Here is a 90,165-nt window from a genome sequence, read left to right on the forward strand (position 1 = left end):
AAATACAGTTGAATAGGGTGGTAAATATGCAGGGTAGATCACACCAGTTACAACCATTTTTTAATTGATACAAGATACCATCTCAGATTTCTCTGTTGCTCCATTTTGTTGGACAAGTCTTCTTCTTAGGTAGTAGTGGTTCGATTAGAACCCATTCACAGTCTGTTAAACTGCTCGAATACGGCATTTTCTCTGCTAGTTGGCGTTGGCGGAGCAAGTGCAGCAGCTATATCGCGACTTAGTATAACCTTTCCCTCAAAAGATACGGTTAGGGGTTCTATAAAGTTAAATAAGCCGTTGGGGCTGTCAGTTTTAACGATGACATCAATGAGGGTGTTAAAGAAGGTGCGGGTGTTGCCAGCGATATCGATATCGTTGGCGAGTTTGGTTAGACCGACGGTATCGATGAATGCCTGCCGTTCTGCAGCTGTGGAAATGTTTGGGAAACTGGATAGTAGGTCAACTAGGTTTTGTTTGTGGTTCATTTTGGTTTGAGTTGGTTTTGGGGATGTTTATTTGATGTTGTTGCAGAGGTTTTTATGTTTGTGGTTGTCGGGTAAGGTATTGAGATGGTCGCGCACCCAGTCGCAGCCTTGTATTAGGAGAGAGTCGAGATCGAGATTCCACAGGCGCACGGTCTGGTCAACACTTACAGAAGCAATTAGGTTGCCGTCGGGGCTGAAACTAACATGGTTAAATTCATTGTGATGCCCTTCTAAAGTAGTAACAGGTGTGCCATCTAGTTCCCACAGGCGCACTGTTTTGTCATAACTAGCTGAAGCAATGAGATTGCCGTCGGGGCTAAAACTGACATTGTTAATCTCACTTTGATGTCCTTCTAAAGTAGCAACGGGTGTGCCATCTGCTTTCCACAGGCGTATGGTGTTGTCAAAACTAGCTGAAGCAATGAAACTGCCATCAGGGCTGAAACTGACGTGAGAAACTGGACCTTGATGCTCTTCTAAAGTATCAACGGGAGCGCCGTCTGGTTTCCACAGACGCACTGTCCTGTCAAAACTTGCAGAAGCAATGAGGTTGCCGTTCGGACTGAAACTAACGTGGCGGACAATATCTTGATGCCCTTCTAAAGTTGCAACGGGTGTGCCGTCTGCTTGCCAAAGACGCACTGTTTTGTCAAAGCTTGCAGAAGCAATGAGGTTGCCGTTCGGACTGAAACTAACGTGAGAAACTGGACCTTGATGCTCTTCTAAAGCAGTAATGGCTGTGCCATCTGCTTTCCAAAGACGCACTGTTCTGTCAAAGCTTGCAGAAGCAATGAGGTTGCCGTTCGGACTGAAACTAACGTGGCGGACAATATCTTGATGCCCTTCTAAAGTTGCAACGGGTGTGCCGTCTGCTTGCCAAAGACGCACTGTTTTGTCAAAGCTTGCAGAAGCAATGAGGTTGCCGTTCGGACTGAAACTAACGTGAGAAACTGGACCTTGATGCTCTTCTAAAGCAGTAATGGCTGTGCCATCTGGTTTCCACAGGCGCACGGTGTTATCTCCACTTGCAAAGGTAATCAGATTGCCGTCGGGGCTGAAACTGACGTGGCGAACAACATCTTGATCCCTTTCTAAAGTAGCAAAAGGTTTACTATCTGGTTTCCACAGGCGTATGGTGTTGTCACTACTTGCAGAAGCGATGAGGTTGCCGTCGGGGCTGAAACTGACATAGCGTACCCAACTTTGATGCCCTTCTAAAGTAGCAACGAGCGTGCCATCTGGTTTCCACAGGCGCACGGTCTCATCACGACTAGCAGAAGCAATGAGACTGCCATCAGGGCTAAAACTGACATAGTTTACCCAACTTTGATGCCCTTTTAAAGTAGCAGCGGGTGTACCATCTGATTTCCACAGGCGTATGGTATTATCATTACTAGCAAAAGCAATGAGGTTGCTGTCGGGGCTGAAACTGACGTGTTTGACATCTACTTGGTGTCCTTCTAAAGCAGCAATGGGTGTGCCATCTGGTTTCCACAGGCGCACGGTGTTGTCTACACTAGCAGAAGCAATGAGACTGCCATCAGGGCTGAAACTGACGTGTTTGACATCTGCTTGGTGTCCTTCTAAAGCAGCAATGGGTGTGCCATCTGGTTTCCATAGACGCACTGTCTTGTCAAAACTAGCAGAAGCAATGAGACTGCCATCAGGGCTGAAACTGACATAGCGTACCCAATCTTGATGCCCTTCTAAAGCAGCAATGGGTGTACCGTCTGGTTTCCACAGGCGCACGGTGTCGTCTGCACTAGCAGAAGCAATGAGGTTGCCATCGGGGCTGAAACTAAGGTGGTTGACTGGTCTTTCATGCCCTTCCAAAGTAGCAATGGGTGTGCCATCTGGTTTCCATAGACGCACTGTCTTGTCAAAACTAGCAGAAGCAATAAGATTTCCGTCGGGACTGAAACTGACATGAGTTAGACGTTCTTGATGCCCTTCTAAAGTAGCAACGGCTGTGCCATCTGCTTTCCACAGACGCACTGTCCTGTCAAAGCTTGCAGAAGCAATGAGGTTGCCGTCGGGGCTGAGGTTGAGGTAGTTGACCCAACCTTGATGCCCCTGTAAAGTATTACGTTCTTTCCATTGCTGGACACTAAACATTTGTTGTAACAGATTGGCAGCACGAACTCGGTTGTTAAGATCTGCTTGTGGAAAATCCCGCACCTTTTTTCCATGCTTAATCGCATTTAATTGCTGCTCCAAGCTAGTATCTGCAAGATTTTCCAAAGTAGTAATTCTAGCTTCTATCTCAGCATTTTTATTTTTAACATCATTATTCCACCATCCGATAGCAGCAGCGCTAACTAAACCCAAGCCAATCAATAAACCAAAAGTAAGCAGCAAGATAGTCAGATTGCTCCACCTTACACTCTCTCGAATAAACCCCTGCTCTAGGGAACTAATATCCTCCTCCCGTTTCAACAACCAACCCTTCGCTTCCTTCAGAGGTACACCCCGCAACAAAGCCCCTTGATCCTTTCCGCTACTTTCCCATTGCCGCAACGCCCCCCGCAACCTCTCCTGCCAAGTCCGAAAATCCCGATTTGCATTCATCCATCCAATCAAGCGACTCCAACCAGAAATCAATACCTCATGCACCACCTCCACTGTTTCTGTTTCCACAACATCATCCCTACCGATAACCACCAAACGTACATCCTCCCGGTTCAGTCGCAACACTAAATCCCAATTTTCCTCCCCTATTTCCTGGCGCGTTGCTAAACGTCGAGTGTCTTGGTTATCCTCTTTCTCCCTTGGTTGCACCAACTGGATAAAAACGTGTTGTATCTGTTTCACTTGATACCTTTCTTTCTCCTGTTCGCCCTGTAGCAAGTCTTCATAGATATTCTCTGCATATTTACCCAAAGCTAGTTCTATCCCACCAATGCGATCGTAAGCCTCATGAGTCAGTTCCGGATACTTCTTTTTAGCTGCCTCTTCCCAAAGCTGCTTGAGCGCAAACTCTAGCAAAGGTAATTTATCTGCTGGTGCTTTGCTGTTACCATTATTTCCCTCTTCATCCCACTTCTTACTAATATCATGCAAAATCCGCTCTACCAAACCCACCTCCAAACTTACTCCCCTAGACTCTGCTGGACGAGCGATCGCTTCCTGTAACTCATGGGGTTCCATCCTTGACAGATTGGTACAAGCATTTTGTAAAGCATCTGCAAAAGGGCTATAGTCAGTAGCATCCCCATAAAAGTCTCCCCGCATCGTTAGTAGCAGCTTAAAACGCGGGGCATTGTACGCGGCCTCTAGCAAGCAGTCAAGAAATCGCTTGCGCGTCTCCACATCAGAACATAGAGTGTAGAGTTCTTCAAATTGATCTGCTACTAGCACCAAAGTTTCCTGCATTGGTGCAATATATTTTCGCAAAGCATCATGACTTTGCTGGAGTTGCCCTGCAAATTCCTGAATTCCTAAAGCACCCCGCAAATTCAATGGTAGTGCCCCTGCTAGGGCATCAAAAGGGCTGTTACCTGGACGAAAAGAAACATACTGCCAGTTTTTAGGCAATTGTGGAATCAATCCCGCAAACACCACCGAAGATTTGCCAGAACCCGAAGCACCAATAACAGCTACAAGCTGTTTAACATCTACCTCTTTGACCAAACGGTCTACAAATTTTTGCCGCCCAAAAAATAAATCCTTATGCTCAGGTTGAAATGCTTGCAAACCTCGGTAAGGACAATCAGGAAGCGCTGCCCATTCTGTCCAATCACTAACGCCAAAAACCCGAAACCACTCTTGAGGAGACAGAAAGGCAATTTCCTGGTGCAGTTGCCTAGCTACTCGAGGACGCTCTATACCGAAGCGATCGCTATTTGCCAGTTCATCCAGAAAACCGAGTAAATATTTGCGATGTTTTGCCAAAAACTTGACAAAATTGCTAACAAAATCATAAATGCTTCCTTGCCAATATATTTTTAGACGGATATCGGGGGCAACCAAATCCTCAATATATGCTGGACGACTGTTAGGTTCCTCAATACCTGGTAAATTTACCAGTAAATTGATTAGATTAGATTTGATGGTGTTCATCGTAAAGCACTATTTTAACTGAAACATCCAACTACTACTATTTTTCCTTAGATTTGCTACTAAATAAATTAATTAGCCAATAGTTTTTTGAGTTCCTCTGGCAAATCTCTAAGAATACTACCAATCCAAATTCCTTCATTACGATAGTATTTTTTTCCTGTTGCTGGTTCAGGAATATTTCCTCCTGCATGGTGCAATGCTACTACTTCCCAATTATTGTTAAAAACTGGAGAACCAGAGGAACCAGGCATAGTTGAAGTGATGTATTGAACTATATTTTTATCTACATATTGAACAAAATTATTCTGCAAAGAAATTTGCTTCGGTTGACCTGCTGGATGTTGAATAATATTAACACGCTGATCGACTCTAACATCCCTACTAGCTAAAGGAAGATAACCACATTCTTTACCTGGTTGACCTGAAATTTCAACTAAAGTATAATCCAAAGCTTCATTAGTGTGAAAAATTCCTCCTATTTTGCCTTGATATTCAGAAACTTGTTGAGCTTTGCCTTGGAAATCTTCTTCATAATTAAATCTAAATAAAGTGTTCTTTACCAGTTCTGAATTCGGCAATACATGATTATTAGTTAATACTAAATTAGGAGTAACTAAAAACCCTGTCCCAGAAATATATTATACATCTATTTATGTATAGCATAAATTTTAGGAACTAGCGATCGATCCTTCTCATCTACACTTCACAATCAAAACCATGAGTTTATAATTAAATAAAATCCTAATTTAGACAGTTTTAGTTATCTCAATTTTGTTCGATCACTGATAAAACTTATATAAAATTATATTCCATCAAGTAAATAAAAATATGACTTACACCTTATCCGAACAATTGAGCTTTGAAGAATTTATTGCCCAATATGGGGATAATACACGTTATGAACTAATTGACGGAGAATTAAGAGATATAGAAGCCACAGGCCCTCACGAAGCTGTTGCCGGGAGTATTGCTGGTAGAATTTATGTCGAAATTTTTCGTAATAATTTTAATTGGTTAATTCCTAAAAATTGCCTAATCAAACCCCTATATACTGAAGCTACAGCACTACGACCTGATGTAATAGTATTAGATAAAATAGAACTAACTCAAGAACCTCTTTGGCAAAAAGAACCTGTAATTTGTAACGGTAGTACTATTAAACTTGTTGCTGAAGTAGTTAGCAAAAATTGGCAAGATGATTATGCCAGAAAAGTAGAATAATATGCTTTTTTAAATATCCCAGAATATTGGATTATCGATTTTAGAGCATTAGGAGGTTTACAATTTATTGGCAATCCTAAACAACCTACTTTCACCATTTGCCAGGTAGTAAATGGTGTTTATCAACAGCAACAATATCGCTTAGGTGAGCTGATTTATTCTGATTTATTTCCAAATTTAAAACTGCTATTAGACGATGTTATGTCAACTTCAGAATTATGAAATAAAATCCTAATTTGGACAATTTTATACCAAGGGTGAAAAAAGAATGTTACAAAACTCTAGCGCTGCTACAACGTTACTAGCTGATTTTGATATTCTTGTAAAAAATTAGCTCTAAAAGTCACTTTTAGTGCTACTATAAGTTATAAATTATATTTTATAGCACAGAACAATGAATAGCAAAAACCTAGCAATAACTTTGGCTACATTTGTTTTTCTAACAGCCTGTGACGTTGGTAACAATAGTCATATTAAACTTAAAAATGATGGCGATCACAGTTCTGGTTATCCTAACTATATAAATCGTAGAAAAGTAGGAATTAAAAATCACATTCCAACTAATCATGTTGTAAGTTATTGTAAAGAGTTTATGCAATACGAAATGGGAATTCCTAGTAATAGTCAGTGGTCTTCAGCAGGAAATATAACTGAATCTACATCTGGTTGGCAATGGCAAGGTTGGGTAGAATTTGATGGGGAACGAAGCAATTTCATTTGCAATATTGATAACAATGAAGTAACAGCATATTTTCATAAAGAAACTTATCCTGATTATTTTCCTGATCGTTTTTATGGAGGTAGCGATCGAATTCATAACAGTAATATTAGTGTGGTAAGTTCTTGTAAAGAATTTATGCAATATGAAATGGGAATTCCTAGTAATGGGGGGTGGTCTTCTACTCAGAATGTGACTAAAACTGCTGAAGGTTGGCAGTGGCGAGGATGGGTAAATATTGATGGAGAACGAAACAAATTTGTATGTACTGTTGATAATAATGGAGTTAGAGTCGCCACTAATTTTGAAGACTCTTATAATTATGAATATGAATATAACTATACTTACTAACTAATAAGTATTATTCAATGTACCTAATAATTCAGGTTTAAAGCCTCTTCTTTAAAATCAGAAATAAAGAAAAAAATCCTTTTCGTCAATCCTATACTTTTTAAGGAGAGGTAATAATTAATAATTAATTGTTGAATGAGCAAACTAAAGCTTCAAATTTACTAAGGTAAGGATAAAATTGGTTGCTCTAGTGCAGGATAGCGGAAATAACTGGTTACAAAATCCTAAAACAATTACAAATCAAAAATGATTGACTTTTAACTTCCGCGTAGCAGCTCTAGTATTGCTTCATTACTCTTTGCATAGTCCGTTTATCGTCTCGTTGTTTAATAGTTTCACGCTTATCATGGAGCTTTTTACCCTGTGCCAAAGCAATATCAACTTTTACCCAACCGCGCTTAAAATACATCCTCAATGGTACTAAAGTTAATCCCTGTTGTTCTACCTTACCAATCAATTTACGAATTTCTTGTTTATGTAACAATAGTCTCCTACTACGACGAGGTTCGTGATTGAAAAATTCTCCTGCTTTTTGGTATGGAGAAATATGAACGTTCAGTAACCATGCTTCATTATTACGGATTAAGGCATAACCATCTCGTAAGTTAACATTACCTTCTCGGATTGATTTTACTTCTGTACCTTGTAATGCAACACCAGCTTCATAAGTTTCAATAATATGATAGTTAAATCTAGCTTGGCGATTATCACTAATTATTTTATATCCTTCACCGCTTTTTTTATTCATAAAATATTCTAACTACACTTAATTTTTGATCTGTAATTTTTAATTATACTACGAAATTATCGGTTATGGCAACAGATGAATTAAAACATCACTATAAATAAAAAAAATTAATAATATACTTTTTGTTTGTATAAATGCCTTTGTTATCAATAGCTGAATCAACTATAGTTAGGGTTTGCGTATGGAAAGTCTTTTTGCTAGGCTAGGAGACAGGAGACAGGAGACAGGAGACAGGAGAAATGGGAATAAGCGAGGAAGTAGGAGTAAGAATTGTAAGAATGATTTTTCTGCCCAACTATGCACCTAAAATACTAACTTTTTGAGCGTCAAGAGCTGAAAACCAGGTACTGTTTTCGACCCCAAAAAGGCTAAAGTCTTTATATGTCAATGCTTTTAGATTTAATCAGCAAGTCCTAGTTAAATATTTTGTCGATTATTAAGCTATTTTAATTTCAATTGATACTATAGCTTTCCTAGATAGGTTTTGAACAAATTTTGGCATTGCTGAGGAGCAGGAACGGGCAAGATGCCCATTCCACAAAACTACAAAACTATAAAACTATTAAACTATTAAAATCATCCTTCTGACTTCTGACTTCTGACTTCGTTAACCTGGTATTTCCAAAAGCGATCGCTCTAAAACAATCATTTCAGAATTAATCACTGAACTACGAGCTATAACTCTACCTTGAGAGTTCATAACTTGTAACTTACTAAAGTCTAAATCTTGTGCTTCTTGAAACATTTGGTTAACTAATTGATCTTGTTCTTCCTCAGCTTTTTCATACCAATCATTATTCAGTTCAACAATTAATAAACTACTAGGAAAATTAACTCTTAAAGATTCAATAATTCCAGCACCATATTGATTAGTAAGCTCATCAATTTGATTTTGAATTGACACAATTAAAATTTGCTCTGGTGTCAACTTTGGAGGTGAAACTACAATTGGTTCCACAGATTCAGGTGCTTCATCAAATGAATCTTCAGATACTTCTGGATCTACTGTAAGAGGTAGAGACTCTTCCGGGGCGATCGCTTCTATTTCTTCAGCTATAGGAATATCCGTCGGGGCGATCGCTTCTATTTCTTCAGCTATAGGAATATCCGCTACCTCAGTAGCAGGTTGACCAGGGGAAAAAGAAACAAAAATAATTACCAGAATGAGGACAAAAATACCAGCGATCGCCCCCGTCAATAACCCATCAGAAAGCTTCTGACTTAGGGACGCTGGTAATAAGGAACGAACTAATCCTAAAACCTGTTGTCCAAGGCCAGATTTTGTCACTACTGATTTTTTCTCAGTAGTAGATTGTTGTTCAGGTGGACTTTGCGGTGTCACGGAAGCAGTTTCTGTTGACTCTTGATAGACTGCTTCAGTTTCAGGTTGTTCTAAATTTGGTTGCTGTGGTTGGTCTTCTGACATTTACTTTATACCTTTTGGACTAAACAAATCGATGGATAAAACGATAAATTAATAAAAGACAAATTAGTATTCTGGACTATAGTCCTTTTTCTACTTAATTTATTTTCTCAAACGATGAGTATTAAAGGTCGTCAATTTTTATTTTTAAGTAGTCTCAGCAGCATTAGTGTTGTTGGTATATGCAGCAAAATAGTAAAAAAATTAAGGCTTTTTACTTCTGCTAATGCACTGACATTAAACAATTTTTCCTCTGTTAAAACAAACCCTATTTTCAGATTTGTTGCTGTGGCGGATACTGGTACAGAAGGCAAAGATCAATTTGCTGTAGCTGAAGCTATGAGGAGTTATTTTTTACAATATCCTTTTGAGTTTGTAATTCTTGGTGGCGATAATATTTATGAAGATGGAGAAATTGAAAAAATAGAAGATGTTTTTGAGAAACCATATAAATTTTTACTAGAAAAAGAAGTTAAATTTTATGCCTGTCTGGGCAACCACGATATTCGTACTGAAAATGGAGACTTGGAAGTAAAATATCCAGGTTTTAATATGGCAGGAAGATACTATACTTTTCAGTATTACCCAATTCAATTTTTTGCCTTAGATACTAATATTAATGCTGACTGGAAAACAGAATTAAAATGGTTAGAAAAAGAATTAAGTAAAAGTGAGGCACCTTGGAAAATAGTCTTTGGTCATCATCAAATTTATTCTTCTGGAATGTATGGGTTAAATGAAGATTTTATTCAAACTTTAACTCCACTATTTAAAAAATATAGAGTTCAGCTTTATATTAATGGACATGAACATGATTATGAAAGAACTAGCTCAATTAATGGTACTACTTATTTAATTTGTGGTGCGGGTGGCAAACAACGTCTTGTAGGGAAATCAGAGTGGACTGAATATTCTACAAGTGATTTTAGTTTTGCTGCTTTTGATGTTTATGAAGACCACATTATCGTTAGAGGTATTGATGTAAATAATCGTGTTTTTGATGAAGGTATAATTAACCTGAGTTGAAGGAAATTTTATACTAGAAGGAATAGGAGTCAGGAGTCAGGAGTCAGGAGTCAGGAGGGAAGAAAGAAGAAGAAAGAGGAATAGAAGGAGAAAGTTTTTTGGTCGTGTAAACGGAATGGAGTTTTATCATGCTCTTATCCGGACATGATATCATACCTCAAATTACCAACGCCCAATTTTACTTTGAACTATAAAGCGATTGATTGATTACTGAAAAGAGAAAAGCTTTAAAAGTGCAAACTTGCCAGTGATATTTGGGTTTTTAGGTATTCAGCAACCGCCTGTAATTTGAAAATATTTTCAAATGATGAAAAAATTACAGATCACCCCGTAATGATGCAACGCCTTTTTATCATTAGACATCTGGTGAAAATTCAAAATCAAATCAATTATTATCCATAAATTATCAATTACTCCCCTCCTGGGAGGGGTGAGGGGTGGGTTCCCTGTTCCCTGTTCCCTGTTCCCTCTTTTCTGGAGATGTCTACTAATTTAAGACGGACATGATATAAATATTTATCCCCCAATTTTTTACTATTTAACCTTCATTTGGAGGCATTTCCTTATTTGTAAATCGCTGAATTATAATTTGTATAGCTAAGGCGATTAAACCTAAAGTAACCATCGCACACATACAAGTAGCTAAAGCAATAACTCCCACTACTAAAGCACGAACAGCAGTCGAAATATTCACCACAAAAACGTTATCTGAAAGAATAGGTTTACTAGCAAATGTTTCAGAAATAGATTTCATTAACATATAGGCAAGTGTGGCTAATCCACCAGAAATTATTGCACTAGCCAAACATTGTAAAGGATTGACATTTGAAGCCGATTTTTTATCAGATTTAGGACTTAAATTAGTCATATATTTTGAATAGTTGAAGTCGGACTAAAAATTGTTTGTAACTATAATAGAGAACATGGAATAGGAAATAGTTGGAAAAATATTGCCTAGTCTAAGATCGATGGTCAGCATAATTCCTAACAGGTCTGGCTATTGCTATATTAGAATTCTGGGAAAAATGAAAATTAAATATAGCAGTTTATAACTTGGCAAAATAAAATACAGATTTCTAGAGTTTTCAACAACAACAAACAGAGAATAATAGTTATTAATTATTGCCAATTCAAAGTATTATATGTTCCTTCTACCTTCTACGTCCTGCCCTCTTCCCTCTTCAATGGGCAATAGTAATGCCACTAGAGTTAAACTGTGCTATCCAGAATTCTAGACCGGGGTCAGCCATTTTTGCTTTTACTGTGGCCTCAACTTCCTGTGCTTGAGCAAGAGATTCTGTCAAACCAAATATAGTAGGTCCAGACCCCGACATCATAGCTCCTAAAACATTTTGGGAGGCAAAAGCTTCTCTTAATTTTAATAATTGCGGATATTCTGGTAAAGCCACCTTTTCTAAATCGTTGTGCAATAGTTTGCCAATTTCTATATTGTCTTGGTGAGCGATCGCTGAGACCATTGGTCCAGAATGTACCCTTTGTATGCTATTTTCCCGAGCTTCAGTATCATCAATATAAGTATGACCGAATTCTTGACGATAAGTGCGATAACTCCAGGGTGTAGAAATAGAGAGATTCTTGTATTTAGCCAAAACCACATAAAGTTGGTCTAAATTTGGTAGTGGGGAGAGAACTTCGCCACGTCCAGTTGCCAATGCTGTACCGCCACTAACACAAAAAGGAACATCTGAACCCAACTGTGCCCCCAACTCCTGCAACTCTCCCTGAGTTAAACCAAGTTCCCACATTAAATCTAATCCCACTAATACCGCTGCTGCATCTGTGGAACCTCCTGCTAACCCTGCTGCTACAGGAATCTGCTTATTGATAGTAATTTCAACGCCACCGTACCTGGCAAATACATCTGGAAACTGTTTACCCATCAAGGAAGCTGCTCGGTAAGCAATATTGTCAGCATCAGCAGGAACCAGAGGATGTTCGCATCGAACCACAATAGTTTCAATTCCAATGGCACGAATATCTATTCTGTCTGCAAGACTAATGCTTTGCAAAACCATTGCTAATTCGTGATAGCCATCTGAGCGATCGCCTATGATTTCCAGATACAGATTGATTTTAGCAGGAGCAATTAATGAATAGGAGCGCATTTTAGCTAGTTTAGTATTAGATATTTTAACTCGAAGGAAGTAAAGAAAAAGGTTAATTTTTTGACCAAAATCATCTCTAGCTACTTCCAAGTGGCAAGAATTTATATTCCTAAGGTTCTTACTTTACTTTAATTATTTTAATTTATAAGTTTATTGATTAAATATCAATAGACATTTCCTCCAAAAGAGGGAGTAGGGAGTAGGGGGAAATAATTGATAATTATTGATAATTCATGTACGATAGTTGATTTTATTTTTCTTTTTTAGGACCGCCAGATGTCTAATAGTTTATAAAAAAGTGCTAATGATAGTTATTCTGCCTGATTAAAAGCTGCAAAAAATTTACCCAGCTAGCATCTCTAAAACTGGATATATTCCCCGGTCATAACTATCTTGATTTCGCTTAATAAACCATAATCAAAATCTTCTTATCCCTTGTTTCTACTCCCTATCCCAATATCTATGAGACATGATACTAATCAGATTTTTTCAGTTTAGATGGTGAAATAGGTAGATCGTTTAGTGGAGGATAATCAGGAGAATCTCCCACTAATTCAGCTAATGCTTCTGACATGGCTTTCGGGTCCATAAATAGAACCTTAGAATTAGCACTTTCACTTAATTTCTGATTAGTTTCTAAATATCTTTGAGCAATCAGAAATTGCATAAATTCTGGACTATCTGGGCGCAAATTTAAAATTTTGGAAAGAACCTCTATAGACTCTGCTTGTCCTTGAGCTTTAGCAATAGCAGCTCTTTTTTCTCCCTCTGCTTGTTCAAGCATAGCTTTTTTCTCACTTAAAGCTACCCTTTCCGACTCCATTGCTGCTTGCACTTTTTCAGGAAAAATAATATTTTGAACCTCGACACGAATCACTTTGACACCCCAACTAGAAGTAGCTTCATCCAATTTCTTCAACAAAGCTTTATCAATTTCATCTTTTGTAGATAAAACTTCTTGAAGTGGCAAGCGACCAATTTCAGAACGCAGAGAAGTTAAAACTATATTATCAATAGCATTTTCTACGTCTTCAATTGCATAATACGCTCTCTCGATTTCTATAATCTGCCAGTAGACTACTGCATCTACCTGCAATGTCAAATTATCATTAGTAATGACTGACTGAGGGTCAATATCCAAGACCCTTTCGCGGATGGTATCAACATGAGCTATTTTTTCTACTAGAGGTAGAACAAACTGAAGTCCAGGCTTCAAAGTGCGCTTATACTTACCCAAGCGTTCTACTAAAGCCTCATCTCCTTCATCAATAACTTTTACAGATGAATTAACTGTATAACCAATGATTGCAGTTGCTATAAGAGCCACAAGATATTGAAGCATAAGATGTTAGAAATTAGGTTAATTATTTTGATACTAGCATTATCAATTAAAAAGTAGTCAAGTCAAAAGTTAACAATTTTCTTTTTGGCTGTTGAGATTGGGACTTAAACGAAAAATTTTAGCCCCAATCAAATCTAAACCCTCGAAGCTATTGTTTAACAAATAAGTAGAAAATCTAAAATTATTAATAATTGTCCCAATAATCACAGTTTTTGATTTTTACTTAAATTAGTTAGTTAATAATCTGAAATTTTATTCTTGAGGAGCATATATGGTAAATGCTGCAGAACAGGCCAAAAATTTTCAAGTAGCGAGTAAGATTGCTGCGATTGTAAATTTATTTAAGTCCCAGTTTGTAGATGTTAAGGTCGATCTCAAGCCCTGGATGAACGATCCAGATACTTTGGAGTTAGTTGACCCAGATTCTATAGATATTGGTTTTCATTTGCCTGGTAGAAGTAGGTCTCTGGAAAGTCGTTGTTTATTGGTGCAAATTCGTTTATATCAAGATCCTATTGAAGCTTATTCTCGTGTAATTGGAGTGGAAGTTGCTGGTTACGATCATCGCGGAGAACAATGGAAATTATCAACGGTGGGTGGCTGGCATTTTGTGGGAAATACCCAACCCACAACAGAATCTGCTGCCAAACTGAAATATTTCTGTCGGCAGATTTTTGAGCTATTCAATAATGATGATTTGGCTGCTTAATTGGGATTAGCCAAAACCTTTTGGTTCTCGATCTTGGAAGATTTTACCAAAAAAATGGGTTTAAAGCCCCGCCCTTCTAGGGCGACTTTTTAGCTTTTTTTTTCAACATATATGTTATCATGCTGTTAGTTTAGATAGGAATTATGAAAGCTAAATTTAAGTATCGTATATATCCAACACCGGGACAAAGATACCAATTAGCAAAGCTATTTGGTTCTGTCCGTGTTATTTAGAATGATATCCTAGCTTATTGTCAAGAAAAGTATAGATCGGGAGCAAAGAAACCCACTAATTCTGAACTACAAAAACAGTTTATTACTCAGGCTAAGAAGACTGAATGTAGAGGGTGGCTCTCAGAAGTTTCCAGCATACCATTGCAGCAATCTTTGAATGATTTAAACCAAGCTTATCAAAACTTTTTTAAATCAACAAAAGGCCAGAGGAAAGGTAAACCTGTTAAGCCTCCTAAATTCAAAAGCAGGAAATTAAAACAAACTGCAAGATTTACAAAAGGAGGGTTTAAAATTGGTCAACATAAAGTTTATTTAGCTAAGATTGGAAAGCTGAAAATTGTTTGGTAAAGAGAGTTGCCTGCTGCTCCATCATCAGTAACAATTATCAAGGACTCAGCTAATAGATATTTCTTAAGTTTTGTAGTAGAAATTATACCAGAAACCTTGGCTCATACTGATAATTCAGTAGGTATAGATTTAGGCATTTCTACTTTTGCAACCTTGAGTAATGGTACAAAGATTGATGCACCAAAACCACTCAAAAAACGAATTAAGAAGTAGCCTGTTTCAGAGGAGCTGTACTAACGAAAGTTAAGCAAGTCATTATCTAATAAAACTCAAGGGTCTAAAAGGTATGAAAAAGCACGGGTTAGAGTAGCTAAGTTCCATGGTAAACTGCAAAGATACAAGAACTAATTTTTTGCATAAATTATCTACTAAAATAATTCGTGACAACCAAACAGTTGTTTTAGAAGATTTGTTTGCAAAGCATTCCGAAGGAAACCTTTCTGGCATGGTAAAAAAGCGGTGCGACTCCGCGATGACGCCAGTCGCAAGGGAACACGCACCAAGAGACCGCAAATTATCCAGAGCTATATCCGATTTAGGTTGGTGACAATTTAGAACTTTCTTAGAAGGAAAAGCTGAGAAATACGCTCGTGATTTTAGAGTCATTAGCAGGTGGGAACCTAAAAGTCAAGTTTGCTCAAATTGTGGCTTTAAAGGTGGCAAGTTAGACCTTCAGATGCGAGAATGGGAATGCCTTAACTGTGGCGCAAAACACCATAGAGATTAGAATGCAGCAATAAATATATTAGTCGCGGGCGGGCAGTCAGAGACAAAAAACAGACCTGGAGGCAAGCGTAACCTACCCCCATCCCCTCCCGGGAGGGGAGCAAGAGGGGTAGGTGCAGCAGCCAATGTTAGCGGAGTTTTGCGCCAGCAAAACGTCAACCCACCGAATAACTAAGACTCGGTAGGAATCTCCGTGCCTGCCTCTTGCCTCCTGCGGAGGAGCTGCGCTAACAAAGGAGCATTCCGATCGGAATGCTGCGCAAACGCTAACAGGCCGGAGAGGATGTCAAGGATAACTTGAACTTCTGGCTTTCTTGTATCCATAAACGCCCTCCCCCTGCCTGACTTTTGTTAGGTTTGTGGAGATGATATACAATTTTGCAATATCCTAATATTTGACCTTCTTGAAAACTAGACATTAGCATGGTTTGTCTCGAAATTTTAACAATGTTTGCTATGGCTTTGACTTTTTCTCAAGTTTTGAAAACTGATAACTACTTTTTTCCTATCATCATTATAAAAGTTTTTCTGCTTAATACTTATTCTTTTAATAAATAGTAATTGGTGGTAGATTTGGCTGAGGATTAGTAACTCTTCTCAATAATTCTTGTCTAGCTTGTTGAGGATTTTGACCATTAGGAACTTGATATAATAATCTACAAGAACCATCTTGAGGATTAGCAGCACAAATCATTGGCTGTCCATTTTTAGAAATACTGACAGTGATACTTCGATATCCGTTTCTTTGTTGAGTAGATAAAATTCCAGATACTCTAGTACATCTAGTCAGGGCATCTTCTCCTGATTCGGTAAAATAATTATTAGAATTCCAGAGAATAATCGGAATATTTTGGCCTTGTTTAGTGGCTATTGTTGCTGGAGTTGCCCCGATTCTCCCACAGAAAAAATTAGTAGTTTGAGCTTCAGCAGAACGATTATTTATAGGAATATTTAAAAATCCAATTACTGTGGCAGCAACAATAGAAGTTAATGATAAAATTTTCATTGATTATAATCTACATAGATAACAATACTAATATTCTATAAATTTATATATAGTTCTTGACTGTCAGTAATGGCATTTAAGCAAATTTTTTTTTAGTATACTTGGGAAATTATGGAAGCTTTGATTATCAGTGATTCTTGTGTAGTTATAATTTATAATTAATAAATTACTTGCTTTGCTTATATTCCTTATTCAATTTATTATCTGCCTTAACTTCGGTTCAATAAAACCTTCCCAATAATAGCAGTCAATCAACCAGATATAATTTAGAATAATCAACTTATTGGGAGTGGGTTAAAAAATAGTGACTCAGTGTCAAACTAAAAACTTAGTCAAGATATTTTTGGAAAAATTCTATAGTGCGACTTTGGGCAAGATTAGTAGCTTCTAAGTTATAGTCTTTTCCTTCTATCCGAGCAAAGCCGTGATTAACATTTGGATAAGAATGTATTGTTACTAAAGGATAATTACTCAATTCAATTTTTAGTTTAGACTGAATTTCTGGAGAAACATATTCATCTTTTTCAGCAAGATGAAGTATTAATGGATTTTGAATATTAGCAGCTTCATCAAGATTTTTTTCAATGCCAACTCCATAATAACTAACGTTACATTTTGCTTGGGAACGAGTAGCCATTAAATAAGCGAGTTTTCCTCCTAAACAAAAACCTACACTGCCAATTTTGCCAGTACATTCTGGTAATTCTTTGAGAGTTTTCATTGTAGAAATTAAATCATCAATTCCTTTATTTTCATCAAAATGTTGGTAAAGTTCAAATGCTTTTTGCCAGTCACTCTCAGATTTATCGGTAAGTTCAATATCTGCTTCTTGACGCCAAAATAAATCAGGGACTATTGCCACATAACCTGCTTGAGCATATTCATCAGCTATATTACGCATTACTTCATTAACTCCAAAAATTTCTTGGATAATTATTAATCCAGGAGCAGGTGTAGAAGTAGGTGTTTTTAAGTAAGCGGAAAAAGTCTCGCCGTTATTACTGGGAATTTTAATTTTCATCTTGGTTAATTGATTTAATATTGCCGTTATATTTATAGATTACTTTAACATTATTCAGTCAATTCAGTTAGCTTCCTGCCGGAGGAACTGTGGGCTTCAATTAGCCTCTTGACAGAGGAGCTACCCTAGCTTCTTATATCAAGGGTAATAAATGTTTGCTACATTTTTGCACTGCTTAGGAGTAGGGTAGTAGGGATGCTGCATGCAACGTCCGAGAGCGAGAAATAAACATAAGAATAATTAACAATAACTGGCTAATAATTATCAAAAAAGTAATTGATTATTTGTTAATTACTTAATAATTGAAGTGTCACTTGTAACTTAAGTATAGCATTCTTTTTTCACACTTGGTATTACAAAGGAATTACGTTATCAGGCCCTCCTACAATATGGAGACGAGAAGATGCATAATTTAAGAAAGGGAGACTTGAGACATGATTTTTTTTGTCTAAAAATAAGGAATGGTCTCAAAATAGCATTTAATTAATAAATAATTTTGATATAGCAATTCCCAAGAGGCGTGAGGTACAAAATTCGTTTGTTTTAGGGAACACCGGATCTGGGAATAGGGAAAAGAATAGAATAGAAATAAAGATAGGTGTACCTCATTAGTCTGAGAAACACTATAAAAATATTATTAATACTCTCGGTAATTGTTGATATTAAGAGTGAGTTAACAACTGGGAATTTTTATATTTCTTTAAATCAGGTTCAAGTTAATATAATCAAGCTAATTACTCGAATAGTTATACTTAAGATTTAATTTAACTAAATTTTGCTTGAATACAACATTTCCATGCAAAATCACAAAGAGAAGAGTAGTTTTTTCAATATAAAATCTTTGTGTACTTTATTCTCTATTACCTTTTCTTCAAAAATATATTTACAATCCAAATGTAAATGCTATATATCTGAGAAATATCAAAGAGTAATATCTATTTCTGAGTTGAGATTTTTGATTCAAGAAAAAATTTAACTTATTTAAGCTATGATTACTAAATTATTGAGTTAAATTGGATAATTTTTATCCATAATAAAATCAGAAAGATATTTAAGAGTGGACTTCAAAAAAAAATACTTGACAAAAATTATAAGTTTTGTTAAAAAAATGTTAAAAATTAACATACTTTAAGAGGATTTTAGATTGTGAAAGTAGCGATTGTTGGTTTTGGATTTAATGCAGAGAAAGCCCATGTACCAGTATATAGAGATCGTTCTGATATTCATCTCACAGCAGTAGTAGATCCAGTAACATCTAGACGTGCAGCAGCACTTCGACAATATGCAGATATCCGAGTTTATGAACAATTTAGCGATTTATTAGAAGAATATTCTAGTGAAATAGACATAATAGATATTTGTTTACCTAATGCTTTTCATGTCGAAAGTATTAAACAAGCATTAGCAGCAGATAAGCACGTCTTATGTGAAAAGCCATTAGTTTTAAATAAAGCTGAATATTATGAATTAATCAATATAGCAAACGAACGAAAACGTATTTTATATCCATGTCATAATTATAAATTTGCTCCTTCAATCGTTCACGCTGCCTACTTAATTAATTCAGGTGAAATAGGAACACCTTTATTTGCGTCATTTAATATATTTGGTGTAGGTTTTCAACCAGGTGTGTCTGGAAAAGACAAAGAACTATCTGGTGGTGGTATTATGATAGACCATGGTTTAGATGCAATTTCTGTTGCTCAAACTTTATTTGGTGGTTTTCCTCAACGTATATCTGCACATACTAGAAGTTTCAATGAAACAAATAGTAAACTTGAAGATGTAGCTGTTTTTTGCTTAGATTGGGAGAACAAATTAATCAATATTAGTGTTAGTTCTTTAGGGTCTATTCCAAAAGCTTATTACAGAATTCAGGGAACAGAAGGAGAAATTAGCATTGAAAATAATGATGTGTTTTTAAGTGTTAAAGATAAACCAGTTCAGCATATTTTTGTGCCTACATATTTTGACGATCCTGGTCATACTAATTGGTTTAATGGATTGATTGAGAATTTCCTAGATTGTGCTAATAATCCAGATACTGAACCATTCTCTTTGATGGAAGCTGGTTTAGTTCTAGAGATAGCTGAAAAAGCTAGTCATTCTAGTAATAATGGAGGTAGTTGGATGGGAATAGAATTTACTACTAAGTCATTACAAATGGTTGGTTAATTTATGACTAGGTATGGTTGATTAATTTATGACTAGGTTCTGAAACTAGGTCTAAAATTTAAGAAGGTGGTAGGTGGTAGGTTTTAGGTAGTAGATATTTTGCAATCTACAACTTATTACCTTCTAATTAACTTGGCAAAAAAAAATAGGTAAAAAGCTTCTTTTTGGTTATACTAAGGGCTGTAGTCCTACAAGGGGATAAAGATTAAAATATTTCTGATTTCAAGCTACTGAAAGATGGCGGTAGTTACTGTTAATACAGTTCCGACTCAGAAGGCTAATTTTTCACTTAAATGAAACCTTCAGAGCTTAGAGATGATCAAATTCCTAATTTTTTTTAGAACAAATTTATAAGCCTAGTTCTAGCCACTTTTTTAAATCTAGCATAAACAGAACTTACGCATGGACACTAAATCCAGTGAGGGCGAATGCCATTTGCGCTCCGCAAAGCTCCGAATTGCGCCCCTACATATGGCGTTTTCAAGGTCAAGCATGCGTAAGTCCTGATAAATATGATATGGCAATCCTAAATTATTCGTAATAATTTGACTATTCTCAAATCCGGTGTTCTATCAGGGTCTACAATATTTCACAACTTAAATAAGTTTCCTATATCGTTAGAGGTAAATTCGGTAGGACAAATTTTTGCTATTTATAACTTATATAGTTTTAGCTAAAAATTTATTGTTAATTAGTTGATATTGGTGCATTTTATAGTACTTAATTAGGATTTGTGTATGGAAAGTCTTTTTGTTATTTGTAGGAGACAGCTATACTGGAGACAGGAGAAATAGGAATGAACAAAGAGGTAGGAGTAAGAATTGTAAGAGTGGTTTTTATGCCCAACTATGCGTCTAAAATACTAACTTTTTGAGCGTGAAGAGCTGAAAACCAGGTACTTTTTAAAGGCTCCTAAAAGGCACTTGTCTTTATATGTCAATGCTTTTAGATTTAATCAGCAGATCAATAATTATGACTATTTATAGCAGAAGGAAGAAAGAAGAAGGAAGAAGAAAGAAGGCGATTAATTACCTAGGAAATAAGGAAAAATCTGGCGTTGTCTGAGTCTTAAGCTTTTGATATATCCGTGCCCTTTCCTTCGACTACTATATCAATTTAAATCAACTAAATATCAATCCTAAAATAATTTATTAGTTTTGCTATAAAATAAAATATATTAATACCAAATTCATTTCTAAGTTGCATAGAATAATATATTAATAATAATTGAATGTAGAGCTAGATAGACAAGTTAATAAATTTCATAATTCTGTGCAACCTCACATAAAATTTGTATAAGACAACGCTACCTACGACCTACGACCTACGACCTAACACCTAATTCTGTGCAGCCTCACATCAAATTGCTATAATACCAAATTGATAAATTTTTGCTACAAATAACTAAGATATTTCTTAGGAATCAGGAGTCGTATGGGAATAGCTTTAATAGCAGTTTTTAGGTCTAAATTTATCTTTTTTCTCCAAGAGACATCTCCTATAAAGTATTTTAATTGCCCTGATGATTCGTAACATTCTTTTTTCACGCTTGGTATAAGAGTTTAGCAATAGGAAATTTTGAATTTCAAACTATCGGGACTTTAGTAAAAAAAGGTAAAAAAAAGGTTATAATATATACCTGACAAGTATTTTACGTTAATTACTCCCTGGGGAAAGTCCAATGAAAGAAACAACTTCAGTGGCCATGCCCTCTTGTTTCCATCGATGGTGCGTTCGCGGTAGCGTTGCGTTACGCAAATCGCTTTAACAATGTATTTAAAACAAAAGCTCAAAAAACAGGGTTTAGAGACTATATAGGAGGACTATTAGGAGAAAGCCACAGAAAAAACTTGTCTCAGATATCAAACAACACAGTAGGTCTGTCATACCACAAATTACGGCATTTTTTAGTTCGAGCAAATTGGTCAGTAGATGCTGGTATGGGAGCGTCGTCTTCAAGTGATGTGGGAATGTCGTCAAACAAAACCTTCTCGTTCATTTGCTTTAATTATAGACGATTCAGGCCATAGAAAAAGCGCACCGCCTGCGCTGAGGTTTCCGAGGGCGTAAAGACGGAGCAAGAAGTGGTAGTTTAACTGCTGGAGTAGGGCGACAATATATAGGAGAAATAGGAAAAACAGATAATGGTGTAGTTGTGGTGACAACTCATCTTTATGATGGAGTAAAAAGTCTACCTTTAGATATAGCTTTATATCAAAAAGCGGATTCTTTACCTTTAGGAAAAAAAGACTCAGAATTTGTTAAGAAACCAGACTTAGCAATGTCTCTAGTTGACCAATGTTTGTCTAGAGGACATCAACCAGAAATTGTGTTAATTGATGGGGGATATGGTAACAATACATCATTCCTCAATCAACTAGAAAAAAGAAATTTAACTTATATAGGAGGATTAGCTAAAAATCGTTTGCGTAGCATTCCGTAGGAAAAAGTAATCATCAAAAAACAGGATAATATTAAAGAGGAAATCAGATTAGGTCAGCTAGCTGAAACTATATCCACACAAGCTTTTAACTTAGTTCAACTAAGCACAAAAAAGAAAGAAGAAGTTTGGGTGGCCACATTAGAGGTACAACTATCTAGGATGTCAGGTCAAAAAACTATAGCTATCGTGATCAATGCTAAAAATTTTTCTGATGCCACTGATATTAACTATTATATCACTAATATCGAACACAAATATGTAACTTCAGAGTGGATATATTCTACTTATTCTAAGAGAAATTGGGTCGAAGTTTTCTACAGGGAAGCCAAAGGATGGTTAGGGCTAAGAGAATATCAAGTCAGAGATAAAATCAGCTTGAAAAGGCATTTTATTTTAGTATTTTGTGCTTATACATTTATTATCTGGCATCAGTTAACTGGAGGTATAAGAAGGCGTTGGGCTAACAAACCATTAAAGACCTTTACTGATACTTTAGAAGCCCGATCGTACAGCAATATCTTATCGTTTTATTGAGTGGTTAGATGAAAACATTGACGTATTTACCTCTCATAAAGAGAGTTTGGGATTTGTTTGGGCTTAAAATTTGCTAAAGTCCCGCTATAGCCATAAAATTTTAGTTGTGAGATATTGGAGACTTTTGTTTTAGGTATGGAGGGAATAGGGAATAGGGAATAGGGAATAGGGAATAGGGAATAGGGAAGAAGAAAAAAACTAATACATAAGAATAAGATAACTGCTATATTCTATACTTCAAAGGAACACCTCAATTCTCACATCTGATTCCTGATTGCTATATATAACTATGTCATCAAAAAAATTTCCTAAGTCTCACCGTTCACGTTTACTATTACTGAGTGAACGAATTATGGCATTACTAATTCTTGCTAATGTAATGTTAGTAATATTTGATATTACTTATATAAAAATTCGTCATTGGTACTTAAAAATAGATTTATACCTACAAACAATCACTGATACTCCTCAAAAAAAATATCTCCAAAAAGTAGATAATCTACAAGAGGAGTTAGAAAAGAATGGTTTAGAGTCACCAAAAATAAAAAATTTATTAGACGATTTACGCATTAGTAGCTTTGAAATATTTATTAATCGTCCTCCATTTAAAGTCATCGATAATTATGGAAATTTAGCAAAAATTAGGCAAATATTCACTACTCACACCAGAAGAGAAAGTTTTTCACAAGCAGTACAGATGTTTTGGGATAAAAATTACTTAGAAACACAAGGTTGGCAAAGTCAGTTAGAATTTTTCAATAGAAAAATTCGTCCTCTAATATTATTGTATGAGCCGAAATTACAGTATGATTTAATTAAAGGAATAGAGCCATTCCGAGACTCACAAAATTATTTAATCGCAGTTAGTGAACTGAAGATATTACTCGAAAAAAAAGGTCTAGAAGCAGAAGAAATAGAACCTTTACTCAAAGAATTACGCGGTCGTAGTACCGAATTAATTGATAGAGATTATGATTTCCAGATAGTTAATCATATTTTAGTTTTAACTCAAATAAAATACCGGATGAAGCAACATATTTATAGCCAGATTCCAGATAGTAATATGAGTTTAACTCCTGCTCTTCAAATTTTACAGTCATTAAATCTGCTCCAATATTTAGCACCAGAAATTTTGTTGGCAGATAAATCATCAAAAATAGCGTTTAATACCTTCTGGAGTAGTCAATATCTAGAAAGATACCAATGGGAAGAAGAGTTAGATTTTTTTTCAAAAAATATTCAGTTTTTAATGCAGTCTTTTTACTTTCGCGATCTGGGTAAGGATGGGGAATTTGTAGATAGATTTTGGTTAGTAGATTTACCTTGGATGATTATATTTTGGATAGAGTTTATTGGGCGGACTTTACTAATCAGTTGTCGTTCTAATTTAAGTTTATGGGGTGCTGTTAAAAAGCGTTGGTATGATGTTTTTTTACTACAACCTTGGCTACCTTCGCTGCGAATAATTACTGCATTTATTCGTTTACAGAAAGTTAAATTACCAGATATGAAAGAGTTATACACAAATATTCGATTCCAACTAATTGGTAGTTTTGCTAAGGAAATAATTCAAGTTGTGGTCAGTGGGGGTATTAATCAGCTTCAGAATAATATTAGTAAAGGTTCTCTAAAAAAAGCTATATTTGAATCAAAAAATAAATCAGATAAAGTTGATGTAGATAAAAATGACCATGGAAACATTCAGGAAATTATTAATAATATACTTGAAGTAACTGCTTGTAGAGTTCTTCCAGAAATTTATCCAGATATTGAAGATTTTTTACGCTATCACGTTGAACAGTCTATGCAGCAGTTATCTATATATAGACGTTTACAAAAAATACCTTTTTTACGTCGCTTACCGGATAAAATTGCCAATAATTTAGTGATACAAATATCAAGTACAGTTGCTACTTCTCCGCAAAAAGCTTATCAAACACAACCAGATGCGGTAAGTATCAAACTTAGACAACAGTTAGTCAGACAGTTTACAACTAAGTTCCTATCAGAATTACAAGAAAAACAAACTTTTGAAGAAATAGAAGTTTTAATGATTAATTGGCTTGAAGAAATTAAAAATAGTTACGTTAAACCATCAAATCAAACTAATTTACAACCTGCGGACACCAATATTCCGAAAATTATTCCTACAGAAGTAATTGAGTTAAAAGCTGGAGATGAGAGTAATATAGAATCTGGTTGATAAAGTACCCTTTTGGGGAGATGGGGAGATGGGGAGATAGGGAGATAGGGAGATGGGGAGATGGGGAGATGGGGAGAGCGAGAAATATTTGGTAATGGTTGAAGATGGAACATTTTTTTATCCCCAATTACATGGATTTGATATCAGATATCACTTCTAACTTTTAACTTTTAACTTTTGACTTTAGTGAATGGGGAGATGGGGAGATGGGGAGATGGGGAGATGGAGACCCACCCCTAACCCCCCCAGGAGGGAAATTTGGGGAGATTTGTATTCAACCCGAATACATTTGATGATGAGTGGGGTCACGGAAATACTTGGGTTGTATGCTGGTTTAAGTAAAGGCATCATAGCAGAAGTAATACCAATTACCATAAACTTTGCTATATCTTGGACTTTCTATTTCTAAATATTATTTATTCGAGCAAATTCTTGATATTTGGTAACTTCAGTTATGAGAGAAAGTTATTTTTGCCAGAAATATTTGCGATAGACGGTGCGTTACATTTCATTAACGCACTCTACTGGACTAACCAGTGTAACCAAATACAGAGAGAGTTACAAAAAGATCATTAAAGTCGGGTTTTGCATCAGAACCACCATCGTTAGTGATGAAAGAATATCGGTGCAAAAAGACTTCGCCTTTTTCTATAATAGCGTCTTCACCCACCAATATCTCAGAACCTTCTGTTAGAGTAACTGTGTAATTTCCATCTCCTGCTGATGTGAAGCTACCACCACCGATATAGGTGAATACTCCACCACTTCTGCTGCTACCAGAAGCAGAGAATACTTCATTACCATTAGAATCAACAATTTTTACTGTTTGATTAGCACTTGATTGAGCAAAGGCAGCAACTGTTACTAACTTGCCACTTGGGTTAATACTGATTTGCTGCGGACCCGTGGAATAACTAGGCATAATCACCTCATATAGTGTTTTATATTACACTTAAGAATAATATGTTAACTTTTTCTAGTCTACTTAACTTTATTATTTGTAATACAAGACTTACCAAAGGAAATATTATTTCTTTTTTTCCCCTTCAAAGGGGAGGCTTTAAACCAGAATTATTTAATTATTAATTATTAATTATTAATTATTCGGTAATTATTAATTAGGGTTTGCGCTCAAAAGTCTTTTTGTGGAGGGTAGGACTCAGGAGTCAGAATGAATGGGAATTACAGAGAAAGCAGTCGAAAGAATTGTCGCTCAATTTTTCTGCCCTTGTCTGCTCAAAATGTGAGTATTTTGGGCAATTCGGAGCTAAAAGCTGACACTTTTTTCGCAGCAAAAAGGCTACAACCTTTATCTGTAAATGCTTTTATAGTTAATCAGCAAACCCTAATTATTAATTATTAATTATTAATTATTAATTATTAATTATTGAACCCCTACTCCTTCTTTTAAGGAATTAATATGACTATTCATTTGAGTTAAATATTTTTCTAGCAATGAATAATCTCTAGACTTAAGTAAAGAATCGTTTTTAGCATTAACAACTTCCTCTAAAGGCAAAATACGAAATTTTAATTTCCCATTTTTTCGATAACGATGTACCCATGTCGGTAAAGCTTCCACACCAGAAATTTAAATTGTTTCTTCTGGAAAACTTTTCTGAATATTAACCTGAAAAATAACTCCCAAATTAGTACATTTTCTCGTTTGATTGGAAATAAAGTTCCCCATAGAATAAATCGCAACTGCTTGACGAGTATCTCCATTTTTTGATGTAACGTTAAATATTTTATAGGGTTGAACTACATGAGGATGACTACCCAAAATAATATCAGCTCCTCCATTAACCAAACTTTCCACTAATTGTTTTTGTTTAGTATTAGGTAGACGTTGATATTCTGCACCAAAATGTAGAGAAACTGTAACAATATCTGCTCCTTTTTCTCTTGCCCTAGTAATATCTTGAATAATTTTTTGTTCGTCAATTAAATTTACTAGATAATCTTTTCCTTGAGGAATTGGGATACCATTAGTGCCATAAGTGTAAGCCAAGAAAGCCATCAAAATTTCATTTTTTTCCACTATTAAAATCTGTTGATATTCTGCTAAAGACGCTGCTGTACCTACTGGATAAATGTCGCGACCGCGTAAATTTTCTAGAGTTTTCAATAGACCTTTTTCTCGTCTATCTAATGAATGATTATTAGCAGTAGTTAAAATATTAAAACCTGCCCATTTAATAGCATCAGCTAATGTTGCCGGAGCATTAAATAAAGGATATCCTGTATATCCAGATTCAGGTCCTGCTAATGTTGTTTCTAGATTACCAATTACCCAATCACCAGCAGATAAAATATCTTTTACTTCTGTGAAAAAAGCTTGATAAGAATAAGTTTTAGTTTGAGAATTATAGCCAGATTTGATTTGCATACCGTGCATCATAATATCTCCAACCGCCATTAATTTTGCCTCGGTAACGTAGGGAGTTGGTTGAGGTGGTTGAGGTGATTCTACAGGTAAAGTTTCTGGTAGTTTTTCTGTTTTAGTTTCGGGGTATATATTGCAGCTAGAAATAAATAGTATTCCACTTAGAAAAATCAATCTAATTAACTTCTTATACTCAAAATTATTGAATTTATCGATCCAAATAATCATCTTTAAATTTACTCAAATTATTGGAATTGTATAGCAGGAAACAGGCAACAGGCAACAGCGGGAAAAAGATTGCCTAGTCTAAAATTCATCATTAGCATAAGTCCTAAGCAAATTATTCCTCGCTATGTTAAAAAAAGATATTATCACATATTGGAGGGAGTCAAACTTATTTATTTAAGGAAAATGTGCTTGAAAAGCTTAATTTTTCGTTTTTAATTCTCAAAATATTTAGGGTTTTTAGCAAAAATATTATTAGTGGGATAGGTTCATTATCTTTTTATTTTAGGTATAATACCCCGCTGTCTACACGATGTTTATAATTAGTTGGGGTTAGTTGGGGTGTGAGTTACCATCTACTTTTTTCTTCTTCCAACTTTAGTTATTCCTGCTTCATTCTTCAAACAGTGCTGGAGTTTAATATTACTTAAACTCTATAATTTTTTGATTGGAAAAATTTATTTATATTCCTACAAAATAAAACCCATCGACTCTAACCCTTGCCTAATTCTTTTTGCTTCTGTAGGATTATATTTTTCATGTAAACTAATAGCCTTCCCAAACGCCTCTAAACTTTCTGGTACTTGACCTACTTTCAACAATACAACTCCCAAATTTTGATAAGCTTCTGCATAATTACTATCAAGCTGAATTGCCTTTTGATAAGAAGCGATCGCTTCGGTAAACCAACCCATTTCTTTCAATACCATTCCTCGGTTATAGTGACCAACTGCAAAATTAGGGTCTATTTGTAAAGCAATTTCATAGTTAATTTTTGCATCCTGTAAATTTCCTTCTTCTTTCAACAAACTACCCAAATTATTGTATGCTCCCAACTTTAACTTAGGCATAACATTTAACTCTATTGCTGTTTTATAATGACTTTTTGCCATTTCTCTATCTTGTTGTTGTCGATAGGCAATAGCTAAGTGATAATGCAGCTCATACAAAATTGTTATATCTACCTCGGGGTCTTGTAAACCTCGAAATAACAATTCCATTCCTTTCTGTTTTTCACCAATTTCTATATACAAAGCACCTAACTTACTACAAACATAAACATCATTAGGATAATTACTAAAATAACTTTCCATCGCTGCTTTTGCTCTTTGCAGTTTATTTTTAGAAGTAATTTCTCCCTTTTGATAACCCTCATGTAAAACTGCTATATCTGGCAACGAAGCTATTTCCCAGTGAGATTCCTTCGCCAAAATCTCAGTAATACTATCATCAACTATAGCGTGATAAGGCCGAGAAAATTTTATTTCAGGATGATTTCTAAACAGACGAGAAACCAAAGAATATGGAGACTGTTGTGCCCCTATTTCCTCCCTAATTAAATTAATTAAAATGTAGCGATCGCTCTTAATTGCTTCCTGAATATGTGGAGCTATTTTTGGTGAGAGATATTCATCAGCATCTAATACTAAAACCCAATCACCAGTAACATATTTCAAAGATTCATTTCTTGCTGCTGCAAAATCATTACACCATTCAAAATAATGTACTTTAGCACCAAATTCTTGAGCTATTTCTGGCGTTCGGTCAGTTGAACCCGTATCTAACACCACCATTTCATCAACCGTATCTTTCACACTTGCCAAACATCGAGGCAAGTTTTTTTCCTCATTTTTAACAATAATGCAGAAACTCAAATTCATATTCTAGCAATTAGCATTCAGCTATCAGCGATTAGCGTTAAAATTATATCATTTCCGTTGGTATAAGTAATGGATAAAGAAAAACACACCAATGAGAAACAGAATAAAAAAAAGCTACTTCTTCCCATTCTTTTTTATCTACTAGGAGATTCTAAAAGTCTCAAGTTTAGTCACAACAATAATGTAAGCATTCAGCGCTTCAGCTATGAACTATTAACTAATTGTGGTATCGAAGGAGGAATTAGTCCCCAAAGAGAATTAAAAGTTATGTTTGCTTCCGCATTCCGCACCGAAAGAAAAAGTTTATCAGCTAACTTTAGTAGTTATACCAATTTGATAAGTGTTTGTTACAAATAGTAGAAGTAAGAAAGAAGGAAGAAGGAAGAAGGAAGAAGGAGGAAATATTGAAAAAAAGGTAAAAAAATAGAAATAATCATCTAAAATAAACGAGAGTCACTATTTTTAAACATATCTGATTGAGAGGCACTTTTCATAGCATTCTTTTTTCAAATTGGTATTATACCAAATCTCAAAAAGTTTGCTATATATATCTTTGTAATAGAGAGGTAGGGATATGCTAATCAAACATAGTATTACTATTCAGAAATAGTATTACTTGAATATGTTCATGGGTCTGTTTGCTTCCGCATTCCGCAGGAAATTCTGAATGCTAATAGCTGAATGCTTACACAATAATTTAACTTCTGACTTCTACCTTCTGATACCAATTTGATAAATGTTTGTTACCGAATTATTAATTATTAATTATTAATTATTAAATAATTTTGGTTTAAAGCCTCCCCTTTTAAGGGGAAAAAAAAAGAAATAATATCTCCTTATATTCAATTCCGTAACGGTTTTAACCAGAGGTAATTATCAATTATCCATTATCAATTATCAATTCATGAAAAATGGTAGGGACGTTGCATAAGGGCGTCCGTACGAAAGAAGGAAGAAGAAAGAAGGAAGAAGGGATAAATATTGACAAAAAGGGAAAAACAATATAAATAACTATCTAAAATGAACTGGACTAGCTATTTTTAAGCATATTCGAGCAAGGTCTACCTTTTTGTAGCATTCTTTTTTCAAATTGGTATGACTTCTAACTTCAACTATAGCTTCTTCCTTGAATTTACAAAACTTACTAAAAAAACCCATTCCTACTCTACTTCTGAATGAGGTATGTTCAAAATATTTCTATTCCTAAGATAGCGATCGCTAATAAGTGGTCGTGCAAAATTAATTACACATTTATAATAAGCTAAATTATTTCCTTTCTCAAGAGCGCAGAAAATTAGAATAGGTAGATTATTTTGCTTAGGTACTTAATAGAAGTAATACTCATTATCTGGATGGTAAAATTACAGAATCAATAACATGAATCACACCATTACTTGCAGGTACATCTGGAATAATTACATTAGCATCATTTACCTTTACACCTGCATTGGAAACTTTAACGTAGATATCATCACCTTCAAGAGTTCTTACCTCTCCAGATTCTAAGTCTCCAGACATTACCTTACCAAAAACTACATGATAAGTCAGAATTTTGATTAGTGCGTCTTTGTTTTCTGGAAGTAATAAATCTTCTACTAATCCTGGTGGTAAAGCTGCAAATGCTTCATCAGTAGGTGCAAATACTGTAAATGGGCCACTTAATTGTAGCACTTCTACTAAACCAGCAGCTTTTAGTGCCGCAGCTAAAGTATTGAATTTACCTTCTTCTACTGCAGTTGATACAATATCTTGATCTTGAGCATCAGCAATTAGTATCGGTTGATTAACTACTTGCTGATTAGCTACTGCGGGTAGACTATAAAAGCGCTAGCAAAGATTAGCGCTAAAGTAGTACAGATTAATCCTAAGATATTGATGGACTTTTTGAAGAGAGTTAGAATATTTTGGGTATTCATATTTTCCCAATTTCATTAACTACATTATTAAAAATAGTACAAAAACTGGAACTTATCTGAAAAATATTTCAAATGTAGAACTATGACTTCTGACTTTTGACTCGATAAAAAAACCCATTCGTAAGCATATTTAAGAATGGGGTAGATTTACCAATTATTAATAATTAATAATTAAATAATTTTGGTTTAAAGCCTCCCCTTTTAAGGGGAAAAAAGCGGTTGAGGGATGGCGAGGTCCCCTCGCCATATCCAATCAACCAAGAGAAGAAATAATATCTCCTTCTATTCAATCCTCTCGGTTTTAACCAGAAGTAATTATCAATTAATGAAATATTTCCAATAAATTACAGCATATTTCGGGCAAATGAGGTACAAGCTTGAATGGTAAAATCATTGTAGTGCGGGCATCTTGCCCGCGACCAGTTACCTCATAACAACGGAAACCGCTATAAATGGTATAACGCTAATTAATTAATTAGTCAGGAATAATTACTGTATCAATGACATGAATTACACCATTACTCGCAGGTACATCTGCCTTAACTACATTAGCTTCTCCAACTTTAACACCTGCATCAGAAACATCAATGTTTACCTCACTACCTTCTACAGTCTTAACCATTCCAGATTCGAGGTCGCCAGACATTACCTTACCAGGGACTACATGATAAGTCAGAATTTCTACCAGTTTATCTTTGTTTTGTGGCAATAATAACTTTTCCAATGTTCCTGCTGGTAAAGCTGCAAATGCTTCGTCAGTAGGAGCAAATACTGTAAAAGGGCCTTCTCCTTGAAGTACTTCTACTAAACCAGCAGCTTTTAGTGCCGCAGCTAAAGTATTGAATTGACCTGCTTCTGCTGCAGTTGCGACAATATCCTTAGAGTGAGAGTCAGCAATTAGTAAAGGTTGGTTAACTACTGACTGAGTGGAAGATTTTTGAGAGAAGTTAGCTACTGCGGGTAGACCGAAGAATGCGGTAGTACCAACTAATCCTAAAATAGCGATCGCTTTTTTCATCAGACTTATATTTTGATTATTCATAGTTCATAAAAATATAGTCAAATATGACATATCCTTATTTTGCAGCTTTTACCTTGACTGGGTGAACTACAACACCCTCTATCCCATAGCTAAAAGCATTTGGGACTGCTTTTTCTTTTCCTCATTTATTTGATTATCTCCCTGATTCAATTTCTACTTGGTCATAATACAGAGGCTTGGACGTAGGTTCTGATGTGTCTAGAGGTAGCGTGTCAGTCCAGGAATTTCACCCTATTAAAATCAGATCGTTGACTCTTGAGGCTATTTGATTTTCAATCATCACAGACATTGTTAGATTATGTCAATAGTTGCCCCAATTTCTGGAGACCATATGACTATATATGACTATATTTGTTTTGAATGTATATGATACCGAGCTACTTTTCCTGTTTGTTAAAAAGTGTAAACTTAGTTCTATTTATCTTAACAAAATTTTAATAAGTGTCAAGATAATTTACATAATTATACTTAAGTTTTACTTTTCAGTTTTTAATTACTTCCGAGAGAATCCGGAGATAGTTGATCGAATCCATAGCTCAAAACTTCTATTATCGAGCCTTCTTGAGGAACATCAGCTCTAGTAATCGAAATTGTATCCTGATTTACAACTCTGACTGGAGTTCCTTCCATCACACTGAGAAATTCCTCGATAGGAACAATATCACAAGTAGCTTCATCAGCAGCTTCAGTTTTGTAATGAGTGGGAATCACAATTCTGGGTTTTAGCACTTCCAATGTCTGTTTTGCCTCCAAAGGGGTATATGCTTTTGGCCCTCCCCCTACAGGAATGAGTAGCAAATCTGGACGACCAATTAAAATACGTTCTTCTATGCCAATGGGACTTGCTAGTCCCCCTAAATGCAAAATCTTGATTCCTGCTTGCTGCCATAACCAAGCCACATTAGTCCCGAATCGACGTCCACCTTCTCTATCTTTAGTAGTGCGAATTCCTTGAATTTGTCTATTATCAACCTGATAAACTCCAGGTTCATATAACAACATTGGTGGGGGATTACTTGTAAAGTTTTCTACTACTCCCTCATCTAATAATCTACTACTAATTAAAATTAAATCTGTATCTACTGTAGGGTTGCGATATCCTGCTGTACAACCTATTGGGCGAAAAGGATTTACTAATACTTTAGTAGCTGTATCTTCAAATAAAAAGCAAGTATGTCCTAACCATTTAATTGTTAAAGATTCTCCTGTTTGTGCCTGAGAATGGTGAAATTTAGATGTTAAACCAGTTCCCATTAAGGCTAACAAACTTGCTTGTGTATAACGTATAAATTTTCGTCTTTTCATCTTTTATTTGTTACTCTGAGTTTCACAATATTTTCTCTTTTAGATACTATACATCTCTGTTAGACTGATGAGAATACTTTTTTGTGGGATAGGATAATTTTTAACAATCTTCACCTTTAACTATTGTATATCTAATCAAACATATTTTTGACATAAATAAACACTCTAATCAATGACAGCAACTAAAAAAAATAATGGATTCTAATCAAGGAGAAATAGGCGGTAAATCCTTCTATCAATCTGAACCACTCATCCCTCGTCTCAGAGGAATTATTCGAGATTATCCTGAAGGTGTTGGTATTCTCAAAGAGTTAATTCAAAATGCTGATGATGCCAAAGCTACAAGGGTTGAAATTATTTAGATTGGCGGACTCATCTAGCAAAAAACTTGCCTGATAATCGTATGGAAAAATTAATGGTTCCGGCAATTTTAGTCTACAACAATCAAGTTTTTCGAGACCAAGATTTTGAGAGTATTAAAAGTTTAGGGCAAAGTAAAAAATCCCAAGATTTACAAAAAACTGGTCGCTTTGGAGTAGGTTTTAATGCTATTTACCATGTGACTGATTTTCCTAGTTTTATTTCTCGGCAAAGTCTGATATTTTTTGACCCTCATGGTGCTGCTATTCCAGGAACTTCTCGACAGGAACCGGGAAGAGAATGGAGTATTGCTGCTGAGAAATGGTATGAGAAATATCCTGATTTTATGAAGGTCTATGAGGTGGGTGGGTTGTTGTTTGGTAATGCTATTTATGATTATCTGTATAAAAATTTTGTAGATAACCGAAATGTCACAAATCAAGAAAAGCTAAAAATTCAAAAACGTTTTAATCATCGCCCCTGTTTATCGGATGAATCTTCCAGTAAATTTTGGCAGCCAAAAAATACTTTTCAAGTTAAAGTTCCTTTTTTTTTGCCACTCGTCGTATTTGTCTCACTCCTTCCCACCCTTTAGCAGAAGTTTCTCAACTTTTAGGACAAAAACAATCCCCTACTGTTGTAGATTATTTAGACTTTCTTGAAGAGATATTTGAACAGAGCGATCGCTTACCTCTAAACTCTGAAGATAAAATTTGTGTTATTCAAGTTTTCCAACGTTTAGAAGCTCAATTATCTTTGGAAAGAAGTTCAGTTAAAAATATACCTATTCTTAATACAAATCATCAATTATTTCCTGCCAATAAAATTTTAATACCTGATGCTCATTGGTGGCGAGATTATATAGATAGTACCTGGTTATTACACCCTCAAGTATCTGTTAAATTGGCAAAACTAGCAGGTAGTTTTTCTTTATTCAAAGATATTATTGAAATTCCTCAAAATGTCAAACCTGCTGAGAATAACCAATCTAATGAATGGTGTATAAAATGGCAAAATACTCTCAATTCTCCAGAATTTATTCATGGTCTACAGAGATTAATTTTTCACTACCACGACTTAGAATCAGAAGTAGACTTCAACTGGTTAAAAACTGCTCAAGTTATCTCCGCTAGTGAAATTAATGTAGATTTAGTTTTGCCAGATAAAACTCTGGTCGCATCATCTATTCCTGGGGTTTATTATTTTGATGCTAACCAGAGAATTTTTTATCTTATTTCTAGTGCTAGTAGATATATTATGCTCTGCTATCTGGCAGAAATTATTAACATTCAACTGGGAAACTTTTCTCTAGATAATCTTCTGCCTCTTGCCAGTATTATTGATGCTGAATCTGAAAATGTTAGCTTGATCTTAAATGAATTAAGAATTAGGTCTTTTCCCAATGAAAAAATTATTTCTGCCGACCCTTCATCCGAAGATTGTACCGAGCATAAAAGTAGCGATCGCCAGATTTATTGGGGAGCATTTTAATTATAGCGCTACACTCTAGGGAATAGGGAATAGGGAATAGCAAACTGTAAAAGAGTTTTAGGATTGAAAAATGTCCGCGCCCAATTCTTGTAGTGATATAAAATTACCAAACTATGGTGTATTATAGAAATTAATTATTAAGATGGGTTAATTTTGACTTTTAAAAGAATAATACTAAATCCGGTTATCATAGATCACGTTTTTCGCCCTTCCGCTCTAATCCTTCTTCCTTCTTCCCTCTTCCCTCTTCCGTAGGGACGTTGCATGCAACGTCCCTAAAATTTGTAACAAACATTTATCACACTTGGTATCACAATAAATCTATCCATCTTTGTCCATCCCACATATACCGTTCTTAGAAACCTATAATGATCAGATTATAGACAACAGTTAAAAAACCCTATTAAAAATTCTATAACTTTTCCAAAAAATTTCTAATTAACAACTTTCCAGAATTAGTTAAAATACTTTCCGGATGAAATTGTACCCCCTGAATATGAGGATAATTTCTATGTCTAACACCCATAATAGTTCCATCCTCAACCCATCCCGTAATTTCCAATACTTCAGGAAAACTTTCCTTATCTATAACTAAACTATGATATCTCGTAGCAATTATAGGATTATCTAACCCTTCAAAAATACCTACTCCGTGATGATAAATTTCAGAAGTTTTACCGTGCATTAATTCTGGAGCAGCAACAATTTTTCCTCCAAATACTTGACCAATACTTTGATGACCGAGACACACCCCCAATATAGGTAAACTTACTCCTAATTCTTTAATTAATGCTTGAGAAATTCCGGCATCTTCAGGGCGACCAGGACCTGGAGAAATAACCACTCCATCAGGTTTCAAGTCATTAATTTCTGCCAAAGAAATTTTATCATTACGGTAAACTTTAACATTAGCTGCAACTGCTAATTCTGCACCCAATTCACCTAAATATTGTACTAAATTGTAGGTGAAACTATCGTAATTATCTATAACTATAATCAAAGCGTTCTACTCCTTAATTTCCTAGATATATTTAATCTCTCAATCGATGGGTGGTCGCTAATTTTTCTGATTAGTTATTTTGAGAAATAATTTCTCAAGCGTAAGATTCATAAAACTGAAAGTTTTACTACTGAGCTAAAGAGAAAAATAGCAACTAAAGCACAAACAACACTCTAATTTTATTAAAATTCTAGCTTCATTGCACTGATGCAAAAAGTATTTTTTAACCAACCAACTTTCAAAATACTTTGATTATAGCTAGACCTCTACTCCAGTAAAAATTATTTTTACTGTAAAAAGCCAGATGCTTTGATAATGGCAAAAACTTATATAGTAATTTTATTTGAGTTAGGTAAAAAAACTGGTCGCTTTTAGGCAACAGGCAAAAGACAACAGGTAACATAGAAGAAGGTTTGCCGGACTTTTTACTGTTAGTAAATAACCAACTCTTGTTTGAAATTTCATTAAATATCAACTTAAAATCTCAAATCTTGCACCCCATTTAATCAATCAAAGCGATAATCCCTAGTGCAGGATGGCGGAAATAACTGACCAGTTACAAAATCCTAAAACAATTACAAATTAAAAATGATTGACTTTTAACTTCCGCGTAGCGGCACTAACTACTAAAAGTATCAATAACTAGACTTAATAATTGAGGTAAAATCAGATAACTTGCGATAAGCAATGCGACAATAGCTGAAATTAAAACAGCACCTGCAGCACAATCTTTAGCAATCTTGGCTAACTCGTGGTAACTTTTTTTAACTGTTAAATCTACCACAGATTCAATAGCAGTATTCAGTAATTCCATAGCCATAACCAATCCAATAGTTAACACAATAACTGCTGTTTCTATTGGTTTTAACTCTAATAAAATACTCAAACTAACAGCAACAATACCGATGAAAGTATGAATCCGAAAATTACGCTGAGTCTGGAAAGCATAAGACAATCCTGCCCAAGCATATTTGAAGCTAATTAAAAGACTATTTGCTACTTGCCAAGATAATTCTCTATTAGGTTTAACTGTACTTTTAGAACCCTTTATTTTCGGAGCAGAAGAATTTTTCGATTTGTGTATAAAAGTGGCTTCATTGTAAGATATTGATGACTCATTCAGTTTCATAATTTATCTACCTCAGTTCAATTTAATAAATAAGGCCCAGATAATCAAAGACTTACTCGATTAATAGTCTATCTAAAAAGTTCAAAATTTACCCTTAGTCTTGTCAATTTTCTAAAGTGATTTGTTTCTCAATAGTAATTCCAACGGCATGAAGCAAAAATAATTGCTGTTTGAGCATTTGTTGCCAACTCTTTTCGTCAAGATGATCCCATCCAAGTAGGTGTAGAAAACCATGGGCGGCTAGCCAAACTAATTCAGTTGTTAATGAATGTTCCAGTTGTCTAGCTTGCCGAATGGCCGTCTCAACGGAAATTACTATATCACCCAGATATAGTTGTAAATCAGAATCTAGTACTTTTGGCTGAGGAACATTTACTTCCAGAGCAGCAAAAGCTAAAACATCTGTTGGTTGATTCCGGTCGCGATACTGATGATTAAGGATTTGGATTTCGCCATCCCCGGTCAGACGTAGAGTAAGTTCGTAGTTTTCAGCAAGTGGAATATTTGGTTGTAGAATTTCTAGCCATTTTTGAAACCAATATGCCCAATTTTCAGAAGATATGGGATAAAATTTTTCCTTATCAGAATAATTGGGTCTAAAACCCTGCTTTGATTGGCTAAATGTTTTTGGAGACTTGCTCAAATCCCCCTTACAAAAACAACTTCTGACTTCTGAATTCTGACTTCTGACTTCGTCAACATTCTGGACTTTTAATTTTTCTACTTCTGACACAGAGGATGACCAGAAATAATCCTGAACACTTACTTCCAGATACAACCTTAAATTCTCCTTTCCGCTCAAAAATGTGATTTTAATTATCGCGTTAGATAGGCAAGGCCAACCAATATACCTACAAGTCCAATGGTTGTCAGGGCAAAATGTTTGAGTGATTTACTTCCCTTCCTCACCATATTTCTCATGGCCAGTTTGACATAACTGGGTTTTGGTTCAGTTGTGGAAGCATTCGTTTCTATCTGTGTCTGTGTTTGTCTGGAGTCTTGAGTTGATGAAGATAAATTACTCATAAAAATCAATATATTTACAGTTTTCTAGTGGTTGTTATTTGTCTCGAGCTGAGTTTTAAATTGATGATAAAGTCGATACTACTATAACAATAATATTAACTCTTGTGTCTATACATCGACTCTTGATTATTTTTTCATCAAATTTTTTGCCTTATAGCTTAAATATAAATATATTGATGAAAAAGTTACTCTTGATCATAATTGACAAATTGATCGAGGAAAAATATCTAAATTTTTCAGGAACAGTGAATAAAGGACATATATATGAAATAGTTCTGCTGTGAATAATACAGCAGATTCGGTCGTATATAAGATACAAATATTAACGTTAAGATGTTGGTAGTGCGGGCATCTTGCCCACGAAGGATGTACCTCACGCCTGATGAAATCTGCTGTAATTATTAATTATTGGGTTACTGGTAGTTTAGAAGTTTCTTGTATCGAGTCAAAAATATTCGATCTTTGGCTTAATTTTGGGCGTTGCTGAGTAGTAATGATTTTTAGATTAAGTATCAACGCAAAACATAAGTTTTTCAATTTTACCTTCAGCTACTTACCATTACATTTCAGCAACGCCTAATTTTGAATAATAATTATTAGACATCTCCTCCATGCATAGGGAGTAGGAAGTAGGGACGTTGCATGCAACGTCCGTAAAGAGTAGGGAGAAAGAATTGATAATTTATGTGCAATAATTGATTTGATTTTTTATTGTTGGAGATATCTATTAATTATTGGATTATATCATGTCCGGATAAGAGCCTGACCAAAAAAACTTTCCCCTGCTTATAGCTTAAAACTCCCTCTTCTTCCCTCCTGTATGTCGCACTACCGACAGCTCCCCTACCTGACTCCTTCCTGATTATTTATAACTATTCAACCGGACATAATATTACTGGTAGTTTAGAAGTTCCTTGTATCGAGTCAAAAATATCTAATCGTTGGTTTAATTGAGAAATTAATCTATAATTGAGAGGAGAAAATTAGGCGATTTTCATTCGACTTTATCGCATTTGCTAATTATTTAATCGCTGTCCCTCTATCGGTTGAAGATCGAAAAAAGGTTCAAAAATTTTCTCTCCTGTCTGATTAATTCTCGTTTGTAAATTATCCAGAAATTCGTGTAAACCAGTTTGAATTATTTCCTATATTGTTAAATAGTCTAACTCAGAACATAAACGACCCAATACTTTTTCTACTGGATGTTTTTTCATACCTTGAGTTACTCCAATAATTTGATAGAGCGATCGCTCTGTTGAACTTAAACAATATTGAATTGAGCGGGGAAACTCTCGGTCTAATATTAAAAATTCTACTATTCCATTAGGGGTAATTCTATGTTGTTGATGTTTGCAATACATTTCATAAGCACTTGCTGACTTTAATAATGCCATCCATTGTACTTCGTCTAGTGGAGTTCCAATATCTTTAATTGAAGGTAAAAGAATATAGTATTTAACATCAAGAATACGGCTAGTTTTATCAGACCGTTCTAAAAATCTGCTCATTCTACCAAAATGCCATGCTTCATTGTGACTCATAGTAGCATCCATGATACCTGAAAATAAATGTTCACCCATTTTTACCTTCTCAAAAACTTCTGAATTATCAGAATTTTTTAAACCATTATTAGCAACATCTTTTACCATTAAATAAAATGAGTTAACTTGCTCCCACATTTCTGAGGAAATAATTTCCCGAATGGAACGAGCATTTTCTCTAGCTAGACGCAGACATGAAATAATAGACTTAGGGTCGTCACAGTCAAAAGTAAGAAATTGAATTACATTTGCTTCTGTTGCTTCGCCATAGCATTGTTGAAATAAAGGTAAATCTCCAGTAGTAATAACTATAGGTTGCCACTGTTGAATTACACCAGGAGAATCTAATAGTAGATTGAGATTTACATCAACAAATCCGGCAACATTTTCTGCCCTTTCAACATAACGATTTAGCCAGTAAATTGAAAAGGAAAAATACGTTCTGTACCTTGACTATCACCATAGACATTAAAAGTTGCTCCAAGTTTTACCATTGCGACTTGTGCAGCTTTTTGTCGCATCAATAGTTCACCTACAGAAAGAGAATTAATTCTTTCTATCAATAATTGAGCTTCTGGACGAGGTTGATTTTTACTGATGAAAAGTTCATCGTAGAATTCCCCCGGTGTATAAGAATCAAATTGCACTATTTTTATTTATAATTTATCAACTACTTGATGATAATTAAACTTTTATTGTACAAGTAAGTTTAAAGTTTACATAATTAAGTAACAATTATTATTAAGAAAATTGTTATAATATATACAATTAAGTAATGATCGACTAAAAGTTATGGCTTACAAATGCAATCTTAGTAATGGCCAGCAAGTTTATATTGAAAATCAGGTAATGCAAACTGTGGTTACTCTTTCCAGTGGTAGTCCTGGTCAACAACAACAGGCAAGTACAGGGTTTCAAACAAGTAAATGGACTGTAGTACCCACTTTGTTTAAAACTGCTACTGGAGTAATTTTGCGGATAGAGTCGGAACAGGGACAATCTTTTGTTCAGTTGCAGGCAGGTGGAATAAGTACTATCAGTGGGACGCCTACTTTGAGTGATGCCGAAGTTTTATCGCTTCAACAAGTAGAGGCAACACCTAGCAAAAGTATGCCACCGATGGAACCAATGAAACCAATGGAACCGATGAAAATGGGCAATATGGAAATGAAGATGAACTCAATGCAGATGCGGATGGGTAATATGTCGATGGAAATGGGGTCAAGTTCCTCTGCAAGTTCTGGGAAGGGTTTTTGTTCTCAATGTGGTGCTCCTGTACAAACAAGCGATCGCTTTTGCTCTAGTTGTGGTTATCAGTTGTAATTGTAGTCTTGAAATTTTAATTTTATTTAGGTGTGTAGTTGCGTTAAACGCGCCTACAAATAAAGACTTTTTTTATAACTAATTATCTGAATATTATATTACCTATATTATATTCAGTAGGATCTATCTTTGCTGTAAAGAATAGACAATTTTGATAAAATTGTTTTGGTCAAAACTTATTTATCTAATTGAGCAATAAAATCAATCATTATTATTGCTTTTTTTCTTACTTATTCCTTTTATAAAGCACTTGTAATATTCTTTTTTTATCAAATTATATATAGTTAAAAATAATCAGGAAAATGCACAATGAAAATTGATATTGATATAATGACTCGCTATTTACATAGAATGCGAAATCAACCAGGGTGGGCTTCTCTAAATGAAGTTGCGACATCTATGAATATGGATAGAGCTACATCTAGACGCTATACGAAAACAGCAGAAGAATGGGAATTAATTGAGCGTCAACATTTAGAAAATCAGCCTACTCAAATTCAAGCAACTAAGAAATTAATAGAATTAGAGTCTGGAGAAGTCCGAAAAATTGTACAGGCAAATTGTCAAGGTTTTTAGTTTTATAGCAGAGGGAATAAGTAAGAAGGAATAAGTAAGAAGAAAGAGGGGAGTGTGGGAATAAACTCGGCAAACTATAAATAAATTGGTTAATGCTATTGTAGAAAAAACTGGAGAGTTTGAATGTCTAACTCCTGAAGCTTTTATTAATAAATATATTGAATATCATGTTCTGTAGAACATTTATAATCAGGCTCGTAGTTGGATTTTAGTCCGAATACAAATATTGTCAGGGCTAGAGCAATACTACAAACCATATAATTTATTATTAAGTAATGATCCAATGAAGCTTTTATTAATAAATATATTGAATATCATGTTCTGTAGAACAGTTATAATCAGGTTCGTAGTTGGACTTTAGTCCTAATAAAAATATTGTCAGGACTAGAGCAATACTACAAACAAAAACTTGATAATATTAGTTACTCCCATACAACTTTTCTTTACCTCCTAACCAATATTGCCAAATCACAACTACTGCCCAATGAATAATTACTACAACCCACAAACAACCAGTTAATTGATAAGCTACTGTACATACTAATCCTAAAATTCCTGTCAATGTCAAAAAAATCGGTTTCATAAAAGTTGGGTTTCCCTGGGGATGGAAAGTTAGAGCATTTATTGGATGATAAATAATAAACAAAAATAAACTTAACCCTGCCCACAACCACCACATAATAGTTGAAACTCTCTCAGTGGGATGAGGCAATAAAAAAACTCGAAATATTAATTCTTCGATTAACGCTGGAGTAAAAAATGCCATTACTAACCCCTGAAATAACTCTTTGATATTGGAAAAACCAGAACTAACCTGCAAAAATCCTGAATTAAAGCCTAATGGTAAAGCGATCGCTCCATAAACCAATAACGTCATCCCAACAACTAACCAGTCTTGACCATTCATCAGACGAGAAGCAAATATCAAACGCTCAATTAACTTTGAAATTAGAGGAAACTGCCCCAATGCAACAGTCGGTGCCACTGGTTCAATATCTGGGTCATATCCTCCCACCTGGTTAGTGCGGAGAAACCATAATTCTGCACCACTTTCCAGGAAAATAGCGCTAACTTCATCGTGAGCGCGACGAGGCATCATTGATCGCCAACTCAAAATACTGTTAACAATACTAATCTCATTCACAAACCCATTTCTCGCATTTATCCCTGCCAAATATTCAGCATTTTGTTGCCAGTCTGGGCGCACAACACCTCTGGGAACTAAAGCCTTTTCCAGTTTTTTCCCCAAAGACACAAGTTGTTGAAACCTTAATGTTTGTGGATCGTTGGGATGAGATTTTAGCCAGGTTTGAATTTCTGGTGTGGAATAAAACTTATTCTCAATACTTTTAATGGCAATAAAAAGTGCTTGACTAGAGTCTTGGACACAAGAAGTTGCTGGAGTAACTCTTGCTACCCCCGTGCCATCCCCCGTGCGGTAACGAGCTGTCATTATTTGTAACTGATACATAAATTCTCGGAAAGGGGAGAGGATGACACCGCCAAAATCATAATCTTTAAGTGCGTCTAATTTGATGACTACATCCGAGACTGGGCGAGTTCCTAACCATCCTTTTTCCAAATTTCCCATATAATTTTCCCAGTGGTGAGTACCGGAAATTATGCCGTTGGAATTTTGGGCGTAAACTTGTTGGTATTTGATGTCAAATTGTAATTCGTTGGTAAAAGTATCTCGCACTACTTGAGCTAAACCGTAAGAAAAATGTCCGGTAACTGTTCCTGCAAGTATGGGTTCACCTTTTTCTCCACCAATACCCCCGAATAGATGAATGACTAAAGCATAATCTCCTTCTTTTAGCAGGGAGTGGGTAGGAGAAAGTTTATCTACCTTACTTCCTTGTTCCTCAATAACTAATACACTTTGAATCGTGCCTTTGCGACTTTCCGTATTTTGCCAATTTTGGCGATCGATATATTTGATGCCTGCTGTTTTTCCCTGGATAGTTTGTTCCGGTTGTAGTTGAAAAAGCGATCGCGGTTTTACTGCTTGAACTGTAAACATTCCTTCTCTATCTTTTGCTCCATAAATATACCAACCTGCTTTCCCTGCGGGGGAGTCTGTTATTCCTTGGGGTGTTGATTGAAATAATTTGTTGGGGAGGAGTGGTTGTTGGGGAATGCGGATAATTTCTGTTGCACCGTCGAATTTTTTGGTAGTGGGGTTGTAGTGACGTACTTGGAAAAGTTCGCTGGTGCATGGTTGGTTTCCAGGACAATTTTCTGGAGTGGCGTTTGTGGTTGCCGTGCGGAGGATATCAACTAAAGCGTAATAACGTCCGGTAATTTGCATGGGTTCCAGAGTAGTTTCCAGAATAGGGGAACCTCCTTCGTTGGTTGTAATTTTGACGTTTTCCAGACCGACTATCATATCGTCGTTAGGTCTAGCTCCGGCGAGAGATTTTAAGGGACCGACTTTGGTTAAACCATTGAGGCGAGTGGGCAAGACATTGCCGTTGTTACTACTGTTTTTAGCTGCTTGAGAAAATTGAATATCTTTCGTAACAGTTTCGACGAATGTTTGTGTTAATGGTTGTTGACTCCATTGCAAAGGCAGTATTTCCCCTTCTAAATTTTTAGCTGTTTCTGGAGCGTTATAGATTTCTATCCATACCCAGTCTTGTTGGTTACTTGGTGGTGGGGAGTCTGGTTTTGGCAGAATGAGTCGCCCTCCCCAGGTTGTTGTTGGGCGGTAGAGTTGGTTGTTAATGGTCTGTTGGAGGGGGTAATAACTGGGTTGGTTGAATGGTATTTGACTGGTAATGTCGTAGTTTGATGGTTTTTTTGTTTGGGCGAAAGTGGGGAAAAGTAGGCAGAGGGTGAGGGAAATTAGAAAAACTATAACGATCCAGTTTCGGGTTAGGGAGAAGTAAGGTTTTGAGGGTTTGTTAGAAATAATAACAAGCCAATTATTCATTAGACATCTCCAATAATAAAAAATCAAATCAATTATCCCACATAAATAATCAATTCTTTCCCCCTACTTCCTACTAAGTAGGTAGGCTTAATTATCAGTACAATAGCAATAAAAATTCAAAACAGTGAAAACCTATTGATAACTAGCTTATAGGTTCTTTTTCATATTTTTTATTTTAACCTTTATTTATGCTTACCTACTTACCTCTTTTTAGTACAAGAAGTAAAACAGGAAATTTCACAAGAATGCCATTAAAACCTAACGGTAAGGCGATCGCTCCATAAATTAACACAGAAGGAGAGTCGATTACATTATCAAGTATTGAATTTACTTCCACTGTTAAAGTTTTATACGAAGGAGTTAACTTTGACACCGATACTGTCGAGCAAAAATAAACGTGATGCTGCATTGTCATGGTAGTGCATTGGAATTATTTTTGTTATGAGAAACAGCAGTGGGAACATCTTGCTCCCTTGGTAAGTGTTGCTCATCCCCATCTACAATTAAACCCACATTCCGCACCACAAAATTAAGTCAAAAGTCAAAAGTAAGAAGTAAGAAATAAGAAGAAAATTATAGTGGTCAATAGGAGTAAAGGATTCAGTAAGTATTTATGCTTAATATTTAACTGAGAATTTGACTCCCGATCAAGGTAAATGAAGATAATTTATATAGTATAAATACTTAAGCAAGCTAGGGATTTTATACTAATTTTCATGTTACAAATTGAAGTGCGGAATGTGGGATTAAATAGAATCAATATCCTCTTGGCAATTTCTCAGCTTCAGCACTTTTATTCAGATTAAGCTAACCTTAAATAATACCCTAAAACATCTCTATCGATCAGGGCAGAATTAAAAAGTCAACCTAGTGCAGGATAGCGGAAATAACTGGTTAAAAAATCCAAAAACAATTACAAATTAAGACTTTTGACTTTTGAATTTTGAATTTTGACTTCCGCGTAGTTGTAGACTTGACCTTAAATCTGAAGTATATGGAGCGCAGTATCTCAAAATCTTTATTCTTCCTACAAAGACTGGAACCCAAAATTTCAGTCATGGACCGCTACATCATTATAGAATTAATAGGGCCATTTCTCTTTGGTGTAGGATTATTTTCATCTATCGGGGTGACAGCGGGGGCAATGTTTGAATTAGTCCGAAAAGTAACAGAATCTGGACTACCTATTTCTATTGCCCTTCAAGTATTTTTCTTAAAAGTGCCAGAGTTTATTGGTTGGGCATTCCCTATGGCAATGGTACTATCGACTCTGATGGTTTACAGTCAGATGTCTAGTAATAGTGAGATAGTTGCTCTGCGTAGCTGTGGCATTAGCGTCTATCGAATGCTTATACCTGCGGTAATATTAGGTCTGACCGTAACTGGTTTAACTTTTGCCCTTAATGAAGTAATTGTACCCAATGCTAATTATCAAGCATCTCTGACTTTAGAGAGAACTTTAGACCGAGACGATCCTCCTTTTCGGGAAGAACATATTTTCTATCCAGAATTTGGCAAAGTTGAGCGACCAGACGGAAGTAAGAAAGATACCTTGACTCGTTTATTCTATGCCGAAAAGTTTGATGGTAAATATATGAGGGGCGTAACTATTGTAGATCGTTCCCAATATGGAGTTGACCAAATTGTGTCTTCTGAGTCAGCAACTTGGAATTCAGCAGAAAATATTTGGGACTTGTTTAATGGGACTATTTATATTGTATCTCCAGATGGTTCTTACCGTAATATTGTTAAGTTTGACCATCAAGAATTAAAACTTTCTACGGCACCTTTAGATTTAGCGGATAAAAGACGTACTTATCAACAGATGAATATTCCTCAATCTTATGAATATTTGGAGTTAATGCGACTGAGTGGAAATCATCGGAAAATTGTTAAAACTCAAGTCAGAATTCAACAAAAGTTTGCTGTACCTTTTGTTTGTTTGGTTCTGGGTTTAGTAGGGGCAGCTTTAGGAATTAGACCTCAGAGAAATGCCAATAGAGGGACTAGCTTTGGTATTAGTGTGATAATTATTTTTGCTTATTATTTACTTTCTTTTATTACAGGGGCAATGGGGCAAAAAGAGGTTTTGACTCCTTTTTTGGCTGGATGGTTACCCAATTTTATGGGTATTGGAGTGGCAATGTTACTTATAGCAAGAGCTTCACGTTAAGGAATTTAGAAGTCAGAAGTCAGAAGTCAGAAGTTGTTTTTGTAACAGGAATTTCTTAAGTCTGAAGTCAGAACTTAGAAGTTCAATTATTACTTTATTTTTATTATTTTGGTCAAACCAGAAAAAAGACAAAAGATTTAACTAATAACTGATTAAAAGGCAGGGTTTTAGACCCAATTATTTTGATAGTTCAAAACTAGGGTCTGCAAATCTTGAGTAATTGAAGATTAAGAGTAATTCAAGTAACATTTACCTATCTTATTATTCTTGGGTACGACTTTTTTTCATGTCATTTATTGATAGAAGTAGCACCGAAAGACTCTGCTCTGAAGGCTATTATTTATATGAAATAGGTAATCTGAAATATTGTAGCTTTTTGCTAAGACCTGCAAAATATAGGTGGGTCTGGTAATATGTGAAGATTCACTTCCCCTCCCCAAGAATTTAATTTTCCTTTATTACAACCACCTGTTACTCCTTTTGCTTCTAATGCTAAAGTATGGGTTCCTTTTGTAATAAAACCTAGATCCTTTTTTACAGATTTATAATTATCTATCTGATATTCTTCACGTCCTTTAAGTTTGTTATCAACATAGAAATAGATTATAACCGTACTACAATGACCAGGAGGGACGATATATTCAGCGTATAATATTCCATCTTCCTTTACTTTTATTTGTTCTTCGCGACGAGGTTTACAAAGTTGATCATTGCTTGTACATTCTATTCCTTTATTCCCTAATTCCTGAAGCAATTTTATCTCTTTGGTGGCATTTGATTGACTACAGTATTGACCAATTGCTGCTATTAATGCAGCTATTATTGCTACAGTTCCACCAATAGTAGCAACAATTATTTATGTTCGAGAACTTTCGTTGTTAGAACTCATCTAAATTTAAACCTTAGTTGTAATAAGTAATTAAACTTTAGTTATTTTAGCAAAAAAAATAAAGCTTAACCCTAATTATAGCAATACTTTTTATTCAAAATTTACAATTTTCTAATTTTTAGAAGAAACTATTAACGCTAAACAACAATCGGCAATCATATCATGTCCTATAAAATCCCTAGTCTATAATCGTAAGTATTCCCTGCGGAATGAATGCTGCGCAAATAGCTATTAGCTGTTAGCTGTCAGCTCTCATAAGGGGGTTTTAATGAATATAAACTTTAAAGCCAGCTTTTATAGTAAGATTTAATTCTGACTCAATTAGTAAAGCTTTTACCTAAAAGTAAAAGCAATAGCTGATAGCTGAATGCTGATAGCTGAATGCTTACCTATAATCAAATATGTCAAATCCTTTAATATCCAAACTAAAAATTAGTAGATTTTTATCGCTCTTACATCAAAATTTGATAAATCGAAGCTGGATATTCTGGTTTGGTTTAAGTTTAGCTATTGTCTTAATTTATGGTTTTGAATCTCTAAAAGTATCCTTCCAAAATGAATATTTTATCCAAGATGATGCTCGACAACATATATTTTGGATGCGTCGTTTTTTAGATTCGGAATTATTTCCTCAAGATTTCATCGCTGACTATTTTCAATCAGTAGCTCCCTGGGGATATAAAACTTTTTATTTGCTCATCACATATTTAGGTATCGACCCCATTTTTTTAGGTAAATTATTACCAATATTTCTCGGATTAATTTCGACAATTTACTGTTTTGGAATAAGTTTACAAATTCTGCCAATTCCCGCTGTCGGATTTTTTAGTTCATTCATTTTAAATCAAACTTTATGGATGGAAGATGACTTGGTTTCTGCTACTCCCAGAGCATTTTTTTATCCACTTTTTTTAGCATTCTTATATTACTTACTCCGAAATTCTTTCTTTCCTGTATTAGTAGCGATCGCTCTCCAAGCTTTTTTTTATCCTCACACTGTTTTACTATCAGTAACTATCTTAACTATTAGACTATTTTCCTACAATAAAAAACGGTTAAAATTTACTTCAGTCCGATTAAATTATTACCTTTGGTTAGGAGCAATAATAACTGCTGCAATTATACTTCTACCATACAAATTTTCTGCTACGGAATTCGGGTCAATTATTACTGCTGCAGAAGCTAAATTACAGCCAATTTTTAATTCTGTGGATGGTAACTATGGCAGAGCATTCTTTTTTCACGAAAATCCTTTGATTTTTTGGTTAATAGGACCGAGGAGTGGCATATTATTTTTAGGATTTTTACCTCCTCTAGCGATCGCCTCATTCTTCTTACCTTTTGTACTTGGAAAAAGTCAAAAATTTCCTCTGGCAAAACAGGTTTCTTTGAAAGTAGAAATATTAGTTCAAATTGTACTAGCATCTATCGGGTTATTTTTCCTAGCTCATGCTTTTTTGTTTCAGCTTCATTTTCCCAACAGATATGTTTATCATAGTATGCGAGTAATGATACCAATAGCTGCTAGTATTGCTTTAACAATATGGTTGGATAGTTATTTTAATCAAGTTATTTCTCAGCTAGAAAATGGCTTAACTTTTCCACAACAAATATATCTCAGTTGCACAATTTTATTATTAGCGATATTAAGTATTATTCCTTTTTCTCAAGATCTAACTATAGATAACCAATTCTACGTTAAAGGCAAAGAAATAGAATTATATGAATATTTACTAGCACAACCGAAAGATATATTAATTGCGTCTATATCTAAAGAATCAGATAATATTCCTACTTTTGCCCAACGTTCTACTTTAGTCGCCCAGGAATATAGTTTGCCTTACCATACAGAATATTACACTCAGTTTAGTCAAAGAGCAAAGGATATAATTCAGGCTCAATATACTTCTAATCCAGAAGAGGTTAATAACTTTATTCAGAAGTATGGGATAGATTTTTGGTTGCTCGATAAAACAGCTTATAATCCTAGATATGTAGCTGATAAAGAATTAATTCGTCAGTATGATTTAGCAGAGACAATTATTTATCAACTAGAGCAAAATATGATTCCTGCTTTATCGGTTACTATTAAAAATTGCACTGTATTAACAAGTAAGAGAATAGTTTTATTGCCAACATCATGTATTCAAAATGAGTTGATGAAATTTACTCAAATTAAGTAAGCAGTCAGCTATCAGCTATCAGCTATCAGCTATTAGTTTATTGTCTGATTAAGGAGAATTCAAAGTTATAACAATTTGATAAATTTTTGCTACAAATAGCTAGGATATTTTTTAGGAGTCAGTCCTCAGGAGTCAGTCCTCAGGAGTCATATGGGAATGGCTTTAATACCAGTTTTTAGGTCTGAATTTATCTTTTTAGTCCAAGAGACATCTCCTATAAAATATTTTAATTGCCCCTATTATTCGTAATATTCTTTTTTCAAATTGGTATTACAGCATATTTCAAGTATATGAAGTACAGATATTAATAATTAAATGAATGCAAGTGCGGGCATCTTGCCCGCGAGAGGTGTACCTCACGCTTGGTGGAATCCGCTGTATGTTTGCGCAGCATTCCACAGGAAATGCTGAATGCTAATAGCTGAATGCTTACTTTATATCAAGGAAGGTATTATACCAATTCCCATACATTCATACTATACTTCCAATGCGACTTCAGTTATGAAGTAATAATAATAATTCAGTAATGTTTGTCAGGATTATCGGCATTAATCCAAAATACATTATACCTTTTTACCCTACTTCCTACTCCCTACTCCCAAGGAGATGTAGCAAAATTTTTGAGAAATGGTGTTATACCAATTTGAAAAAAGAATATTACGAATAGTAAGAGGAATAAAAAGACTTTACAGGAGATGTCCCTTTGACAAAAAAGATGATTTACGCCCTAAAAAATGGTATTAAAGCCATTCCCATATGACTCCTAATGACTGACTCCTGACTCCTAAAAAATACCCTAGATATTTGTAGCAAAGATTTATCAATTTGGTATTAGGTCAAATTTTCTCATCTACAACCCACCACCTATTCAAAACCAAATATAAGGGTAGCAATAATAATTATTAAAATCCTCAAACTTGATGATTGTAATTATCTCAAATTATATCATGTCCGGATAATTAGTGATAAAAAAACTTTCTCCTTCTTCTCCTGTTCTTCCTCTTCCTTCTTCTTTCTTCTCTCCTGAGGACTGACTCCTCCGATGAACTACATATTCACACATCAAACCTTGTAGTTCCATGGAACATCCCTACTGTGGTCTACCCAAATCAAAACCGCTGTAACCATTTTAATTATTGTTAAAAGGATTATTCCAACGTTCGCCATATCCACGATTAAAACTATTATTACGTCTGGAAAAAGGGTTATTAGAAGGATTTGATGGTAAGTTTTGATTTACCTGATTAGGATTAACTCCATAGTTATATTGCTGTTGCTGATTTTGCGGATATCCTTGATTATTATAATAGTTAGAAACTCTTCCGTTGTTAACCCCATTTACTCCATTTTGATTATTAGCTAAACCATTAGGTACTGTTGGTAATGGCGGTAAATTTGGATTAGCAGGTTGCCCTTGAAGAGAATAGTTAGATCCTGGTGAATTGCTGGGGTTATTGTTTTGATTTGCCGTTCCCGATCTATCTGTATAATAAGGTTTTGATTGATTAATATTTATCGGTGGTAAAGGTGAATTCAAATTATTGTTTTGTGGAGATTGATAACTGTTGGATGTTGAAATTCCAGGAAAAGGAGAAGGTCTAATATCTCTAGGTTTTATCTCAGTAGGATAAAGGTTAAAATTATTTGTTTGAGACTGAGAATTTGAGGGTGCTTGGGATTGATTTTTAGAGCGCTGGTAATCATCCAAAGCATTCTGTAAGGCATTTGCAGGTTTTTCCTTTTTTTCTTCCCGATCGCTTTCGTCTAATATATTGAGACTACGTAACAGAGGAGATGTTAATAATTGAGAGTTGTCTAATTTATTTTGAGGAGGAAGATTATTGGTTGTTGTTTGAGGTTGAAGGTTCGTTAAATTTTCTTGAAGTTTTGTAGAGTTTTTTGGTGGAGTCGATTCATTTTTGCTTTCTCCTTTTAACCTGTTTAGTAAAATTTTCTCAGGAATTACTAAGGAATTAAATTGAAGATTTTCATAAATTTTTACATCTTCTATTAAAACTGAAGAACTGTCAATATCACTAATAATAGAAATTTCTTCAGGAGATAAATTGTCAATTATAATATTTCCGCTTGTTACTGAATCATCATCTTCAAGAGTTAACCGTTCTGGATAGACTGTTAATTCCCAAGCAAATAATAGCACTAAAGAAGCTACAGCAATTGGCCCCCAAACTAAAGGTTTTGTCAGATGACGAAATCTGCCTCGGAAGTAGCGTATGGAATTGGGTAATTTTTTGGGATTAGACATAGGTTTTGTTTTTTTATTAATTGTTTTTTCTCTAACATTAATCTGCTTTCTCGTTATAACTAGAAAATTTTATTTTTTGAGACATACACTAAAATTTTTTCAGATATAGCGCTGTGCGCAGGCAACAGCTCATCTGGCAACAGGCAACAGCTCATCTGGGGGAATAAATTACCTATAATATAAGATTTTAGCTATTGGACATCTCCTGCAATTTGTAAATATACCAGCGCTCATTGCTATATTAGGAAATTTTTTAGGCCAGCATAATATTTGTAGCAAATAATAACTTTTGTTTCATTGTTTAGTAATCGAACTCAAAATCTGAAAAAGTTGCATCAGATGAGCAACAATAAACACACATACTATGATTTATAGCTCAAGAACTTTTTTTCAACTGTTAATTACTAAACTGCCTACCACCTAAATTTTCCCATTATAAATACCTTGAGCAAATACTAATATTATTTGAGGTAACGAGATAAACTGACTTCTAAATCAAAATCGCTGTAGCATGAATTTGATGCCCAGATTCATCAAAAAATTTTTATATTTCTGGGTAAGCATATTCTAGCACAACACAAATCAGCTCAAATGAACAAACAGGTTAAATTACTACAAAGTAAAGAAGAGTTAATCGAGCAAGCCTTAGAAATTTGCTTGGCTAAAATGCAAGAGGCCATTTCACAGCGAGGCCAATGTACTATAGCTTTAGCAGGTGGTAATACTCCAAAACCCCTTTATGAGTCCATAGCAACTCAAAATCTACCTTGGGATAAAATTCATGTCTTCTGGGGGGATGAACGCTATGTAGCTCCTGACCACCAAGATAGTAACCAAAAAATGGCTAGGCAAGCTTGGTTAGACCGAGTGCCCATACCACCGACAAATATTCATCCTATGCCTACAGGAGCTGGAGACCCTGAAACTGATGCCTCAAGCCATGATGCTCATTTGCGAGAATTTTTTCAGGTTTCGCCAGGGGAGTTTCCTAGTTTTGATTTGATTTTACTGGGAATGGGTGGTGATGCCCATACAGCTTCCTTATTTCCCCATACAGATGCTTTGCAAATTAGCGATCGCCTCATTACTGTAGGGAATAAAGATGGCCAACCGCGATTAACTTTTACAGTTCCACTAATTAATCAAGCTCGTTGTGTAATATTTCTAGTTGCTGGTGCAGATAAACAAGTTGCATTGGATCGAGTATTTGCAGAAAATGGGGATGAAATGAAATATCCTAGTCGCCTGATTCAACCAAAAGGGGAACTACATTGGTTACTAACTGGTGTTAATGTTTAAGCAGTGAAAAGTAATATCATGTCCGGTTGAACAGTGATAAATAAATAACTACGGAGGAGTCAGGAGAGAAGAAAGGAGAAGGAAGAGGAAGAACTGGAGTTGAAGGAGAAAGTTTTTTTATAACTAATTATCCGGACATGATATAAATTCATACCTATCCTAAAATTTCAATCCTTCATTGGTTAAGTGTTAGGTTGAGGCAAGGAAAGTAATAGAATACTTCATATATTTCTACTACAAACCTAACTATCTAAAGCTTAATACTTGTATAGCAGTCGAAGGAAAGGGCGCGGACAAATTAAAAGTTTAAAAGTCAGACAAAGTAAGATTTTTCACTCCTTCGGTCCTTCCAACTTCGGCTTTTACTTCTTTCTTCCCTCCTGACTCCTGATGAGGTCCTCCTGACTCCTAAGTAATTAAGATTAATATTATACATGCTCTTCACCAACACCCAAATTAGCTATACAATACAATAGAATTAGGATTACTATAGAATCTGAAAGTTAAATAGAATTATGATTCTTATGTCGGTGTTTCGATCGTCTGGCCGATAACGAGGAGTAGATCAATGATTGTCTGTCCGAATTGCAATCATCAGAATCCTGATGGAGCAACACAATGTGAAGCTTGCTACACTCCCTTACCTGTAACTACGAATTGTCCTAACTGTGGGGCAACAGTTCAAGTTGATGCTGCCTTTTGTGGTCAATGTGGCTTTGATTTGAAAGCTAGTACTGGTATGGAGGAAGGTCAAGTTTTATCTCAAACTGATCCAGCAGTAATGCCAACTATAGTATCACCAGTATCTGGTACGAATGCAGGTATGCCTTCAGAAGATATACCTGACTTACATCCACCAGATCCATTAGTGACTTTAGAACCTATAGTAGTGTCTGCTACACCAAACTTAGAAAAATCTAGCAACATTAATACTCCAGTTCCTACTGAGGAACCCCCACAAACACAAACTATTAATCCTATTAGTAACCCTGTAGTAACTTCTCCATCTCCTACTGGAAAAACACCAATTCCGGCCAAGACTCAGTTACAAAAACAGTCTGCCAAGTTAATTCATATTAGAACAGATACAGATATTGAATTACCAGTTAATTTATCTGTAATTCACATAGGTAAGCCTAACGACCGAGTACCACCAGATATTGATATTTCGGGATTTCCTGACTCTGAGGTGGTTTCTCGTAGTCATGCTGATATTAGAATAGAGGGAGATAGTTATTATATTGAAGATATAGGTAGTTCTAATGGTACTTATGTCAATAATACTTCTTTGACAAGAGGAAATCGACATAAATTGAGGCCAGGAGATCGAATATCTTTGGGCAAAGGAGATTTAGTTTCATTCCTATTTCAAATTTCTTAGCTCACTTTTTAGATTTTAGGGTCATTAAAATCCTCAGCTCAAGGTCTTCCTCTGGTTAGGAAGACATGAAGCTAAGTAACTTAAAATTGTAATTATCAAAAATTGTTTAAGATGTTCTACTGGTCTGTCAACTTTGAAATCATGTATAGATTTTTGTCAATGTGATTTTTAGGTAATGTTTTTTGGGTAATGTTACCCCTCAAAACTATCTTGACAGACCACTACTAAAATTTCCAATAGCAAAAGTGATTAGGCTAACACTGCTACATCCACTTCAGTATATGCTAGGCTGATTTTGGACTTTGGGAAATATACATATAATTAAAATTGGGCATTATTTCAAATAATAATGTAGTTCTTTATAGTTCCATAGTTTGTCGTTATCATATTTAATTAAGACATAATCATTATAATTGGGAAATTATTAATTGATTTATCAGTGTGTTATATAGGTTAACGATCAATCGATTCTGAAGGTTATTATAGTAAGTTTATTGATCGTGAATTTTACTGGATCCAAAGCAAAAATTGATATATCTATTGACAAACAATTAGAAGTATCTAGTATTAAACAAAGGGAAAATTATCGTCAACTAAATGATTTAGACAAACTATATTTATCTCTCTAATGTAAACAAAAAAAAATCTTTGGGGATAAAAAAGATGAATAGTTTGATTAATAAATAATCTTATTTTTGTGATTAATTTTTCTAGATAATTTTACCTAATTTATGATTGATTTTAGTAATAAATTCAGATTAAGTTTGGTGATTGAGTTTTATTGACTAGTTATTAGACAATAAAATTCGGTAACCTTGCTTTTGTTTGATCGTAATAGGTACAAAAATACTTTAAATGTTGAATATAATTTTCATCAAAAGTATAAGTAATTCTCTTTGAATAATACTAAATTTGTTTTACTTAATATTAGTTCTAGTTATAGAAGGAAAAAGTAAGAAAAGGTAAGGGAGATTTGCAACAAATGTTTATTCAAATGACATAACTCTATGTTATTAAAAATAATATGGTATGACACTATTAATATATAGCAATTATAAATTATTAATGATAATTTTATTGCTTCGGTGTTTCACATTCCCTATTTCCTGTGCCTTAAAAGTCTAGGATATCTCATAACTCAAATAAGATTACTATAGTAATTAATTTATATTTTTGACCACAAATAATATCATTTATTTTTTACTTGTAACAGCTCAATTATCCGGGGTAAATCCTTCATAAACAAGCCTTAAATAGCGTAAAATCCTTCCCTAACTGCTAGTCTACTCCCATTTATTGAGGGGTTACATTTATTCCTTAACTTCCTTCTTAAATTGTTCAATAAATTTATCAAAATTATGTTTTAGGAGTAAAATTTATGAATAAAATACCAGAAGTAATGAAACATAGTCAACTGTTGAAGAGGTTGGTCCTTGACAAAAAAACAGTTGAAGACCAGGGTAGAATAGAACAATTGTGCCTGAATACTCAATCTCATCAAGTCATAGGTTTTATATGTAAGTCTGGTATTTTTGGTAAACAGAAAAAAGTTTTTGCTTGGAAACAAATTGAGACTATTGGCACTGATGCTACTCTAGTTAATGGAGACTCAGAACAAGAGAGTTTAGATAAATTCAATAATACTGTAAATATCATTGGAAATGAAGTATGGACTAATACAGGAGAGAAGGTAGGGTTAATTGTAGAATACCTTCTCAACATTAAAACAGGTGCAGTAGTTAATTATTTGTTTAAATCTAATGGGTGGCGAGGTGTTTTAAATAGTATTTATTTATTACCACCAGAAGCAGTTTCCAGTGCTGGTAATAAACGGGTAATAGTAGTCAATAGTTCTATAGAAAATCCTCACTGTTATACTGAAGGAGTTACTCAAAAAATAGGTCTGGTTCAAGATTTTTTACAAGAAGATTTAGTGAAAACTAGAGAACATATTAATGTAGCAAAACGTGAAGCAAAAAAATTACTTGTAGGTTTTCAAGAAACTGCTAAAGTTGTTAAAGAGCAAGCTCAAGAAAAAGCACAAGTAGTTACAGAGCAAGCTAAACAAAAAGTAGAAGAATTTCAAAGTAAGTCTACAGAAAAAAAGTCCAGAAAAAGTAAGCAAATTTCAAATGATTTTTCTACCAAAATTCAAGAAGTGACAGCAGAAGCTAAGGAAAAAATTGATGGGGTAAAGTCACAATGGAGAAAAAACTCTAATATTTCAAAAGATGATCGAGAAAACAGTATAGATGATTTACAAATACATCAATAATTTTAGTATAGTTAAATAAATTAGTATCAGTGATTACCGAAGAATTAATAATTAAATAAGGCTTTGTTGCATAAAGATAGGAAATAGGGTAAAAATATGCAGTGCGTAGCACAACAAACACATATTAATTAATTTGTAGTGATAGAAGTTAATTACACAACTGTGCAAAAAATACTTAAAAATTACCTTCTTTGGTTAGGACAATAAATTTGAGTGAAAAGGGAGCAGAGAGTAGGGGAGTGATACCTGGAGTGGAAAAAACTGTGAGCAGGAAAGAAACCGAAATATATCCTCTCTCTTGGTAGATTGGATATGGCGCAGGTCTCCTCGCCATCCCACCCTACGGGAAGCTCCGAAGATCGACCGCTTTTTTTTAATTGGAGCTGAGTCGATCGCAGCTAAAATCATTAGGTAATTTGTCCCAAGTTTAATCAATACCATTACGGTTACAAGACTGCCGGAATATGAAAATCAATAAATTCTGAGTTTATTTGTTAATTTAATTAATATAATATCAACTAATTATTTTTTTTCTACTTCTTGGCGCAATAGTATGTCGATCTACCTGATATTTTTTAGCGGCCATAGACATATTAAACTCTAAATTTTCCCATTTTTCTAACTTGATTTTTTTTCCTCTAGGTTGAAGTGGTTTAATATTTAAAACATGAATAATTTCTTGAGCTACTGCCTTTGCTAATAGGGGTGGCACTGAATTTCCAACTTGTCTAAAACCATGCCATTTTGTTACATGAAATCTAAACCAATCAGGATATGAATGTAATCTTGCTGCTTCCCTAACTGTGATACATCTGGGTGTAAATGGGTGTATTGGTCTTGGAGAAGTATATGCCCCTTTACTGCTTGGTGTTCCAGCTCTGAGTGTGTTACAAATACCATCAGGATTAAGTCTATAAAAGTGGCTTACTGATTCAATTTTTCCTGGTGCTGTAGCATTAAATCTTTCTCTTGATTTTTCTGTATGTCTTGTGCGTAAACTAGAGGTTAATATTGTTCTATCGTATTCACGTTTATAAGAATAGTCATGATTAAAACGTTCAATATTACGCAATTTTCTAGCATACTTGCTTGGTTTACCATAATCATTTTCTACTTTTATCCAATCTCTTTTTAATAATTCTGGATAATTTTCTACTTCTGGTAAGTCTCCTATTGCCTCCTTAACAGTTATCAAGTTTTCTGATGTTTTACCTATAGGATAATTTGGTAGTATTAAACCTTTTTGACATCCGATTAAAAATAATCTTTCTCTATGCTGTGGCACACCATAATTAACAGCATTTAATACTTGGTAAGGTTGCTGAATTTGATAGCAATTTTTATCGAATTTATCGATAACTTCCTCAAGAAAAAATTTGTGCTTTCCTACTGTTAATCCTTTGACATTTTCTATGACAAAATATTTAGGTTTTAACTCTAAAACTAATCGAACAAAATGATATATAAGTGTATTGCGTGGGTCCTCTAAGGTACGTTTTCCCATCAGAGAAAAACCTTGGCAAGGAGGACCACCAAAAATTACATCAATTTCTTTATTTTTAATATCTGATAACTGTCTAATGTCATCTCCAGTAATATCAACTATGCTACGACATAATATTGGCCAAAAAGGAAAATTGAATTGATGAGTGACACAGTGAATGGGGTCTAATTCTACAGAAACAAGTATATCAAATCCTGCTTGTTCAAAGCCCAGAGTCATACCTCCTGCACCTGCAAATAAATCTATACCTATTGGTCGTTGCATATTACACCTCTACATTTACAGAGTATTTGGTGGTTTATGAAGTACGGTAGGGAGCAGGGAGTCGGTAGTAGGTAGTAGGAAAGAAAGAATATAGTTTTTCCAATCCTGAGTATTTTGTTAAAAATTACTTTCATTATTTGGACTCTAAACTACTTTGCCACATTTACATGGAATCTGCTGTATTTATATATATCTTTAATTTTGAGAGAAGATAATACCAATTTGGAAAAAGAATATTACGAATTAATTTGGGCAATTAAAAGACTTTATAGGAGATATCCATTGGACTAAAAAGATAAATTCCGACCTAATAAATGGTATCAAAGCTATTTATTCTAACTCCTAACTCCTGACTCCTAAGAAATAACCTATTTATTTGTAGCAAATATTGATCACGCTTGGTATAACAGGTAAAAGTAAAAATGCTCTTAGACTATCAGAGTTCTCATAGAGGTGATACTTAAGAATAAACTACTATATCTTTCAAATACCTAACTTATATTATCTGAAGTTTTCATAAGGATTCCCATTTACTCTTAAAACAGCTATAGGTTGGTTATTTTCATTTTTAACAATATATTACCATTGGAATTCTGTGCGGTCATTGATTACTTTTAACAGTTCTGGTTTTCCTTGAAAAGCTGATGGAATAGCTTTTTCGTATTCTTTGGCCACAAATAAACGTTCTAATTTTCTTTTGTCTTTTTCATGATAAATTGTCTGTGATGAATACCTCCAAATAATTGGATCATCTGTTTTATCTAGCAGATATAAAGTCATGCTATTTACAAATGATAATTTATGTACATTTTTAATTAAATTATTGAGGGTTTTTGCCACATTATTTTTAGGGGAAGCTATGATTTGACTGATTTGTTGTACAAATTTAGTTTGTAAATTTTGTATTTGTTCAGCAGCTATTCTTTTAAATACTTGAGTAAAGCAACTAATGCTTTGGTGCAATTGCTCGGGTCTACTTCTGATCCTAATATTCGTAGGGAAGCAGCAGAAAGTTTAGGGAAAATTAGCATGGGCAATGAGAAAGTAATTAATGTTTTGCTGTAATTGTTGGAGTCTACTTCTAATCATCATGCTCGTAGGGAAGCAGCAAAACTCTTAGGGAAAATTGACCCTGGCAATAAGAAGGCGATTAATGCTTTGCTACAGTTGTTGGTATCTACTACAGAAAATTCTACTTCCAGGGAAGCAGTAGAACTCTTAGAGAAAACCAGTGAAACAGGTTGATACACTGGGAGTCCCAAAAGGGCAGAAACTAAGGGAATCACAGAGGTCAGACCTCAATCTGATATGTATTTCCCGAATATAGGCGGAGAGTGTCATCCTCAAGGAACAAACCAATGGCTATTTGGAACGAAGTAACCCATTTATTACTCTTAGTCAAGGTCGATTGATTAAGTAGTCAGCTAAGACGAAAACTCTACCACAGGTTTAGGTAATAGATGGCAAAGATTGAGTCACAAGCAAATGCCTTGCTGTAATAGCTAGGGGTTAACTGATGAGGCGCAAGAGTGGGAAAGCCAATTTGAAGCTAACTCTTACGGTTTTAGAGTTGGTAGAAGTTGCCACGATGCCATAGCTCAATGCTTTCTAATGTTTTCTAGGTGATTTGCGCTTATTAGTTATAGTATAATTTCTATGAGAACTTAGTAAATATTGACAGTAATCAATCTAGTTAAAATTTATATTGTTAGGTCAAATTAACAATAATATAATTCTATAATAATTAGAGTATTTTGGCAAAAATTATTGACAATTAGTAACATCTACATATTTAACAATAAACTATATGTAGTAGACTTGTGGCTTTATAACTTAAAAAAATCCCAAAAACCTTGTTATGTAAGGATTGTAGCTATTGGATGGTAAAAATGCAGGGAATTATTGCTCTGTCGAGGTTAGAGTGATTTTTTTCCTTTATTTAGCGACAACTCTAGTGTCTTGGCATAAGTTATGATAATTTTCTTTTCAGGCGATCGCCAATAGGAAATTAGTCAGGAGCGCCAATTAAGAGAAAATCTTGAGGCTTAACACTATATATAGTGTCCTTGCGTAAGTCCTGATAGTTAAAAATAAGGAGTAGGGGAGTAGGGGAGATAGTGAGTAGGGATAATTTTTCGGTGGTGGTGCATTTTCATTGGTTGTACATTGTCATTATTTTTGTTACAAGAACAGTGGGAGCATCTTGCTCCCATGCCAGACATCTATTGTTCTTGTAACCATTACGCGACCAAGATTACCCATTCATTTTTCTACCTTTTTCCCCTATTGTATTTCTGAATCTCCGGAGTTATGAGATCAACTCCGGTAGCATCCGTATTGTAAAGGTAAGGAAGAAGGAAAAGGGAAGAAGAAAGATGGAAAAAGGCCTTATTTATCTAGAACAGAAGACTTAAAAGTCTGAAAAAACTGAAATTTTCTGTAAATATTCACGCTTGGGTTTACATAAATGATACCAGCGGACATGATATGACTCGGTCTTCCTGACTCCAGCAGCTAAAAGCACATACTGCGTGCAAAGATACCAAATGGATTCTATATTATGATAGATGGAGTAATTCATTAATTTTTCAGGCATTGCTGAGGGGTGGGATGAATATAAGTGGGGTGGGTATCATGCCTGCGGTGAAAATATCAGGAACGGGCAAGATGCCCATTCCACAAAACTATTAAAATCATCCCGTATTTATGCAACGCCAGTTTTCAAAATAGAGTTAATCACGATAAATACTATGTATACTTCAAAACTCTTTGTTATTCATTCAATTTCTTTAATTACGCGACAGGGGTTCCCCACTGCAACAACATTTTCAGGAATATCTTTCGTTACCACGCTTCCTGCCCCAATAACTGTATTTTTTCCAACCTTTAAACCAGGAAGAATGATACAACCCCCTCCGATCCAAACATTATCCCCTATTTCAATAGGATAAGCCATTTCTTTACCTGCAATTCTTTCTGTCACATTTATTGGATGAGTAGCAGTATAAATTTGTACATTAGGACTTAACTTTACATTACTACCAATTTTCACAATATTGCAGTCAAGAATAACACAACCAAAGTTGGCATAAAAATTATCTCCAATTTGGATATTATACCCGTAGTCACATTTAAAAGGAGATTCTATCCAACAATCTTGATCGGTTTGGAATAAATCTCTGATAATTTTGACCCTTTCTTCTTGACTGCCATCTGGAATATTATTCAATTTTTGACATAAACTTTTAGCTCTTTGTCTATCTTTTAGTAAGTCTTTATCAAAGGCATTATAATATTGCCCGTTTAGCATCTTTTGCTTTTCTGTAAGTTGATTTTGGTTTGACTCCATAACAGAAATTAATACTTAGGATTGAACAAGGAAGAAGGAAGATGGAAGATGGAAAAAGTTGATGGGGACTCCAACCCAAACTAATTGTAAACACCGCGAGTGGCGGCGGGGTATTAAACCCAAAAGATAAAAATAAAAAGGGTTTAGTAAATTTTTTATCTGAATTATCGTTATTAGGATCAGGACTTACGCAAATTGACTTTTAAACCACCATTTGTAGGGGCGAATGATATTCACCCTCGCTATATGTAGAGTCTCTGCGTAAGTCCTGAGGATGTAATTTACAGCATATTTCATATTAGTGAGGTACACCAGTCGCGGGCAAGATGCCCGCACTACAAAGACTTTACCATTTATATTTGTACCTCATCTACCTGCAATCTGCTGTAAGTATATTAACTAGACTTGAAAGCAAGGTAAGGTATATAAAGAAAATTTTACAGAAAAAATAATCATGGTCTCATCATTACCACTACATTTTCAACTCAAAGGAGAAGGTTTTCCCATTCTTTGCCTCCACGGACATCCAGGTTCAGGCCAATGTATGTCTGTCTTTACCAACTCCCTCTGCCAAAACTTTCAAACTATTGCTCCTGACTTAAGAGGTTATGGCAAAAGTTATACGAAAAAAGACTTTGAGATTACTCAACATTTAGTAGATTTAGAAATACTGCTAGACCAACTTCAAATCCCCAAATATTTTATATTAGGATGGTCGTTAGGTGGAATTATAGCAATGGAGTTAGCTCTAAAAAACCCAGAGAAAGTTGCAGGTCTGATTTTAATAGCTACCGCAGCACGACCTAGAGGTAATCATCCACCTATTACTTGGCAGGATAATCTTTATACTGGTTTAGCAGGGATCATAAATTGGTTGATGCCTGGATGGCAATGGAATATTGATACTTTTGGCAAGCGATCGCTATTTAGATATCTCATTCAACAACACACTCCTGCCAGCTATAAATATTTAGCAAAAGAAGCTGTTTCTGCCTATTTACAAACTTCTAAATTTGCCACTAGAGCATTAAATCAAGCTTTAAGAAGTGACTATAACAGATTGAGCGCTCTGCCACAAATTCAATGTCCTTGCTTAGTATTAGCTGGGGCAAGCGATTGCCATATTACTCCTGAGTCCAGTCAAGAAACAGCTCTACATCTCAATCATGCACATTGGCAATGCTATCCTAACACCGCTCATCTTTTTCCTTGGGAAATTTCTCAGCAAGTGCTAACAGATATTAAAAAATGGATACAGCTTCAGCAAAAATAATCAAAAATATTATACCAAATTCAAAAAAGGTAGTTACATCTTAACTTATAATTTATTGCTACAATTAAAAATTGTATATATCCATCAAATGTCAAAATCAAGTATCTTTTCCTCTTTTTTATCCAGTTTTTTCCCTGTTACCTGTTACCAGTGTCGAGACTGTAGCAATATTTTATGAAATTGGTATTAGAAATTCTTGTAAAAGTCAATTAAAAGTCAAAATTAAGAAAAGTTGATAATTTCCTAATTATAATTTATTGGCATTGCTGAAAACAGATATCAAGACTGAAATTAAAGTAAATCAAGAGTAATTAATAAGCTTTACTATTTTTCTATCTACTATCAAGCAAATAGTAGTTTATTTAGTATCTTTGACTCTTATCGACTACTAACTTCAAAGTTATACTATTACTCAGCAACACCATTTATCTTCAAATTTTATAATTTCCTGAAAAGGATTAAGTTTGGGGACTAAAAGCAGGATTTATTACTGTTTCATTACTACTATTTTCTAATTCATCATAAATAGTTAACTCCACAGGTTTAGACTGCTCAATAAACACCTGAATACCCTGAGCACTTTCGTCTTTTAAATCTTCTATATAGCCAGCTTCAGCAGCTTTTGCTTCTTCAAATGTAAAAAAAGGTCCAAAATAATAAGTGCAACAAGGGTTAGTAGTAAAAATTTTAACCCACCAAGCCAGACCAGAAAAGTTTAATAAGTTTGCCAATGTTTCTTTCATACTATGTTAATAATTTTTGTATTAGTAGTTGCTTTTGAAGTTACTGATTCTCACATCTGCCAATGTTTGTAACTTTATGAGCAAAAATTCTAAACAAACTATCAGGAAAAATTTGAATCGAGAACTAAACTATACAAATTACAAAGAGTGTTCATTATAGTGAACCGGGAGTTTCAAAATCTATTTCGCTGGTCAGAGCCATGTAGCTGATAGAAGACTGTTTAACCCATGTTAAGCTATACTTCTCCTCTCTATTTTTGTTATACTACGCAACTTCTATTTTTTCAATTATATTTTTCACTACATACGCAAACTTTTTGACCAGCGTTGTCTATAGATCTCATAAAGGGCTATACCAGTTGCTACTGATACATTGAGACTAGGTGTATTTCCTGACATTGGTATAGATACTAAGGCATCACAATTTTTTTGGATCAGAAGGCTTAAACCTTCTGCTTCACTACCAATCACTAGAACAATAGCTCCTGTAAACTTTACAGTATGAATAAGATCCCCATTGTCAGCTACAGTACCATATATCCAGAATCCCTCTTTTTTCAATTCTTCCAAAGCACGACTCAGATTAATAACTCTGGCTACCGGAAAATTTTCCAAAGCTCCTGCAGCAACTTTTGTTACAGTCGAGGTTATTCCTACTGCTCGTCTTTGTGGAATAATTAAACCTTGTATTCCCAAAGCTTCTGCCGTCCGAATAATGGCTCCTAAATTATGGGGATCGTTGAGACCATCAGCTACTAACAATATAGGTTGCTCGGTTTTAGATTTAGCTTGAGAAATTAGTTCGTCAAGCTCTTTGTACTCGTAAGGGGATATTTGAGCAGCAATACCCTGATGATTTTTTCTATGGGTAATTTGATCTAGGCGTCTATCATCTACTTCATCTATGATCGTACCTCTGGTTTTAGCCTCATTGAGCAATGTATGAAACCTGGGATCGTATCTTAGTGGCGAAATAACCCAGATGCGGTTTAAGGAACGCTCACTTTTGAGGGCTGCTTGTACAGTATGTCGTCCATAGATTAGATCGTCATCTTCCCTTGTGGCCTCTAAATTATCATTGCTTGACTGCCTACTTTTGAGTTTAATTGATTTCTGTTTTTGGGGTTTGTCTTGATAGTTAAATTTTGAAGGTTTTATAGGCATAGCTCATATCAAATCTAATTTTATTCTTAATACAGGGGGCATAGGCCATAAGGCCCCAGGTAATATAAATACCTATGCAAAATTAATTTAACATTTGTAAGTAGATACCAGGGAGTAGGGAGTAATATTATGTGCCCCCTCCGGGGGAGCTACGAATTGCGGATAATTACTTATAATTTCTGATAATTACTTATAGTAAAGTTTTTGTTTGTAGTTTTGCTCTAGCCCTTGCAATACTTATATTATTGCTCAAGCAAAACTACGAGCCTAATTATAAGTGTTCTACCGAACATATTATAAAAACTACTCTAAAGGCTAATTTTAAAAGTAATGGTATTTACAAATTACTTAAGTTTTCGAGCGAAAATCACTATTTGTTGTACATTAACCGGATAGGGAACAGAAAATATATCTTATACCAAATCTCATGCAAGAGCAGGGAGTAGGGGAGTGGGAGAGATGAGAAGACGGGAAGTGAGAAAGAAACCGAAATACATCCTCTCTCTTGGTCGATTGGATATGTCGAGGAGACCCGCTCTTGACTAAGAGTGATCCGCTCCGCTTTACATGTTGCGGAGCAAAACGCCATCCCTTGACCGCTTTCTTTTAATTGGAGTTGAGGTAATAACAGCTGACATCATTAGGTAATTTGTCCTAAGTTCAATCAATACCATTACCGTTGCAGGACGGCTTTGTTGCATGAAAGTGCTAGAAGCATTATAAAACAAGGGTTTACCAATAAAACAGATAAATGAGAAAGTGCTGTCCTGTAAGGGTTTCAGGATATTAGTGCAACAAAGCCTTGCAGGACTACCAAAATTTGAAAAAGAGTAGGGAAAGAGTATATTTAGGTAGGATTTGGGTTTCTGTTTTTACCCCTTTTAAATTAACCTTTTTAATTCTTTCTATTCTTTAATCTAATTTTATATAGCCTAGTAATTGATTTAATCGTTGAGGATCTGTTAAATATAAGTAACCAATTAAAGCTTCTAAACTGGTAGCCTGTTGATAAACTTCTGGGTCTAATCTTTTCGGTTTCCCAAAAGCAGCGTTGCGTCCTCGCTTGAGAATATCTAACTCTAAACTAGTAAGATGAGGTTTTAAATTATGTAAATGATGAGCTTGACTCTCTGCTCTAACTTGCGCTACCACCAGTTGATGATAAGACCGCGATCGTTTAGCTGGTATTAAGTAGTAGCTCCGAACATACAATTCATAAATAGCATCCCCCAGATATGCCCAAGCTGAGGGTGTAGTTTTTTGAATTTCTGTTGGTGTTAGTGCCACAAGGTTTAATTGTTGCAAACCGATCATTCTCCTTGTTAGACCAGCTTTTCTACTCGATAAAATATTAATTGTCTTTCTTCTAATATCCCCGTAGAAAAATTTTTGCTTAACTTAAGTTTTAATTTCTATTTAACAAGACAGGCCAAATTTTGTTTTCACAATCTTTCTAGTTTTTTCCATCTCAATCAGGCTTGACCAACTCCCGTCTCGCCCTTTGATTTTTGACGGGAGATAGCATCTATAGCTATATTAAACAGTCGGTCATTGCCTAGCCTTGTCAAGAGATCTTGACATTCTCTATAGCTTCATCTAATGAAGAGCGTAAAGACAAAAATTTCTCTAAACGAACCAATTTAACAGTTTGATTGACACGGGCATTGGAAACTATTTGCAACGTACCTTCTTCATATTGTTTGGTATGCTTTACCAGTTGTACGAGTGCTCCTAACCCAGAGCTATCAACAAAGTCTATTTTGGACAAATCCAAAATAATGTTTTTTGGCCCTTGATCGATTTTTGTCTTCAGCGTTTTGTTAAAAGTACCTTCTGAAAAGGCATCTAGTAACCCTGTTAGGCGGAATAGCTGATAGTTATTCCTCTCTTCATGAGTGCATCTCAGGCTAACAGTCAGGGCTAATGGCTTAGGCTCAGGAATAACACCCTCCTAGCTTGATTTTGCATAAGTCGAATATCAATTATACTTTTTTATGTAAAATTTGTCTACTCCTAAAGATCACTTATTTTGAAAGACAAATGATGCAAAAAAAAATTGTACAATAGAGTTGTTGGGAAATAACAATTGAACAATGCTCAAAACCTTATAGAATAAGCTGTTCATGATTCTAGGGCTGAAAAACGCTATAAACTTTGACCAATAAGGGTTTTAGCCATTTTTTTAGCTTAATTCCCAACAACTCTAATTTAAGTAAGGAATACACAAAATTTGCAGGCAAAATCCTACTTTGATTTCGAGGCTTTAGCTTTCCGCTCATCTTGCATTACCTGGACAAAACGTTCAAACAAGTAATCAGCATCGTGGGGACCGGGGCTGGCTTCAGGGTGGTATTGTACTGAGAACAAAGGTAAAGATTTATGTCGTAAACCGGCAACAGTTTGGTCATTCAAGTTAAGATGTGTAATTTCTACCTCAGTAGCTAAAGAATCTGGATGAATCGCAAATCCATGATTTTGACTTGTAATCTCCACTTTTTGCTGTAAACCTGCTGGCTGATTGAGACCACGGTGGCCAAACTTTAATTTAAAAGTGTCGGCTCCTAAAGCAAGACCGAGGACTTGGTGTCCCATACAAATACCAAAAACAGGTTTAGATGATTTAAGTAACTCTTTAGTAGTCTCAATACCTTCAGTCACAGCAGCGGGGTCTCCTGGGCCGTTGGACAGGAAAATACCATCAGGGTTATACTTGAGAATTTCTTCTGGTGGCGTATTAGCAGGAACAACTACAACTCTACAACCATAGCTAGCTAAACGTCTTAGGATATTTTTTTTCACTCCAAAGTCAATGGCCACTACTGTATATTGTTCTCCACTGTAACCAGAAACAGAAGGATTAAACTCCCAAGCTGCATTAGTGGGTTCAGACCATTGATAAACTTCTTTAGTTGTTACTCCCTGAACTAAATTCAATCCTGCCATACTAGGGGCAGACTGAACTTTTTGTAGCAATTCAGTTGGGTCTAGAATTTCTGTAGAAATTGCCCCATTCATTGCTCCTAAAGTCCGAATTTTTTTGGTCAAAGCACGGGTATCAATACCATAAATTCCAGGAATTTTATGTTCTTGAAGATACTCTAACAAAGATTGAGTTGAGCGCCAGTTACTAGGACGTGGACAAATATTACGAGCGATCGCACCCTTGATTTGTGGCTCATTGGACTCTTCATCTTCAGGATTTACCCCTGTATTTCCCAACTCTGGGTAAGTGAAAGTAACAATTTGCCCACAATAACTAGGGTCTGTCAGAACTTCCTGATAACCAGTCATTCCTGTATTAAATACTACTTCTCCAATAGTAGTTCCAGGGGCACCAAAGGAAAAGCCTTGGTAAGTAGTTCCATCTGCTAGTACCAGTAATGCAGGTTGAGCTGAAATTGACATTTTAATTCCTCTCAATTAATTAGTATTTAAAGATAGCCTCAAAATATCTACTTAGGTTTTGACACTCTCACCCTTAAATCAGAGATTATAAAGGGAGATTCTTGTTTTACAGATTCGTAAGCTTGGTAACAAATCAAATAAACTGAGTTGTACCCTCCGCCAGACCATCTTCACAAGCTTTTGATCATGCGGTGTGCCCCACCGCTATTAACTCTCTATTTATGATACTGGATTGATTCGCTACCGCTCAATTATTGGCTGATTGAAATTCGCACTGGGGGTGTCTGCGTGGATTTCCCGCGCAGTTTATACACCCAATCTCACCGCTAAATTAAAAATTATAGTGGCTCGATATCTTTCAAGATTATCTGATAGAGAATATATGAACTTAACAACAAATGTAGTAGTAACAAGTACAGATTACACTCACTATTCAAATAAGATAAAATTAACTTAAGCCATTAAATACTACAGTAAATAAATAGTTAAAATTCTTAAAAAATTTAGTAATTATGATCGACAATTATTCACTCCATAACTCTAGTAATAGAAGTCCGGTAAAGCAGATGAAATCAAATACTGAAAAAAAGCAACAGGTCGAAACAAGATTTGGGCAAATACAATCAATATTGCTGACAACATTACTTTCTATAACAGGATTTTGCCGCCTTGGTTATACTGCAGTTGCGATCGCCCAAGAATATCCAGGATGTTTTCTGGTTGATGAATTTGGAAATAGGAGAGATTTAACAATATCAGTTTGTGGTCTGTTTCCAGAAGAGTTACCTGAAGAAGTATCAACTTCGAGTACCACAGAAGGAATATACGAAATTCCGATTAAAAGTCGTCGGGGTGGTACTCCTGTAATTGATGTTACTTTTAATGGTAATCAAACTTATGAAATGATCTTAGATACTGGTGCTAGTTCTACTTTAATTACTCAAGAAATGGCAACAGCTTTGAAAGTTTTGCCTTTTGAGCAAAGAACTTTTACTTTAGCTGATGGTAAAAATGTAGAACTAGGAGTTGGTATCGTCAGTTCTATTTCTGCTGGAGGTTTAACAATTAACCAGTTTAATGTTGCTGTTGCTCCAGCAGATAAAGAAAAGGGTTTGCTAGGACAAAACTTTTTTGGTGGTTATGATATGACAATTAAGGAAGATGTAGTGGAGTTACGAGCACGTTCTAATAGCTAATTTCATGTCTGTTAAGGGGGGAGTCAGGAGTCATTTCAGTTATCAGTTATCAGTACCTCCTACTGAAGTAGGAGGCTTGAAATACTGAATCTATTTTTTTTCATCCCCTTGAAAGGGGAGGCTTGAGACCTTATTTTTTGGTCAGGATGGAAGAACAGGAGGTGGTGGTGGTGCATAGTAATGTGTGTGGGGAGTGTAGAGGATGTAATATCATGTCCGGATAATCAGTGATAAAAAAACCTTTTCCCTTCTAACCTTTTCTTTCCTTCTGCCTTACCTCCTCCAAAGTGTAAGTATTTAACCGAACATGATATTACATATTCAGCAAAAATTCATCCCTCAGTTCAGCAACACCAAAATATTTGTTTGAGTTGCTTGATAATACCACTCAACTGCGTCTACAGTAGTAAGTATAGAAGGCTGGTAAGCTTTTTCAGCCTACCTAACCTACCACCTAAAACCTAAAACCTTCTTCAATCATTTAAGAACTTAACTAACTGCTCTAACTTCAACCAAGCTGCTCCACTCTGGAGAATATCTTTAGCTTTGGCAATACCTTCTGCATGAGCTTCTAGTGGTACAACACCTGCTACTTGTAGCGCTAGAGAACTATTCAAAGCAACTACATCTGTCTGTGCAGAAGTCCCCTTACCTTGGAGAACATTCTGTAAAATTTCAGCATTTTTTTCTACCTCCCCACCCTGTAAGGCACTTATGGGAGCCAAATTTAATCCTAAATCTTGGGGGTTAACGGTTGTCATTCGTACCTCACCATTAGATAAAATAGCCAGATCCGTAATATCCCCCAAACCAGCTTCATCTAGTTTTTCTCTGCCGTGGAGAACGATCGCCGATCCTACCTCCAATATTCCTAAAGCTCGAGCTATAGTTTCTACTAGATGAGAATTAAACACTCCTATGACTTGACCTTGAGGACGTAAAGGGTTAACTAAAGGACCTAAAAGATTAAACACAGTTCGTACTTTTAAAGTGCGACGTAGAGGAACTACAGATTTCATTGCTGGGTGCCAACCTGGTGCAAACAGAAAAGTTACTCCTACCTCAGATACTGCGGATATTACTTTTTCCGTGGGAGCGCTCAAACGTATTCCCAATGCTTCCAATACATCAGCAGAACCAACTTTACCAGAAGCAGAACGGTTTCCATGTTTAGCTACTGGCACTCCGGCCGCAGCTACGACAAAGGCAACAGCAGTAGAAATATTGAATGTTGAAACTCCATCTCCCCCAGTACCACAAGTATCAATGACTGGATATTTGGAGTTGGTGATGGGAACAGAGCGATCGCCATCTTCTTTTGTCAAGGATAAAGACTGTAATACTTTTGCCATACCTGCTAATTCTTCAGCAGATACACCTTTAGCTTGCAGGGCAGCTAAAATTGCTCCTGATAGAACAGGTGGAATTTCTTCTTGCAGCCATCCTTGCATTAAATTCGATGCTTGAGATGAAGATAAAGATTGGCCATCAAGTAACTGCTGTAATAAACTTGGCCATTCATTAGTAGAAGAGTTAATCATTGATATACCTTGTTGGTTTTGAGCAATAGAACCAGTCATATCTAAAAGTAAATATACATTTTTCCACTATCTAATTATCTTATGTTTATCTTGTATATATATCTTTGAAAAGAATATTTTCCACAATCAAACATAAGTCTACAAAAAAAAGCCAAAAGTCAAATACATTTATTTCCAACTTTCTCTACAGTAATTTTATTTTTAAGATAATGGTAACATATTTAAGCCAAAAAGTTATAAATATGTCAAGATATATAATAACTAAAAGGGTACATTAATTCAATAATAAACTTCTTCAGTAGGTAAAAATAGTTATATACAATTATCAATCTGGAACGGGAAATTTGAATGATTAATCGTCAGAAAAGCCAAGAGACATTACAGCAAATGGAAGATAAATATCACAGTATATTTGAGAATAAAGTTGTAGGAATTTACCAAACAACAGTTGAAGGAAGCTACATTAGCGCTAATGCTACACTAGCTCGCATCTATGGTTATGACTCTTCTACAGAAATGATTGCTGCATTGGCAGATATTAAAAATCAACTTTATGTAGATTCTCAGCGACGTGACGAATTTGTTGATATTTTACGAGAAAAAGGAGAAGTTTCCGAATTTGAATCCCAGATTTATCGCAGAGATGGTACAATAATTTGGATTGCTGAAAATGCCTGGGTAGTTCGCGATCGCCAGAAAAATTTTTTATATTATGAAGGATTTGTTGAAGATATTACCAGACGTAAACAGACAGAAGTTGCTTTGCAAGAAAACGAAGAAAGACAAAGATTATTAATAGAAAGTGTTCAAGATTATGCCTTATTTATGTTGGATGCTGACGGATATATAGTTAGCTGGAATTCTGGAGCAGAGCGTATTTATAAATATCAATACGAGCAAGTTATTGGTAGACATTTATCGACTTTTTATACTCAAAAAGATATTAAAAATCACCTACCAGAGAAAGAATTAAAAATTGCTCAAGAAAAAGGTAAATTTGTGAGAGAAAATATCTGTTTGAGGCAAGATAAAACGCAATTATGGACTAGTGTAATTACCACAGCTTTGTATGATAATAACGAACAATTACGGGGTTTTTCTCAAGTGACAAGAGATATTACTGAGAGTAAACAAGCTAGAGCTATCCAAACAGGATTAATTGCTACTATACAAGCTTCAGAAAAAAAGTTTCGCGATTTATATGAATCTACTCAAGATGCGGTTTTATTCATAAATGAACTAGGTTTTATTGATTGTAACTCTGCTGCCTTAAAATTATTTTGCTGCACTAATAAATCAGATTTATGTGGAAAACTCCCTTGGCAATTCAGCCCTATAAAACAGCCTGGAAAAGAAAATTCAAGTACGAAATTTCAACGTTATTTAGAAATAGCATTACACAGAGGCATAAGTCATTTTAATTGGCGATATAAACGTTTAGATGGTTCTGAATTTCCGGCAGAAGTTTTCTTAACTTCTATGAAGTTTGATGGTAGAGATGGTTGGCAAGCAGTAGTTTTAGATATTAGCAATCGGGTGTTAAAAGAAAAAACATTAAAGCAGGCAAATGAGGAGTTAGAAAAGAGGGTAGAAAAACGAACAGTTGAACTACAGGAGGTAGTTGAGCGATTACAGAAAGAGATATCTGAACGTCAACAAGTAGAAGCAAAGTTACGATTATCGGAGGAAAAGTTCTCAAAAGCATTTCGTTGTAGTCCCAACCCGATCAGTATTACTACTTTTGAGAATGGGCGGTTTATCGAAGTAAATGATGGTTTTTTGAAGATAATGGGTTATTGCCGTGAAGAAATAATCGGTTTGACTGCACAAGAGTTGAAAATATGGGTATATCCAGAAGCAAGAACTGAATTTATACAGAACTTACAACAGCAAGGAGTTGTAAAAAATCAGGAATACGAGTTCAGAGTTAAATCTGGTGCAATTAGAGTATGGTTGTTGTCTGCAGAGATTATTGATATTGGTAATGAACTTTGTTTGTTAACAGTTATTACAGATATTACTGAACGCAAACATGCAGAAAAAGCTTTATATGAAAGTCAAAGAAAATTAGCTACTTTAGTGAGTAATTTGCCAGGCATGGCCTATCGTTTTTGCAACGATCTACATCGAAGTGTGGAATTTGTAAGTGAAGGTTGCTATTCATTAACTGGTTACCGAGTCAAAGATTTTTTTGGTTCACAGAAAATATTTTTATCACAATTAATTCATCGAGAAGATCGACAACGTTTATGGAATGCTATACGGTTTGCTGTACAGGAAAATAAGCATTATCAAGTAGTTTATCGAATTACTACTAAAACTGGAAAAATTAAATGGGTTTGGGAACAGGGAATAGGAGTATTTTCGGAGTCAGGAAAATTAATAGCTTTAGAAGGTTTTATTACAGATATTACTGAGAGTAAAAATGCAGAAGCAGCACTAAAGCAATCTCGAAATGAGTTAAGACAACAAAAGCGAAAATTAGAAAATACTTTGCAAGAATTGAATGAAGCGGAGACGACTTTAACTAATAGTGAAAAGATGTCTAGTTTGGGTGAATTAATAGCAGGAATTGCTCACGAAATTAAGAATCCTATAACTTCTGTTTATGGAAATATAGTCCATTTGAATCATTATGTTCAAGACATGATGAATTTACTAAATCTTTATGAAGAATATTGTTCCGATCCACCAGATTACATTAAACAAGAATTTGAGGAGATAGATCTAGATTTTATGAGGCATGATTTGCCCAAGGTAATATCAGCAATGCAAATAGGGACAGAAAGAATTAGTGATATTGTGAGTTCTCTGCGCAATTTCTCTCGTAAAGATGACGTGAAAAAAACTCTGATGAGTTTTCATGATGGTATTAATGGTACTTTAGTAATTCTCCAAAATCGTTTTAAAGGGCGTGGAAAAAAACCTGAAATTAAAGTTCATAAGGAGTATGGAGAATTGCCTTTAGTAGAATGTTATGTTGGTATGATAAATCAGGTATTTATGAATTTGATTGGTAATGCTATTGATGCTTTAGAAGAGGCTTTTGAAAATGATAATTGCCAAGATAAAACTCCTACTATTAAAATTAAAACAGAAGCTACATCAGACAAAGTTACAGTGAAGATTATAGATAATGGTTTAGGTATGGATGAGGAAGTTAAGAAGCATTTATTTGAGCGATTTTTTACTACTAAACCGGCAGGGAAAGGTACTGGTTTAGGTTTGTCTATTAGTTATCAAATTATTGTGGAAAAACACAAGGGAAAGTTGAGTTGTATTTCTACCCCTGGTGAGGGAGCAGAGTTTGTCATGGAAATTCCGATTACATAGCCAGTATAATGTTTTGGTCAAAAGTGAAGTAATTTTTGATGATGTTATACCATTTTGAAAAAAAATGCTATAGTTATGCAAGATTTCAATGATTAAGTAATTATTAGGATTCAATAATGTTTTAAGCGATTATTAGCCAGTGATTGTATATTATTCAGCGTTGGTAATTGATGGGATGATTTATATTTTTGGGTAGCGCTCTGTAACCAACCTCAGTTAATCATTGGGGGATTGCCCCTACAAATTTCATCCTGTAATTTACCAACGCCGAAATACGGCGTTGATAAATGAAGGTATGATGAGGAAAGAATGCGTGCGCTAAACAGTTAGAAGTTTTTGAGTGAATGGTACAGGAATATCTCTGAATTTAAGAAGCGTGAATTAATAATTTCACTCTCATCTCCCAGCATAATTTCAGACTTAGAGTAATATCATGTCCGGTTGAACAGTTATAAATAAACGACGAAGGAGTCAGGAGTCAGGATTCAGGATTCAGGAGGGAAGAAAGAAGAAGAAGTAAAGAGAAACTTTTTTTTATAACTAATTATCCGGACATGATATAACCTACAAACCCATACCATTAACGTACATAGTTAGATATTCATGTTTTAGCTCATCTTTTGGAGCTTCTTTGTGTTTGATAACAGTCTAAAAACTGTCTTCGACAATCAACACAGATGTAATTCTGTTTTCCTTTGTTTTTTCCATTTTTGTTAACGTGAGTTGATTGGCATTCAGGACATTGCATTAAAGTTCACCTATAAGGACTTTTGGGAAACATTATACCCTAATATCAAATCCGCTCGGGTTCGGTATAAAAAAATTTTTCATCTTCATCCAAGAGCAAATGTTTCTAAATTTTCTTCCCTCCTGACTCCTGACTCCTGACTCCTGACTCCTAGATTAACTATCTAATTACACCGATGCTACCGGATTTGATATAATTTACCAACGCCATTAATTATAATACTGTAGGTTGGGTTAAGCGATCGCGCAACCCAACAAAAATATATTGATGTGGGATTTTATTCCTGAGATTGATGCTGGGTTTATCCTACACATAAACTGCGCTAACATTCCTTATATTTATGTAAGATTTAATTCCTAAGATTGATGTTGCGTTTCCCAAGTTCAACCCAACCTACAAAGCTACTAAAATTCATCGAATTCTTCGCACAAATCTTGTAACTGCTGATGCTGTAATCTTCTCGAAGAACGGCGATACTTTTTGCTAGCTAACTTAGGTTCCAACTTTTGTTCGCCGCCTGACTTCATTTTTGCCTTCCAGTTTGACTCAACATCAGGTTTTTGTTGCAAAGCTTCTTGATGCGCGATCGCCTCTTCTAAAAACATCAAATAATATTCATACCTATCCCAATGACCCCTGACCACACAGTTAGGTTCATCCCGATGCAAACAATCACTAAATTGACAACTTCCTGCTGTTAAATACTGTCGCACTTCTGGAAACAAATACCCTAACTCCAAAGGTTCGCACTCTAACTGTGGTTGATTAAAACCAGGCGTATCTGCCAATAAACCCCCAGTCGGTAGCTCAAATAATTCAACGTGACGAGTAGTATGTCGTCCCCGTGACAACTTTCCTGATACTGCAGCTACTCTTAAATTAACATGAGGAATCAAATAGTTAATTAAACTTGACTTCCCAACTCCAGAAGGACCAGAAATTACGGTAATTTTATTTTTCAGTTTTTCCCACAGAGAAGGCGAACTATTTTGTGCTATCCCCAAACCTACATCTGTTTCCAAACTAATACAAAATGGATCGTAACCCCACTGAGAAATTTTATTGCGCCATCTCCCTATTTGCTCTAGTGTGACAAGATCGCATTTATTCAAACATAAACATACCTCTAAACCTGTTGACTCCGCCTTCACTAAAAATCTCGTCAAAGCAACAGGGTCTAAATCTGGTTCTGCCATAGCAAACACTAACATTACCTGATTTGCATTAGCTACAGGAGGACGGTCTAATTCTGTTGTTCTGGGCAAAACCTCAGCAACAGCTCCTCGTCCACCTGTCCAGTCAGGATCTTCTATCACCACGCGATCGCCCACCATGACTTTCTGGCCAATTTTCTTCAATCGCGATCTGCGGGTACACAGGAGTTGGGTAAAATTTTCTGTAGTTTTTTTTACCAAATCATCTTTTGTATCGAGCTTAACTTGGTAAAAATTTGCTTGGACTGCGACAACTGTCCCTACCAAATCGTTATTTGTTTTTAAGATATCACCGCTCAACATAAACTTACTCAAAGGTCTGAAAGCTTAGTTGTTCGCAGTGGATCGACCACCACAGGGTTAAACGGCAAACCCTTTATTCCTTGGTTCAAGACATCAGGAATTACTTTTTTCATTATATTAAATGACCCATTTTGCTAATAACATGACGTTCAACTAGCTTCATACCTTAATTGTAGCTGATAACGACTCAATGGATAGACAACTGAACAAACTTATTTTAGTTTGATAGCTATAGCTATGAGTAAGTTTGATGAACTTTAGATAAATTTTACTTTTCTGTATTTACCGAATAATTAAGGTTTAAAGCCTCTCCTTTAAAGGAGAAACAAGAAAAGATTTTTATGATTAGTCAATCCTCTTCTTTTCAATAAGAGGTAATTCTAAATTCTTAATTCTTGAACCCTCTTCTGAACAACTCATACAACCGTTTCCGGACGACGTACTTTCAGGATAAAATATTCAGAGCGATCGCTTATTTCTTCTATTTGATAACCTTCTATTATCAAACTATCAGGTACTTGCTCTATTGGTTCTCCTGGATCTAGCCAAACTTCCAAAATTTCTCCAGGCATCATCTTTTCCAGGTGTAGTTTTGTCTTGACAAAATTAATTGGACAGGGAGTACCTCGCAAATCTATTTGGGCATCTGGTATTTTTTGCTGCTGGATTTGAGGTTGATAATCCATAATTTAATATTGTCTCTCCAATCTCTTAGTTTTTAATAGTATAGTTCCAATCAATTATTATCAGGAAAGACAGAGGGCAAGAGGCAGAAGGGAATTCTGACCGAATAATTAAGGATTAAAGCCTCTCCTTTAAAGGAGAAACGAGAAAAAATTTTCCTTTGAGCCAATCCTCTTCTTTTCAAGGAGAGGTAATTGTTAATAATTAATAATTAATTATTAATTGTTGAATCCTGTCCTCTCTCTGCCCGTGACCTAAGGGAACAAGGGTATAAAACCCCACGGTCTACACGGTGTCTACAATTGGTTGAGGTATAAAACCCTAACCAATTGTTCCTTCTGCCCTCTGCTATCTGCCTTCTGCCTTTGTTTATTCCCTTTCTTGATCATTTTTGGTGAAATAAGTTTCCTAAAAACCCTTCTATGCCACCTTTTCCTATACGATCGCCCTTAATGCTTGCCAGTTTTTCCAGCAACTCACGTTCTTCTGTAGTAATTTTTGTGGGAATATCTATTACTATTGTAATCAGATGGTCGCCACGGCTTACCGGATTACCCAATTTCGGTACTCCTTTATCTTCTAAAGTTAGAACAGTATTTGGTTGAGTACCTGCTGGAATTATTAATTCTGCTTTGCCATCAACTGTATTTATCTCCAGACTACAGCCCAAAATTGCTTGTAAATAACTAATTTTTATTTCAGATAGAATATTAATTCCATCTCTTCTAAACTCTGAATCTTTTTTGACCCCCAAGAAAACATACAAGTCTCCAGGTGGTCCACCCATCTTACCTGCATCTCCTTCTTTAGATACTCGTAACTGAGTACCATTATCCACCCCTCCTGGGATAGTAATTTTTATTTTTTTTGTCACCTCATTTTGCCCACGTCCACCACAGGTTGGGCACTTTTCTTCTATTATTTGCCCAGTACCATTACACGAAGGACAAACTGAAACTTGAGTAAAACTACCGAAAGGAGTTCTTGTTGCCCGGCGTACTTGGCCTTGCCCTCCACAAGTAGAACAAGTTTTGGGTTTTGTACCTGGTTTGGCACCCGAACCGTTGCAAGTTTCACAGACCTCTAAATGTTTGATTGTTAGTTCTTTATCCCCGCCAAATAAAGCTTCGTGGAAATCCAGATTCAGGTCTATGCGTAGGTCATCACCTCTCACTGGACCTGTACGCCTACGCCCTTGTGTCCCCATTCCTCCAGAAAATCCACTGAAAAAGCTTTCAAATATATCAGCGAAGCTGTCTGAAAAATCTGTGGAGAAACCTTGTGCTCCTGCTCCTGATACTCCTGCTTCCCCAAAGCGGTCGTAACGAGCTTTCATTTCTTGGTCTGAGAGAACTTCGTAAGCACGATTTATTTCTTTAAAGCGTTCTTCTGCTCCTGGCTCTTTGTTCACGTCTGGGTGGTACTTACGAGCCAAGCGACGGTAAGCACGCTTTAGTTCCTCTTTATCTGCTGTACGAGAAACACCTAGAATTTCATAATAATCGCTGGCCATAGAGCTGATTGCCTAGAATTAGTGTTAATATGTGTATTTTTTAAATTTTATCTTTGAATTACCCAACAGATACATCAAGCTCGGCAATTCCCAGCAAAAGTCGGGAAAACCGTTCATAGCAACGTGACGGCAGAACCATCAGCGTAGGAAGTATCTCGCAATGCTTTGAGAACAATTCCCAAAGCGCCATTCCCATCTTTCGGCATTGAGTGGTCGCAATGCTAACATTTAAAATGCTTTGAGCCTCCTAAATTTTTATGAAGACTACCGCCCGATCGTACAAGTTTTGGAAGTATATTCCTCAGTTACATTTATATACGGTTGCCCCTCGTTTTCAAGCGTGGAACTTAAGAGTTTGTTTGAAACAACAATATGCCCAATTTAGCATTTAGCGGACTTACGCACGAGAAAAGGTTTACGTTTTTTCTCTCTTGACTTGGCAACCTTATGGGATGACTCAAAAGTTGGGAGAAAGATAACGCGATACTCGTATGTGTTCATCTTATATTATTAGACTATTTACCTGAAATTGCCAGGGATTCTAAAATATAGTCAATACAACCTTACAGCTAGAGTTAGCTGCAAGTACTACATTATTATTTTATATTATTATATTATCAAAAATTTCATCCGCATTCTCATCAAACTCCAAGTAAGTTGCCAATTTAACGGCCACCTTATTATTATGGAGCAGGACTTTTTGCGACTGAAGATTAAAAATATCGAGCGATCATGTTATCTGACCTTAAATTTACCAATATCATATTTATCCCTACTCTACCACTTTAACATAGACTTTTTTGTTAATAAAAGTCTTACTCCAGTTAATTACCACATTATCTTTATTAGTCACTGATTTAATACCCCACTGTCAACTATGCTTTACCCATTCACATCTTTCTTAACATTTATTTTTCAAAGAGCAGGGAGAAGGATTTATTAATCTACTATCATAGATAGTGCTAAAAGTCAAGCTTCCTACTCTCCTCAAATATCAAAACCACTAACCAATAGAGCTTTCAAGATTGTAAAAAATTATGTTGGTGATGGTAAGCCGTCAACTGGGGTGCTTAAAATTACTTAGGGCGATCGGACACCAAGTTGCCGTTAGTTGACTATCCATAAGCAATTAGACCTTCTTTCTTCTTCCTTCTTCCTTCTTCAATGCTATAGGAATGGATTTTTTCCAAATTCACTCTCAGGTTCTTCAGTTGATTTTTCAACCTTAACTGAAGTGGCCTCCTTTTTAGTAAGATTACTATCAATTGGTGTATTAGTTTCTTCTTCTAAAGTTTCTTCTTCTGAGGTTTCTTCTTCTGTAATTTCTGAATCTAGATGAAGCTGAGTAATCTTCTCTTTTTCTGGTGAATCTATATTTTCACCCCCACTTTGGTCATATAAAGTTTCACCCAAAGCAAAAAGCTTTTTCCTGAATTCTTCAATGTGCTGATTTAACTGGTCATAATTATTTTCAGTTCTTGAGTTAATGAGAACTTGCTTGAAATGTTCATAACTTTCTTCCAGTTCTGTTGCTAACTTTTCATCAATAAAATCACCATGTTCTTTAATAGTTGCTTCGTAATTGTATAGAAGAGTATCTGCCTGATTTCTCAATTCTGCTAATTTTTGTTGTTGAATATCTTGTTCCGCATACATTTCTGCTTCTTGTTGCATTCGTTGAATTTCTGCTTCATTCAGGCCACCTGTATTACTAATTTCAATACTTTGTTCTCTACCCGTGCCTAAATCTAAAGCCTTAACTTTAAGAATTCCATTAGCATCAATATCAAAATTAACTTCTATTTGAGGTATCCCTCTAGGAGCTGGAGGAATTCCTTTCAGTAAAAACTTACCCAGACTTTTATTATCTTTAACCATTGCCCGCTCACCTTGAAGGACATGAATTTCTACAGAAGTTTGTCCATCTACGGCAGTAGAATACATCTGAGAGCGACTGGTAGGAATTGTAGTATTCCTTTCTATCACCTTGGTATATATTCCTCCCAAAGTTTCTAACCCCAGGGACAAAGGAATCACATCTAATAGCAAAAGGTCTTTAACTTCACCACTTAAAATACCAGCTTGAATTGCTGCTCCCGATGCCACAGCTTCATCTGGATTAACAGAAGTATCAAGAGTTTGAACGTTAAAATAATTACTTATTGCTGCTTGAACTGCTGGTATTCTGGTAGAACCTCCCACAAGAATAATTTTGTCTATCTTTTCCGGTGTCATACCAGCATCTTTCAGAGCTTGTTCCACTGGTTTAATCGTACTTTGAGTCAGATTTTTTACTAATTTTTCAAATTGAGCACGAGTTAATTGGGTCTCCAAGTGTTTAGGCCCTGTTTCATCAGCAGTGATAAATGGTAAATTTATATTAGTAACCTTGGTAGAAGAGAGTTCAATTTTAGCCTTTTCTGCTGCTTCTCGCAGTCTTTGTAGCGCCATTCTATCTGCTGATAAGTCTGTGCCTTCCCTATCTCTAAACTCCTCTACCAACCAACGGACTACATAATTATCAAAATCATCTCCTCCCAGATGGTTATTACCGGAAGTTGCCTTAACTTCAAATACACCATCTCCTAACTGCAAAATCGAAACATCAAAAGTCCCACCACCAAGGTCAAAGACCAAAATGGTCCGGTCTTGGTCTTGCTTATCTAACCCATAAGACAAAGAAGCAGCAGTTGGTTCATTGATAATTCGCAGTACTTCTAGACCAGCAATTGTCCCTGCATCTTTCGTCGCTTGTCTTTGTGCATCTGTAAAGTAAGCTGGTACTGTGATTACTGCTTGAGTAACAGATTCTCCCAAATATTTTTCAGCATCCTGCTTCATTTTTTGCAGAATCATTGCTGAAATTTCTTGAGGTGTATAATTCTTACCTCTTATCTGGACATTTACAGTATTATCTTTACCCTTAACACAGGTATATGGAACTCGGGAGCGTTCTTCTTCTGTATCGTCCCATCTTCTGCCAATAAATCTTTTGATACTGTAAACCGTATTTACTGCATTGGTTACTGATTGTCTCTTTGCTAGTTGGCCAATTAAGCGTTCGTTCCCTTTCGCAAATCCCACAATACTTGGTGTTGTACGCCCACCTTCTGAGTTGGAAATTACAATTGGTTTGCCCCCTTCTAAGACGGCCACACAACTATTAGTGGTCCCTAAATCAATGCCAATTACTTTTCCCATAGTGCTTCGGCGTTCTTAAATAGTCAAAATTCTTTTGAGTTTTCTTTGTTAAGTTGTATTCAGAACAAATCAAGTAATCTTGATAAGATTTAGATTGAATTTTTTACCAAATAATTAAGGTTTAAAGCCTCTCCTTTAAAGGAGAAAAGCGGTCAAGGGATGCTGAGGAAACCTAGCCAGATCCTATTGATCAAGATAATAAAAAATTTTCCTTTTAGTCAATCCTATCCGTTTTCAAGGAGAACTAATAATTAATAATTAATAATTAATTATTGAAACCTATATTTTTTTTGAGCTGATGTTGAATATTCTGAATACAACCTACCAAGTGTGGTGATTAAACAAAAATATATTGGAACTGCTGTTTAACCTTCTGGATCAGTTTGAGTTTCTTCTGTAGACTCTTCAGGTTCTGGAGCTGTTGCTACTTTTACCATGGCGTGTCGGAGGACACGATCTCCGAGAGTATATCCCCGCACTAACTCTTCTGTCACAGTTCCTTCTGGATATTCTGTTGTTGCTTCTCGCATTACTGCCTCATGTAGATTTGGGTCAAACTCTTGACCTTCTGGACGCATAGGAGAAACTCCCAGTCGTTTAAGAGTTTCTACCATTTGCTTATAGACAGTTTGATAGCTCTTGTGGATATTCATTTCTCCATCATTAGCTGGTTTAATCTGAGAACGAGCACGGTCAAAATTGTCAATTACTGGTAATAATTCGATGATTGTGGAGCACTTGACTTGTACATCCAGTTCTTCTTTTTCTTTTTGTGTACGTTTACGGAAGTTCTCAAAGTCTGCGGCTAGTCTTTTGTATTGAATATCTTTCTCTTCTAGCTGAACTTTGGTAGTTTCTACCTGAGTTTGCAGAGATTCATTTGCCTCTTTTAAAAGGACTATATTCTGTGACATTTGCTCGAAGTTTTGTTGGTCTGTATTTACAGAACCATTATCTTCAGATACTTCCTCAATATTTTCAAGTTTTTGAGATGAGTCTAATTCTGCGTTTGCCTCAACCACTTCCATATTTTCATGTATTTCTTGATTTGTTGTTTCTGCTGATGGTATCTCTCCTACCATTTAATTTTCTCCTGGATACTGACGGTTGTTACTGCTTTTAATTTTGCTTTTTTCCTCTGATTTATTCAGAATAAAAAGCACTATGGAAACACTGATTTTTAACTGGGCTATATAATTATTACCACCTTTAAACTTATTAGTTATCAGGTTTTTAGCGCCAAGCTTATAAGCTTAATATTAGCAAGTATAGTGGTTTATAGAAATTATAGGGTACTTAATTTTTTAGCAAAATACCTAACCAATTTCTTTACTAAAAAATTGCTAATATTACTAATTAAGTCTATGTCACAAATAAAATTATGGTTATCACTCTTAAAAAAACTTACTTATACTAAAGACAAAGACTCTTTTACAGATTTTAAACTAGAAAAGGTTAAGGTTGTTGAACTGGTCAACCATTAACATTAGTCTATTATATAATAGTTAGGATATTCTTTAAAATTAACATAGATTGCAATACTATATCAGTCACTCTGAAGTAGTTCCTGAGACCTCAACAATAAATAATAGGCTTTCCTAGTTATATGGCCTGATGTTTTTCGTAAACATTGTGTCCCTGGAGATTTCTTGACTCTAGTTTCAGATTATACCGAATTATTTCATATTAACCAAGACATTTTTCTGGTCGATATTTTTACTGGCTATAGCTGATTGTAGCTGCTATATCAAACAAAAGAGAAAGTATTTCTATGCTATGTGAATTAAATTGCTAGGGTTTTTACAGTAACATGGTAATTACTGGCCTTAATTCTAATTTAGGAGTTTTGTATAATTGTAGACTATCCCTAGATTAACTTAACTAAAGCTATTCAAATACTCACAGACACAATATTAAACCAGGAAACAGGAAATACCTAATCAGTAAACTAAGTTAACGACTTGTTAAGCTGGTGTAAATTTCATCAAAAACTTAGGGAATACTTAGATTCAGGAGAATTTAATTTATCAGTCATGGCCCAAACCTCTTCACGGAATTCACGCACCGCTATAGTTGCCCTTAGCAATCTTTCTCCTTTTGGGAATAAACTGGTTCAAGCAGGCTATGTCAACATTGAACAATTCCAAAAATGTCAAGTTGAAAGCCGTAAAACCGGTAAATCTTTGACAGATCTGCTCCAAGCTCTAACAGGACAAGCTTTACCTCCAGAATTACTGAGGCATTACAAAAAGCAGCAGCTATTTGAACTAATGATTTTCTATGGTGTAGCTGCCTTTGACCCAGAAATAACTCAAATTCTACCACAACAAGTATGTTATCTAATTGACACAGTAATTCCGATAGAAACTTGTCGTCGTAACCGAATTATACCACTATTTAGCCACGAAACTCATTTGGCAAATCAGTTAGTCCAAGCTGGCAAAATAGATAAAAACCAAATGTTAAAAGTTTTGACTCAAAGAATTGGTTCACAAGGTACATTCGTTGAGGAATTAGAGAAGTTTGCTGGAGATTCACTGCCGTCAAATTTGCTGAATGAACATGAAAAACAGCAACCCTTTGTGATGGTAGCAATGGCCGACCCTGATAACCTCCAAGCTTTAGATGAACTGAAAAATAAAATTCTCAGACATCGTGGATTAACTTTACAGCGTCTGGTCATTACTCCAGAAGATTATCAACACCTAATTAACTACTACTTAGACGAGCAAACGAAAAAGGACGCTGTTGCTGCGAAAAAGGCAGAAGAAAAAGAGTTAGAGCTGGAGTCAGGATTTTTTGAGACTCAGCAATTAGAAGAAGCTGAAGATGAGAATGCGGTAGAGGACATAGCACAAAGCATCTCTGAAGCTGAAGATGCTCCTGTGATTAAGGCTGTTAATGTAATTTTAGTGAAAGCTCTGACTGAGGGAGTATCAGATATTCATGTGGAACCCCAAGAGGAATTTATCAGAATTCGGATGCGTAAAGATGGGGTATTGCAAGAATATTTTCGGTTTCCGAAAAAAGTTATCCCAGCTATTACTTCCCGCTTCAAAATTATCGCTAACTTAGACATTGCTGAACGACGGCAAGCTCAAGATGGTCGTATTCGTAAAGTATTTAAGGGACGTACTATTGACTTTAGGGTAAATAGTTTACCTAGTCGCTATGGTGAAAAGATTGTTTTACGGATTTTGGACAGCTCTAGTACCCAACTAGGGTTGGATAAGTTAATTACAGACCAGGATACTTTGGCTTTAGTGAGGGAAACTGCTAGTCGTCCATTTGGATTAATTCTGGTGACGGGGCCAACAGGTTCTGGTAAGTCTACTTCTCTATATTCTGTCTTGGCAGAACGAAACGATCCGGGTATTAATATAAGTACTGCAGAAGACCCCATTGAATATGCTTTACCTGGGATTACTCAGTGTCAAGTGATTCGAGAAAAAGACTTAACTTTTGCTAATATCCTCCGGGCATTTCTACGACAAGACCCTGATGTCCTACTGGTGGGTGAAACACGGGATAAGGAAACAGCAAAAACGGCTATTGAGGCGGCATTAACTGGACACTTAGTTTTAACAACCCTACATACTAATGATGCAGCAGGGGCGATCGCTCGACTTGATGAGATGGGAGTCGAGTCTTTTATGGTCTCTGCCGCTTTGTTGGGTGTTTTGGCACAACGTCTAATGCGTAGGGTTTGTAGTGAATGTCGAATTCCCTATACTCCTGAACCTAAGGAGTTGACTCGCTATGGTTTAGTTCCTTCTCAGGAGCAGGATTATACTTTCTACAGAGCAAATACTATACCAGTTGAAGACCGCAGGGTATTGGCAGAAAGGGACGAACTTTGTAAAAAATGTGGTGGTCTAGGTTACAAAGGTCGTGTAGGTGTTTATGAATTTATGAAGTCTACAGAGCGACTACAAACTCTAATTACTCAAAGAGCACCTACAGAGCAAATTAAGGAAGTAGCAGTTGAAGAAGGAATGACTACTTTATTGCAGTATAGCTTGGATTTGGTGCGACAAGGTTATACCACTTTTGAAGAGGTGGAGCGGGTAACATTTACTGACTCTGGTCTGGAGGCAGAAATGAAACGCCAAGCTAAACAGAATCTAGTTTGTAAGTCTTGTAATGCTGAATTAGAGGCAGAATGGCGATATTGTCCATATTGTATGACACCCCGCTTTGAGTAGTTGAGGAGTAATTAACTTTTTAAGTATAGCAAATGCAACGTTTTTCGGGAGATTGAAATTATGTCTTTTATGATTGAAGATGTGTTGGAGTCCCTTGTAGAGCAGGGCGGTTCAGATATACATATCCAAGCTCGCGCTCCTATTTTTTTTAGAATTACTGGCCAACTTACGCCTCAGCCACAGTTTGGAGAAAATCTTGACCCACTGGAAGTGCAAAATCTGATTTTCCAAATGCTCAACAATATGCAGCGTAAGCATTTGGAGCAAAATTGGGAACTTGACAGTGCTTATGGTGTTAAGGGGTTGGCTCGTTTCCGTTTAAATGTTTATCGGGAGAGAGGTAGTTGGGCAGCTTGTATGCGTGCTTTGGCTTCTCAAATTCCTAATATTGATAAGCTTGGATTCCCGATGATTTTACGGGAGATGACTGAGCGACCAAGGGGACTTTTTCTAGTGACAGGGCCGACTGGATCTGGAAAAACAACTACTATGGCGGCTTTGCTAGATTTGATTAACCGTACCCGTTCTGAACATATTCTCACTGTTGAAGACCCTATAGAATATGTTTTTCCTAACGTTAAGAGTTTGTTTCATCAACGGCAAAAGGGAGAAGATACAAAAAGTTTTTCTAATGCTCTGAAAGGGGCACTTCGTCAAGACCCGGATATTATTCTGGTGGGAGAAATGCGAGACCTGGAAACTATTGCTTTGGCTAGTACCGCAGCAGAAACAGGTCACTTGGTATTTGGGACTTTACACACTAATTCTGCTTCTAGTACGGTAGACCGGATGTTAGATGTTTTTCCTCCAGAACAACAACCTCAAATTAGGTCGCAGTTGGCTAATTCTATTGTTTGTATTTGTAGTCAAAACTTGGTGAAAAAAGTTGGTGGGGGTCTCTGTGCTGCTCAGGAAATTTTGATTAATACTCCGGCGATCGCTAACTTAATTCGGGAATCTAAAAATGCTCAACTTTATTCTCAAATTCAGATGGGTAAAAAGTTGGGTATGCAGACTATGGAAATGTCTCTTGCCGATTTATATAAAGAAGGAAAGGCTACTTGGGCTAATGTGATGGCTAAAGCGGTAAAGCCAGATGAGTTAGAAGCTTTGATTGGTCCAGAACCTAAAGTGAAGGGAGAAAAAACTAAGGTTCGTCGTTAGATATTATTGAGCGATCAGTTGTCGGTAGTAGAGGAGTGAGGAGTATTAGAAGAACTTCATACAATCTTCCTTTCTCCATTCTACTGAGCAAAGTACTTTTGACAATCGTATGAAAAACAAACTTCTTGAGAGGTGGTAGGTGATAGTTAACGAAGTCAGAAGTCAGAAGTTGTTTTTGTAACGGGGATTTGAGTAAGCCTCCAAAAACATTTCGCCTTAAAAGGCAGGGTTACGCGACCCAATTATTTTGATCAAAGAGGTTTTTTCGCTTAAGGTCTGATTTGGAAACAGAGTAAAGCTAATGATAATTAAAAACTTTTTCAAAAGCAATTTAAAATCACGCCACCTAAGCAAATAGTTGTTTATTAAAGATTAAAAAAATGAGGAAAATAAACTATGACTAGCAATTTAGCCAGGAAAAAATCTAAAGGTGGATTAGAGGAACAATTAAAAGCATTTGAAGAAAAATTAAACGTCGCCCTTGCTACGATTACTGTTAAGGACTTAGCTGTTTTTGCACGTCAATTTGCTGCGATGTTTAATGCAGGTGTGCCGATGGTCAGGTGTCTTAAAGTATTACAAGAACAAAGCTCTAATTATAAGATTAAATATGCTCTAAAAATGATTAGTGCAGAAGTGGAAGAAGGCACTGAATTGTCAGAAGCAATGAGGAAACATCCTGCTTGTTTTGATGAGTTATTTCTGAGTATGGTGGCTGCTGGAGAGGTGGGTGGTGTCCTTGATGAAGTGCTTGAGCGTTTGGCAGTAATGTTGGAGAAAAATGCTAAGACTTTGAGTGAAATTAAGTCTGCTATGTCTTATCCAAAAACTGTTATGTTTATTGCTTTGGCAGTATTTTTTGGTATGACGACTTTTCTATTACCAACCTTTGCCAAAATTTTTGAAGAAATTGGTACTGAGTTGCCTGCTTTTACTGTTTTTATGTTAGGTATTAGTGCTTTTTGTAGAACTTGGCCTCCTATTCCTCAAGTAACGGCAATAGGCACAATTATTTTTATTTACGTTGTTTATACAATGGTTTATAAAACAGACCAAGGTAGGCTATTTTTTGACAAAATATTTCTGAAACTTCCTATTTTTGGAGATATTATTGAGAAGTCGGCAGTGGCTCGCTTTTGTATGATTTTTGGTACTTTGACTCGCTCCGGTGTACCAATGTTGAAGTCTCTAGAAATTGTGAGAAATGTGGCAGGAAATGCGGCGATCGCTGAGTCTGTTGAGTATGCAAGGCAAGAAATTCAAAGTGGGGGAATGATTAGTTTAGCTCTGCAAGAAAAGAAAGTTTTTCCTTCTTTAGCAGTTCAAATGATGGCTATTGGAGAGGAAACTGGTGAGTTAGATGCGATGTTGATGAAGGTGGGAGCTTTTTATGAACAAGAAGTTGAAGAAGCTGTTAAGTCTTTGACAAGTATGTTAGAACCTTTAATGATTGTTGTTATTGGTGCTATGGTTGGTGCGATTTTGCTTTCTATGTATTTGCCTATGTTTAAGGTATTTGAAGATTTGTAGAGTGAATTGAAGAAGGAAGAAGGAAGAAGGAAGAAGAAAGGACCGAAGTTGGAAAAAACTTACGTTGTCTGAGTTTTAAACTTTTGAACTTCTGCACCCTTTCCTTCGACTACTATAACAACTTGTATTCCCTACTCCTATCCTAATTTTATAGATAAACTAGCTCTATTTTAAATAGTAGAAAATTATAAGTTATATCATGTCTGTTGGTATCATTTGTGTAAAAGTTAGCGTGAATATCTACAGGGAATTTAAGTTTTTTTTCTTGCTCTTTCTTAAGCTTTTTTGCCTGTTCCCTGTTCCCTACCTTTGTTATACAATAGACATAGGCGTGATCATCAAAAATCAAATCAATTATCACACAGAAATTATCAATTATCTTCTCCTACTCCCTACTCCCTCTTTTCTGGAGAGGTCTAATACGGCTAAGTACAGGACAAAAAGTGGAGTGAGTCGAGAAAAGCGTCAAATTTGTGGTCAAGATTAGTGAAAATAGAGCGCAGATAATCAAAGCCTAGACGAAACAGACTCGACGGCTCGTCGTCCATGGGA

General features: G+C 35.5%; 74 protein-coding genes and 5 pseudogenes. 36 read left to right on the plus strand and 43 right to left on the minus strand.

All coding sequences use genetic code 11. From position 1 onward, the window contains the following. Positions 1-155: 155 nt before the first annotated feature. The 3 genes from F6K18_RS21580 to F6K18_RS21590 all read right to left on the minus strand — a co-directional run bounded on the left by F6K18_RS21580 (position 156) and on the right by F6K18_RS21590 (position 5,179). The gene (locus F6K18_RS21580) at positions 156-485 is read right to left on the minus strand and encodes a hypothetical protein (protein WP_287523901.1); all 330 of its coding nucleotides are present in this window, start codon (positions 483-485) and stop codon (positions 156-158) included. Between the two features lie 27 nt (positions 486-512). Next, positions 513-4,544, minus strand: coding sequence for a hypothetical protein (locus F6K18_RS21585; RefSeq protein WP_287523904.1), 4,032 nt, complete (start codon positions 4,542-4,544; stop codon positions 513-515). A 68-nt stretch (positions 4,545-4,612) separates the two neighbouring features. After that, a complete protein-coding gene (locus F6K18_RS21590; RefSeq protein ID WP_287524036.1) occupies positions 4,613-5,179 on the minus strand; it encodes a serine protease in 567 nt (188 codons plus the stop codon). A gap of 193 nt (positions 5,180-5,372) precedes the next feature. Here F6K18_RS21590 and F6K18_RS21595 point away from each other — a divergent pair. Next, positions 5,373-5,987, plus strand: a pseudogene (locus F6K18_RS21595) (Uma2 family endonuclease). A gap of 172 nt (positions 5,988-6,159) precedes the next feature. Next, positions 6,160-6,834 (plus strand): hypothetical protein, encoded by a 675-nt coding sequence (locus tag F6K18_RS21600; protein ID WP_287523907.1) that lies wholly within the window; start codon positions 6,160-6,162, stop codon positions 6,832-6,834. Between the two features lie 277 nt (positions 6,835-7,111). Here the strand turns inward: F6K18_RS21600 and smpB are convergent, their stop codons facing one another. Further along, on the minus strand, positions 7,112-7,582 hold the full coding sequence (gene smpB, locus F6K18_RS21605) for an SsrA-binding protein SmpB (protein ID WP_287523909.1): 471 nt from the start codon (positions 7,580-7,582) through the stop codon (positions 7,112-7,114). A gap of 181 nt (positions 7,583-7,763) precedes the next feature. On the opposite strand from smpB, the gene F6K18_RS21610 reads away from it, so the two are divergent. Beyond that, the gene (locus F6K18_RS21610) at positions 7,764-7,889 is read left to right on the plus strand and encodes a hypothetical protein (RefSeq protein ID WP_287523911.1); all 126 of its coding nucleotides are present in this window, start codon (positions 7,764-7,766) and stop codon (positions 7,887-7,889) included. 300 nt (positions 7,890-8,189) lie between these two features. Here F6K18_RS21610 and F6K18_RS21615 read toward each other — a convergent pair whose 3' ends face one another. After that, a complete protein-coding gene (locus tag F6K18_RS21615) occupies positions 8,190-9,008 on the minus strand; it encodes a hypothetical protein (RefSeq protein WP_287523914.1) in 819 nt (272 codons plus the stop codon). Between the two features lie 114 nt (positions 9,009-9,122). On the opposite strand from F6K18_RS21615, the gene F6K18_RS21620 reads away from it, so the two are divergent. After that, positions 9,123-10,031: a metallophosphoesterase gene (locus F6K18_RS21620; RefSeq protein WP_287523916.1), complete on the plus strand. Its 909-nt coding sequence runs from the start codon at positions 9,123-9,125 to the stop codon at positions 10,029-10,031. 538 nt (positions 10,032-10,569) lie between these two features. Here the strand turns inward: F6K18_RS21620 and F6K18_RS21625 are convergent. From F6K18_RS21625 to F6K18_RS21635, 3 genes are all read right to left on the minus strand, one after another. Then, positions 10,570-10,899 (minus strand): DUF3082 domain-containing protein, encoded by a 330-nt coding sequence (locus tag F6K18_RS21625; protein ID WP_287523919.1) that lies wholly within the window; start codon positions 10,897-10,899, stop codon positions 10,570-10,572. A 313-nt stretch (positions 10,900-11,212) separates the two neighbouring features. Then, the gene (gene ispE / locus F6K18_RS21630) at positions 11,213-12,157 is read right to left on the minus strand and encodes a 4-(cytidine 5'-diphospho)-2-C-methyl-D-erythritol kinase (protein WP_287524038.1); all 945 of its coding nucleotides are present in this window, start codon (positions 12,155-12,157) and stop codon (positions 11,213-11,215) included. Between the two features lie 475 nt (positions 12,158-12,632). Further along, positions 12,633-13,499: an SPFH domain-containing protein gene (locus F6K18_RS21635; protein ID WP_124145337.1), complete on the minus strand. Its 867-nt coding sequence runs from the start codon at positions 13,497-13,499 to the stop codon at positions 12,633-12,635. A 271-nt stretch (positions 13,500-13,770) separates the two neighbouring features. Between F6K18_RS21635 and F6K18_RS21640 the strand changes: the two genes are divergently transcribed. From F6K18_RS21640 to F6K18_RS21665, 6 genes are all read left to right on the plus strand, one after another. Next, positions 13,771-14,208 carry a hypothetical protein gene (locus F6K18_RS21640; RefSeq protein ID WP_287275209.1) on the plus strand — a complete coding sequence of 146 codons (438 nt, stop codon included), beginning with the start codon at positions 13,771-13,773 and terminating at the stop codon, positions 14,206-14,208. A gap of 143 nt (positions 14,209-14,351) precedes the next feature. Continuing rightward, positions 14,352-14,441 (plus strand): helix-turn-helix domain-containing protein, encoded by a 90-nt coding sequence (locus F6K18_RS21645; protein ID WP_287523923.1) that lies wholly within the window; start codon positions 14,352-14,354, stop codon positions 14,439-14,441. 141 nt (positions 14,442-14,582) lie between these two features. Then, complete coding sequence (locus tag F6K18_RS21650) at positions 14,583-14,789, plus strand: hypothetical protein (RefSeq protein ID WP_287523925.1); 207 nt, start codon at positions 14,583-14,585, stop codon at positions 14,787-14,789. A gap of 6 nt (positions 14,790-14,795) precedes the next feature. Further along, entirely contained in the window at positions 14,796-15,002 is a 207-nt protein-coding gene (locus F6K18_RS21655) for a transposase (protein ID WP_287523928.1), read from the plus strand. A 106-nt stretch (positions 15,003-15,108) separates the two neighbouring features. Continuing rightward, positions 15,109-15,336 carry a transposase gene (locus F6K18_RS21660; protein ID WP_240038979.1) on the plus strand — a complete coding sequence of 76 codons (228 nt, stop codon included), beginning with the start codon at positions 15,109-15,111 and terminating at the stop codon, positions 15,334-15,336. Between the two features lie 57 nt (positions 15,337-15,393). Beyond that, positions 15,394-15,516 carry a zinc ribbon domain-containing protein gene (locus tag F6K18_RS21665; RefSeq protein ID WP_287524040.1) on the plus strand — a complete coding sequence of 41 codons (123 nt, stop codon included), beginning with the start codon at positions 15,394-15,396 and terminating at the stop codon, positions 15,514-15,516. A gap of 546 nt (positions 15,517-16,062) precedes the next feature. On the opposite strand, the gene F6K18_RS21670 is transcribed toward F6K18_RS21665, so the two are convergent. After that, positions 16,063-16,521, minus strand: coding sequence for a COP23 domain-containing protein (locus tag F6K18_RS21670; protein WP_287523930.1), 459 nt, complete (start codon positions 16,519-16,521; stop codon positions 16,063-16,065). A 328-nt stretch (positions 16,522-16,849) separates the two neighbouring features. Continuing rightward, positions 16,850-17,542: a dienelactone hydrolase family protein gene (locus tag F6K18_RS21675; protein ID WP_287523932.1), complete on the minus strand. Its 693-nt coding sequence runs from the start codon at positions 17,540-17,542 to the stop codon at positions 16,850-16,852. Between the two features lie 1,146 nt (positions 17,543-18,688). Between F6K18_RS21675 and F6K18_RS21680 the strand changes: the two genes are divergently transcribed. The 4 genes and pseudogenes from F6K18_RS21680 (at position 18,689) to F6K18_RS21695 (ending at position 25,306) form a co-directional block, all read left to right on the plus strand. Continuing rightward, on the plus strand, positions 18,689-19,717 hold the full coding sequence (locus F6K18_RS21680; RefSeq protein WP_287523935.1) for a Gfo/Idh/MocA family oxidoreductase: 1,029 nt from the start codon (positions 18,689-18,691) through the stop codon (positions 19,715-19,717). A gap of 1,681 nt (positions 19,718-21,398) precedes the next feature. Beyond that, a pseudogene (locus F6K18_RS21685) lies at positions 21,399-22,761 on the plus strand (IS701 family transposase). Positions 22,762-22,983: 222 nt separating this feature from the next. Further along, positions 22,984-24,897: a hypothetical protein gene (locus tag F6K18_RS21690; protein ID WP_287523938.1), complete on the plus strand. Its 1,914-nt coding sequence runs from the start codon at positions 22,984-22,986 to the stop codon at positions 24,895-24,897. A 190-nt stretch (positions 24,898-25,087) separates the two neighbouring features. Next, positions 25,088-25,306 (plus strand): hypothetical protein, encoded by a 219-nt coding sequence (locus F6K18_RS21695; protein ID WP_287523939.1) that lies wholly within the window; start codon positions 25,088-25,090, stop codon positions 25,304-25,306. A gap of 120 nt (positions 25,307-25,426) precedes the next feature. Here F6K18_RS21695 and F6K18_RS21700 read toward each other — a convergent pair whose 3' ends face one another. Then, positions 25,427-25,819 carry a hypothetical protein gene (locus tag F6K18_RS21700; RefSeq protein ID WP_287523940.1) on the minus strand — a complete coding sequence of 131 codons (393 nt, stop codon included), beginning with the start codon at positions 25,817-25,819 and terminating at the stop codon, positions 25,427-25,429. Positions 25,820-26,068: 249 nt separating this feature from the next. Here F6K18_RS21700 and F6K18_RS21705 point away from each other — a divergent pair, with 249 nt between their 5' ends. Beyond that, entirely contained in the window at positions 26,069-26,260 is a 192-nt protein-coding gene (locus F6K18_RS21705; RefSeq protein WP_287523941.1) for a hypothetical protein, read from the plus strand. A 21-nt stretch (positions 26,261-26,281) separates the two neighbouring features. Here the strand turns inward: F6K18_RS21705 and F6K18_RS21710 are convergent, their stop codons facing one another. The 3 genes from F6K18_RS21710 to F6K18_RS21720 form a co-directional block, all read right to left on the minus strand. Then, positions 26,282-26,479: a hypothetical protein gene (locus F6K18_RS21710; protein WP_287523943.1), complete on the minus strand. Its 198-nt coding sequence runs from the start codon at positions 26,477-26,479 to the stop codon at positions 26,282-26,284. 9 nt (positions 26,480-26,488) lie between these two features. After that, the gene (locus F6K18_RS21715) at positions 26,489-27,511 is read right to left on the minus strand and encodes a CapA family protein (RefSeq protein ID WP_287523945.1); all 1,023 of its coding nucleotides are present in this window, start codon (positions 27,509-27,511) and stop codon (positions 26,489-26,491) included. A 467-nt stretch (positions 27,512-27,978) separates the two neighbouring features. Next, on the minus strand, positions 27,979-29,169 hold the full coding sequence (locus F6K18_RS21720; protein WP_287523947.1) for a glycosyltransferase: 1,191 nt from the start codon (positions 29,167-29,169) through the stop codon (positions 27,979-27,981). A 69-nt stretch (positions 29,170-29,238) separates the two neighbouring features. Between F6K18_RS21720 and F6K18_RS21725 the strand changes: the two genes are divergently transcribed. Beyond that, positions 29,239-29,526 carry a hypothetical protein gene (locus tag F6K18_RS21725; RefSeq protein ID WP_287523949.1) on the plus strand — a complete coding sequence of 96 codons (288 nt, stop codon included), beginning with the start codon at positions 29,239-29,241 and terminating at the stop codon, positions 29,524-29,526. A gap of 987 nt (positions 29,527-30,513) precedes the next feature. Here F6K18_RS21725 and F6K18_RS21730 read toward each other — a convergent pair. The 3 genes from F6K18_RS21730 to F6K18_RS21740 all read right to left on the minus strand — a co-directional run bounded on the left by F6K18_RS21730 (position 30,514) and on the right by F6K18_RS21740 (position 33,432). Further along, the gene (locus F6K18_RS21730) at positions 30,514-30,840 is read right to left on the minus strand and encodes a fasciclin domain-containing protein (RefSeq protein ID WP_287523951.1); all 327 of its coding nucleotides are present in this window, start codon (positions 30,838-30,840) and stop codon (positions 30,514-30,516) included. Positions 30,841-31,560: 720 nt separating this feature from the next. Beyond that, positions 31,561-32,127 (minus strand): fasciclin domain-containing protein, encoded by a 567-nt coding sequence (locus F6K18_RS21735; protein WP_287523953.1) that lies wholly within the window; start codon positions 32,125-32,127, stop codon positions 31,561-31,563. Positions 32,128-32,616: 489 nt separating this feature from the next. Beyond that, positions 32,617-33,432 carry an MBL fold metallo-hydrolase gene (locus F6K18_RS21740; RefSeq protein ID WP_287523955.1) on the minus strand — a complete coding sequence of 272 codons (816 nt, stop codon included), beginning with the start codon at positions 33,430-33,432 and terminating at the stop codon, positions 32,617-32,619. A 194-nt stretch (positions 33,433-33,626) separates the two neighbouring features. Between F6K18_RS21740 and F6K18_RS21745 the strand changes: the two genes are divergently transcribed. The 3 genes from F6K18_RS21745 (at position 33,627) to F6K18_RS21755 (ending at position 35,283) form a co-directional block, all read left to right on the plus strand. Next, positions 33,627-33,794 (plus strand): hypothetical protein, encoded by a 168-nt coding sequence (locus F6K18_RS21745; protein ID WP_287523956.1) that lies wholly within the window; start codon positions 33,627-33,629, stop codon positions 33,792-33,794. Between the two features lie 26 nt (positions 33,795-33,820). Beyond that, positions 33,821-34,387: a hypothetical protein gene (locus F6K18_RS21750; protein WP_287523957.1), complete on the plus strand. Its 567-nt coding sequence runs from the start codon at positions 33,821-33,823 to the stop codon at positions 34,385-34,387. Positions 34,388-34,548: 161 nt separating this feature from the next. Next, positions 34,549-35,283 (plus strand): hypothetical protein, encoded by a 735-nt coding sequence (locus tag F6K18_RS21755; protein ID WP_287523958.1) that lies wholly within the window; start codon positions 34,549-34,551, stop codon positions 35,281-35,283. 412 nt (positions 35,284-35,695) lie between these two features. Here the strand turns inward: F6K18_RS21755 and F6K18_RS21760 are convergent, their stop codons facing one another. The 6 genes and pseudogenes from F6K18_RS21760 to F6K18_RS21785 all read right to left on the minus strand — a co-directional run bounded on the left by F6K18_RS21760 (position 35,696) and on the right by F6K18_RS21785 (position 40,626). Then, positions 35,696-36,283 (minus strand): aminodeoxychorismate/anthranilate synthase component II, encoded by a 588-nt coding sequence (locus tag F6K18_RS21760; protein ID WP_287523961.1) that lies wholly within the window; start codon positions 36,281-36,283, stop codon positions 35,696-35,698. Positions 36,284-36,902: 619 nt separating this feature from the next. Continuing rightward, positions 36,903-37,412 (minus strand): diacylglycerol kinase family protein, encoded by a 510-nt coding sequence (locus F6K18_RS21765; protein ID WP_124145357.1) that lies wholly within the window; start codon positions 37,410-37,412, stop codon positions 36,903-36,905. A 103-nt stretch (positions 37,413-37,515) separates the two neighbouring features. Further along, on the minus strand, positions 37,516-38,190 hold the full coding sequence (gene ybeY / locus F6K18_RS21770; RefSeq protein WP_287523964.1) for an rRNA maturation RNase YbeY: 675 nt from the start codon (positions 38,188-38,190) through the stop codon (positions 37,516-37,518). A gap of 38 nt (positions 38,191-38,228) precedes the next feature. Beyond that, positions 38,229-38,438, minus strand: a complete 210-nt coding sequence (locus tag F6K18_RS21775; protein ID WP_124145358.1) for a DUF3285 domain-containing protein — start codon at positions 38,436-38,438, stop codon at positions 38,229-38,231. A 1,016-nt stretch (positions 38,439-39,454) separates the two neighbouring features. Then, a pseudogene (locus F6K18_RS21780) lies at positions 39,455-40,402 on the minus strand (alpha-E domain-containing protein). Then, positions 40,390-40,626, minus strand: coding sequence for a hypothetical protein (locus F6K18_RS21785; RefSeq protein ID WP_287523966.1), 237 nt, complete (start codon positions 40,624-40,626; stop codon positions 40,390-40,392). Before F6K18_RS21785 ends, F6K18_RS21780 begins: the two are co-directional and overlap by 13 nt. A 145-nt stretch (positions 40,627-40,771) precedes the next feature. On the opposite strand from F6K18_RS21785, the gene F6K18_RS21790 reads away from it, so the two are divergent. After that, on the plus strand, positions 40,772-41,302 hold the full coding sequence (locus F6K18_RS21790) for a zinc ribbon domain-containing protein (RefSeq protein WP_287523968.1): 531 nt from the start codon (positions 40,772-40,774) through the stop codon (positions 41,300-41,302). A gap of 309 nt (positions 41,303-41,611) precedes the next feature. After that, positions 41,612-41,878, plus strand: coding sequence for a transcriptional regulator (locus F6K18_RS21795; RefSeq protein ID WP_287275240.1), 267 nt, complete (start codon positions 41,612-41,614; stop codon positions 41,876-41,878). Positions 41,879-42,296: 418 nt separating this feature from the next. Here the strand turns inward: F6K18_RS21795 and F6K18_RS21800 are convergent, their stop codons facing one another. Together F6K18_RS21800 and F6K18_RS21805 are read right to left on the minus strand one after the other, a co-directional pair. Next, positions 42,297-44,813 (minus strand): type II CAAX prenyl endopeptidase Rce1 family protein, encoded by a 2,517-nt coding sequence (locus F6K18_RS21800; RefSeq protein WP_287523970.1) that lies wholly within the window; start codon positions 44,811-44,813, stop codon positions 42,297-42,299. A gap of 196 nt (positions 44,814-45,009) precedes the next feature. After that, the gene (locus tag F6K18_RS21805; protein ID WP_287523973.1) at positions 45,010-45,150 is read right to left on the minus strand and encodes a hypothetical protein; all 141 of its coding nucleotides are present in this window, start codon (positions 45,148-45,150) and stop codon (positions 45,010-45,012) included. Between the two features lie 657 nt (positions 45,151-45,807). Here F6K18_RS21805 and F6K18_RS21810 point away from each other — a divergent pair. After that, positions 45,808-46,986: an LptF/LptG family permease gene (locus tag F6K18_RS21810; RefSeq protein ID WP_287523974.1), complete on the plus strand. Its 1,179-nt coding sequence runs from the start codon at positions 45,808-45,810 to the stop codon at positions 46,984-46,986. 379 nt (positions 46,987-47,365) lie between these two features. On the opposite strand, the gene F6K18_RS21815 is transcribed toward F6K18_RS21810, so the two are convergent. Beyond that, positions 47,366-47,740, minus strand: coding sequence for a hypothetical protein (locus F6K18_RS21815; protein WP_287523975.1), 375 nt, complete (start codon positions 47,738-47,740; stop codon positions 47,366-47,368). 536 nt (positions 47,741-48,276) lie between these two features. Here F6K18_RS21815 and F6K18_RS21820 point away from each other — a divergent pair. Further along, the gene (locus F6K18_RS21820) at positions 48,277-50,058 is read left to right on the plus strand and encodes a hypothetical protein (protein ID WP_287523976.1); all 1,782 of its coding nucleotides are present in this window, start codon (positions 48,277-48,279) and stop codon (positions 50,056-50,058) included. 940 nt (positions 50,059-50,998) lie between these two features. Here the strand turns inward: F6K18_RS21820 and F6K18_RS21825 are convergent. Together F6K18_RS21825 and F6K18_RS21830 are read right to left on the minus strand one after the other, a co-directional pair. Next, positions 50,999-51,139: a hypothetical protein gene (locus F6K18_RS21825; RefSeq protein WP_287523978.1), complete on the minus strand. Its 141-nt coding sequence runs from the start codon at positions 51,137-51,139 to the stop codon at positions 50,999-51,001. A 48-nt stretch (positions 51,140-51,187) separates the two neighbouring features. Further along, on the minus strand, positions 51,188-52,324 hold the full coding sequence (locus F6K18_RS21830; protein ID WP_287523981.1) for a hypothetical protein: 1,137 nt from the start codon (positions 52,322-52,324) through the stop codon (positions 51,188-51,190). Positions 52,325-52,915: 591 nt separating this feature from the next. On the opposite strand from F6K18_RS21830, the gene pgl reads away from it, so the two are divergent. From pgl to F6K18_RS21850, 4 genes are all read left to right on the plus strand, one after another. Continuing rightward, positions 52,916-53,623 (plus strand): 6-phosphogluconolactonase, encoded by a 708-nt coding sequence (gene pgl / locus F6K18_RS21835; RefSeq protein WP_287523983.1) that lies wholly within the window; start codon positions 52,916-52,918, stop codon positions 53,621-53,623. Between the two features lie 568 nt (positions 53,624-54,191). Further along, entirely contained in the window at positions 54,192-55,004 is an 813-nt protein-coding gene (locus F6K18_RS21840) for an FHA domain-containing protein (RefSeq protein ID WP_287523986.1), read from the plus strand. A 500-nt stretch (positions 55,005-55,504) separates the two neighbouring features. Continuing rightward, a complete protein-coding gene (locus tag F6K18_RS21845) occupies positions 55,505-55,633 on the plus strand; it encodes a hypothetical protein (protein WP_275670248.1) in 129 nt (42 codons plus the stop codon). A 749-nt stretch (positions 55,634-56,382) separates the two neighbouring features. Further along, positions 56,383-57,279 (plus strand): PRC-barrel domain-containing protein, encoded by an 897-nt coding sequence (locus F6K18_RS21850; protein ID WP_287523989.1) that lies wholly within the window; start codon positions 56,383-56,385, stop codon positions 57,277-57,279. 514 nt (positions 57,280-57,793) lie between these two features. On the opposite strand, the gene F6K18_RS21855 is transcribed toward F6K18_RS21850, so the two are convergent. Together F6K18_RS21855 and F6K18_RS21860 are read right to left on the minus strand one after the other, a co-directional pair. After that, positions 57,794-59,047 carry a DNA cytosine methyltransferase gene (locus F6K18_RS21855; protein ID WP_287523991.1) on the minus strand — a complete coding sequence of 418 codons (1,254 nt, stop codon included), beginning with the start codon at positions 59,045-59,047 and terminating at the stop codon, positions 57,794-57,796. Between the two features lie 579 nt (positions 59,048-59,626). Further along, entirely contained in the window at positions 59,627-60,010 is a 384-nt protein-coding gene (locus F6K18_RS21860; RefSeq protein ID WP_287523993.1) for a hypothetical protein, read from the minus strand. On the opposite strand from F6K18_RS21860, the gene F6K18_RS36770 reads away from it, so the two are divergent. From F6K18_RS36770 to F6K18_RS37345, 3 genes and pseudogenes are all read left to right on the plus strand, one after another. Beyond that, positions 60,005-60,112, plus strand: a complete 108-nt coding sequence (locus F6K18_RS36770) for a HEAT repeat domain-containing protein (protein WP_353735137.1) — start codon at positions 60,005-60,007, stop codon at positions 60,110-60,112. The genes F6K18_RS21860 and F6K18_RS36770 overlap by 6 nt on opposite strands. Continuing rightward, positions 60,113-60,292, plus strand: coding sequence for a hypothetical protein (locus F6K18_RS21865; protein WP_287523995.1), 180 nt, complete (start codon positions 60,113-60,115; stop codon positions 60,290-60,292). 282 nt (positions 60,293-60,574) lie between these two features. Beyond that, a pseudogene (locus F6K18_RS37345) lies at positions 60,575-60,658 on the plus strand (reverse transcriptase); the annotation flags it as partial. 1,165 nt (positions 60,659-61,823) lie between these two features. On the opposite strand, the gene F6K18_RS21870 reads toward F6K18_RS37345, so the two are convergent. Further along, entirely contained in the window at positions 61,824-62,396 is a 573-nt protein-coding gene (locus tag F6K18_RS21870) for a sugar O-acetyltransferase (protein WP_287523997.1), read from the minus strand. 454 nt (positions 62,397-62,850) lie between these two features. On the opposite strand from F6K18_RS21870, the gene F6K18_RS21875 reads away from it, so the two are divergent. Further along, entirely contained in the window at positions 62,851-63,669 is an 819-nt protein-coding gene (locus F6K18_RS21875; RefSeq protein ID WP_287524000.1) for an alpha/beta hydrolase, read from the plus strand. 458 nt (positions 63,670-64,127) lie between these two features. Here F6K18_RS21875 and F6K18_RS21880 read toward each other — a convergent pair whose 3' ends face one another. The 5 genes from F6K18_RS21880 to carA form a co-directional block, all read right to left on the minus strand. Continuing rightward, positions 64,128-64,412 (minus strand): DUF1816 domain-containing protein, encoded by a 285-nt coding sequence (locus tag F6K18_RS21880; RefSeq protein ID WP_124142644.1) that lies wholly within the window; start codon positions 64,410-64,412, stop codon positions 64,128-64,130. 300 nt (positions 64,413-64,712) lie between these two features. Then, on the minus strand, positions 64,713-65,576 hold the full coding sequence (gene rlmB / locus F6K18_RS21885) for a 23S rRNA (guanosine(2251)-2'-O)-methyltransferase RlmB (RefSeq protein WP_287524003.1): 864 nt from the start codon (positions 65,574-65,576) through the stop codon (positions 64,713-64,715). Between the two features lie 912 nt (positions 65,577-66,488). Continuing rightward, positions 66,489-66,890 carry a Mini-ribonuclease 3 gene (locus tag F6K18_RS21890; RefSeq protein WP_287524006.1) on the minus strand — a complete coding sequence of 134 codons (402 nt, stop codon included), beginning with the start codon at positions 66,888-66,890 and terminating at the stop codon, positions 66,489-66,491. A gap of 250 nt (positions 66,891-67,140) precedes the next feature. Next, positions 67,141-67,518 carry an STAS domain-containing protein gene (locus F6K18_RS21895; RefSeq protein ID WP_124142647.1) on the minus strand — a complete coding sequence of 126 codons (378 nt, stop codon included), beginning with the start codon at positions 67,516-67,518 and terminating at the stop codon, positions 67,141-67,143. A gap of 302 nt (positions 67,519-67,820) precedes the next feature. After that, on the minus strand, positions 67,821-68,981 hold the full coding sequence (carA, locus tag F6K18_RS21900; protein ID WP_287524009.1) for a glutamine-hydrolyzing carbamoyl-phosphate synthase small subunit: 1,161 nt from the start codon (positions 68,979-68,981) through the stop codon (positions 67,821-67,823). A gap of 566 nt (positions 68,982-69,547) precedes the next feature. On the opposite strand from carA, the gene F6K18_RS21905 reads away from it, so the two are divergent. Next, entirely contained in the window at positions 69,548-70,177 is a 630-nt protein-coding gene (locus tag F6K18_RS21905; RefSeq protein WP_287524012.1) for a retropepsin-like aspartic protease, read from the plus strand. Positions 70,178-70,650: 473 nt separating this feature from the next. Here F6K18_RS21905 and trpD read toward each other — a convergent pair whose 3' ends face one another. After that, positions 70,651-71,718: an anthranilate phosphoribosyltransferase gene (trpD, locus tag F6K18_RS21910; RefSeq protein WP_287524042.1), complete on the minus strand. Its 1,068-nt coding sequence runs from the start codon at positions 71,716-71,718 to the stop codon at positions 70,651-70,653. A 348-nt stretch (positions 71,719-72,066) separates the two neighbouring features. Between trpD and F6K18_RS21915 the strand changes: the two genes are divergently transcribed. Beyond that, positions 72,067-75,051, plus strand: a complete 2,985-nt coding sequence (locus F6K18_RS21915; protein WP_287524015.1) for a PAS domain S-box protein — start codon at positions 72,067-72,069, stop codon at positions 75,049-75,051. A 570-nt stretch (positions 75,052-75,621) separates the two neighbouring features. Here F6K18_RS21915 and F6K18_RS21920 read toward each other — a convergent pair. From F6K18_RS21920 to grpE, 6 genes and pseudogenes are all read right to left on the minus strand, one after another. Beyond that, a pseudogene (locus tag F6K18_RS21920) lies at positions 75,622-75,799 on the minus strand (IS1 family transposase); the annotation flags it as partial. A 404-nt stretch (positions 75,800-76,203) separates the two neighbouring features. Beyond that, positions 76,204-77,316: a small ribosomal subunit biogenesis GTPase RsgA gene (rsgA, locus tag F6K18_RS21925; protein WP_287524018.1), complete on the minus strand. Its 1,113-nt coding sequence runs from the start codon at positions 77,314-77,316 to the stop codon at positions 76,204-76,206. Between the two features lie 416 nt (positions 77,317-77,732). Beyond that, a complete protein-coding gene (locus F6K18_RS21930) occupies positions 77,733-78,002 on the minus strand; it encodes a sulfurtransferase TusA family protein (RefSeq protein ID WP_287524020.1) in 270 nt (89 codons plus the stop codon). 383 nt (positions 78,003-78,385) lie between these two features. Beyond that, positions 78,386-79,513: a molecular chaperone DnaJ gene (dnaJ, locus tag F6K18_RS21935; protein ID WP_287524023.1), complete on the minus strand. Its 1,128-nt coding sequence runs from the start codon at positions 79,511-79,513 to the stop codon at positions 78,386-78,388. A 1,167-nt stretch (positions 79,514-80,680) separates the two neighbouring features. Continuing rightward, positions 80,681-82,714, minus strand: a complete 2,034-nt coding sequence (gene dnaK, locus F6K18_RS21940; RefSeq protein WP_287524026.1) for a molecular chaperone DnaK — start codon at positions 82,712-82,714, stop codon at positions 80,681-80,683. A gap of 365 nt (positions 82,715-83,079) precedes the next feature. Continuing rightward, on the minus strand, positions 83,080-83,796 hold the full coding sequence (gene grpE, locus F6K18_RS21945) for a nucleotide exchange factor GrpE (protein WP_287524029.1): 717 nt from the start codon (positions 83,794-83,796) through the stop codon (positions 83,080-83,082). Positions 83,797-84,747: 951 nt separating this feature from the next. Between grpE and F6K18_RS21950 the strand changes: the two genes are divergently transcribed. The 3 genes from F6K18_RS21950 to F6K18_RS21960 all read left to right on the plus strand — a co-directional run bounded on the left by F6K18_RS21950 (position 84,748) and on the right by F6K18_RS21960 (position 89,613). Beyond that, positions 84,748-86,919, plus strand: a complete 2,172-nt coding sequence (locus F6K18_RS21950) for a GspE/PulE family protein (protein WP_287524031.1) — start codon at positions 84,748-84,750, stop codon at positions 86,917-86,919. Between the two features lie 60 nt (positions 86,920-86,979). Next, positions 86,980-88,083, plus strand: coding sequence for a type IV pilus twitching motility protein PilT (locus F6K18_RS21955; RefSeq protein ID WP_287524034.1), 1,104 nt, complete (start codon positions 86,980-86,982; stop codon positions 88,081-88,083). Positions 88,084-88,479: 396 nt separating this feature from the next. Continuing rightward, entirely contained in the window at positions 88,480-89,613 is a 1,134-nt protein-coding gene (locus F6K18_RS21960; protein WP_124142658.1) for a type II secretion system F family protein, read from the plus strand. The last annotated feature ends 552 nt before the right edge of the window (positions 89,614-90,165 follow it).

The sequence above is a fragment of the Okeania sp. SIO2C2 genome (genome assembly GCF_010692625.1).
GTDB lineage: Bacteria > Cyanobacteriota > Cyanobacteriia > Cyanobacteriales > Microcoleaceae > Okeania > Okeania hirsuta.

Excerpts from the sequence above, each read along its gene's own strand:
- F6K18_RS21580 (WP_287523901.1), bottom strand. The coding sequence starts at position 485 with ATGAACCACAAACAAAACCTAGTTGACCTACTATCCAGTTTCCCAAAC.
- F6K18_RS21585 (WP_287523904.1), bottom strand. The coding sequence starts at position 4,544 with ATGAACACCATCAAATCTAATCTAATCAATTTACTGGTAAATTTACCA.
- F6K18_RS21600 (WP_287523907.1), top strand. The coding sequence starts at position 6,160 with ATGAATAGCAAAAACCTAGCAATAACTTTGGCTACATTTGTTTTTCTA.
- smpB (WP_287523909.1), bottom strand. The coding sequence starts at position 7,582 with ATGAATAAAAAAAGCGGTGAAGGATATAAAATAATTAGTGATAATCGC.
- F6K18_RS21610 (WP_287523911.1), top strand. The coding sequence starts at position 7,764 with ATGGAAAGTCTTTTTGCTAGGCTAGGAGACAGGAGACAGGAGACAGGA.
- F6K18_RS21615 (WP_287523914.1), bottom strand. The coding sequence starts at position 9,008 with ATGTCAGAAGACCAACCACAGCAACCAAATTTAGAACAACCTGAAACT.
- F6K18_RS21620 (WP_287523916.1), top strand. The coding sequence starts at position 9,123 with ATGAGTATTAAAGGTCGTCAATTTTTATTTTTAAGTAGTCTCAGCAGC.
- F6K18_RS21625 (WP_287523919.1), bottom strand. The coding sequence starts at position 10,899 with ATGACTAATTTAAGTCCTAAATCTGATAAAAAATCGGCTTCAAATGTC.
- ispE (WP_287524038.1), bottom strand. The coding sequence starts at position 12,157 with ATGCGCTCCTATTCATTAATTGCTCCTGCTAAAATCAATCTGTATCTG.
- F6K18_RS21635 (WP_124145337.1), bottom strand. The coding sequence starts at position 13,499 with ATGCTTCAATATCTTGTGGCTCTTATAGCAACTGCAATCATTGGTTAT.
- F6K18_RS21640 (WP_287275209.1), top strand. The coding sequence starts at position 13,771 with ATGGTAAATGCTGCAGAACAGGCCAAAAATTTTCAAGTAGCGAGTAAG.
- F6K18_RS21645 (WP_287523923.1), top strand. The coding sequence starts at position 14,352 with ATGAAAGCTAAATTTAAGTATCGTATATATCCAACACCGGGACAAAGA.
- F6K18_RS21660 (WP_240038979.1), top strand. The coding sequence starts at position 15,109 with ATGGTAAACTGCAAAGATACAAGAACTAATTTTTTGCATAAATTATCT.
- F6K18_RS21670 (WP_287523930.1), bottom strand. The coding sequence starts at position 16,521 with ATGAAAATTTTATCATTAACTTCTATTGTTGCTGCCACAGTAATTGGA.
- F6K18_RS21675 (WP_287523932.1), bottom strand. The coding sequence starts at position 17,542 with ATGAAAATTAAAATTCCCAGTAATAACGGCGAGACTTTTTCCGCTTAC.
- F6K18_RS21690 (WP_287523938.1), top strand. The coding sequence starts at position 22,984 with ATGTCATCAAAAAAATTTCCTAAGTCTCACCGTTCACGTTTACTATTA.
- F6K18_RS21695 (WP_287523939.1), top strand. The coding sequence starts at position 25,088 with ATGGGGAGATGGGGAGATGGGGAGATGGGGAGATGGAGACCCACCCCT.
- F6K18_RS21700 (WP_287523940.1), bottom strand. The coding sequence starts at position 25,819 with ATGCCTAGTTATTCCACGGGTCCGCAGCAAATCAGTATTAACCCAAGT.
- F6K18_RS21705 (WP_287523941.1), top strand. The coding sequence starts at position 26,069 with ATGAATGGGAATTACAGAGAAAGCAGTCGAAAGAATTGTCGCTCAATT.
- F6K18_RS21715 (WP_287523945.1), bottom strand. The coding sequence starts at position 27,511 with ATGATTATTTGGATCGATAAATTCAATAATTTTGAGTATAAGAAGTTA.
- F6K18_RS21720 (WP_287523947.1), bottom strand. The coding sequence starts at position 29,169 with ATGAATTTGAGTTTCTGCATTATTGTTAAAAATGAGGAAAAAAACTTG.
- F6K18_RS21725 (WP_287523949.1), top strand. The coding sequence starts at position 29,239 with ATGGATAAAGAAAAACACACCAATGAGAAACAGAATAAAAAAAAGCTA.
- F6K18_RS21735 (WP_287523953.1), bottom strand. The coding sequence starts at position 32,127 with ATGAATAATCAAAATATAAGTCTGATGAAAAAAGCGATCGCTATTTTA.
- F6K18_RS21740 (WP_287523955.1), bottom strand. The coding sequence starts at position 33,432 with ATGAAAAGACGAAAATTTATACGTTATACACAAGCAAGTTTGTTAGCC.
- F6K18_RS21745 (WP_287523956.1), top strand. The coding sequence starts at position 33,627 with ATGGATTCTAATCAAGGAGAAATAGGCGGTAAATCCTTCTATCAATCT.
- F6K18_RS21765 (WP_124145357.1), bottom strand. The coding sequence starts at position 37,412 with ATGAAACTGAATGAGTCATCAATATCTTACAATGAAGCCACTTTTATA.
- F6K18_RS21775 (WP_124145358.1), bottom strand. The coding sequence starts at position 38,438 with ATGAGTAATTTATCTTCATCAACTCAAGACTCCAGACAAACACAGACA.
- F6K18_RS21790 (WP_287523968.1), top strand. The coding sequence starts at position 40,772 with ATGGCTTACAAATGCAATCTTAGTAATGGCCAGCAAGTTTATATTGAA.
- F6K18_RS21795 (WP_287275240.1), top strand. The coding sequence starts at position 41,612 with ATGAAAATTGATATTGATATAATGACTCGCTATTTACATAGAATGCGA.
- F6K18_RS21800 (WP_287523970.1), bottom strand. The coding sequence starts at position 44,813 with ATGAATAATTGGCTTGTTATTATTTCTAACAAACCCTCAAAACCTTAC.
- F6K18_RS21810 (WP_287523974.1), top strand. The coding sequence starts at position 45,808 with ATGGAGCGCAGTATCTCAAAATCTTTATTCTTCCTACAAAGACTGGAA.
- F6K18_RS21820 (WP_287523976.1), top strand. The coding sequence starts at position 48,277 with ATGTCAAATCCTTTAATATCCAAACTAAAAATTAGTAGATTTTTATCG.
- F6K18_RS21825 (WP_287523978.1), bottom strand. The coding sequence starts at position 51,139 with ATGGAACTACAAGGTTTGATGTGTGAATATGTAGTTCATCGGAGGAGT.
- F6K18_RS21830 (WP_287523981.1), bottom strand. The coding sequence starts at position 52,324 with ATGTCTAATCCCAAAAAATTACCCAATTCCATACGCTACTTCCGAGGC.
- pgl (WP_287523983.1), top strand. The coding sequence starts at position 52,916 with ATGAACAAACAGGTTAAATTACTACAAAGTAAAGAAGAGTTAATCGAG.
- F6K18_RS21840 (WP_287523986.1), top strand. The coding sequence starts at position 54,192 with ATGATTGTCTGTCCGAATTGCAATCATCAGAATCCTGATGGAGCAACA.
- F6K18_RS21850 (WP_287523989.1), top strand. The coding sequence starts at position 56,383 with ATGAATAAAATACCAGAAGTAATGAAACATAGTCAACTGTTGAAGAGG.
- F6K18_RS21855 (WP_287523991.1), bottom strand. The coding sequence starts at position 59,047 with ATGCAACGACCAATAGGTATAGATTTATTTGCAGGTGCAGGAGGTATG.
- F6K18_RS21870 (WP_287523997.1), bottom strand. The coding sequence starts at position 62,396 with ATGGAGTCAAACCAAAATCAACTTACAGAAAAGCAAAAGATGCTAAAC.
- F6K18_RS21875 (WP_287524000.1), top strand. The coding sequence starts at position 62,851 with ATGGTCTCATCATTACCACTACATTTTCAACTCAAAGGAGAAGGTTTT.
- F6K18_RS21880 (WP_124142644.1), bottom strand. The coding sequence starts at position 64,412 with ATGAAAGAAACATTGGCAAACTTATTAAACTTTTCTGGTCTGGCTTGG.
- rlmB (WP_287524003.1), bottom strand. The coding sequence starts at position 65,576 with ATGCCTATAAAACCTTCAAAATTTAACTATCAAGACAAACCCCAAAAA.
- F6K18_RS21890 (WP_287524006.1), bottom strand. The coding sequence starts at position 66,890 with ATGATCGGTTTGCAACAATTAAACCTTGTGGCACTAACACCAACAGAA.
- carA (WP_287524009.1), bottom strand. The coding sequence starts at position 68,981 with ATGTCAATTTCAGCTCAACCTGCATTACTGGTACTAGCAGATGGAACT.
- F6K18_RS21905 (WP_287524012.1), top strand. The coding sequence starts at position 69,548 with ATGAAATCAAATACTGAAAAAAAGCAACAGGTCGAAACAAGATTTGGG.
- trpD (WP_287524042.1), bottom strand. The coding sequence starts at position 71,718 with ATGATTAACTCTTCTACTAATGAATGGCCAAGTTTATTACAGCAGTTA.
- F6K18_RS21915 (WP_287524015.1), top strand. The coding sequence starts at position 72,067 with ATGATTAATCGTCAGAAAAGCCAAGAGACATTACAGCAAATGGAAGAT.
- rsgA (WP_287524018.1), bottom strand. The coding sequence starts at position 77,316 with ATGTTGAGCGGTGATATCTTAAAAACAAATAACGATTTGGTAGGGACA.
- F6K18_RS21930 (WP_287524020.1), bottom strand. The coding sequence starts at position 78,002 with ATGGATTATCAACCTCAAATCCAGCAGCAAAAAATACCAGATGCCCAA.
- dnaJ (WP_287524023.1), bottom strand. The coding sequence starts at position 79,513 with ATGGCCAGCGATTATTATGAAATTCTAGGTGTTTCTCGTACAGCAGAT.
- dnaK (WP_287524026.1), bottom strand. The coding sequence starts at position 82,714 with ATGGGAAAAGTAATTGGCATTGATTTAGGGACCACTAATAGTTGTGTG.
- grpE (WP_287524029.1), bottom strand. The coding sequence starts at position 83,796 with ATGGTAGGAGAGATACCATCAGCAGAAACAACAAATCAAGAAATACAT.
- F6K18_RS21950 (WP_287524031.1), top strand. The coding sequence starts at position 84,748 with ATGGCCCAAACCTCTTCACGGAATTCACGCACCGCTATAGTTGCCCTT.
- F6K18_RS21955 (WP_287524034.1), top strand. The coding sequence starts at position 86,980 with ATGTCTTTTATGATTGAAGATGTGTTGGAGTCCCTTGTAGAGCAGGGC.
- F6K18_RS21960 (WP_124142658.1), top strand. The coding sequence starts at position 88,480 with ATGACTAGCAATTTAGCCAGGAAAAAATCTAAAGGTGGATTAGAGGAA.